Origin of the sequence: Aeromonas sobria (assembly GCF_000820145.1) — a bacterium.
Classification (GTDB): Bacteria; Pseudomonadota; Gammaproteobacteria; order Enterobacterales; family Aeromonadaceae; genus Aeromonas; species Aeromonas sobria.
On record NZ_CDBW01000017.1, the window covers coordinates 1 to 114,177 of the forward strand.

At 58.0% G+C, this 114,177-nt stretch carries 100 protein-coding genes, 8 tRNA genes and 2 pseudogenes (1 of these 110 only partly in view); 47 read left to right on the forward strand and 63 right to left on the reverse strand.

Going from position 1 to position 114,177, the window contains the following annotated elements; genetic code table 11:
* Positions 1 to 63: 63 nt before the first annotated feature.
* From frdD to frdA, 4 genes are read right to left on the reverse strand one after another with little or no spacing between them, the layout of a single operon-like run.
* Positions 64 to 420 (reverse strand): fumarate reductase subunit FrdD, encoded by a 357-nt coding sequence (gene frdD / locus BN1135_RS08650; protein WP_042020380.1) that lies wholly within the window; start codon positions 418 to 420, stop codon positions 64 to 66.
* 10 nt (positions 421 to 430) lie between these two features.
* Positions 431 to 829: a fumarate reductase subunit C gene (locus BN1135_RS08655; protein WP_042020381.1), complete on the reverse strand. Its 399-nt coding sequence runs from the start codon at positions 827 to 829 to the stop codon at positions 431 to 433.
* Between the two features lie 16 nt (positions 830 to 845).
* Complete coding sequence (locus tag BN1135_RS08660; RefSeq protein ID WP_042020382.1) at positions 846 to 1,580, reverse strand: succinate dehydrogenase/fumarate reductase iron-sulfur subunit; 735 nt, start codon at positions 1,578 to 1,580, stop codon at positions 846 to 848.
* Positions 1,573 to 3,357 (reverse strand): fumarate reductase (quinol) flavoprotein subunit, encoded by a 1,785-nt coding sequence (gene frdA / locus BN1135_RS08665; protein ID WP_042020383.1) that lies wholly within the window; start codon positions 3,355 to 3,357, stop codon positions 1,573 to 1,575. The genes BN1135_RS08660 and frdA overlap by 8 nt, the downstream gene beginning before the upstream one ends.
* A 565-nt stretch (positions 3,358 to 3,922) precedes the next feature.
* Between frdA and ushA the strand changes: the two genes are divergently transcribed.
* Positions 3,923 to 5,647, forward strand: a complete 1,725-nt coding sequence (ushA, locus tag BN1135_RS08670) for a bifunctional UDP-sugar hydrolase/5'-nucleotidase UshA (RefSeq protein WP_042020384.1) — start codon at positions 3,923 to 3,925, stop codon at positions 5,645 to 5,647.
* 226 nt (positions 5,648 to 5,873) lie between these two features.
* On the opposite strand, the gene BN1135_RS08675 is transcribed toward ushA, so the two are convergent.
* Both BN1135_RS08675 and BN1135_RS08680 read right to left on the reverse strand, forming a co-directional pair.
* Positions 5,874 to 6,782: a pseudouridine-5'-phosphate glycosidase gene (locus BN1135_RS08675; protein WP_042020385.1), complete on the reverse strand. Its 909-nt coding sequence runs from the start codon at positions 6,780 to 6,782 to the stop codon at positions 5,874 to 5,876.
* Positions 6,776 to 7,867 (reverse strand): PfkB family carbohydrate kinase, encoded by a 1,092-nt coding sequence (locus tag BN1135_RS08680; protein WP_042020386.1) that lies wholly within the window; start codon positions 7,865 to 7,867, stop codon positions 6,776 to 6,778. The genes BN1135_RS08675 and BN1135_RS08680 overlap by 7 nt, the downstream gene beginning before the upstream one ends.
* A 203-nt stretch (positions 7,868 to 8,070) precedes the next feature.
* On the opposite strand from BN1135_RS08680, the gene BN1135_RS08685 reads away from it, so the two are divergent.
* Positions 8,071 to 8,523: an RNA methyltransferase gene (locus BN1135_RS08685; protein WP_042020387.1), complete on the forward strand. Its 453-nt coding sequence runs from the start codon at positions 8,071 to 8,073 to the stop codon at positions 8,521 to 8,523.
* A gap of 4 nt (positions 8,524 to 8,527) precedes the next feature.
* On the opposite strand, the gene BN1135_RS08690 is transcribed toward BN1135_RS08685, so the two are convergent.
* Positions 8,528 to 9,283, reverse strand: coding sequence for a type 2 periplasmic-binding domain-containing protein (locus BN1135_RS08690; RefSeq protein ID WP_042020388.1), 756 nt, complete (start codon positions 9,281 to 9,283; stop codon positions 8,528 to 8,530).
* Between the two features lie 187 nt (positions 9,284 to 9,470).
* On the opposite strand from BN1135_RS08690, the gene BN1135_RS08695 reads away from it, so the two are divergent.
* A complete protein-coding gene (locus tag BN1135_RS08695) occupies positions 9,471 to 9,902 on the forward strand; it encodes a universal stress protein (protein WP_042020389.1) in 432 nt (143 codons plus the stop codon).
* Between the two features lie 77 nt (positions 9,903 to 9,979).
* Here BN1135_RS08695 and BN1135_RS08700 read toward each other — a convergent pair whose 3' ends face one another.
* The 3 genes from BN1135_RS08700 to BN1135_RS08710 all read right to left on the reverse strand — a co-directional run bounded on the left by BN1135_RS08700 (position 9,980) and on the right by BN1135_RS08710 (position 13,172).
* Positions 9,980 to 10,615 (reverse strand): murein L,D-transpeptidase catalytic domain family protein, encoded by a 636-nt coding sequence (locus BN1135_RS08700; RefSeq protein WP_042020390.1) that lies wholly within the window; start codon positions 10,613 to 10,615, stop codon positions 9,980 to 9,982.
* A gap of 175 nt (positions 10,616 to 10,790) precedes the next feature.
* Positions 10,791 to 11,858: a porin gene (locus BN1135_RS08705; protein ID WP_042020391.1), complete on the reverse strand. Its 1,068-nt coding sequence runs from the start codon at positions 11,856 to 11,858 to the stop codon at positions 10,791 to 10,793.
* A 414-nt stretch (positions 11,859 to 12,272) separates the two neighbouring features.
* Positions 12,273 to 13,172, reverse strand: coding sequence for a LysR family transcriptional regulator (locus BN1135_RS08710; protein ID WP_042020392.1), 900 nt, complete (start codon positions 13,170 to 13,172; stop codon positions 12,273 to 12,275).
* A 126-nt stretch (positions 13,173 to 13,298) separates the two neighbouring features.
* Here BN1135_RS08710 and BN1135_RS08715 point away from each other — a divergent pair, with 126 nt between their 5' ends.
* From BN1135_RS08715 to oxyR, 4 genes are all read left to right on the forward strand, one after another.
* Positions 13,299 to 14,159, forward strand: a complete 861-nt coding sequence (locus BN1135_RS08715; protein ID WP_042020765.1) for a Vmh family MBL fold metallo-hydrolase — start codon at positions 13,299 to 13,301, stop codon at positions 14,157 to 14,159.
* 81 nt (positions 14,160 to 14,240) lie between these two features.
* Positions 14,241 to 14,879 (forward strand): DsbA family protein, encoded by a 639-nt coding sequence (locus BN1135_RS08720; RefSeq protein ID WP_175479087.1) that lies wholly within the window; start codon positions 14,241 to 14,243, stop codon positions 14,877 to 14,879.
* Between the two features lie 172 nt (positions 14,880 to 15,051).
* Positions 15,052 to 16,692, forward strand: coding sequence for a methyl-accepting chemotaxis protein (locus tag BN1135_RS08725; protein ID WP_042020393.1), 1,641 nt, complete (start codon positions 15,052 to 15,054; stop codon positions 16,690 to 16,692).
* 154 nt (positions 16,693 to 16,846) lie between these two features.
* Positions 16,847 to 17,746, forward strand: a complete 900-nt coding sequence (gene oxyR, locus BN1135_RS08730; RefSeq protein ID WP_042020394.1) for a DNA-binding transcriptional regulator OxyR — start codon at positions 16,847 to 16,849, stop codon at positions 17,744 to 17,746.
* A gap of 49 nt (positions 17,747 to 17,795) precedes the next feature.
* Here the strand turns inward: oxyR and BN1135_RS08735 are convergent, their stop codons facing one another.
* Positions 17,796 to 20,273 carry a penicillin-binding protein 1A gene (locus BN1135_RS08735; RefSeq protein ID WP_042020395.1) on the reverse strand — a complete coding sequence of 826 codons (2,478 nt, stop codon included), beginning with the start codon at positions 20,271 to 20,273 and terminating at the stop codon, positions 17,796 to 17,798.
* Positions 20,274 to 20,575: 302 nt separating this feature from the next.
* Between BN1135_RS08735 and tapM the strand changes: the two genes are divergently transcribed.
* From tapM to BN1135_RS08830, 19 genes are all read left to right on the forward strand, one after another.
* Complete coding sequence (tapM, locus tag BN1135_RS08740) at positions 20,576 to 21,640, forward strand: PilM family type IVa pilus assembly protein TapM (protein ID WP_042020396.1); 1,065 nt, start codon at positions 20,576 to 20,578, stop codon at positions 21,638 to 21,640.
* Positions 21,628 to 22,206: a PilN family type IV pilus biogenesis protein TapN gene (gene tapN, locus BN1135_RS08745; RefSeq protein WP_042020397.1), complete on the forward strand. Its 579-nt coding sequence runs from the start codon at positions 21,628 to 21,630 to the stop codon at positions 22,204 to 22,206. Before tapM ends, tapN begins: the two co-directional genes overlap by 13 nt.
* Positions 22,203 to 22,802: a PilO family type IV pilus biogenesis protein TapO gene (tapO, locus tag BN1135_RS08750; RefSeq protein WP_042020399.1), complete on the forward strand. Its 600-nt coding sequence runs from the start codon at positions 22,203 to 22,205 to the stop codon at positions 22,800 to 22,802. The genes tapN and tapO overlap by 4 nt, the downstream gene beginning before the upstream one ends.
* Positions 22,799 to 23,332, forward strand: a complete 534-nt coding sequence (locus BN1135_RS08755; protein WP_042020400.1) for a pilus assembly protein PilP — start codon at positions 22,799 to 22,801, stop codon at positions 23,330 to 23,332. Before tapO ends, BN1135_RS08755 begins: the two co-directional genes overlap by 4 nt.
* 16 nt (positions 23,333 to 23,348) lie before the next feature.
* Positions 23,349 to 25,547 carry a type IV pilus secretin PilQ gene (locus BN1135_RS08760; RefSeq protein WP_042020401.1) on the forward strand — a complete coding sequence of 733 codons (2,199 nt, stop codon included), beginning with the start codon at positions 23,349 to 23,351 and terminating at the stop codon, positions 25,545 to 25,547.
* Between the two features lie 191 nt (positions 25,548 to 25,738).
* Entirely contained in the window at positions 25,739 to 26,257 is a 519-nt protein-coding gene (gene aroK / locus BN1135_RS08765) for a shikimate kinase AroK (protein WP_042020402.1), read from the forward strand.
* Positions 26,258 to 26,271: 14 nt separating this feature from the next.
* Complete coding sequence (gene aroB, locus BN1135_RS08770; protein WP_042020404.1) at positions 26,272 to 27,354, forward strand: 3-dehydroquinate synthase; 1,083 nt, start codon at positions 26,272 to 26,274, stop codon at positions 27,352 to 27,354.
* On the forward strand, positions 27,344 to 28,933 hold the full coding sequence (locus tag BN1135_RS08775; RefSeq protein WP_042020406.1) for an SPOR domain-containing protein: 1,590 nt from the start codon (positions 27,344 to 27,346) through the stop codon (positions 28,931 to 28,933). The genes aroB and BN1135_RS08775 overlap by 11 nt, the downstream gene beginning before the upstream one ends.
* 70 nt (positions 28,934 to 29,003) lie before the next feature.
* On the forward strand, positions 29,004 to 29,876 hold the full coding sequence (locus tag BN1135_RS08780; protein WP_042020408.1) for a Dam family site-specific DNA-(adenine-N6)-methyltransferase: 873 nt from the start codon (positions 29,004 to 29,006) through the stop codon (positions 29,874 to 29,876).
* 189 nt (positions 29,877 to 30,065) lie between these two features.
* A complete protein-coding gene (gene rpe / locus BN1135_RS08785; RefSeq protein ID WP_042020410.1) occupies positions 30,066 to 30,740 on the forward strand; it encodes a ribulose-phosphate 3-epimerase in 675 nt (224 codons plus the stop codon).
* Positions 30,727 to 31,395, forward strand: a complete 669-nt coding sequence (locus BN1135_RS08790) for a phosphoglycolate phosphatase (RefSeq protein WP_042020412.1) — start codon at positions 30,727 to 30,729, stop codon at positions 31,393 to 31,395. The genes rpe and BN1135_RS08790 overlap by 14 nt, the downstream gene beginning before the upstream one ends.
* 42 nt (positions 31,396 to 31,437) lie before the next feature.
* Complete coding sequence (gene trpS / locus BN1135_RS08795; protein ID WP_042020414.1) at positions 31,438 to 32,442, forward strand: tryptophan--tRNA ligase; 1,005 nt, start codon at positions 31,438 to 31,440, stop codon at positions 32,440 to 32,442.
* 117 nt (positions 32,443 to 32,559) lie between these two features.
* Positions 32,560 to 32,775 carry a hypothetical protein gene (locus tag BN1135_RS08800; protein WP_042020416.1) on the forward strand — a complete coding sequence of 72 codons (216 nt, stop codon included), beginning with the start codon at positions 32,560 to 32,562 and terminating at the stop codon, positions 32,773 to 32,775.
* A 21-nt stretch (positions 32,776 to 32,796) separates the two neighbouring features.
* On the forward strand, positions 32,797 to 33,378 hold the full coding sequence (locus BN1135_RS08805; RefSeq protein ID WP_042020418.1) for an aminodeoxychorismate synthase component II: 582 nt from the start codon (positions 32,797 to 32,799) through the stop codon (positions 33,376 to 33,378).
* 276 nt (positions 33,379 to 33,654) lie between these two features.
* Positions 33,655 to 34,872, forward strand: coding sequence for an aspartate aminotransferase family protein (locus tag BN1135_RS08810; protein ID WP_042020420.1), 1,218 nt, complete (start codon positions 33,655 to 33,657; stop codon positions 34,870 to 34,872).
* Between the two features lie 76 nt (positions 34,873 to 34,948).
* Positions 34,949 to 35,968 carry an arginine N-succinyltransferase gene (astA, locus tag BN1135_RS08815; RefSeq protein WP_042020421.1) on the forward strand — a complete coding sequence of 340 codons (1,020 nt, stop codon included), beginning with the start codon at positions 34,949 to 34,951 and terminating at the stop codon, positions 35,966 to 35,968.
* Positions 35,969 to 36,040: 72 nt separating this feature from the next.
* Positions 36,041 to 37,510 carry a succinylglutamate-semialdehyde dehydrogenase gene (gene astD, locus BN1135_RS08820; RefSeq protein WP_042020423.1) on the forward strand — a complete coding sequence of 490 codons (1,470 nt, stop codon included), beginning with the start codon at positions 36,041 to 36,043 and terminating at the stop codon, positions 37,508 to 37,510.
* Between the two features lie 62 nt (positions 37,511 to 37,572).
* Entirely contained in the window at positions 37,573 to 38,370 is a 798-nt protein-coding gene (locus tag BN1135_RS08825) for a DUF1338 domain-containing protein (protein ID WP_042020425.1), read from the forward strand.
* Between the two features lie 246 nt (positions 38,371 to 38,616).
* Entirely contained in the window at positions 38,617 to 38,823 is a 207-nt protein-coding gene (locus tag BN1135_RS08830) for a hypothetical protein (protein WP_042020427.1), read from the forward strand.
* A 115-nt stretch (positions 38,824 to 38,938) separates the two neighbouring features.
* Here BN1135_RS08830 and BN1135_RS08835 read toward each other — a convergent pair whose 3' ends face one another.
* A complete protein-coding gene (locus BN1135_RS08835) occupies positions 38,939 to 39,541 on the reverse strand; it encodes an HAD family hydrolase (protein WP_042020429.1) in 603 nt (200 codons plus the stop codon).
* A 173-nt stretch (positions 39,542 to 39,714) separates the two neighbouring features.
* Here BN1135_RS08835 and BN1135_RS08840 point away from each other — a divergent pair, with 173 nt between their 5' ends.
* Positions 39,715 to 41,091, forward strand: a complete 1,377-nt coding sequence (locus BN1135_RS08840) for an MDR family MFS transporter (RefSeq protein ID WP_175479088.1) — start codon at positions 39,715 to 39,717, stop codon at positions 41,089 to 41,091.
* Here BN1135_RS08840 and BN1135_RS08845 read toward each other — a convergent pair whose 3' ends face one another.
* The 7 genes from BN1135_RS08845 to pnuC form a co-directional block, all read right to left on the reverse strand.
* The gene (locus tag BN1135_RS08845) at positions 41,092 to 42,723 is read right to left on the reverse strand and encodes an alpha-glucosidase (RefSeq protein ID WP_042020430.1); all 1,632 of its coding nucleotides are present in this window, start codon (positions 42,721 to 42,723) and stop codon (positions 41,092 to 41,094) included.
* A gap of 193 nt (positions 42,724 to 42,916) precedes the next feature.
* The gene (locus tag BN1135_RS08850) at positions 42,917 to 43,318 is read right to left on the reverse strand and encodes a DUF1622 domain-containing protein (protein WP_082186762.1); all 402 of its coding nucleotides are present in this window, start codon (positions 43,316 to 43,318) and stop codon (positions 42,917 to 42,919) included.
* 61 nt (positions 43,319 to 43,379) lie between these two features.
* Complete coding sequence (locus tag BN1135_RS08855) at positions 43,380 to 44,300, reverse strand: alpha/beta hydrolase (protein ID WP_042020432.1); 921 nt, start codon at positions 44,298 to 44,300, stop codon at positions 43,380 to 43,382.
* An 87-nt stretch (positions 44,301 to 44,387) separates the two neighbouring features.
* Positions 44,388 to 44,714 carry a N(4)-acetylcytidine aminohydrolase gene (yqfB, locus tag BN1135_RS08860; protein WP_042020434.1) on the reverse strand — a complete coding sequence of 109 codons (327 nt, stop codon included), beginning with the start codon at positions 44,712 to 44,714 and terminating at the stop codon, positions 44,388 to 44,390.
* A 42-nt stretch (positions 44,715 to 44,756) separates the two neighbouring features.
* The gene (locus BN1135_RS08865) at positions 44,757 to 45,428 is read right to left on the reverse strand and encodes a Crp/Fnr family transcriptional regulator (RefSeq protein ID WP_042020436.1); all 672 of its coding nucleotides are present in this window, start codon (positions 45,426 to 45,428) and stop codon (positions 44,757 to 44,759) included.
* Between the two features lie 105 nt (positions 45,429 to 45,533).
* On the reverse strand, positions 45,534 to 46,259 hold the full coding sequence (locus tag BN1135_RS08870) for a nucleoside phosphorylase (protein ID WP_042020438.1): 726 nt from the start codon (positions 46,257 to 46,259) through the stop codon (positions 45,534 to 45,536).
* A gap of 3 nt (positions 46,260 to 46,262) precedes the next feature.
* The gene (gene pnuC, locus BN1135_RS08875; protein WP_042020440.1) at positions 46,263 to 46,979 is read right to left on the reverse strand and encodes a nicotinamide riboside transporter PnuC; all 717 of its coding nucleotides are present in this window, start codon (positions 46,977 to 46,979) and stop codon (positions 46,263 to 46,265) included.
* A 262-nt stretch (positions 46,980 to 47,241) separates the two neighbouring features.
* Between pnuC and BN1135_RS08880 the strand changes: the two genes are divergently transcribed.
* Entirely contained in the window at positions 47,242 to 49,074 is a 1,833-nt protein-coding gene (locus tag BN1135_RS08880) for an SLC13 family permease (RefSeq protein WP_042020441.1), read from the forward strand.
* Positions 49,075 to 49,275: 201 nt separating this feature from the next.
* On the opposite strand, the gene BN1135_RS08885 is transcribed toward BN1135_RS08880, so the two are convergent.
* From BN1135_RS08885 to BN1135_RS22050, 9 genes are all read right to left on the reverse strand, one after another.
* A tRNA-Leu gene (locus tag BN1135_RS08885) sits at positions 49,276 to 49,360 on the reverse strand.
* Positions 49,361 to 49,368: 8 nt separating this feature from the next.
* Positions 49,369 to 49,445 (reverse strand) — tRNA-Met (locus tag BN1135_RS08890).
* A 134-nt stretch (positions 49,446 to 49,579) separates the two neighbouring features.
* A tRNA-Gln gene (locus BN1135_RS08895) sits at positions 49,580 to 49,654 on the reverse strand.
* A 144-nt stretch (positions 49,655 to 49,798) separates the two neighbouring features.
* Positions 49,799 to 49,873: transfer RNA gene (locus BN1135_RS08900), tRNA-Gln, on the reverse strand.
* Positions 49,874 to 49,892: 19 nt separating this feature from the next.
* A tRNA-Met gene (locus tag BN1135_RS08905) sits at positions 49,893 to 49,969 on the reverse strand.
* A 36-nt stretch (positions 49,970 to 50,005) separates the two neighbouring features.
* Positions 50,006 to 50,080: transfer RNA gene (locus tag BN1135_RS08910), tRNA-Gln, on the reverse strand.
* A 145-nt stretch (positions 50,081 to 50,225) separates the two neighbouring features.
* Positions 50,226 to 50,300, reverse strand: a tRNA-Gln gene (locus BN1135_RS08915).
* 13 nt (positions 50,301 to 50,313) lie between these two features.
* Positions 50,314 to 50,390: transfer RNA gene (locus BN1135_RS08920), tRNA-Met, on the reverse strand.
* An 85-nt stretch (positions 50,391 to 50,475) separates the two neighbouring features.
* A complete protein-coding gene (locus BN1135_RS22050) occupies positions 50,476 to 50,757 on the reverse strand; it encodes a hypothetical protein (protein WP_139245067.1) in 282 nt (93 codons plus the stop codon).
* A gap of 761 nt (positions 50,758 to 51,518) precedes the next feature.
* Here BN1135_RS22050 and dtpB point away from each other — a divergent pair.
* The gene (gene dtpB, locus BN1135_RS08925) at positions 51,519 to 53,024 is read left to right on the forward strand and encodes a dipeptide/tripeptide permease DtpB (RefSeq protein ID WP_042020442.1); all 1,506 of its coding nucleotides are present in this window, start codon (positions 51,519 to 51,521) and stop codon (positions 53,022 to 53,024) included.
* A 60-nt stretch (positions 53,025 to 53,084) separates the two neighbouring features.
* On the opposite strand, the gene ruvX is transcribed toward dtpB, so the two are convergent.
* Both ruvX and BN1135_RS08935 read right to left on the reverse strand, forming a co-directional pair.
* On the reverse strand, positions 53,085 to 53,507 hold the full coding sequence (gene ruvX, locus BN1135_RS08930) for a Holliday junction resolvase RuvX (protein ID WP_042020444.1): 423 nt from the start codon (positions 53,505 to 53,507) through the stop codon (positions 53,085 to 53,087).
* A gap of 42 nt (positions 53,508 to 53,549) precedes the next feature.
* On the reverse strand, positions 53,550 to 54,104 hold the full coding sequence (locus tag BN1135_RS08935) for a YqgE/AlgH family protein (protein ID WP_042020446.1): 555 nt from the start codon (positions 54,102 to 54,104) through the stop codon (positions 53,550 to 53,552).
* A 127-nt stretch (positions 54,105 to 54,231) separates the two neighbouring features.
* Here BN1135_RS08935 and BN1135_RS08940 point away from each other — a divergent pair, with 127 nt between their 5' ends.
* Entirely contained in the window at positions 54,232 to 55,857 is a 1,626-nt protein-coding gene (locus BN1135_RS08940; RefSeq protein ID WP_042020447.1) for a methyl-accepting chemotaxis protein, read from the forward strand.
* Positions 55,858 to 55,968: 111 nt separating this feature from the next.
* Here the strand turns inward: BN1135_RS08940 and gshB are convergent, their stop codons facing one another.
* The 5 genes from gshB to metK all read right to left on the reverse strand — a co-directional run bounded on the left by gshB (position 55,969) and on the right by metK (position 60,368).
* Positions 55,969 to 56,922, reverse strand: a complete 954-nt coding sequence (gene gshB / locus BN1135_RS08945; RefSeq protein WP_042020448.1) for a glutathione synthase — start codon at positions 56,920 to 56,922, stop codon at positions 55,969 to 55,971.
* Between the two features lie 120 nt (positions 56,923 to 57,042).
* The gene (gene rsmE, locus BN1135_RS08950; protein WP_042020449.1) at positions 57,043 to 57,774 is read right to left on the reverse strand and encodes a 16S rRNA (uracil(1498)-N(3))-methyltransferase; all 732 of its coding nucleotides are present in this window, start codon (positions 57,772 to 57,774) and stop codon (positions 57,043 to 57,045) included.
* A 63-nt stretch (positions 57,775 to 57,837) separates the two neighbouring features.
* Entirely contained in the window at positions 57,838 to 58,542 is a 705-nt protein-coding gene (locus BN1135_RS08955; RefSeq protein WP_042020450.1) for an endonuclease, read from the reverse strand.
* 71 nt (positions 58,543 to 58,613) lie between these two features.
* A complete protein-coding gene (locus tag BN1135_RS08960; protein WP_042020451.1) occupies positions 58,614 to 59,147 on the reverse strand; it encodes a SprT family zinc-dependent metalloprotease in 534 nt (177 codons plus the stop codon).
* A gap of 69 nt (positions 59,148 to 59,216) precedes the next feature.
* Positions 59,217 to 60,368, reverse strand: a complete 1,152-nt coding sequence (gene metK, locus BN1135_RS08965; protein WP_042020452.1) for a methionine adenosyltransferase — start codon at positions 60,366 to 60,368, stop codon at positions 59,217 to 59,219.
* A 349-nt stretch (positions 60,369 to 60,717) separates the two neighbouring features.
* Here metK and tkt point away from each other — a divergent pair, with 349 nt between their 5' ends.
* The 3 genes from tkt (at position 60,718) to BN1135_RS21530 (ending at position 64,004) form a co-directional block, all read left to right on the forward strand.
* Positions 60,718 to 62,709: a transketolase gene (tkt, locus tag BN1135_RS08970; protein WP_042020453.1), complete on the forward strand. Its 1,992-nt coding sequence runs from the start codon at positions 60,718 to 60,720 to the stop codon at positions 62,707 to 62,709.
* A gap of 194 nt (positions 62,710 to 62,903) precedes the next feature.
* Positions 62,904 to 63,173 (forward strand): hypothetical protein, encoded by a 270-nt coding sequence (locus BN1135_RS22055; protein WP_139245071.1) that lies wholly within the window; start codon positions 62,904 to 62,906, stop codon positions 63,171 to 63,173.
* Between the two features lie 39 nt (positions 63,174 to 63,212).
* Positions 63,213 to 64,004 (forward strand): FRG domain-containing protein, encoded by a 792-nt coding sequence (locus tag BN1135_RS21530; protein WP_175479089.1) that lies wholly within the window; start codon positions 63,213 to 63,215, stop codon positions 64,002 to 64,004.
* 80 nt (positions 64,005 to 64,084) lie between these two features.
* Here the strand turns inward: BN1135_RS21530 and BN1135_RS08975 are convergent, their stop codons facing one another.
* The 3 genes from BN1135_RS08975 to BN1135_RS08985 form a co-directional block, all read right to left on the reverse strand.
* Positions 64,085 to 65,350, reverse strand: a complete 1,266-nt coding sequence (locus BN1135_RS08975; RefSeq protein ID WP_042020454.1) for a RidA family protein — start codon at positions 65,348 to 65,350, stop codon at positions 64,085 to 64,087.
* 870 nt (positions 65,351 to 66,220) lie between these two features.
* Positions 66,221 to 67,339 carry an anhydro-N-acetylmuramic acid kinase gene (locus BN1135_RS08980; protein ID WP_042020457.1) on the reverse strand — a complete coding sequence of 373 codons (1,119 nt, stop codon included), beginning with the start codon at positions 67,337 to 67,339 and terminating at the stop codon, positions 66,221 to 66,223.
* 103 nt (positions 67,340 to 67,442) lie between these two features.
* Positions 67,443 to 68,747 (reverse strand): peptidoglycan DD-metalloendopeptidase family protein, encoded by a 1,305-nt coding sequence (locus tag BN1135_RS08985; RefSeq protein WP_042020459.1) that lies wholly within the window; start codon positions 68,745 to 68,747, stop codon positions 67,443 to 67,445.
* Between the two features lie 110 nt (positions 68,748 to 68,857).
* On the opposite strand from BN1135_RS08985, the gene tyrS reads away from it, so the two are divergent.
* Complete coding sequence (gene tyrS, locus BN1135_RS08990) at positions 68,858 to 70,057, forward strand: tyrosine--tRNA ligase (RefSeq protein WP_042020460.1); 1,200 nt, start codon at positions 68,858 to 68,860, stop codon at positions 70,055 to 70,057.
* Positions 70,058 to 70,108: 51 nt separating this feature from the next.
* On the opposite strand, the gene BN1135_RS08995 is transcribed toward tyrS, so the two are convergent.
* Entirely contained in the window at positions 70,109 to 71,035 is a 927-nt protein-coding gene (locus BN1135_RS08995) for a LysR family transcriptional regulator (protein ID WP_042020461.1), read from the reverse strand.
* 108 nt (positions 71,036 to 71,143) lie between these two features.
* On the opposite strand from BN1135_RS08995, the gene budA reads away from it, so the two are divergent.
* Entirely contained in the window at positions 71,144 to 71,938 is a 795-nt protein-coding gene (gene budA / locus BN1135_RS09000; protein ID WP_042020462.1) for an acetolactate decarboxylase, read from the forward strand.
* Positions 71,939 to 71,956: 18 nt separating this feature from the next.
* Complete coding sequence (alsS, locus tag BN1135_RS09005) at positions 71,957 to 73,627, forward strand: acetolactate synthase AlsS (RefSeq protein ID WP_042020463.1); 1,671 nt, start codon at positions 71,957 to 71,959, stop codon at positions 73,625 to 73,627.
* A gap of 139 nt (positions 73,628 to 73,766) precedes the next feature.
* Here the strand turns inward: alsS and BN1135_RS09010 are convergent, their stop codons facing one another.
* Both BN1135_RS09010 and BN1135_RS09015 read right to left on the reverse strand, forming a co-directional pair.
* Entirely contained in the window at positions 73,767 to 75,179 is a 1,413-nt protein-coding gene (locus tag BN1135_RS09010; protein ID WP_042020464.1) for an MATE family efflux transporter, read from the reverse strand.
* Between the two features lie 65 nt (positions 75,180 to 75,244).
* Entirely contained in the window at positions 75,245 to 76,189 is a 945-nt protein-coding gene (locus tag BN1135_RS09015) for a LysR family transcriptional regulator (RefSeq protein ID WP_042020465.1), read from the reverse strand.
* Between the two features lie 500 nt (positions 76,190 to 76,689).
* Between BN1135_RS09015 and BN1135_RS09020 the strand changes: the two genes are divergently transcribed.
* The gene (locus BN1135_RS09020) at positions 76,690 to 77,982 is read left to right on the forward strand and encodes an HAAAP family serine/threonine permease (RefSeq protein WP_042020466.1); all 1,293 of its coding nucleotides are present in this window, start codon (positions 76,690 to 76,692) and stop codon (positions 77,980 to 77,982) included.
* A gap of 67 nt (positions 77,983 to 78,049) precedes the next feature.
* On the opposite strand, the gene BN1135_RS09025 is transcribed toward BN1135_RS09020, so the two are convergent.
* Positions 78,050 to 79,090: an MBL fold metallo-hydrolase gene (locus BN1135_RS09025; RefSeq protein WP_042020467.1), complete on the reverse strand. Its 1,041-nt coding sequence runs from the start codon at positions 79,088 to 79,090 to the stop codon at positions 78,050 to 78,052.
* Positions 79,091 to 79,246: 156 nt separating this feature from the next.
* Between BN1135_RS09025 and BN1135_RS09030 the strand changes: the two genes are divergently transcribed.
* The gene (locus tag BN1135_RS09030) at positions 79,247 to 80,146 is read left to right on the forward strand and encodes a LysR family transcriptional regulator (RefSeq protein WP_042020468.1); all 900 of its coding nucleotides are present in this window, start codon (positions 79,247 to 79,249) and stop codon (positions 80,144 to 80,146) included.
* A 92-nt stretch (positions 80,147 to 80,238) separates the two neighbouring features.
* On the forward strand, positions 80,239 to 81,516 hold the full coding sequence (gene yjeH, locus BN1135_RS09035) for an L-methionine/branched-chain amino acid transporter (protein WP_042020469.1): 1,278 nt from the start codon (positions 80,239 to 80,241) through the stop codon (positions 81,514 to 81,516).
* A 41-nt stretch (positions 81,517 to 81,557) separates the two neighbouring features.
* Here yjeH and BN1135_RS09040 read toward each other — a convergent pair whose 3' ends face one another.
* Positions 81,558 to 82,094, reverse strand: coding sequence for a GNAT family N-acetyltransferase (locus BN1135_RS09040; RefSeq protein WP_042020470.1), 537 nt, complete (start codon positions 82,092 to 82,094; stop codon positions 81,558 to 81,560).
* A 68-nt stretch (positions 82,095 to 82,162) separates the two neighbouring features.
* Positions 82,163 to 83,896: an ABC-F family ATP-binding cassette domain-containing protein gene (locus tag BN1135_RS09045; RefSeq protein ID WP_042020471.1), complete on the reverse strand. Its 1,734-nt coding sequence runs from the start codon at positions 83,894 to 83,896 to the stop codon at positions 82,163 to 82,165.
* A gap of 631 nt (positions 83,897 to 84,527) precedes the next feature.
* Here BN1135_RS09045 and cadC point away from each other — a divergent pair.
* The 4 genes from cadC (at position 84,528) to pdxY (ending at position 91,335) form a co-directional block, all read left to right on the forward strand.
* Entirely contained in the window at positions 84,528 to 86,081 is a 1,554-nt protein-coding gene (gene cadC / locus BN1135_RS09050) for a lysine decarboxylation/transport transcriptional activator CadC (protein ID WP_042020472.1), read from the forward strand.
* 740 nt (positions 86,082 to 86,821) lie between these two features.
* Entirely contained in the window at positions 86,822 to 88,156 is a 1,335-nt protein-coding gene (cadB, locus tag BN1135_RS09055; RefSeq protein WP_042020473.1) for a cadaverine/lysine antiporter, read from the forward strand.
* A 76-nt stretch (positions 88,157 to 88,232) separates the two neighbouring features.
* The gene (locus BN1135_RS09060; RefSeq protein WP_042020474.1) at positions 88,233 to 90,365 is read left to right on the forward strand and encodes a lysine decarboxylase CadA; all 2,133 of its coding nucleotides are present in this window, start codon (positions 88,233 to 88,235) and stop codon (positions 90,363 to 90,365) included.
* A gap of 109 nt (positions 90,366 to 90,474) precedes the next feature.
* Positions 90,475 to 91,335 (forward strand): pyridoxal kinase PdxY, encoded by an 861-nt coding sequence (gene pdxY, locus BN1135_RS09065; protein ID WP_042020475.1) that lies wholly within the window; start codon positions 90,475 to 90,477, stop codon positions 91,333 to 91,335.
* A 76-nt stretch (positions 91,336 to 91,411) separates the two neighbouring features.
* Here the strand turns inward: pdxY and BN1135_RS09070 are convergent, their stop codons facing one another.
* A complete protein-coding gene (locus tag BN1135_RS09070) occupies positions 91,412 to 91,861 on the reverse strand; it encodes a PliI family lysozyme inhibitor of I-type lysozyme (RefSeq protein ID WP_042020476.1) in 450 nt (149 codons plus the stop codon).
* A 58-nt stretch (positions 91,862 to 91,919) separates the two neighbouring features.
* Complete coding sequence (locus BN1135_RS09075) at positions 91,920 to 93,953, reverse strand: M13 family metallopeptidase (RefSeq protein ID WP_042020477.1); 2,034 nt, start codon at positions 93,951 to 93,953, stop codon at positions 91,920 to 91,922.
* A 201-nt stretch (positions 93,954 to 94,154) separates the two neighbouring features.
* On the opposite strand from BN1135_RS09075, the gene tilS reads away from it, so the two are divergent.
* Positions 94,155 to 95,513 (forward strand): tRNA lysidine(34) synthetase TilS, encoded by a 1,359-nt coding sequence (tilS, locus tag BN1135_RS09080; protein WP_042020478.1) that lies wholly within the window; start codon positions 94,155 to 94,157, stop codon positions 95,511 to 95,513.
* An 89-nt stretch (positions 95,514 to 95,602) separates the two neighbouring features.
* On the opposite strand, the gene BN1135_RS09085 is transcribed toward tilS, so the two are convergent.
* A complete protein-coding gene (locus BN1135_RS09085) occupies positions 95,603 to 96,505 on the reverse strand; it encodes a GGDEF domain-containing protein (protein ID WP_042020479.1) in 903 nt (300 codons plus the stop codon).
* A gap of 123 nt (positions 96,506 to 96,628) precedes the next feature.
* On the opposite strand from BN1135_RS09085, the pseudogene BN1135_RS09090 reads away from it, so the two are divergent.
* Positions 96,629 to 98,197: pseudogene (locus BN1135_RS09090) on the forward strand (cation:proton antiporter); the annotation flags it as partial.
* A gap of 85 nt (positions 98,198 to 98,282) precedes the next feature.
* On the opposite strand, the gene BN1135_RS09095 reads toward BN1135_RS09090, so the two are convergent.
* The 9 genes from BN1135_RS09095 to BN1135_RS22065 form a co-directional block, all read right to left on the reverse strand.
* Positions 98,283 to 100,145, reverse strand: a complete 1,863-nt coding sequence (locus tag BN1135_RS09095; protein ID WP_042020481.1) for a phage tail tape measure protein — start codon at positions 100,143 to 100,145, stop codon at positions 98,283 to 98,285.
* Positions 100,146 to 100,195: 50 nt separating this feature from the next.
* On the reverse strand, positions 100,196 to 101,098 hold the full coding sequence (locus BN1135_RS09100; protein WP_042020482.1) for a Mu-like prophage major head subunit gpT family protein: 903 nt from the start codon (positions 101,096 to 101,098) through the stop codon (positions 100,196 to 100,198).
* Between the two features lies 1 nt (position 101,099).
* Positions 101,100 to 101,912 (reverse strand): phage protease, encoded by an 813-nt coding sequence (locus BN1135_RS09105; RefSeq protein WP_042020483.1) that lies wholly within the window; start codon positions 101,910 to 101,912, stop codon positions 101,100 to 101,102.
* 53 nt (positions 101,913 to 101,965) lie between these two features.
* On the reverse strand, positions 101,966 to 102,331 hold the full coding sequence (locus tag BN1135_RS09110) for a hypothetical protein (protein WP_042020485.1): 366 nt from the start codon (positions 102,329 to 102,331) through the stop codon (positions 101,966 to 101,968).
* A complete protein-coding gene (locus BN1135_RS21155; protein WP_052443821.1) occupies positions 102,324 to 102,728 on the reverse strand; it encodes a Mor transcription activator family protein in 405 nt (134 codons plus the stop codon). Before BN1135_RS21155 ends, BN1135_RS09110 begins: the two co-directional genes overlap by 8 nt.
* Positions 102,725 to 103,072 carry a hypothetical protein gene (locus BN1135_RS22060; RefSeq protein WP_139245075.1) on the reverse strand — a complete coding sequence of 116 codons (348 nt, stop codon included), beginning with the start codon at positions 103,070 to 103,072 and terminating at the stop codon, positions 102,725 to 102,727. The genes BN1135_RS21155 and BN1135_RS22060 overlap by 4 nt, the downstream gene beginning before the upstream one ends.
* 175 nt (positions 103,073 to 103,247) lie before the next feature.
* Positions 103,248 to 103,583, reverse strand: a complete 336-nt coding sequence (locus BN1135_RS09120; protein WP_042020487.1) for a DUF3486 family protein — start codon at positions 103,581 to 103,583, stop codon at positions 103,248 to 103,250.
* A 4-nt stretch (positions 103,584 to 103,587) separates the two neighbouring features.
* Positions 103,588 to 103,932, reverse strand: coding sequence for a hypothetical protein (locus tag BN1135_RS09125; protein ID WP_042020489.1), 345 nt, complete (start codon positions 103,930 to 103,932; stop codon positions 103,588 to 103,590).
* The gene (locus BN1135_RS22065) at positions 103,929 to 104,432 is read right to left on the reverse strand and encodes a hypothetical protein (protein WP_139245077.1); all 504 of its coding nucleotides are present in this window, start codon (positions 104,430 to 104,432) and stop codon (positions 103,929 to 103,931) included. Before BN1135_RS22065 ends, BN1135_RS09125 begins: the two co-directional genes overlap by 4 nt.
* A 1,312-nt stretch (positions 104,433 to 105,744) precedes the next feature.
* On the opposite strand from BN1135_RS22065, the pseudogene BN1135_RS09130 reads away from it, so the two are divergent.
* Positions 105,745 to 106,137 (forward strand): annotated as a pseudogene (locus BN1135_RS09130) (TrkA C-terminal domain-containing protein); the annotation flags it as partial.
* A 27-nt stretch (positions 106,138 to 106,164) separates the two neighbouring features.
* On the opposite strand, the gene BN1135_RS09135 reads toward BN1135_RS09130, so the two are convergent.
* The 4 genes from BN1135_RS09135 to BN1135_RS09150 all read right to left on the reverse strand — a co-directional run bounded on the left by BN1135_RS09135 (position 106,165) and on the right by BN1135_RS09150 (position 109,739).
* Positions 106,165 to 107,310, reverse strand: coding sequence for a patatin-like phospholipase family protein (locus tag BN1135_RS09135; RefSeq protein ID WP_042020493.1), 1,146 nt, complete (start codon positions 107,308 to 107,310; stop codon positions 106,165 to 106,167).
* Between the two features lie 113 nt (positions 107,311 to 107,423).
* Positions 107,424 to 108,302 (reverse strand): alpha/beta hydrolase, encoded by an 879-nt coding sequence (locus tag BN1135_RS09140; RefSeq protein ID WP_042020495.1) that lies wholly within the window; start codon positions 108,300 to 108,302, stop codon positions 107,424 to 107,426.
* 82 nt (positions 108,303 to 108,384) lie between these two features.
* The gene (locus tag BN1135_RS09145) at positions 108,385 to 108,981 is read right to left on the reverse strand and encodes a TetR/AcrR family transcriptional regulator (protein ID WP_005349841.1); all 597 of its coding nucleotides are present in this window, start codon (positions 108,979 to 108,981) and stop codon (positions 108,385 to 108,387) included.
* 113 nt (positions 108,982 to 109,094) lie between these two features.
* Positions 109,095 to 109,739, reverse strand: coding sequence for a response regulator (locus BN1135_RS09150; RefSeq protein WP_042020497.1), 645 nt, complete (start codon positions 109,737 to 109,739; stop codon positions 109,095 to 109,097).
* A 170-nt stretch (positions 109,740 to 109,909) separates the two neighbouring features.
* Here BN1135_RS09150 and BN1135_RS09155 point away from each other — a divergent pair, with 170 nt between their 5' ends.
* Positions 109,910 to 110,536 (forward strand): glutathione S-transferase, encoded by a 627-nt coding sequence (locus tag BN1135_RS09155; protein WP_042020499.1) that lies wholly within the window; start codon positions 109,910 to 109,912, stop codon positions 110,534 to 110,536.
* A gap of 78 nt (positions 110,537 to 110,614) precedes the next feature.
* Here the strand turns inward: BN1135_RS09155 and BN1135_RS09160 are convergent, their stop codons facing one another.
* From BN1135_RS09160 to BN1135_RS09170, 3 genes are all read right to left on the reverse strand, one after another.
* Positions 110,615 to 112,726: an alpha-amylase gene (locus tag BN1135_RS09160; protein WP_042020501.1), complete on the reverse strand. Its 2,112-nt coding sequence runs from the start codon at positions 112,724 to 112,726 to the stop codon at positions 110,615 to 110,617.
* A 215-nt stretch (positions 112,727 to 112,941) separates the two neighbouring features.
* Positions 112,942 to 114,108, reverse strand: coding sequence for a hypothetical protein (locus BN1135_RS09165; protein ID WP_042020502.1), 1,167 nt, complete (start codon positions 114,106 to 114,108; stop codon positions 112,942 to 112,944).
* Positions 114,108 to 114,177: the 3' end of a GtrA family protein gene (locus BN1135_RS09170; RefSeq protein WP_042020504.1), read on the reverse strand. Its footprint extends 302 nt past the window's final position; the window shows 70 of its 372 coding nt (coding positions 303-372); the start codon falls outside the window, past its right edge; it ends in the stop codon at positions 114,108 to 114,110. Before BN1135_RS09170 ends, BN1135_RS09165 begins: the two co-directional genes overlap by 1 nt.

Consider the following 114,177-nt stretch of genomic DNA (forward strand, 5'->3'; position numbering starts at 1 on the left):
GGACATAGCCATAAAAAACCGGGCACAGGGCCCGGTTTGGTCAATCAGTTAGATGCTCGGTGATTACTGGAATACCAGCACCATCAGCAGACCAACGGTAATGGCAGATACCAGGAAGGCAAAGCCATAGAACACATAGTGGTGCAGCTTGGTGGTGTGGATCCCCAGATCGTGCAGACCGTGGTAGATACGGTGCATGCCGTGCCAGATCGGCAGGGCGATGATCACCAGCAGGATGCAGGCACCCCACCAGGAGCTGGCGAACGCGTGCACGCGATCAAAGCTCATGGTTTCTACGTCCATGATACCCATGGGTACCAGCAGACCGGTGATGAGGACAATGACCGGCAGCAGCATGGCAACGACCATGCCACCCGCACCAAACAGACCCCAGTAAATTGGTTCGTCAGAACGTCTCATTGTTTTCTCCTCAGGCCACGATGATCAGGACAAGCAGGGAAACCACCGCCAGCGCCACATATTGGACGAGTACGATCGGCTTCTCCGGCACCAGGTCTTCACCACGGAAGATACGCATGGCTTTCGGCGCCAGGGCGAACCAGGTCTTGGCATGGAACAGGCACGCCGCCAGGGCGATGACATGGAACAGGATGGCGATCGGGCTTTGCAGGGATTCCAGCCAGCCGTTGAACGCTTCCTGACCCTGAACCAGACGCATCAGGCCCCACATCAGCACGACGGCATAGATGGAGACGAAGATACTGGTGCCTTCACGGATCATGTAACTGGTGTAAAAGGAGCTCTTTAGCCACCAGTCTTTCTTCATTTCGCGGACGTAAGGCTTACGTTTGCTATTGGTGTTGTTCATGGTCTCATTCCTGATCTCAATCTGGCTTGAACATGGCGATCATGTAGTCCTTGGCGCTTTCGACCTTGCCAAGCTGGATGGCTGCGGCCGGATCCACACCTTTCGGGCAGACTACCGAGCAGTAGCCAACGAAGGTACAACCCCAGACGCCTTCGTCCTGGCTGATGATCTTCATCCGCTCTTTGGACGCGCCATCGCGGTTGTCGGCGTTGTAGCGATAGGCCAGAGCCAGTGCTGCCGGACCGGTGAACTGCTTGTTGATGCCATATTGCGGGCAGGCTGCATAGCACAGACCACAGTTGATGCACTGGGAGAACTGGTGATACTTGGCCATTTCAGCAGGGGTCTGCTTGTATTCGCCATCACACAGGCTGCGCGGTTCGCTCGGGATTATGTAGGGCTTGATGCTCTCCAGCTTCTCGATGAAATCGGACATGTCGACCACCAGGTCACGCTCAATCGGGAAGTTGTTGAGCGGCTCGATAGTCATCTTGCCTGGCAGATAGTCGCGCAGGAAGGCCTTGCAACCCAGCTTGGGTACACCGTTGACCATCATGCCGCAAGAGCCGCAGATCGCCATCCGGCAGGACCAGCGGAAGCTCAGGGTAGAGTCCAGGTGATCCTTGATGTATTGCAGGGCATCCAGCAGAGACATCTCTCTGAGGTACGGTACCTGGAAGGTCTGCATCCAGGGTTCATTGTCCTGCTCTGGGCGGTAGCGCAGGATTTCAATTTCAATCATCTCAGCCATTCTTCTTAGCCTCGTCTTGTTTCTCACCTTCGGAACCGTACACGCGTTTGGCCGGTTGGGATTTAGTGATCTTCACATCGGAATAATCGATGGTCGGGGCGCCTTCCGGTGCGTAGAAGGAGAGAGAGTGCTTGAGGAAGTTCACGTCATCACGCTCTTCATAACCGTCCAGACGCTGGTGGGAACCACGAGACTCTTTACGGTTGATGGCGGAGTGAGCCATGGCTTCGGCCACGTCCAGCATGTAGCCCAGTTCGATGGCGTACAGCAGGTCGGTGTTGAAGACAGAGGACTTGTCGTTGATCTTGACCTTCTTGTAACGGGCTTTCAGCTCGTTAATCTTGTCGATGGTGCCCTGCATCAGCTCTTCGGTACGGTAGATACCGACACCGGCTTCCATGGACAGACCCAATTCGTTGCGGATATCCGCCGGATTTTCGGTGCCGTCGATGTCCATCAGCGAGAGGTGCTGTTTGATCAGCGCTTCGGCTTTGGCGAGCAGTGCTTCGGTATTGCCGTGTTGCTGAGTCGCTGCGAATTCGGCAGCCTGTTCACCAGCCAGCTTGCCGAATACCACGATCTCGGACAGCGAGTTGGAACCCAGACGGTTGGCACCGTGCAGACCGACGGAGGCACACTCGCCTGCGGCGTAGAGGCCAGGCATGCGGGTTGCGCACTTGTTGTCAGTCTCGATACCACCCATGGTGTAGTGGGCAGTCGGACGTACCGGGATCGGCTCTTTGGCCGGATCCACACCCACGTAGGCCTTGGCCAGTTCGCAGATGAAAGGCAGACGCTCTTTCAGGTACTTCTCGCCAAGATGACGCAGGTCAAGGTGAACCACGTCGCCCATTGGGCCCTGGATCACGCGGCCTTTTTGCTGCTCTTGCCAGAATGCCTGAGAGAGACGGTCACGGGGACCCAGCTCCATGTGTTTGTTTTTTGACTGGCCAATCGGCGTTTCCGGGCCCAAGCCGTAGTCTTGCAGGTAACGGTAGCCATCTTTGTTCAGCAGAACACCACCCTCACCACGGCAACCTTCGGTCATCAGGATACCGGTGCCTGGCAGGCCGGTCGGGTGATACTGGACGAACTCCATATCACGCAGCGGTACGCCGTGACGATAAGCCAGCGCCATACCATCACCGGTGACGATGCCACCGTTGGTGTTGTAGCGGTAAACACGACCAGCGCCACCGGTAGCCATAATCACGGATTTGGCCTGGATGAAACGGGTGATGCCGTTCTGGATATCAAAGGTCAGCACGCCTTGCACACGGCCATCATCCACGATCAAATCGAGACAGAAGTGCTCATCGAAGCGCTTGATGGTCGGATATTTGATAGAGGTCTGGAACAGGGTATGCAGAATGTGGAAACCGGACTTGTCTGCTGCAAACCAGGTGCGGGGGATCTTCATTCCACCAAACGGGCGCACGTTGGCTTTGCCATCCGGCTTGCGGCTCCAGGGGCAACCCCAGTGCTCAAGTTGGACCATCTCTTTGGTCGCGTTGTTGACGAAGTAGTCGACCACGTCTTGCTCGCACAACCAGTCACCACCGGAAACGGTGTCATTGAAGTGGTTTTCGAGGGAGTCGTCATCGCGTACTACGCCTGCAGCACCGCCTTCCGCAGCCACTGTGTGGCTACGCATCGGATAGACTTTGGAAATCAGGGCGATTTCGAGTTCCGGATGGGCTTCTGCAATGGCGATAGCGGCACGCAGGCCAGTACCACCGGCACCGATGATGGCAACATCGGTCTTGATAATATCCACATCTGCCTCCTTAGGGATAGATTTGCTGGGCACAATTTTGCTCTATGAAAAAAATTCAGGCTTGATGCAAGTCAAACTGCTAGGTTTTAGTCCGTTTTTCTTACTGGTTTTTTTGTAAAACACCCAAATCCCTGGATGAAAATGTCGTTATTATCGCCATTTATGGTGTTGCTGAGCAGTTAAACACCTTGCTATGAATACTTTAACCCCAAGATTATACGTAGTTTTCTTTCAACAAAATGCGAATCGCCTCTCTTTTTAGGTATTTTCAAAAAAATTTTAAGTTTTTAATTATGTTACTCGCTTGACAATAGTTATCATTTGTATTTGCCATGAAAATAAGTAATCCAATGTCGACCATCAAGCAGGAGCTTAAGGCCACAAGTGGATAACGAGAGCCATGATGTCGCAGGAAATGAGTAGCAGACAGGATCTTGGGTCGAAGATCACAATTAGTAGAATTTGTGGGTCATCGATGAAAAATGGTCATCTGTTGTTTGTTATATTGACGCCCGACCCGCTGGACCGGGTTGTTAAATAACAAAATAATCAAGGTGATATGGAAATGAATAATAACTTTATCAAAGGCAGTGTGGCACTGGCCGTGCTTGCTGCACTGACTGGCTGTAATACCTCCACTAATGACACCGTTGCACCCTGCACCGAAAATGTCTGCAAACTGACCATACTGCACACCAACGATACTCACGGCCGCTTCTGGCACAACGCAGAAAACGAGTACGGCATGGCTGCCCAGAAGACCCTGGTCGAGCAGTTGCGTGCGGATGCCAAGGCGGCTGGCCGCGACGTACTGGTGCTCTCCGGTGGTGATGTGAATACCGGGGTACCGGAATCCGATCTGCAGGATGCCGAGCCTGACTTCATGGCGATGAACAACATTCGCTACGATGCCATGGCAGTGGGCAACCATGAATTCGACAACCCCCTCAGCGTACTGGAAAAGCAGCGCAAGTGGGCCCAGTTCCCCATGCTCTCGGCCAACATATATGACAAGGCCAGCGGCAAACATTACTTTGACCCCTACAAGGTGTTCAAGCTGGAGAGTGGTCTCAAGGTCGCCGTACTGGGCCTGACCACCGAGGATACCGCGCAGCTGGTGGATCCCAACAACGTGCAAACCCTGGAGTTCCGCGATCCGACCAGCGAAGCGGCCAAACTGGGCCAGCAGATCCGCAGCAACAAGGAAGCCAATCTGGTCTTCGCCATCACCCACATGGGCCATTACGAGAATGGTCAGCACGGCAGCAATGCGCCGGGCGATGTCGAGATGGCTCGCGCCCTCCCAGCGGGCACGCTGGATGGCATCATCGGTGGTCACTCCCAGAATCCGGTCTGTATGGAGCCGGGCACTGCGAACAAATACGCCAATTTCAAACCGGGTGATAATTGCCAGCCAGATCAGCAAAACGGCACCTGGATCATGCAGGCCCACGAGTGGGGCAAGTATGTGGGCCGTGCCCAGTTTGAGTACCAGAATGGCAAGTTGACCCTGACCAGCTATGACCTGATCCCGGTCAACCTGATCAAGCGCAACGCCAAGGGTGAGGCGATCGATGCCACTGGAGCAGTGACCAAAGATACCACCAAGATGCAGTTCGTACAGGACGAGATCACCAAGGATCCCGAGCTGTATAACACCCTGCTGGGCTATCAGGAAAAAGGTCAGCAAGAACTCAACGTTGTGATCGGTTCTACCGATGGGGTGTTGGTTGGTGATCGCAATACTGTACGCAACAAGCAAACCAATCTGGGTCGTCTGATCACTTCTGCCACCTCTGCCAAGCTGGCCGTCGATTTTGGTATCGTCAACTCCGGTGGCGTGCGTGACAGCATCCCGACCGGGGATATCACCTACCGCAGCGTGCTGCTGGTACACCCGTTTGGCAACACGGTCAACAAGGCTGTGATGAAAGGCAGTGATCTGACGACCTATCTGGGTCAGGTAGCAACCAAAACCCGCAATACCGGGGGTTATGCCCAGTTTGGCGGCATCAACATGGCAGTGGATTGCCAAGCCAAGAGCGTCAATATTACCAGCGTTGGTGGCAAGGCGTTTGACCCGGCAGCAACTTACAGCTTCGCGATCCCGAGCTTCAGTGCATCCGGTGGTGACGGCTATCCGAAGATCGATACCATCAATGCAGGACTGGTGGATGCTGCCGTGCTGAAGGAGTACATCGAGATCAAGAAGACCATCAATGTGGCCGGCTATCAGCCAGCCAACGAAGTGAGCTACCTGAACTCTACTTCTAGCGAAGGGTGTAACTGATTCGTTATCGGGGTTTGTCGTCCCTGATGCAGCCCTAAAGAGCAGCCAGTGGTTTGTCTCTGATATACAGAAATCCCCAAGCATCCACTTGGGGATTTTTTTCGCCTTGTCTATCTTGCCTGACCTGAAGCTTTTCTCGCTCTTCATCAAGGTTATGACATGGCTGTCACTGATCGGTTGAGTATGGCTGCCTGGCTATTTACATGACATTTTACACCGCGTTGCATCACAGGTTGGCGGCGATCCGGGCGCCGAGCGCCGCGTTGTTCAGCACCAGCTGGATGTTGGCGGCGAGCGAGTTTCCGCCGGTCAGCTCGCAGACGCGGGCCAGCAGGAAGGGGGTTGAGGCTTTGCCCTTTATCCCCTGCTCATCCGCTTCACGCAGCGCCTGGGTAATGGCTGCGTCGATATCGGCTTTCGGCATGGCGTGTGCGGTCGGGATGGGGTTGGCCACCACGGCGCCGCCCGCCAGTCCCAGCTCCCACTTGAGGCGCAGCGCTTCGGCGATGGCTGCCGGGGTATCGAGCCGGTAATCAACCTTGAAGCCGCTCTCGCGGGTGTAGAAGGCGGGCAGCTCGCCCGTTTGATAGCCGATCACCGGCACCCCTTGCGTCTCCAGATACTCCAGGGTCAGCCCGATATCGAGGATCGACTTGGCGCCAGCGCAGACCACGGCCACCGGCGTTTGCGCCAGCTCCTGCAGATCCGCCGAGATATCGAAGGTCTCCTGCGCGCCGCGATGTACCCCGCCAATGCCACCGGTGGCAAAGACCCGGATCCCCGCCATGGCGGCGATGATCATGGTGGAGGCGACCGTGGTGGCCCCCATCCCCTTGCGCGCCAGCACGAACGGAATGTCGCGGCGGCTGCACTTGGTCACGTCGTGGCCAGCCCGGCCCAGCGCTTCCAGCGCCCCCGCATCGAGACCCACCTTGAGGCGGCCATCGAGGATGGCGATGGTGGCCGGAATGGCGCCGTTATCGCGCACCACCTGCTCCACCTGACGGGCCGTTTCCACGTTCTGCGGATAGGGCATGCCGTGGGAGATGATGGTGGATTCGAGGGCGACCACCGGTTTGCCAGCGGCCAGCGCGGCAGCAACTTCCGGTTGGATATCGAGGTAAGCGTTCAGCATGAGTACTCCTCCAGTATGCGGTCAACGGCGGTCTTGCTCAGACCGGAAAAAACGGTATCGGAACAATTGACGGTGAGGGCGGCGCAGCCCAGGGCAAAGCGGGTGGTCTGGGCGATGTCGAGCTGTTGCAGCCAGGCGTGGGCGAGGCCAGCCATAAAGGCATCCCCGCCGCCGGTGACGTTGAGTACCGGACTGCCCAGCACTGGCAGGTGGCCCTGCTGCTCGCCATCGCTGTAGAAGATCCCCTGTTCACCCAGACTGAGGAACAGCCGCTTGACCCCGGCGCGGTGGAACCAGGCTGCCACCATGGGCCAGGTTTCGGGCCCGGCAATGGTCATGCCACACAGCTGCTCTGCTTCGCTGCGATTGGGTTTGAGGGTGTGGATCTTGCCAAGCCAAGGGCGGATCTTCTCCACCTTGGCCACCGAGACGGTATCGACAAAGATGGCGTGATCCCCCTGCCGCTCGAACAGCCAATCGAGAGTGTGGATGGCCAGATTGGTGTCGAGTACCCAAAGTCTGGCACCGGCGAGAAAGCCACCGAGGGGGGTCAGGCGGGCAGGGGTGAGCTGCTCGATAATGGCCATATCATTGATGGCACAGCTCATTTCGCCGCTGCCGTCATGCAGGCTGAGGTAGCAGGAGGTGGTGTGGCCATCGAGCACCAGGGTCTGGCGCACATCGACGCCAGCCCGCTGGCTCACCTCCAATAGATGGTGACCATACTGGTCGTTGCCGACCGCGGTCAGCAGCCGGGTATCGCTACCGAGCCGCGCCAGATTCTCGGCGATATTGCGGCCAACGCCACCCGCCGAGGTACGCACCTTGCCAGGGTTGGAGTCGCCGAGCAGCAGGTTGTCATGGCTGGTGCCGCAAATATCCATATTGGCACCGCCGATCACCACCACGTAGGGACCCTCTCGCAATACATAGCCTCTGCCCTGCACATACCCCTGGCGGATCAGGCTGGAGATGTGGCTGGCCAGCGCGGAGCGACTGATGCCAAGGCGATCGGCCAGATCCTGCTGGGCAATCATGGGGTCCTGGCGTAGCAGGGCGAGGATCTCTTGTTCACGCGTCGTCATAGATAAGTATCCATTTACAAACGTTTGTCTATTATTTCCGATAAACGTTTGCTGGCTATCGGCTTGTACAAAATTTGTCGATTGGCGCACAAAAAATCGCCATCGGCGATGGGTTGGTGAGCGGTTGAGCCTGGCAGAGTACTTTTAACGGGTCGGTGGTCCCGTTGCTGCTTATAATGGCCGCCGCAAGATGAGGAGATATGATGGAAAAGAGTGCATTCTGCTGTGTGGGGCTGGTCAATCCCAAGTCCCCGGAAAATGTCGGCTCCGTGATGCGGGCTGCGGGCTGCTACGGGGTGGACGAGGTCTACTACACCGGCAACCGCTTCGAGCTGGCGCGCCGCTTTGCCACCGATACCAAGCAGATGGTGGAGAAGATCCCGCTGCTCGGGGTGGATGACCTGATGGCGTTTATCCCGCAGGGATGCGTGCCCGTGGTTGTCGATTTGATCGACGGCGCCACGCCGCTCCCCGAGTATGTCCACCCAGAGCGCGCCTTCTATATCTTCGGACCGGAGGATGGCACGCTCGATCCCGCGCTCTACGGGGCGGTGAAAGATGTAGTCTATGTGCCGACTCAGGGCTGCATGAATCTGGCCGCTTCGGTCAATGTGATCCTCTATGACCGCTTGGTGAAGGGTATGAGGGGGGCGTAATTTATCATTCAGGTGTCGGGCTGGCGGCGGCTTTCTGTTCCAGTTCCCTGATAAACCCTTGGTAGTAGTCATAGAGCTGATAGTGCTTATAGATGTCAGCCAGATTTCCGCTGCGGATCAACTCAACCATCCCCTTATCCCAGAGATTCATCATCCGGTTGCCTTGGGGGGTGTCGGCAAAGATGGGGTAGGTCGGGATCCAGCGCAGGAAGGCGCGATGCAGGTTGGGGAGTATGTCATCTTTCGCATAGAGCACGCCGGCAGTCAGGTAATAGCGATAGCGCTCTTTGCCGAGCAGTTGAAGGGCCATTTCATCGCTATCGATCTCATGCCACTGCATGGTGACAGCAATGTATTTGTCGAATGCCCAGCCCCGTCTCCATACCACAGATTGTCCCTGCAGGCTTTTTTCCCCTTGCCACTTTGGCTGCCATTTTTTGAGCATGAACACGGTCAGGTCATCGGCTGATGCAGGATAGCGAGGTTGTCGGACACCGGTGACTTCATCGCGATAAACCCCCATCGCCATATCCCCCCCTTTTTTGGCTATCACCGCCAGAGCCCGTTTATAAGGCACGATATGGGGGATGATCTGATAACCATGAGGTTGATAGATAGCACGAACCAGATCGAGATAAATACCTCTGCCATCCGGTTGGCAAAAGCCGGGCCAGTCATCGCAATAGACATCAATAGATGCTGCGCGGCAGTTAAAAGAGCCACAGAGACAACAGATCAACAGGCAGGCGATGCGCAACATGGTCAGGGCAGGCCTTGTGTGAGTGAAAAACCGGATAGCCTGATTTATACCATGGCATCTATTGTGGTTATGCGGAGAAAAAATCTCTCATCTTCATTTTGCGACAGGGTCGAGGGTTATTTGCATTTGGATCGTTATGATCGAGTAAAGATTCAATAGTACCCCAATCAGTAGAGGAGACTGCATTATGCCATCAATTAAAACTCTGCTCTGTCCTGTCGATTTTTCCCAAATGTCTCGTGCGGTACTCGACTATGCCGTGTTTATGGCGCAGAGCCATCAGGCCCAGCTCAAGCTGATCCACGTGGTTGATCAACTGCACGGTTTTGACAGCTACAAAATTCTGCATATGACGGCAGTGGAAATTACCCATGAGATGGAGCGTCAGGCTAAAACGCAGCTTAAAGAGCTGGTTGCAACCCTGCCGATCCCTGCCACCTTTGATATTCGCTTTGGTCGTGCCGCCGACGAGATCGTCATTCAGGCCAAGGAGGATGAGGTTGAGCTGATCGTGATGGGTAGTCACGGCCGCTCCGGCATCAGCCATCTGCTGGTCGGTAGCGTTGCCGAATCCGTGGTGCGTCATGCTCCCTGCCCTGTACTGGTGGTGCGCCAATAACGCGCCCCGTTTAGCGTGAAAAGCGTAACAAACAAGGCCAGCGATTGCTGGCCTTGCGTTTCCTGGCTCTGTGCCCGCTAGCCGTGGGCGTAGATGACACTGCCACCCTTGATGGTATCTATGATAGCCCGGGCCTGTTCTTTGGGCAGGGCGGGGCAACCCCAGCTGCGGCCGAGCTTGTCATATTTGCGCAGATGAGTCGGGCTGGCATAGGTGGCGCCGTGCACCACTATGGCACGTTTGCGCGCATTGCTGTTTTTGCCTGGGGTGAGGCCGTCCAGCCGCAGAGAGTAGCCATGCTTGCCCAGATAGGTTTCAGCGGTGCGATAGACGCCGAGGGAGCTTTGTCGGGAGTTGAGCTGGTTTGAAAAGCGCTCTGCGGCCAGTTCACCCGAGTTGCGACCATGACTGACCCAGGTGTGATAGAGCAGCTTGTGGCGCTTCATGTCGATGACAAACAGCCTGCGCTGGGTTGACGGTTTGCTGTAATCGATGATGGTGAGAATAGATTTGCGCTTGTGGCGCACGGTTTGATAACTGTTGAGTGCCTGACGAAAGGTCTGTTTGTCCAGCTTGCCTGCCAGACCTAGCTGACGATAGAGGCTCAGATCCCCGCTTGCGTTAGCTGTTGTACTCCAGATGAACGACATCCACAGCAGTGGCAATAGCAGCCACCCGCTTTGCCAGCCTCTGTTCCCGCGAACTTGCATCATCCGTGAATGTCTCCTTTTGCACTCCCTGCCAACCACGCGGATACGACAGCCGATCCGCTTGATAGTTATATGCAAGGGGCTGAAAAGGCGCAATAAAAAAACCGGCCGCAGAGCGGCCGGAAGTAATTCAAACAGTAGACATTGCTTTCACAGGGTATAACTGACTTCCAATTGCTTAGAAGTTGTACTGCAGAGCCACACCAACTACGTCGTCAGTGTTCTGGCCCAGCTTGCTGGTACCGGAAACAGCGCCGTCATCCAGCAGGTTCAGCTTGTAATCAATGTAGGCGTTGAAGTTGTTGGTGAAGTTGTACCAAGCACCGATGGATACATATTCGGTCAGGGTGTCATCGAAGCTGACATTGGTGTCATTCTTCACGTCGGTGCGCAGGTAAGCCAGAGATGGCTTGAACTTGCCGATAGTGTACTGGGCAACAACTTCGTAACCATCGCTCTTCTCGGCATAGCCATTCTTGACGAAGATGTGATCTTCACCGTGAGCATAGGTAGCGGCCAGGTAGAGGTCACCGACTGCATACTTGGCACCGAAGCCCATCAGCTTGGCATCGCTATCAGCACCGAAAGAGGCAAATTTAACCTGGTCAGCAGTTTTACCAGCCTGGTTGTAGGCAGCAGACAGACCCAGACCCATATCGAAGTCATAAGCGGCGGCTACAGCAAAGCCTTCTTTGGAACCCTTTTTCCAAGAGGTCAGTGAACGATCTGAATTCTGAGCAGTGTTATTACCAGTAAACTGGGCACCCAGGGTCAGGCCATTCTGGTTGAACATGTACTTGGCAACACCGTTGGTGCGGCCGGTACCGAATACTTCGGTGCCTTTACCCAGGCCGTCACCGCCCCACTCTGGCAGAACGTCGGTGTAGTCGTTCACGATGGCAAACAGACCATCCTGACGACCGTAGCTGAATGCGCCGAAACGGTCGTGCTTGATGCCAGCGTAGGCATAACGCAGCTCGTCGTTGTCAGAACCGGAGGTTGGCAGGTTGTACTCGGCAAAACCGAATGCTTTCATCTCGGGGGCAATTTTGGTCTCACCGCGCATGTTGACACGGAAATAGCTCTGATCACCTTCGGAGCCATTGTCGTCAGTACCGTAGTACATACCCTGAGCACGGCCACCGATTTCTAGCTTGGTATCGTTCTGGTTGTAGACGGTAGCAGCATGGGCGCCGCTCGCCAGCAGCAGGCTGGAGATGGCAATAGTCAGTGCAGACTTCTTCATATGCTTTATTCCTCTGATGTAAACACTTGGACCTGTACCGGTCCTTGTTGATGTGTGATCGGATTAGAGCCGATGGGGACAAGGTAGAGCCATTAACCTTGACTGGAGCTGAATCAGCGGTGGGTTAATCGCTGATGAGTTTGTTGTTATTACCAAAGTGCAAGCCCCTTCACATACCTTCACGCCAAGTAACGCTGTTTTTTTAGGCAGAGGCTCGACAAGATCCTGTGTGGTTACCGGGCGTTTTTCACTGTGTTAGCGGTTTGGGTGGGCAGCCAAGGTCAGTGGGATCGTCGTGACACCTGATGAACCTTTCGGTTTACAGGTGGCCAGTGAAGCCGATGGCGATCACTGGCTCAATGAGGGATAGCGCCCTCTGAGTTTGCCGGTTCACAAGGCTGCAAAGGCATGAACTCACTCCTGCCAGATAGGATCGGCTGCCATGCGAGCCAGCAGAAAATCGAGGAAGCTGCGCAGCAGCGGCGACATCTGTTTGCGGGTGGCATACACCCCGTAGACCCCGAGCCGCTTGGGCTGCCAGTCGGTCAGCAGGGGCACCAGCTCTCCCCGCTCCAGATAGGGCTGGGCCGAGTAGCAGGGCTGCAGGCTGATCCCGGCGCCTTTCAGCGTCGCCTCCAGCAGCAGGTTGGAGATATTGGCGCTCAGGTTGCCGCTGACCGGCACTGACTCGGGGCCATCCGGCCCATTGAACTCCCACAAGCTCTTGCCGAAGTAGGTGTAGGTGAGGCAGTTGTGCAGCGCCAGATCCTGCACCTTGTGCGGCATCGGATGACGGGCCAGATAGGCCGGGCTGGCACAGACCACCGAGTGGCAGGTGCCGAGACGGCGCGCCACCAGATTGGGGTCGAGGTCGTTGGTGATGCGCACCGCCAGATCGATCCGCTCCTCCACCAGATTGACGGTTCTGTCGAGCAGCAGGATGTCGATGGCCGTCCCCGGGTATTGCGCCAGATAGTCGTTGGCGGCGCCGACCAGCAAGGCTTCCGACAGGGAGTAGCTGCTGGTGATCCGCAGTTGTCCCTTGGGGGCGTCATCCCCCTTCACGGCGATCTGCTCCATCTCCTCACCGAGCGCCAGCATGGCGCGGGCCCGGTTCAGTGCCTCCTCTCCCGGCCCGGTCAGGCTCAGGCGGCGGGTGGTACGGTGTAGCAGGCGGGCGCCCATCCAGCTCTCCAGTTCGGCCAGATAGCGCGACACCATGGCGCGCGACATATCCAGTTTCTCCCCGGCGCCGCTCAGGCTCCCTTGTTCGACTACGCTGACGAAGACCCGCAAGGCGGTCAGTCGATCCATGTATGGCTCTCTATATGTTCGATATGTGCAACAGTGATGCGCTGTTAGTGCTGTATTTGCACCCTAGATGATCCAATACACTGTGTCCATCAAATGAACCCCCGAATACTTAATGAGGAATAGATGATGAACAACACCCTGATCCGCAACCTGACTCTGGCTACCACCCTGCTCAGCGGCGCCGCACTGGCCTCCCCCTTGAACGTGACCGTCTACAACCCTGGCGAGAAGGCGATCTTCCCGGTCTCCTCCTCACTGGTGACCGGTGACAAGGAGGCCATCCTGATCGATGCCCAGTTCGACGTGCAAAATGGCCAGGCGCTGGTCGACATGATCAAGAAGAGCGGCAAGAAGCTGACCATTGTGTATATCAGTGCCGGTGACCCCGACTTCTACTTCGGTCTGGAGCCGGTCATGGCTGCGTTCCCGGATGTCAAAGTGCTGGCTGACCAGCATGTGGTTGACCATATCAACCAGACCAAGGATGCCAAGCTGAGCTACTGGAGCCCGATCCTGGGCAAGGGCGCACCGAAGAGCCTGACCGTGCCGCAAGTGATGACTGCCAACCACCTGACGCTGGATGGCGAGAAGATTGAAATCAAAGAGATGAACACCCCGAATGCCTACCTCTGGGCCCCTTCCATCAAGACCGCTTTTGGTGGTGTGCCGGTTTACCACGGGGTGCATGTCTGGATGGCGGACAGCCAGACCAAAGCGGCCCGCAGCAACTGGGTCAAGGCGCTGGATAACCTGCTGGCCCTGAAACCGGAGCGTGTAGTGCCGGGCCACTTCCTGGGCACCGCACCCAAAGGCACTGCTGCTGTGACCTTTACCCGTGACTATGTACAGGGTTTCGAGCAGGAGCTGGCCAAGGCGAAGAACTCTGGCGAACTGATCGAGGCTCTGAAGAAGGCCTACCCGGCGCTGCCGGTCGATGATGGCCTGGCCATCGGTGCCAAGGTCAATACCGGCGAGATGAAGTGGTAAGCCACTGAGCCTGCTCTCCCTGTGTTTTTTTACCGGGCCCCAGGGCCCGGTTTTTTATCCAAGATTGACGTGAGAATAAAGATGAACGCACAACAAACCACCCTCCATTATGTCTATGACCCGCTCTGTGGCTGGTGCTACGGTGCCGCCCCCCTGCTGCAGGCGGCAGCCACCATTGACGGGCTCAAGATCGAGCTGCATGCGGGCGGCCTCTGGCTGGGCAGCCGCCGTCAGCCGATGGGCGAGGCATTGCGTGATTATGTGCGCCCCCACGATCAGCGGATCGAAGCGCTGACCGGCCAGCATTTTGGCGAGCGCTACTTCAACGAACTGCTGCTGCGGGAAGGGTGTCTGCTGGACTCCGAGCAGCCGATCCGCGCGGTCTTGGCCGCCACTGCATTGGGGGGGGATGGGCTGGCGATGTTGCACCGGATCCAGCAATCTCACTATCGGGACGGGATCTGGATTGGTGAAACGGCGTTTCTCGCCACGCTGGCGGCAGAGCAGGGGATTGCTGCCGAGGCATTCCAGCAAGCCTATCTGCAGGCCCCTTTGCTGCAACATCTGGCAGATAGCCAGGGCTGGATGAAACAGCTGGGCGGTCAGGGCTATCCCACCCTTGGGTTGCTGCACAACGGTCGGGTAACGCCTGTCCGCGTTGCCGATTTTTTGGGAGACCCGGATGGATTTCGCCAACATCTTATCGTCTTGAACAAGTGACAATTTCCTGGAAATGGGTCGGGGTGACTTCAGGAGTCCGCGCTTGGACCGATAGCCAAGCATGCACCGAAACGATATGAAATCCTTCCGTTTTCTGTGCGCAGGCTATGCTCTATATGACCATTCCCGGGGGATTTTCGGGAGTGAAGACTCATTTCAAGGAAGCCCTCATATGTTCAAAAACATGTCTATCGGCCAGAAGTTGAGCGCCGGATTTGCCATTCTGGCTGTGCTTGTTCTGGGGTTGGCCTGGTTTTCAAGCAGCCAGTTGGCAAAGCTCTATGGTGATACCGAAACCATAACCGGCAATATGCTGCCTTCTACCCGTTTGGCGAGTCAGATGCACGTCGCCGTGCTGGACGCCCGCCGTTCAGAGTTGGCCCAGGTGATCGGCGGATTGAATAAAGATATGCAAGAGGTGAGCGAGCGTACCGCTACCTTCAACAAGGCCAGGCAGGAGTTCGAGCAGGCCGCTCAGCAATATGGTGCTTTGCCATTCAGTACGGCCGAAGAGAAGCAGGTCTATGAACAGACGGTCGCAGCAGGTGCCAAGTATTTTTCGGTGCATGAACAACTGATGAGCGCTTTCGCGGCTGGCGATCTGGAACGGGTCAGAAGTTTGCGCAAGAACGAAACCCGCGCAGCGTTGGAAGAGGTGGGGGCCAAGTCTTATCGCTTGCGGGAGATCAATAACGAGATTGCCGATGGCATGGTGAAAGATATTGCCGCCATGTACAGCAATGCCAGAACCATGAGCATCATCATCAGTCTGGTGGCTCTGGGCTTTGTGGTGGTGATTGCCTGGTTGCTGACCGGTCAGATCCGCAACCCGGTGATGGCGTTGCTGGAGCAGACCCGCCGAGTATCGTCTGGTGATCTTACCTCCCGCATCGATATGCAGCAGTTCAACAATGATGAACTGGGGACCCTTGCCAAAGGATTTGGCGAGATGCAGGACAATTTGCGCACCCTAGTGAGTGAGGTTTCCGGGTCCGTGGTGCAACTGAGCTCTGCCACCGAGGAGATGAGTTCGGTGGCCCGTCAGTCGGCCAGCAACATGAGTGCCCAGCAACACGAGTTGAACCAGTTGGCCACGGCAATGAACGAGATGCAGGCCACGGTGCAGGAGGTCTCGCGCAACACCAGTGATGCCGCCAGTGCCGCTACCTCGGCCAGCGAAACCGCAGAGATTGGGGCCAAGACGGTGAATGACTCCATTCTGCGTATCGAACGGGTCGCAGGTGCCATCGAGAGTACTGCTGTGGTGATCCGTCAGTTGGGGGATGACAGCCGTAATATCGGCATGGTGCTGGAAGTGATCCGCGGCATTGCCGAACAGACCAACCTGCTGGCGCTCAACGCCGCCATCGAGGCCGCTCGGGCCGGTGAGCAGGGGCGTGGCTTTGCGGTGGTAGCCGATGAGGTGAGAACCTTGGCCAAACGGACTCAGGACTCTACCTCCCAGATCAACACCATCATTGCCGAGCTGCAGCAGCGTGCCGAACAGGCAGGCACTACCATGCTGCAGAGTCAGGAGCTGATGAACACCACAGTTTCTACTGCGCGGGAAGCCGGGGCATCCATCTCCCAGATCAGTGGCTCGGTCAGCAGCATCTCGCATATGAACATCCAGATTGCGACGGCCACCGAAGAGCAGGGGGCGGTGAGTGAGGAGCTCAACCGTAACGTGGTCAATATCAGCCATGCCTCAGAAGAGGTGGCCGCCGGTGCCAATCAGATGTCTCAGGCATGTAACGAGCTGAATCATCTGGCGACTCAGCTGCAGGAGATGGTGCGTCGTTTCAGGGTGTAATAGATCAGCCAGTCAAACAGCCCGGTTGCCGCGAGGTGATCGGGCTGTTGCTATTTGGGACGTGACGGGTGAGTCAGGTCCGGGGCCGGTGACTTGTCCTGCAAGGCGATATTGTGCATGCTGATGGCCCATTTCCAGGCAGGACTCTTGCTGTATGAATCTTCGCGATCTCGAATATCTGGTGGCGCTGGATGAGGAAAAACATTTTCGCAAAGCCGCCGAGCGCTGTTTTGTCAGTCAACCAACCCTGAGCGGTCAGTTACAAAAGCTGGAAAATGAGCTCGGGGTGATCCTGATCGAACGTACCTCGCGCAAGGTGCTGTTCACCCCTGCTGGTGATGCCATGGCTCATCAGGCGCGCCGGGTACTGAAGGAGGTGCGCGAGCTTAAAAGTATCGGCCAGCACTTCTCCGAACCCATGTCAGGGGAGATCCACATCGGTTTCATCCCGACCGTGGGCCCCTATCTGCTGCCCCGCATCATCCAGACCCTCCGTGAGCGTTTTCCCCAACTGGAGTTCTACCTCTACGAGGAGCAGACCCAGGCCCTGTTAAAGAAGCTGGAAGAGGGCGAACTGGATTGCGTGATTCTGGCGGAGATGCCTGGGATGGAGGGGTTTGGCTCAATCCAGCTCTATCACGAGCCGATGTGGCTGGCGGTGCCTTGCCATCATCCTGAGGCGCAGGCCAGCCAGGTGCCGCTCGGTCATCTCAAAGGCAAGAAGCTGCTGATGCTGGCGGATGGTCACTGCTTGCGGGATCAGGCGATGGGATTCTGTTTTGCCGGCGGTATCGGGGAGGATCAACGCTTCAAGGGCACCAGTCTGGAGACTCTGCGCAACATGGTGGCCGCCGGTAGTGGCATGACCCTGGTACCAAAGTTGGCCGTACCTGCCGATCATGATGAGGGAGGCGTGAGCTATCGGCCGGTGGTCGACCCGGTGCCGGGGCGCACCATCTCGCTGCTCTATCGCCACTACTCGGTACGTCGTCCCTGTTTCAACGAGCTGGCCGCCGCGATCGCCACCTTGATGGCAACGCAGTTGGCCCAATAAAAAAACCGGCAGCCTTGGCTGCCGGTTTGGTCTCTGCCGCGAGGGCGGCTTAGAAGATATCGTCGGTGGAGACGGGCCCTTCCACATCAGGGTTGTCACCGCCATAGACCTGATTGCCATCCGAGCTGGGCGCTGCGTAGCGGGTCGGCTCGGTACCTTCCTTGAAGTATTCGTCGCTGCCGCTACCGGTCGCCAGCAGGCCGGTTTCGCTGTCAATCTTGACTGTCATTATCCCTTCGGGAACCGGCATCTTGTGCTCGGGCAACTTCTTGAGGGCGACTTTCATGAAGTCGATCCAGATAGGCTGCGCGGCGCCACCGCCAAACTCGGCACGGCCAAGGCCACGCTGGTGGTTGTCAAAACCGATCCAGGAGGTAGCGACTATGTCCGGGGTATAGCCGGAGAACCAGGCATCCCGTGATTCGTTGGTGGTACCGGTTTTACCGGAAATGTCGTGACGTTTCAGGTCGCGGGCAGCTCGCCAGCCAGTACCACGCCAGCCGTTGCCACCCCAGATGGCCGTGCTCAGGGTATCGGTGATCAAAAATGAGCTTTGGGCACTGATGGTGTGGGGGGCGATAGTCGGTGCAAGAGGGGTCAGCGAACCATCTTGTTGTGCAGTGTTATCAGCAGTTGCTGTTTGCTGCATGGTCTCTTGCGCGGGCATCGCCTGCTGTTCGCAGGTGGTGCAGGCAATGGCGGGATTAGCCTGATAGAGAGTGTTCTCCAGGCTGTCGGTGACCTTGTCGATAAAATAAGGGGTCACCAGGAAGCCACCGTTGGCCAGGACCGAGTAACCGCGAACCACCTCCAGCGGGGTGAACTCGGCTGCGCCGAGCGCCAGCGATTCATGGGGCGAGATAAAGTTGCGTGGAAAGCCAAAGCGGGTCAGTCCATCGATATAGGTATCCAGACCGATGGCGCGCATCAGACGTACCGACATCACGTTCTTGGACTTTGCCAGACCAAGGCGCAGCGGGGTTGGCCCATCATAGACGGCCGGTGAGTTCTTTGGCTGCCACATCGGCCCTTTTGACGGGTCCCACTGGTTGATGGGTGCATCGTTGATGAGAGATGCCAGGGTGTAGCCATGCTCCAGCGCGGTAGCGTAGAGGAAGGGCTTGATGTTGGAACCGATCTGGCGACGGGCCTGATCAACCCGGTTGAATTTGGATAGCTCGAAGCTGAAACCACCCACCACCGCTTCCAGCGCGCCATTTTTCGGATTCATGGCAACCAGTGCGGCGTTAACGTCGGGCACTTGTGCCAGCAGCAGATTTTCACCTTCTGCTCTTACCCAAATCTGGGCACCGACTTTCAGCACATCGCGCGCCGATTTGGGCGCATAGCTTTGGCGGTCATCGGTGATAAATGAGCGAGCCCATTTGATGCCGTCCCAACCCAGCTCCGCTTCTTTGCCATTCTTGAGTACCAGCGTGGCGTTGCGATCACCCAGTTTGGTGACGACCGCCGCCATCAGCGGATCATAAGTGGGCTGCTTGCCTAGGTGAGCCACGAGCTGCTCGTAATCCCAGCTGGTTTCGCCCGCTTTCCACAGTTGTGCAGTCGGGCCGCGATAGCCGTGGCGCATGTCGTAGGCAAAGATGCCATCCAACAGTGCCTGTCTGGCTGCCCGCTGACGCTCGGCACTCACAGTGGTGTAGATGTGAATGCCCATGGTGTAGGCATCCTCGCCAAACTGCTCCAGCATTTTTTGCCGCACCATCTCGCCAAGATAGGGAGCGTGGAGGGTCACTTCAGCGCCGTGGAAACGGGCCTTGATAGGCATTTTTGAGGCTTCGTCAAACTGGGCCTGGGTGATCTTGCCGGTTTCCAGCATCCGGCCCAGCACCACGTTGCGACGCGCAAAGGCGCGCTCGGGAGAGCGGATCGGGTTGAGCATGGATGGCGCTTTAGGCAGACCGGCGATAATGGCGATCTCATCCAGCCCCAGATCCTTGACCTCTTTACCGAAGTAAACCTGAGCCGCAGCACCGATACCAAAGGAGCGGTAACCGAGAGGGATTTTGTTGAGATACAGCTCAAGGATCTCGTTTTTGGTGAGGTTTTGCTCTATACGCCAAGCCAGGAATACTTCCTTGACCTTACGAATGATGGTTTTTTCGTTACTCAGAAAGAAGTTACGAGCAACCTGCTGGGTAATGGTACTGGCACCCTGACGGGCATGGCCGGAGACGGCCCATACTGATGCAGCACGGATGATACCAATGGGGTCTATGCCGGGGTGTTCATAGAAGCGTGCATCTTCAGTCGCCAGCACGGCATCGATCATCGGTTGTGGAATTTCGTCCAGACGCAACGGAATACGACGAATTTCGCCATATTGGGCGATCAATTCCCCATCGCGACTGTAAACCCGCATCGGGGTCGCCAGCTTGACATCACGCAGTGCGGTGACATCAGGAAGTTGGGGTTTGATATAGAAGTAGATACCGATGAGGCTGGCAACACCCAGCGCAGCACCTAGCATCATGACAATAAACAGGCGAACGAGCCATTTCAGCATGGAAGAACTACCAATCGTCTTAAAATTAGCCAACGGGCGCAGAGTATAGCCCTTTTGCCATCGGGAATTCGAGGTTTTCCTGTGGCAAGCCACCCACCTCAAAAGGAGGCGAAAGGTTAGCACTACGGGCCGCAATAACCAAGGATGGCCACCCGGTACCAAGAAAGCGAACCAGGTCACTTTTCGGTATAAACTTTATGACATTGATAGATAGAGCATTTAGGATGAGAGAAGGACTCTTCTGATTGTGTGTCCTACACTCAGTATGAGTAAAAAAAACCCAATAACGCATGGATGTGTATATGTTTGGGCTATTCAATAAGGGTTCTCTTTTGCCGCTGGTGGGAATTGACTTTGGTAGTCAGACCATCAAGGCCGTCACTCTCAGTGGTCGCCCTGGCAAACTACATCTCGAATCGGTTGCCGATATCCCTACACCCAAAGGGACGCTGGTCGATTATCAATTGCAAGATATCGAGCGCGTCAGCCAATCTCTCAAAACCCTCAAACGCTTGATCGCTGGCAACAGTGAATATGCCGCCACTGCAGTGACCGGCTCCAACGTGATCACCAAGGTTATCCAGACCGATGCTCGTCTTGGCGACAAGGATCTGGAGAATCAGGTGCAGTTGGAAGCTGAGCAGATCATCCCCTTCCCCATTGATGAAGTAAGCCTCGATTTTGAGGTACTTGGCCCCACGCTCAATAATGATGACCGTCAGGATGTCTTGCTAAGTGCCGCTCGGACTGAAAGTGTCAATGGCAGGGTCAGCGCCCTTGCCGAGGCGGGAATGGTGGTCAAGGTGGTCGATGTGGGGGCCCATGCGCTGGGTCGTGCCGTGGTCACTTGTTTGCCAGAATTACAGACCAGTGAGCGGCCCGTCGGAGTGATCGATATCGGGGCCAGCGCCATGACATTTGCGGCGTTGATCAAAGGGGAGGTGATCTACTCCCGTCTGCAGAATTTTGGTGGTGATCAATATAGTCAGGCGCTCTCCTCCTTTTACGGCATGACCCTGGACGATGCTGAACAGGCTAAAACCAAAGGGACCTTGCCGGTCGATCATGAGCTGGATGTGCTGATGCCCCATATCAATTTATTGCTGCAGCAAGTACGCCGTAATATCCAGCTTTTTTGCAGTTCGTCCGGTTATCGCGAACTATCGACACTGGTACTGACCGGTGGTGGCAGTTTGCTGCCCGGCTTGGTGGTGCAGGTCAAGGAAGAGGTGAATTGCGAGGTACTGCATCCGGATCTGTTTGCATTATTTGGCAAACCGAAAGGTGAGGCCGAGCTGACCCATGGCGCCAGGTACATGACGGCATTCGGGTTGGCTCTGAGGAGTTTCACACCATGTCAAATATAAACCTATTACCTTGGCGTGAAGCTAGGGCGCAGCGGCAGAAGAAACAGTTTGGTGCTTTGCTGGGGGTGTTTGTTCTGGTGACGGTAGCGTTGGGTTTTTTCGCCGATTGGTTGGTTGAGCGCCAGATAAGTACCCAGCAACAGCGCAATCAGCGACTGGTGCAGGAGATGGCTATTCTGGATGCCCAACTAGGTGAAATTCGTCTGCTAAAAGAGCGCCGAAAGGAGCTTATTGATAGAATGGAGCTTATCGAATTATTACAGATGCGCCGTAATGTCCCTGTTCGCCTCTTTAATCAGCTTCCTGAGCTGGTGCCAAATGGTGTGTATCTCAATACCCTTGCCATGCAGAGCAATACCATTGATGTCAACGGCAAGACCGAAGCCTATGGTCGGGTGGCGAGCATGATGCGGAGGATCGATGCCTCTGGCTGGTTGGGACAGTCGAAGATAAGTACTATTTTTGCAGCCGATGTTGCACCCGTGTCCCTTAGCCAGTTTTCCATGATGTTCCTGATCGCTAACAATGCTGCGGTTTCAGCGGATGTGGCCAAGGAGAACCAATGAATCTTCAGCAACTTAACGAGCTGGATTTAAATGACATAACCAGCTGGCCAAAATGGGCAAAGGGGATCTTTATTCTGTTTTGCTGTGTGCTGAGCGGAGGGGCCATTTATCACTATGTGATCGCCAATTCGCTGACCAGGTTAACTCAGGAAACCGGTAAAGAGGTTGAGCTGAAAGGGCAGTTTGAAAGTAAGGCAATGCTGGCAGCAAATTTGGGAGCCTACAAGGCGCAAATGATCAAGCTGGAACAGATGGTTGATACCCAGCTCAAGCAGTTACCCAATACCCATGAAGTTGCCGGTTTATTGGACGACATGAGTTTCATCGCTACTGATAATGGCTTGAAATTGAACAGGATAAACTGGGAGCCGGAACTCAAACACGAGTTTTCGACCGAGCTCCCGATGCGCATTGAAGTGGTGGGAAGTTATCATGAAATTGGCAAATTCACCGCAGATATGGCTGCCTTGCCCCGTATCGTGATCCTCGACTCCTTCACTCTGGGTCAAAACAAGGAGTCGGGAGACCTGATTTCAATGTCGATGCTGGCCAAGACCTACAAGTACAACGGTAAAACTGTGGAGCCGAAACAATGAAACGCAGCTGCTGGTTGTTACCTGCCCTCCTGCTGGCGGCGTGTGGTGGCCAGGAGGATATGGATGCTTATGTGGCACAGGTCAAGGCTAGACCCCCCATCCCTATCGAACCTTTGCCCGAAATTAAGCCTTTTTCTCCTATGAGCTATCAGCAGCGAGAGCTGCGCAGCCCTTTCATGATGCCACAGCCAGAGGCAAGCGTTGGGAGTGACAGCACTGCCAAACTGAAGCCTGATTGCGCTCAGACTGTGATGGAGAGGGAAAAAGAAGTGTTGGAGAGCTACTCGCTTGCCAGTTTGTCGATGCAAGGTTCGCTAGGTAAAAAAGGTCAGTTGTGGGCATTGGTCCGTACGCCGGATGGTCAGTCGATGCGGGTTGGGCTTAATCAATACATGGGGCTGGATCAGGGCAGGGTTATCAAGATCACCGACACTGCCGTGGATTTGCTAGAAACCATCCCGGACGGGAAGGGGTGCTGGGTCACAAGAGAAACCCAGTTGGCCATGGCCAATGTGCAAGAAAAACAATAATCAGGGACGAACAGCAATGAGAACAACAATAGAGAGTGTATCCAAAGTGGCTTTGCTGTTTTGCGCCAGCGCCTTCAGTCAGGCGTGGGCAGTGGCAACCCTGCAGGAGATCAAGGTCAATCCATTGCTGGCTGATCAGTTGCAGCTGGAGCTCAGTTTTAGTGAACCTGTCACTGGCTTTACCGATCGTCTCTCTTATCAACCCAACCAACTGTTATTGCATGTACCAGGGGCTGTCGGTGCGTTGAAGGTCAACCCGCTGCCGATCCAGCGTCAGGGGGTCGATAATATCAAGGTGGAAGGGAAGGGGGCTGGTCTTGATATCAAGATAGCCCTCGATCAACTGGCACCTTATCAGGTTCAGCAACAAGGCAATAAATTGCTGGTCTCGTTAGGTGAGGGAGCATCTTCTTCGTTGATCAACAACGAGAGTGCTTTGATCGCACCGTCTGCCGTGACTCCCGCCGCGATGCCAGTTGTGGCACCCTCTGCCCTTATTAATTCACAAGTTGTTGCAAAGTCGATGCCTGTTGCCTCGACATCTGCCCCTGTTGTGCTTCCCGCCAGCAAGCCGGTCCTGAATAATTACCAGAACAGTGGCAGTGGCGCCTATTTCAATACCGTTACAGGGGTCGATTTTCGTCGTGGTAAGGATGGTCAGGGGGAGTTTTTGGTGACGCTTGATAACAGCTCTGCTGCTGTTGATGTGAGCAGTCGTGGCCAAACGGTATTGGCCAAATTTCATGGTACCCGTGTACCGGATAGTTTGCTTAATCTCATCAATGTGCAAGATTTTGCCACCCCGGTATCCCAGGTTGAAGTCTTTCGGCAGGGCAGTGACACGCTGTTTGAATTGTCGATCAATGGCCAGTTTGATTATCGCTATGATCAGGCCGACAAACTGTTGATTATCGAGGTGAAAAAGCGCACCGCAGCTACTGCCGCGAAGCAGTATCAAGGTAAACCCATCTCATTGAACTTCCAGGATATTCCTGTTCGAACCGTGTTGCAGTTGATTGCCGATTTTAACAATCTGAACTTGGTGACGACCGATTCGGTGTCTGGGAACATCACCCTGCGTCTGGATGGAGTGCCCTGGGAGCAGGCACTCGATATTATTTTGAAGGTACGTGGTCTGGACAAGCGGTTGGATAACAACATCCTGCTGGTGGCTCCTGCGGAGGAGATTGCGACCCGTGAGAAGCAGCAACTGGAGAGCCGTAATCAGGTCGCCGATCTGGCTCAGCTTTATACCGAGTATCTGCAAATAAACTACGCCAAGGCCACGGAAGTGGCAGCTTTGCTCTCCTCTCAAAGCACCAAACTGCTCTCTCCCCGTGGTGCAGTGAGTGTGGATGAGCGGACCAACGTGCTGGTGGTCAAGGACACGGCAGATGTCATCAGCAGCATCAAGCGGATGCTTGATATCCTCGACATTCCGGTTAAACAGGTGGTCATCGAGGCGAGGATGGTCACTATTGATGACGGCTTTGACGAGGCGCTCGGGGTCCGTTGGGGGGTGACCAAGAACGATGGTCATGGCAACAGTACCTCCGGTTCCATCGAGGGAAATGATGGCTCAGGTAACGGTACAGGCACAAACACCAAGCCAACCGTCGACGATCGGATGAACGTTAACCTGCCGGTCACCAATGCGGCCGGTACTTTGGCCTTCCAGGTCGCTCGTCTGGCTGATGGGACTTTGCTGGATCTTGAGTTGTCGGCACTGGAAAAAGAGAGTAAGGCCGAAATCATCGCGAGCCCGAGAGTCACCACTGCCAACCAGAAACCGGCACTGATTGAACAGGGTACCGAGATCCCCTATGTGGAATCGTCATCCAGTGGTGCAACGTCAGTGACCTTCAAGAAAGCGGTGCTGAGCTTGAAAGTTACGCCGCAAATCACCCCCGATAACCGGGTTATTCTCGACCTGACCGTCACTCAGGATACCAAAGGGGAAACTGTTCCAACCGGTACCGGAGATGCGGTGTCTATCAATGCCCAGTCCATCACCACTCAGGTATTGGTCAACAACGGTGAGACGCTGGTGCTTGGTGGCATCTATCAGCAAACCATCAAGAGTGATGTGACCAAGGTGCCATTGCTGGGTGATATCCCCGGATTGGGAGCGTTGTTTCGCAAGACCACCAGTGAGAACAAAAAGCGGGAATTGTTGATATTTGTAACGCCGCGGATCGTCACTGACGCCTTTTGAATGCTTTACATGTGAGGGTAAAACACATATAACCTTACGCCCCAATGAGGCAGGGGCGTGAGGGCTGCGGTTGCCAGTCCCGATTTCTATTGAGATAATCCCCCTCCTGATCCATCGCAAGATAAGGTTCATAGGTACCCCGAACGAGTTGTTTTCGGGGTCGTACAGTTTGTAATTACTAACGAAAAGACATGGCTGAGAAACGCAATATATTCCTGATAGGTCCCATGGGTGCGGGCAAGAGCACCATAGGTAGACATCTGGCAGAACAACTGCATATGGAGTTTTTCGACTCAGATCATGAGATTGAGCGCCGTAGTGGTGCCGATATCGGCTGGGTGTTCGATGTTGAAGGCGAAGAAGGGTTCCGGATCCGCGAAGAGAAGGTCATAGGTGACCTTTCAGAACAGCAGGGAATCGTGCTGGCAACGGGTGGCGGTGCCATCAAGAGTCGTGAAACACGCAACAAACTCTCTGCTCGCGGTATCGTGGTATACCTCGAAACCACCATTGAAAAGCAGTTGGCGCGCACACAGCGAGACAAACGCCGCCCTCTGCTACAGACCGAAGAGCCGCCGCGCGAAGTGCTGGAGCGTCTGGCACAAGAGCGTAATGCCCTCTATCAAGAAGTGGCTGACTTTGTCATCCAGACTGATGATCAGAGTGCAAAAATCGTTGCCAATCAAATTGTAAAGCTGATCGGTATGTAATCTAGAGGACGTCCATGGAACGGTTGAAGGTCGAACTGGGTGAACGCAGCTATCCCATCGAGATAGCTGCGGGGTTGTTGCAGCGCCCCGAGGCGCTGGCATCGACTATCAAGGGCAAGCGAGTCATGATCGTTACCAATTCGGTAGTGGCTCCGCTTTATCTTGAGCAGGTAACTGCGCTGCTGTCCGGATTTCAGGTGGAACACCTGGTGTTGCCGGACGGCGAGGCATACAAGAACCTGGCGACCTTTGAGCAGATCATGTCTGCTCTGCTTGAAACCAACCATGGGCGTGATACCACCTTGATCGCTTTGGGGGGCGGGGTGATTGGGGATCTGGTGGGCTTTGCGGCAGCAAGCTATCAACGTGGCATTCCTTTTATCCAGATCCCGACCACCCTGCTTTCCCAAGTCGACTCTTCTGTTGGCGGCAAGACTGCCGTTAATCACCCTCTCGGCAAGAACATGATTGGTGCTTTTTATCAGCCCAAGCAGGTTGTTATCGATACCGAGTGTCTGACTACCTTGCCTGCCCGCGAATTTGCCGCGGGGATGGCCGAGGTGATCAAGTACGGCATCATTTGGGATGCTGATTTCTTCAGCTGGCTGGAGCAGAACATGGTGCGTCTGCAACAGCTGGAACCTGCCGCGCTGGCTTATGCCATCAAACGATGCTGTGAAATCAAAGCCGACGTAGTCGGTCAGGATGAGACCGAGCACGGTGTGCGCGCGCTACTCAATCTTGGCCACACTTTTGGTCATGCTATCGAAGCTGAACAGGGCTATGGCAACTGGCTGCACGGTGAGGCTGTATCAGCCGGTACCATGCTGGCTGCCTGGACTGCGCAGGCCCGTGGCGATATGAGTGAAGCGGACGTTGTGCGAGTTCGCGCCCTGCTGCTCGCCGCCGATTTGCCAATTCAAGCCCCTGCCGAGATGGATTTTTCCGCCTTCATTCGCCATATGCGTCGTGACAAAAAAGTGTTGGCAGGCAAGCTGCGTCTGGTGTTGCCGGTTGGTATCGGTCATGCAAAAGTGGTCGCCGATGTATCTGATGCTGAACTATTGGCGGTGATTGAGTCTGGTCGTGACGAATAAACTGCTTAACCTTCCTTCCCAGCGGCAGCTGGCTGATCGGCTGCTGCATCTGATTGAGTTCAATCACCCCTTTATATTTCTTTCCGGTAAGGCTGGCAGTGGTCGAGGCACCTTGTGTGAATCCCTGCTTGGCAAGTTGCCGGAAAAAGTACGGGTGGTGAGCCTGATTGGTACACCCGCCATGAAGATGGTGGATGTGCGCCAATTGTTGTTGCCACAAGTGGTGGCGCGGCCGCTGTTCAACCCACAGGATGCGCTGGCGGAGAGCTTCTTTCGCATGCTGGAGGGAGCTAAACCGGCCACCTTGCTGCTGATGATCGAACGTGCCGATCAGTTACCGGCCGAGTTGCCTGCGGAACTGTGGGCGATCAGCCGACACAATGACACCTTGGCCATGCCGCATCAGCTGGCCATTTTGGTGTCAGGTAGCGATAGCTGGTGCCGTGATCAGAAGTCGCAGCTGAAAGGGCGTGCCATGCCGGCCCTTGAGCTGGAAGTGCCGCCACTGAGCCCGCCCGAACAGCGCATCTTCTTGTATGAGAAAGCCAAAGAGCTCAAGATCCCGGCGGCCCTCTTGCCCAAGTTGACCGTGGAAGAGATTCTGAAAACGGCGAATGGGCATCCGTCCACCATCATGCAATTATTGGAGGATATCATGACCGACAGAAGACCCAAGAAGCGTCAGGCAGAGTTGCCTGTCAAGAAAATAGCTATCTCCATCGCGGTGGTAGCCGGTGGGTTGCTGGGGTTGAGTTATCTGCTGCCTGCGTTATTTGACGGGGCAAGCAAGCCCGCATTGCAGGACCCGGCACAGACCACTGCCCTGCCTGTTGCTGTATCGGGGGGAGATCCTCTCACCGTTGGCAATGCGGAAGGGGCGAATGTGACTCAAGGTGTCGACAGCCGCCCGGCGAGCAATCCGAATGGTGTGGTAAAGGATTGGCAGCCGGAAGGTAAAGTGCTGCCAAAGTCGGTCGAAAATGAAGGCCTGACCACCGAATCCGGTAATTACGAAGGGCGTCGGGTGGTGATCTCTGACGAAGTCGTGCAAAAGCTGATGACCGAGCCCAAGGTGAGCGGCGCACTGCCTACTGACGTGGAAGACGAGCTGACCGGCAAGGGCCCGAGTGGTACGTCTGCCAGCGGTGCAGTAGCTGCCACGTTGCCAGTCAATCCGGTGGTGAATCCCCCCGCGCAGAATGCTGCTCGTGTAGCGACGCCCACCGTGGCAACAGCGGCCCCCGTCGCCAGTGAGCCTGCGGCGGTAGCAGCCCCCCAAGTGGCGTTGACCCCGGTCGCAACCCTGAATCAAAAACCGCGTAATCATTACAGCATCCAGCTAATGGGGGCGAGCAACACCAAGGCGGTGGATCAGTTTGTCGCCGAGCATGGTTTGGCGGGCAAGGTGTGGGTCTATCAGACCAAATTCCGCGGTAGCCCCTGGTATGTGGTGCTGCAAGGGGATTATGCCGGGCTGAATCCGGCCAAGAGTGCCATTCGCAAGCTCTCCCCTGCCTTGCTCAAAGGTCAACCCTGGCCCAAGTCATTTGCTCAGGTACAAAAAGAGTTGAAGCAATAGCCTTGATACCAAATAAGGGGGTAGAATCGTCCCCCTTTTTGGTTCTTGCCTTCTTACACACCGGATTTCCATGAAGAAAACACGCGCTTTTTTAAAATGGGCCGGGGGAAAATACTCCCTGGTTGAAGAGATCGCCGAGCGTCTGCCCGCCGGGCGTGTGTTGCTGGAGCCTTTCGTCGGTGCCGGGTCTGTGTTCCTCAACACGGATTACGATGCGTATGTGCTCAATGACATCAATCCGGATCTGATCTGTCTTTATAACCATCTCAAACTGACGCCAGATCGCTTCATCGCAGAAGCTCGCAAGCTGTTCGTGGCAGAGAACAATCACAAAGCGGCCTACTATCGGCTGCGCATTCAGTTTAATCAGACCGAAGCGACCTTCGATCGCGCACTGCTGTTTCTGTTTCTCAACCGGCACGGTTTCAACGGGTTGTGCCGCTATAACAAGAAAGGGGGCTTCAACGTCCCGTTCGGTTCTTACAAAAAGCCCTACTTCCCGGAAAAAGAGCTGTGGGCTTTTGCCGAGAAGGCGCAAAAGGCGACCTTTATCTGTGAAAGTTATGCCGATGCGATCAAGCGTGCCGAAGAGGATTGGGTGATTTATTGCGATCCTCCTTACGTGCCGCTATCGACCACCGCCAGCTTCACCAGCTATGCGGCGGGTGGCTTTACCCTGGACGATCAGGCTGTACTTGCCCGTCTGGCGCGCCATACGGCGGCAGAAAAGGGGGTGCCGGTACTGATCAGCAACCACGATATCGAACTGACCCGTGAGCTCTATCGCGGCGCCCGTCTCGACGAGATCCTGGTCAAGCGCACCATCAGCCGTAATGGCGGCACCCGCAACAAGGTGGCCGAGTTGCTGGCGCTCTATCCCCCCGGCATCGAGCCGGAGCAGGGGTTCTACCCTAGCGATAGCGAACTGTTGCCACTGGCGTAACACTTCAAACGGCACTCAAGGGTGCCGTTTTTTGTGGGTGGCTTGCCCGTGTCCCGATGCGCCGGAGCTTGGGCGGGAAGGGGTCGCTGGCCTATTGCCCCATTTCCCCCCGCATTCGAGTCGTGTTCGCCTGCCTTTTACGTTAAAATTGCGCCGCTTTTTCTCCCTGGCTGCCAATGGATGATGCTGATGAAAGACTTTCTGATTGCCCCCTCGATCCTCTCTGCCGATTTTGCCCGTCTGGGTGACGATGTAGCCAAGGTGCTGGCTGCCGGTGCCGACGTGGTTCACTTTGACGTGATGGACAACCACTATGTTCCCAACCTGACTATCGGCCCCATGGTCTGTCAGGCGCTGCGTGACTACGGTATCGAGGCCCCCATCGACGTGCACCTGATGGTCAAGCCGGTGGATCGCATCATTCCAGATTTTGCCAAGGCGGGTGCCTCCCTGATCACCTTCCACCCGGAAGCGTCAGATCACCTCGATCGCTCCCTGGGTCTTATCAAGGAGATGGGCTGCCAGGCGGGTCTGGTGTTCAACCCTGCGACCTCCCTCTCCTGCCTGGAGTATGTGATGGACAAGCTGGACGTGATCCTGCTGATGTCGGTCAATCCGGGCTTCGGTGGCCAGAGCTTCATCCCCGGCACCCTCGACAAGCTGCGTCAGGTGCGCCGTCTGATCGACGAGAGCGGCCGTGACATCCGTCTCGAGATCGATGGCGGGGTCAAGGTCGACAACATTCGTGAAATCGCCGAAGCGGGCGCCGACATGTTCGTCGCCGGCTCAGCCATTTTCAGCCAGCCTGACTACAAGGCGGTGATCGACAAGATGCGTGCGGAGCTGGCTCATGTCACACGCTGAACGCGCATTTGATTTGGTGCTGTTCGATCTGGATGGCACCCTCATTGACAGCGCCGCCCAGCTGGCGCTGGCGGTCAATCTGACCCTGACCGATCTGGGGCTGGCGCAGGCCGACGAAGCCGTGATCCGTACCTGGGTCGGTAACGGGGCCGACAAGCTGATCCAACGGGCACTTGCCTATCGCGAGGCCGACCCCGAGCTGTTTGCCAAGGCTCGCCCAATCTTTTTCCAGCACTACAACGCCTGTCTGCTGCAAGGGCTGGCCATGTATGACGGTGTTGCTCCTAGTCTGCGTCGGCTGCAAAAGCTGGGTTACCAGCAGGCGATAGTCACCAACAAACCGAGCGATTTTGTGGCCCCCATTCTCGATGCCCTCGGCATCAGCGATTGCTTCGTGCTCTGGCTCGGCGGCAACTGCGTTCCCGTTAAAAAACCCAGCCCGGAGCCACTGCTGCATGCGTGCCGCGAGCTGGGAGTCAGCCCGGCGCGCACCCTGATGGTGGGCGACTCCGAAAATGACGTGCTGGCAGCCCAAGCGGCGGGCATGAAGGTGGTCGGGCTGACTTATGGCTATAACTATGGCCGCCCCATTGCAGACTCCCATCCTGACTGGGTGTTCGAGCAGTTTTCCCAGCTCGACGCACTGTTGGTCTAATCGGGCAACCGGGCTGGCTGAATCACAAGGATTAACACTTTTATGACTAAACCAATCGTATTGAGCGGGGCGCAACCCTCCGGTCAACTGACCATCGGCAACTACATGGGGGCCCTGCGTCAGTGGGTCAACATGCAAGATGACTACGACTGCCTCTACTGCATCGTTGATCTGCATGCCATTACCACCCGTCAGGATCCGTTGGCACTGCGCAAGGCCTGCCTCGATGCTGCTGCCCTCTATCTGGCGGTCGGTATCGATCCCAAGAAGAGCACCGTCTTCATCCAGTCTCACGTGCCGCAGCACGCCGAGCTGGGCTGGATCCTCAACTGCTACACCCAGATGGGTGAGCTGTCGCGCATGACCCAGTTCAAGGACAAGTCCGCCCGTTTCGAGAACAACGTCAACGTCGGCCTGTTCGGCTATCCGGTGCTGATGGCCGCTGACATCCTGCTCTATCAGGCCAATCAGGTGCCGGTCGGCAACGACCAGAAGCAGCATCTCGAGCTGACCCGCGATATCTGCACCCGTTTCAATAACCTGCATGGTGATGTTTTCACCCTGCCGGAGCCCTTCATTCCGACCGAAGGGGCGCGGGTGATGAGCCTGCAGGATCCGACCAAGAAGATGTCCAAGTCGGATGACAACGAGGCCAACTTCATCGGCCTGCTGGAAGACCCCAAGCAGATCGTCAAGAAGATCAAGCGTGCGGTGACCGACTCTGACGAGCCGGCGGTAGTGCGTTTCGATCCGGAAAACAAACCGGGAGTCTCCAACCTGCTGACCCTGATGTCCGGCGTGACCGGTCGCTCCATCCCCGAGCTGGAGCAGCACTTCGAAGGCAAGATGTACGGCCACCTCAAAACCGAGACTGCCGAAGCCGTGGTCGCGCTGCTGGAGCCCATTCAGGCGCGTTTCCACGAGCTGCGTCAGGATGAGGCCCATCTGATCGCGATTCTGGCCGAAGGGGCACAAAAGGCGCGTGAAAGAGCTGAAAAAACCCTGACCAGCGTATATGATGTAGTCGGCTTCGTTCCTCGAGCCTGACATACTGGGAAGGTGTAGTAGAAGGGAGCTGGGTATTTGCCTGGCTTTCTTTATTTTCTACCCGGCTATTTTGTTTAATTTTTTATTTCAACGTGGGTAATATCCCCAAGAGAAAGCATGTCTGTTCAACCAACTATTTCTGCTGAAGAGCTGAGTGACAAAGGTCACTGGCTGCGTAAATTTCGCAAGGCGAAAAACCTCAATACCCTGCAATTGATGGTCTCCAATGCCATCGACAAACACCATAAAACCCCTGCCGTTGCTGCCGCCATCTATCTGGCCGAATGTCAGCGTGAGCGGGAAATGGAACAGGGTCGTTTTCTCGATCGTTAATTCTCCGCTGTTGGTTATCTCATGCTGTTGTTGATCGATAACTACGACTCTTTTACCTGGAACCTGGTGCAATATTTCGGCGCTCTGGGACAAGAGGTTGTGGTCAAGCGCAATGATGAACTGACCCTTGATTCCATAGCGCAGCTCTCCCCCCGTTTTCTGGTGATCTCTCCCGGTCCCTGTACGCCCAATGAGGCGGGGATCTCTCTCGATGCCATCAGCCACTTTGCTGGCAAGCTGCCCATTCTTGGCGTCTGTCTTGGTCATCAGTCGCTGGCGCAGGCCTTCGGCGCCCGCGTTGTGCGTGCCCGCCAGGTGATGCATGGCAAAACCTCGCTCATTCGTCATCGGGGAGAGGGGGTGTTCAAGGGGCTCAACAACCCGCTGCGGGTGACCCGTTATCACTCGTTGGTGGTTGAACGCGAGAGTTTGCCCGATTGCTTCGACATCACTGCCTGGAGTGAGCATGCCGATGGCTCGTTTGACGAGATCATGGGGCTACGCCACAAGACGCTCCCTATCGAAGGCGTTCAGTTCCATCCGGAGAGTATTTTGAGCGAGCAGGGCCATCAACTGCTGGCCAATTTTCTGGCGCGTTCATAAAAAATTGTGATCGCCTTCTCAAGTTCGAGAGAAGGCAAAAAAAATCTCCCTGACACTTTATTCACCCCCTCTGCTGTCCAAATTATCTCTTGCCAATCCCCCCTGAGTCGTTATGCAATGCGGTTGCCTAAAATCTCAAGGGCAATCGAACATTGTTCCTCATGGGCTGGCTTGTTACAGACATTTTACTTTAGTTCTGTGATAATCCAGCCACGTTTACATGGATTTAACTTTTGGGCGGCAGATTATTCTGTCGCTGATTTGAAGGAGAGTTGTATGTCAGAGTTGTTGGCAGTGACACGTGAAGTGTTTGATGAAGTGATGGTTCCCAATTACGCCCCCGCCAAGATCATCCCGGTGCGTGGTGAAGGATCACGTGTCTGGGATCAGGAAGGGCGTGAGTATATCGACTTCGCCGGTGGCATCGCCGTCAATGGCCTTGGCCATTGTCATCCCAAGCTGGTTGAGGCCCTGAAAACCCAGGGCGAGAAGCTGTGGCACCTCTCCAACGTGATGACCAACGAGCCGGCCCTGCGTCTGGCCAAGAAACTGGTTGCCGCCACCTTCGCTGACAAGGTCTACTTCTGCAACTCCGGCGCCGAGGCAAACGAAGCGGCCCTCAAGCTGGCTCGCCGCTACGCCATCGAGAAGTTTGGTGAGCAGAAGACCCAGATCATCGCTTTCCATCAGGGCTTCCACGGTCGCACCTTCTTCACCGTCAGCGTCGGTGGCCAGGCTGCCTACTCAGATGGCTTCGGTCCCAAGCCCGGTGACATTACCCATGTTCCCTACAACGATCTGGCGGCGCTGGCCGAAGTGATCTCCGACAACACCTGCGCTGTGGTGATGGAGCCGCTGCAAGGGGAGGGGGGCATCATTCGTCCTACCGACGAGTTTGCCAAAGGGGTGCGCGAGCTGTGCGACAAACACAATGCCCTGCTGGTCTATGACGAAGTGCAGTCCGGGGTCGGCCGGACCGGTGATCTCTACGCCTATATGGGGCTCGGCGTCACGCCGGACATCCTCACCAGCGCCAAGGCACTCGGTGGCGGTTTCCCCATCGGCGCCATGCTGACCACCGACGAGATCGCGGCTTACCTGAAAGTGGGCACTCACGGCTCTACCTACGGCGGTAACCCGCTGGCCTGTGCGGTAGCCGAAGCGGTGATCGACGTGGTCAACACCCCCGAGGTGCTAGCGGGCATCAAGCAGCGCGAACAGCTGTTCCGCGAGGGACTCGAGGCGATCAATGCCAAATACCACTGTTTTAGTGAAGTGCGTGGCAAGGGTCTGCTGCTGGGTGCCGCCCTGAGCGATGCCTACAAGGGACGCTCACGCGACTTCCTGCTGGCCTCCATCGATCAGGGGTTGATGGCACTGGTGGCCGGTACCAACGTGATTCGTTTTGCCCCTTCACTGGTGATCCCGGAAGCGGATATCAAGGAAGGGTTGGCCCGCTTCGAGAAGGCGGTTGCCCAGGTGGTTAACGCCTGATTCCAAATTGAGGTGGGGAGCTCTCCCGGCAGGAGCCGAGACCCCACCTGTCGTCAATGAAAGGGAGTTGTCATTTATGTTGGTTATCCGTCCCATCGAGCAAAAAGATTTTGCCGGGCTCAAGATTTGCGCCATCGAGTCCGGCACCGGCATGACCTCGTTGCCCGTCAACGATGAGCTGCTGCAGCGCAAGATAGACGCCTCTACCCAGACTTTTTCCGACAAGCCCGCTGGCAAGGGCGATTGCCTTTATTTCTTCGTTGCCGAGGATCTGGAGAGTGGCGAGATGGTCGGCACTTGCGCCATCGATGCGGCCGTGGGCCTCTCCCAGCCGTTTTACAACTACCACATCGGCAAGGTGGTGCACTCGTCCCCCAAGCTCGGTATCTACAACGTCGTGGAAACTCTGACCCTCTCCAACGACTACACCGGCAACTCCGAGCTCTGCACCCTGTTCTTGCGCGAATGTGCCCGCGAGGGGATCAATGGCCGGCTGCTCTCCAAGCACCGTTTTCTCTTTATGGCCGAGCACCCGGAACTGTTTGACGATACCGTCTTCGCCGAGATGCGCGGCGTATCCGACGGCGATGGCCACAGCCCCTTCTATGAGTGGCTGCAGACCCACTTCTTCTCGATGGATTTTCCCACCGTCGACTATCTGACCGGCATCGGCAAGAAGCGCTTTATCGCCGAGTTGATGCCCAAGTACCCCATCTACGTCAATTTGCTGAGCAAAGAGGCGCGGGCCGTCATTGGCCAGACCCACGAGAAGACCCGCCCCGCCATCAAGATGCTGCAGGACGAGGGCTTCGTGAACCGTGGCTACGTCGATATTTTCGATGCAGGCCCCACCGTTGAGTGCGACGTGAAGAATATCCGCAGCGTGCGCCGCAGCAAGAAGCTGCGGGTACTGGTGGGTGAGCCCATCGGTGGCAAGACCCACCTCATCTGCAACAGCCGTTTCGAACATTACCGCGCCTGCTACGGCAATATCCGGGTCGATCTCGACAAGCACGAGGCCATCATCCCGCCCAAGATGGCGGCAGCGCTCAAGGTGCAGGATGGTGACATGGTGCGGGTAGTTGACCTCGACTGAGGCAAACAGGACAAGCAAACCGATTATCAGACAGGCAGCCGAGGCTGCCTGCCAGCGACAGGGAGTGAATGGATGAGCCAGTCAGTGCAATTTATCGACGGTCAATGGCTTGCCGGTGAAGGCAAGCCGTTCGAGTCAACCGATCCAGCCAAGAACGAGGTGATCTGGCAGGGGGCTGCCGCCAGCGCGGCGCAAGTGGATGCCGCCGTCAAGGCCGCCCGCACCGCCTTCTACCATTGGGCGGATATGAGCCTTGAGGATCGCTTGGCCATAGTGCGCCGTTATGCCGACCTGCTCGGCGAGCAGAAAGAGGCGCTGGCGCTGACCATCGCCCGTGAAACTGGCAAACCCCTGTGGGAGACCCGCACCGAAGTGGCGGCCATGCAGGGCAAGATTGCCATCTCCATCCGGGCGCACGACGAGCGCACCGGCACCGTTGAAAATGCCATGCCGGGCGCCAAGGCGTTTGTCCGTCACAAGCCCCACGGCGTGGTGGCGGTGTTCGGCCCCTACAACTTCCCGGGCCATCTGCCCAACGGCCATATCGTGCCTGCGCTGATTGCGGGTAACGCCGTGGTGTTTAAGCCTTCCGAACTGACCCCCATGGTGGCCGAAGCCATGGTCAAGGTGTGGCAGCAGGCCGGGCTGCCCAAAGGGGTGCTCAATCTGGTGCAAGGGGAGGTGGAGACTGGCAAGGCGCTGGCTGGCAATCCCGATATCGACGGCCTCTTCTTTACCGGTTCGTCCCGCACCGGTCATTTCCTCCATCAGCAGTTTGCCGGTCAGCCGGGCAAAATTCTGGCCCTCGAGATGGGCGGTAACAACCCGCTGATCGTCAAGGATGTGAGCGACATCGACGGTGCTGTGCATGCCATCGTCCAGTCGGCGTTTATCACCTCGGGTCAGCGCTGCACCTGCTCCCGCCGTCTGTTTGTCGAGCGCGGTGAGCGTGGCGATGCGCTGGTCAAGCGACTGGTTGAGGTGGTCGGCCAGATCAAGGTAGGCCTCTATGACGCCGCCGAGCAGCCATTCATGGGCTCGATGATCAGCGAACGGGCCGCCCTCGGCATGGTCGAGGCGCAAGCCAACCTGCAACAGCTGGGCGGCGAAAGCCTGCTCACCCTCAAGCATCTGGCAGCGGGCACCGGCTTTGTCTCTCCGGGTATTATCGATGTGACCCAAGTCGCCGCACTGCCTGACGAAGAGTATTTCGGCCCGTTGCTGCAGCTGATGCGCTACGACGATTTTGATGCCGCCATCGATCAGGGCAACGCCACCAGCTTCGGCTTATCGGCTGGCCTGCTGGGTGATAACGAGGCGGACTGGCAGCACTTCTTCAAGCGGATCCGCGCTGGCATCGTCAACTGGAACAAGCCCATCACAGGTGCCTCCAGTGCCGCGCCGTTTGGTGGCATTGGTGCCTCCGGCAACCACAGAGCGAGCGCCTACTACGCCGCTGACTACTGTGCGTATCCGGTTTCCTCCGTTGAAGACAACAAAGCCGCCATGCCGGATCAACTGTCGCCCGGCCTGCACTTCTGACAATCATGACACGGGGCATCCAGCGGTGCCCCGATCTGTACCCGCAATCAAAGGAAAGAGAGATGCAAAAGGATATCGACACCCTGTTCAGCCATCTGTGGGACAACTACATCAAGGTGACCCCGAGCGCCCTCAAGGTGCACACCCTGCTGGGTGGCGGCGAGCCCATCATCAACGATCACGTGGCGTTTCGTACCTACAACCTGCCCAAGCTGGGGCTGGAGAAGCTGGCGGCCCACTTCCTGGCGCTCGGTTACGAGCAGAAGGGCGAGTACCTCTTCAAGGCCAAGAAGCTCTACGCCAAGCACTTCGAGCATAAAGATCCGGACGCTCCCAAGGTGTTTATCAGCGAGCTGAAGGTGGAAGAACTCTCCGAAGGCGCGCAGGCCATCATCCACAAGCTGGCGGATCAGGTGCCCGGTCATCTGACCGATACCCCGGCATTTCTCTACACCGGCGCTCCCTGGCAGGTCTCCTATGCCGATTACCAGACCCTGCTAGGGGAGAGTGAATACGCCGCCTGGATGGCGGCATGGGGCTATCGTGCCAACCACTTCACGGTCAATATCAACAAGTTGAAGGATTTCGACACCATTCATCAGGTCAATGGGGCGCTGAAAGAGGCTGGCTTTGTGCTCAATAGCGTGGGTGGCGAGGTGAAAGGGGATCCACAGGTAATGTTGGAGCAATCCTCCACCATGGCGGACAAAGCCGAGGTGCCGTTCAGCGATGGGGTGCGTACTATTCCAAGCTGCTTCTACGAGTTTGCCCTGCGCTACCCACAGGCAGATGGTGTGCTCTATCCGGGTTTTGTCGAAGCGTCGGCCGACAAGATCTTCGAATCGACTAATGCCATGTAGCAGACCATGTTACGGGAACAACCCTGTTCAAGTCGCAACGCCTCCTCGCCGGAGGCGTTTTGTTTGGAGCCGGGTAGCGTTACGGGGCTTGTTGGAAACTGCAACATTAAAAGGAGCTGGATGGCACATCTTTGGCAGGGAGTTGTTGATAAAAATGTGAACGAGATCACCAGAATGACTACATATTGGCGCTGGCAAAAGACTCAAAAGAGGTAGAATGGCGCTTTGTTTTTGCGGGGCCAATCGATGCCAAATTATCAATTTTTCAAGCAGGGTCAGGCGCTTACCTATCTCGATGCCAATGTCCCCAGCTATAGTGATGAGCGTCGTCAACTGGTTGAGCAGGGCTTTGCCGCCATAGCCCCCCCCACCTTCGCAGATACCCCGGCCGAAGCCCTGGCGCTGCTGCGCAAGCATCAGGGGTTGCAGGATGAGGCGCAGAGCGCCGTTTGACGGATAGTTGCCGCTATACCTGCAGCGATGGCCGGTTTACCAGAGAACTGAAAAGCAAAATGGTGCCATGACAATGACACCATTTGACGGGTTGGCCTGATCTCCCCTGAGCCGTTTAGCGCTGGTGCAGATCACCTTCGATGACCAGCACGGTATCCATCCCCGCCGCCTTGCCTGCCTCAAGCCCGATCCGGGTATCTTCAAACACCAGACAGTTTGCCGGATTGGCGCCGAGCCGCTCAGCTACCTGCAAAAAGGTGTCAGGATGCGGTTTGTGGTTGGTGACATCATCGGCGCTCACCACCACCGAGATATAGGCATCGAGCCCGGTGCTCGTCAGGATAGAGTCCGCCTGACTGCGCGGTGAGCCGGTGCCAATCCCCATCTTCACCTTGCCGTGATAGTGCCTGACCAGCTCCCACATCTTGGGAAAGACGCTGACCTTGTCGATATGTTCCATATAGAGGGCAATCTTGCGGCGGGTAAAGGCCTCGACATCCACCGTCAGCCCCTGCTGCTCGGCTAGCATGGCGATGATCTTGCGGGTGGGAATGCCGCCGTACTGATAGAGCTGCTCCCGCTCGAAGGGGATGCCGAACTCGGCGCAGGTGAGCTCCCAGGCATCCAGATGAAGGGGCATGGAATCTACCAAAGTGCCATCCATATCGAAAATCAGGGCATCGTAGTGATCAAACCCGTACTGCTCACGCTCGCTCATGGGGGCTCCTCGGATCAAATAGGGCAGGCTAGCAGAAACGGTCGGCGCTTTGTGGGATCTGCTTCATGGTTGGGTAGATTGTGGCCGCCGTTTTTTCTATCTCTTGCTGATTTGTGAGACAATAATCCGTTCATTGCCGGATACTTTGGCATATCAGATCAGCGAGTCCGCTTATGACCTCGAAAATATCCCCTAAAACCATTTTCTCCAGTGTGGCGCTGGTGATCGCGCTCGGTTCGCTGGAAAAGAGCATAGTCACCACCCCGCTTCCCATGATTGGCGCCGAGCTGCACGCCGGTGCCGCCCTCACCTGGGTGGTGACCGCCTACCTTTTGGCAGCCACCGCCGTGTTGCCCCTTTACGGCAAACTGAGTGATTTGTTTGGTCGGGTGCGGATGCTCAATATCGGCATCGGCCTGTTTCTGGCGGGCTCGGTGGCCTGCGCCCTCTCTCAGGATCTGCCGACCCTGCTGGCGGCCCGGGTGCTGCAAGGCCTGGGGGGCGGTGGCCTGATTGCCCTCGCGTTTACCGTGATTGCCGATACCATACCGCCGCGAGAGGTGGGTAAGTATCAGGGCTACATCTCGGCGGTCTATGCGGTCTCCAGCATCGCTGGCCCGCTGCTGGGCGGCTACTTTACCGAGCAGCTCAGCTGGCGCTGGATCTTCTGGATCAACCTGCCGCTCGGTGCGCTGGCGGTCTTCCTGATCAATCGCAACCTCAAGCAGCTCAACGTACGCCGTCATAGCCGCTTCGACTGGAAGGGGGCGGCGCTGCTCATTACCGTCACCACCCTGACCCTGTTGCTGCTTTCGCCGGAGACAGCCCTGCCCGCCGTCTGGCTGGCGGGTGCGCTGGCGGTCTCGCTGCTGTTGCTGATCCTGATTGAGCGACGGGCTCACGATCCCATTTTGCCTGCCCATCTGGCGCGGCTGCCCGGTTATCTGGTGAGCGTGCTGCTGGTGATGCTCTCCCAGCTGCTGATGTTTGCGGTGCTGGTCTATCTGCCGCTGCAGATGCAGTGGCAGAAGGGGCTGAGCGCCAGCCAGAGCGGGGTGAGCATGGTGATCTTCATGATCTGCATCACCGCCGGAGCTTTTGTTGGCGGCAAGCTGATTGGCCGTACCGGTCACTACAAGAGTTTTGTAGCAGTGGGGTTTGCGCTGGCAGCGGTGGCGCTGTGGCAGATCCACTTCGATGCCTGGGTCAAGCTGGCCCTCGGGTTTGCCGGTCTTGGTTTGGGTCTGGTGCTGCCCGCGCTCTCGGTGGTGGTGCAAAATGCCCTGCCACGGGAAGATCGTGGCATTGGCATGTCGCTATTCAACTTCGGTCGTGAGCTGGGGGGCGCAGTCGGGGTAGCCATCTGCTCCATGCTGTTCCACTCTCAACTCCCCCCAGGCAGTGCCGGTCAGCTCAGCTCATTGAGCCCGCAGGTGCTGGCACCCGGTTTCAGTGCCACCTATATCGGCATGGCACTGATCGCCACATTGGCACTGTTGCTCACCTTGCTTGCGCTCAAGCGCCACGAGTTGGCCTCCATCAATGCCTGATTATTGGCGCAGCCACACCGTGCATTGGTATGGGGCAAACAGTGGCGCAGGTTGACTCGGGTAGTTGCTCATCAACAGTGTCATGCTGCTTTCCACCTTGTCGAAGTGAGGCATCGGCAAGGGGTTGGCGGTGAGATTGGCGAGCAGCAGCAGGGTGTGTTGTTCGCCCGTTTTCGGGTCTTGCCAGTGGCGGCGATAGCTGATGCGCTCGGGGTCATCCCCATCCAGCAGTTCGAACTCGCCGTGGCGAATGACCGGGTGGGCCTTGCGCAGGGCGATAAGCTGGCGATAGCAGTGAAACGGCGAGTCGGGGCGGGCCAGCTGCTCGGCGGCATTTATCTCGACGTGGTTGGCATTGATAGCAATCCAGGGCGTGGTGGTGCTGAAACCGGCGTGGGGGCCGCCGTTCCACTGCATCGGGGTACGGGCGTTATCGCGGCCGATGGCATCGAGCCGCCGACTCAGCTCGGCAGGATCCAGCCCTGACTGGCTGGCGCGGTAGTTGATCGCCTCCACATCGCGCAGCTCGCCCGGCTGCCAGTGGCGGTTGGTCATGGCGAGCTCCTCCCCCTGATAGATGAAGGGAGTGCCCTGCGTCATGTGCAGCACCATGGCCCACAGCTTGGCGCTGGTTTCCCGCCACTCAGGCCTGTCATCGCCAAAGCGGGAGACGGCGCGGGGCAGGTCGTGGTTGCCGAGAAACAGGCTGTTCCAGCCCTGACCGTGCAGCCCTTGCTGGTGGCGGGTCATGGCTCGTTTGAAGGCGAGGGGATCGAAGCGGGATGACCACTTGTCACTGCCGAGCCCCAGATGCTCGAAGTTGAACACCATGCTGAACTCGCTGCCATCGGGGTGTGAGTAGCGCTGCATATGGGCGAGATCCGCTCCCCAGGTTTCCCCCACAGTGATGATCCCCTTGCCGCCGAAGCTGGCGACATTGAGCTCGCGAATATAGTCGTGCAGGCGCGGGCCATTGCTCATGGCCAGTCGGTCCCACTCCTTGCTCACCATGTCGATCACATCGAAGCGAAATCCCTTGATCCCTTTGCCCAGCCAGAAGTTGATCACCGCTGCCATCTCGGCCCGCACCGCCGGGTTGTCCCAGTCCAGATCGGCCTGACTCGCATCGAAGTTGTGCAGGTAGTAGCGATCAAGTTGGGGCACGTATTGCCAGCCGCTGCCGCCAAAAATCGAGGTGATGGGGTGAGCGTCGACGAAGGCTTGGTCGCGAAACACGTAGTACTCCTGATAACGGGGATCCCCCGCCAGCGCCTTCACAAACCACTCGTGATCGGTGGAGGTATGGTTGGCAACGATATCCATCATGATGCCGATGCCGCGGGCGGCAGCCTCGCTGATCAGCAGCTCCATTTCGGCCAGGGTGCCGAAGGCGGGGTCGATGGCGCGGTAGTCCGCCACGTCGTAGCCGTTGTCCCGCTTGGGGGAGCGATAGATGGGGGTGAGCCACAGCATATCGACCCCAAGCTGCGCCAGATAGTCGAGGCGCTGACGGATGCCGTTGATGTCGCCCATGCCGTCGCCATTGCTGTCCTGAAAACTCATGGGGTAGATCTGGTAGATGACGCAGCTATCGAGGTCGATGGCGGGGGTGTGGAGGATATGCGGGTTCATCAGCGTGGCCGGTTGGGGGAAGAAATTTTCTATCTTACCCAGATGAGCGAGCCCTCAACAGGGCAGGGGAAGCCTTGAAAAGGGTTCCATTATTGGCTGATAGCCAAAAGTGAGGGGAGGGTCACAAAGGGCACCCCGAGCCACGGGTGTGGTCGGGATGGCTGCATACTCATATGCCTGTTGGCATGTGTTGTTATCGGGTGGCCCCGGTCTGCTCGGCGTTTGGCTCCTGCTGGCGCTCTGCCTTCTCCTGCTGGCGTTCCGCTTGCGCCTCCAGCTCCTTGCCGAGGAAGTAGTTCAGGAAGGTGCGGATCACCGCGATGATGGCGAGGCGGATCAGCTCCTCCTTGCTCGGCGCTACCGTGGTGGCCAGGATGTCGGCGGCCAGCTGGAACTCCAGCGCCAGGATCAGCCAGCTGCCAAAACAGAGGCGAATACGCGGAAAGCCGGGCTGGTGATCCCGCACCCGGGCCGCCAGCCAGAGAGTTTTAAAGAGGCCAATGACCACACAGGCGATGGAGATGATTTCCAGCAGCAGCTGGAACAGCTCGACCCCGTGCATCATCCCCTCTTTCAGGCTCGCTATCTCAAACACTCGGGTCACCTCCCTGATTCAAAAGAGCACACTATTAACATATTGCTCGGCAAAGGCCAAATCAGAGCCTTCTGATAAGCAGTGAGAGCTGTTCAATAAGCTGACGCGCCGCCGGACTGACTCCGGCCAGTTGGAAGAAGCCGTGTATAACACCCAGTTGCCGCTGACAGGTGGTTGTGACACCGGCTTGCAGCAGTTTGCGATAGAGGGCTTCCCCCTCATCGCGCAGCGGATCATATTCTGCCGTTACGATATGGGTCGGCGGCAATCCTGACAAGGCTGGATGGTGGAGCGGGCTGGCTTCGGGGTGAGTGGCGGGTAGCTCGCCCAGATAGGCGTGAAAACCGCTTAACAGCATGTCGCGGGTGATGAGGTAGTCCTCACCGAGCCGCTGATAGCTGTCACTGTCGCCCGCAGCATCGAGCATCGGATAGATGAGCAGTTGGGCTGCAGGCAAGGGGGCGCCTCGCTCTTTGAGTAGCAAGGTGGTGATCAGGGCGAGGTGGCCGCCAGCACTGTCGCCCGCAAGGACAATCCGTGCCGGATCCCCATGCCATTTCTCCACATCGGCCATGATGGCGAGCGTAGCAGTCAGTGCATCGTCGTGTGCTGCAGGATAGGTGTGTTCGGGTGCAAGGCGGGTATGCACCGCGAACACCAGTGCTTCGGCGCGATTGCACAGCATCCGCATCTGGCGGTCGTGAGTGTCGAACTCGCCGCTGACAAAACAGCCGCCATGAAAGTAGATCAGGGCCGGACGGCTTGCGCTTGAGGTTGGTGCTGGTTGATAGAGGCGAACGGAATAATGGCCATTTTGCCACTCTTCGACAGCGCCGACTTCCTCCCGTTCACCACCCAATATGGCTGAAGCAAGATAACCTTCACGCCGCTCCTGCCAGCTCAGGCTGCTCGCCTTGGGGCGGCCTGCTGCAATGAACTCTGCCACCATGGCCGCAATGGCCGGTTCAAGTTGTGTATCCATAACGCACCAATGACTGTATATAAAAACAGTTATTTTGCGCTTTTAGCCAGAGAGCGCAACCGGCGTTAGCTGAGGCAGCTCACAAAATCAGGCTTCAATCAGCTGGAATTCAATCACATAGAGCGGTGGCAGATCGGGGTAGATATCGCGGATCACCTGTTTGAGCTCGGGGAGGGTCATGTTCTCCTGACGGGCGTGCTCGTCGTTCAGTTCATCGAAGGCGACCGCCTTGACCGAGAGTACCTCAATGGTGCCAAAGGGCTGGTGTTCCGGGTTGGTAAAGAGGGCCAGCCGCTGGCCGGGTTGCCAGTTGGCCTCGCTCTCGTCGCGGATGGTGATGGTCTTGCGGCCAGCCTGAATGTCGGCGACGAAGCGGCTGAAGAAGGTGAACTCGGGATAGGAATGGGCAGACATGTTAACTCCTGACAGGGTGAATCGAAATTGGGTGAATAGAACTCAAAGGTCGAGATAGGCGCGTAGCCTGGCCAGATCGGCGATGGCGGGCCCCTCGGCCCCTTCGCAGACAATCCCCTGTTCGATCAGCTCCTTGAGGGCGCGGCGGTAGACCCGCTCTGTGGTACCAAAGCGGGCCGCCTCGTGGGCCCGCTTGCGCGATCCCAGCATCGGGGTGCGCTGCCGTTCGCGCCACAGCTCGTAGGCGATGTTGTAGGCGATGGGATGGAGCAGCCGGCTGGTGGTGATCTCCAGGGTATCGAGGTAGTCGCTGGCGAGCGCGGCGGCAAAGAACAGGGTCAGTTCGGGTTCGGCCAGCAGCCGCTGGGCCAGCTTGTCGGCACAGATGACCCGGGCATCCAGCTCGGTCTCGGCCACCACGTTCCACTGCACCGGGGTGGCGCTGAAGAACTCCATCTCGCCGAAGATCTGGCTGTGGCAGGCTATTTCGCCGAGTTGGAAGCCGCGGCCCGAGTGCACCGTGCTGTTGAGGGAGACCCGGCCACTTTCGACCAGATAGAGCTGCTCGCTCTGCTCCCCCTGCCGCATGATCAATTCACCCGGCAGGTAGCGGCGCAGAAACAGGGTGCAGGCCTCGATCGCCGTGGCAAAACGGGGTTCAAGCTGCTGGAGTTCGGCGTGAAAGCGGCCGAGGGGGTAGGGCTGTTGCTGCATGACTTGCCTGTCGCACCGGATGACGAGGGCCATGAGGCTAGCAAGAGTGCGGGCCGGATACCAGCCCGCACGGTAACGGATGTGCCGCAGTTAACGGTTTGCCGTTTATTGCGCCAACGCGTGGAGGGCGGCAGCGATAGCTTGCTGCTCACCGGCCATCATCGCCTGTTCGGCACTGGCGTAGTCCGCCACCCCTTGCTGTACATCCTGCTCGAACAGCACCACGTTGCAGAGCACGGCGGCCACCCGCACCTTGCGCAGGCGACCCACCGTCAACAGGGTGGCGGTCTCCATATCGGCGCCGAGCACGCCACGGGCATGCCAGTAGCGGCACACCTCCTGCTCGTCATCCCGATAGAAGCTGTCGTGGGAGCGTACCAGCCCGTGCCAATGAGGCTGGCTGCCGGTTGCCACATGGTTGAGCAGGGCGGCCTGCAGCCAGATATCGGCGCAGGCGGGGTACTCAGGGGGCAGATAGGCCTGTGAGGCCCCGTCACTGCGCACCGCCCCTTCCACCACGATGAGATCGCCCAGCCCGATGTCATGCTGCAAGGCACCGGCGGAGCCGACCCGTATAAGCGATGTGGCACCGGCTTGCACCAGCTCCTCAAGCGCTATGATGGCCGACGCGCCACCAATACCGGTGCTGCAGACCGTGATGGGCAGCCCCTGATAGGATCCGTTGATCAGGCGAAACTCCCGATTTTGTCCCAGCACTTCACACTGTTCAAGCTGGCTGGCGATGCGGTCGACCCGGGCCGGGTCGCCGCACAATATCACCCGCTCGGTAATCTGGTCGGGGCGGCACTGAAGATGGGGTAACAGAGTCATAGCTTACAGACCTTGTGGCTGGCGCTTGGCGGCAATCACCCAGAGGCGGGTGCCGTTGGCGGCGATAAACAGCAGGATCAGGTACTCCAGCGACATGGCGTAGACGCCCTGCGCGGCATAGACACCGATGCTGATGATGTTGATGACGACCCAGAGGATCCAGTTCTCCACGTATTTGCGGGTCATCAGGATCTGGGCGACCACCGAGAGCACCGTCATGCTGGCATCCCAGAACGGGAAGGCATCGGGGGAGGGCTCTGGGGTGGCAAGGTTGGCACCCAACAGGTTGAGCAGAGAGACCGAGGTGCGCGCCAGGGTGGCGAAGACCGGATCGATATAGCGGGTCAGCAGGGCGATGGCCAGCACGCTCACGGCGGCGGTCACCATCAGCTTGGATTTGCTGAGCCAGCGGATCTGCAGGGTATCCCCTTGCTCGTTGGTGGGGCGGGTCCAGGCGTACCAGCCATAGACGTTGGCGCAGAAGAAGAACAGCTGCAGCATCAACAGCCCGTAGAGCTGGATCTGGAAGAAGATGATGGCAAACAGGCTGACGTTGATCAGACCAAACAGGTAGTTGATGGTCTTCTCCTGACTGGCGAACCAGATGCAGGCCAGACCGAATAAAGTGCCGATGGCTTCAATCCATGACATGGCATAGCCGCCACCCAGCGGGATGGTCACTAGGGTGTTATTGATGCTGAACAGCTCGAATATGCTCATTTTCTGATCCTTGGCATGAGGGGGAGTATGCGAGGACGCCATTCTAAGGGGTGAGGGGGAGCAGGGGCAGGACTTTTGTCCGCCCCGGGCTTGGCCCATATCAAAGAAATCGCCTGTTGTGCCCGGTTATTCCAGCAGTGATGGGTTATGGTGCCCCGGCTGGCAGGACTTTATTGATATGTAGCAAGATGATAGCGCCGTGGCTGTGGTCTGATAGAGTCCACTCTCCGGGAGGTGAATCACGTGATAACAGGAGGTTGCATTGAATTCCGAGCTTGTCTGGGTGCTCTGTCTGCTGGCAGGGGCCATCTATCTCTTCATGACCAACAAGGTGCGCATGGACGTGGTGGCCCTGGGTGTGGTCATCCTGTTTGTGCTGAGCGGCACCCTTACCCTGCCGGAGGCGCTGGCGGGCTTTAGCGATCCCAACGTTATCCTGATTGCCGCCCTGTTCGTGGTGGGTGAGGGGTTGGTGCGCACCGGCATCGCCTATCAGGTGGGGGATGCGCTGGTGAAGGTGGCGGGCAGCAGCGAGACCAAACTGCTGGTGCTGCTGATGGTGGCGGTGGCGAGTCTGGGGGCTGTGATGAGCAGCACCGGGGTGGTGGCCATCTTTATCCCGGTGGTGCTGAGCGTGGCGAACCGGATGGGGATCCCCGCTGGTCGCCTGATGATGCCCCTCGGCTTTGCCGGGCTTATCAGCGGCATGATGACGCTGGTGGCCACGCCCCCCAACATGGTGGTCAACAGCGAGTTGATGCGCCACGGCATTCACGGCTTCGGCTTCTTCGACTTCACCCCGATGGGCGTGCTGATCCTGGGGCTGGGCATCCTCTACATGTTGCTGGTGCGGGGCTCTTTGGTGGGCGAAGGGGAAGAGGGCAAAGGCAAGTCGCCCGGGCGCCGCACCCTGCGCGATCTGATCCGTGACTACCGGCTGGCCGGTCGGGCCCGCCGATTGGCGCTACGCCCTGACTCCCCGTTGATTGGCTACACTCTGGATGAGCTGCAACTGCGCGCCCGCTATGGCGCCAACGTCATCGGGGTGGAGCGCTGGCGAAAATTTCGTCGGGTGATGGTGCCGGTGTCGGGGATCAGTGAATTTCAGGCCAAGGATGTGCTGCTGATCGACATGTCAGATCCTGAGGTGGATGTGCGGGCGTTTTGCACCGAGGCGCGGCTCGAACCGATGATCCTGCGCGGGGAGTACTTCTCCGATCAGGCGCGGGAGGTGGGGATGGCCGAGGTGTCGCTGATCCCCGAGTCCAAGCTGTTGGGCAAAAGCGTGCGGGAGGTGACCTTCCGCTCCCGCTATGGTCTGAGCATGGTAGGGCTGCGCCGCAACGGTGAGGCGCTGGCGGGCAAGCTGGTGGATGAATCGCTACAGATGGGGGACACCTTGCTGGTGGTAGGGAACTGGAGCCACATCAGACAGTTGCAGACCCACAGCCGTGACTTTCTGCTGATGGGGCTGCCCGCCGAGGTAGACGAGATGGCCCCCGCCCGCAGCCAGGCGATCCATGCCCTCTTTTGTCTTGGAGTGATGATCCTGTTGATGGTGACCGATCCGGTGCCCAACGTGATTGCGGCGCTGATCGCCTGTCTGCTGATGGGCAAGTTTCGCTGCATCGACATGGAGAGCGCCTACAAGTCGATTCACTGGCCGACCCTGATCCTGATTGTCGGCATGCTTCCCTTCGCGTTGGCGCTGCAAAAAACCGGCGGGGTGGACCTTATCGTCGGCGGCTTGATGAATGCGGTGGGCGAAATGGGGCCGCGGGTGATGCTGGCCAGCCTGTTTGCCCTCTGTGCGGTGATCGGGTTGTTTATCTCCAACACCGCCACCGCGGTGCTGATGGCGCCCATTGCGCTGGGCACGGCGCAGCAGATGGGGGTGTCGCCCTATCCGTTTGCCATGACCATCGCCATCGCCGCCTCGGCTGCCTTTATGACGCCGGTCTCGTCACCGGTCAATACCCTGGTGCTGGGGCCGGGCAACTACACGTTCGGCGACTTTATGCGTATTGGCGTCCCCTTTACGCTGCTGGTGATGGCGGTGAGCGTGGTGGCGATCCCCTGGTTCTTCCCGTTCTGATCAGCGGGTTGATGGTGGTGCATACAAGCGGCTTGCGGGCCGCTTTTTTGTGGCCGTGAGACGAGATTGGCAATGGCTGTTCGGGATGGATGAAGAGGGTGGACGTTAAGGCGAAGACGGGGTGATAAAGAAAACCGGAGAGAGGCAAATTTCAGATACAAAAAAACCAGCCTGAGCTGGTCTGATTGTTACTACTAATAATGGTGCGGAAGGAGAGACTCGAACTCTCACACCTTACGGCGCCAGAACCTAAATCTGGTGCGTCTACCAATTTCGCCACTTCCGCAATACTAATGGTGGCTATGACGGGATTCGAACCTGTGACCCTCGCATTATGAGTGCGATGCTCTAACCAACTGAGCTACATAGCCTTCTTGTGTTCGACCTAGGTCAAATACAAGCAAAAATGGCTGGGTACCAGGTTTGAACCTAGGCGCGTTGACGAGATCAATATCTCTCACGCTTACCACAGCAAGCCATCAACATAGTTAATGACAGGTAATAATGGCTGGGGTACTAGGATTCGAACCTAGGGATGGCGAGATCAAAACCCGCTGCCTTACCGCTTGGCGATACCCCAACAGTGCTCCTCAACAGTCATCTGACTGGTAAAGAACCTTAAAAATTGCTGCGGTACTAGGATACGAACCTAGGAATGTTGACGAGATCAAAACCTCTTACATTCACCACAGCTATCACCGACAAGGTCGATGAAATGCAATAATGGCTGGGGTACTAGGATTCGAACCTAGGGATGGCGAGATCAAAACCCGCTGCCTTACCGCTTGGCGATACCCCAACAGAAACAATTTAAATAATGGTGGCTATGACGGGATTCGAACCTGTGACCCTCGCATTATGAGTGCGATGCTCTAACCAACTGAGCTACATAGCCTTCTTGTGCTCGACCTGAGTCAAATACAAGTAAAAATGGCTGGGGTACTAGGATTCGAACCTAGGGATGGCGAGATCAAAACCCGCTGCCTTACCGCTTGGCGATACCCCAACAGTGCTCCTCAACAGTCATTTGACTGACAAAGAACTTTTAAAAGTTGCTGGGTACTAGGAGTTGAACCTAGGCACGTTGACGAGATAAAAACCTCTCACGCTTACCACAACAAATCACCGACAAGGTCGATGACCAAAAATAATGGCTGGGGTACTAGGATTCGAACCTAGGGATGGCGAGATCAAAACCCGCTGCCTTACCGCTTGGCGATACCCCAACTGAACAATTAATGGTGGCTATGACGGGATTCGAACCTGTGACCCTCGCATTATGAGTGCGATGCTCTAACCAACTGAGCTACATAGCCAACCGTGCTTCCAGTGAGTCGTTGCCTCGTCACTGTGCGGGCCGAATTATGCGTATCTGGCTCTGGGGCGTCAACCATTTTTTTGTCAGAAAAACTGATTTTGGGTGCGTTTGGCGAGATATTGGTCTCTGTTGCGCAAAAGCCCAACAATATGATTTTTTTTAAGACATACCCCCGGCCGAGCCAAGGATTCCGGAGACAACATGGCCAGTAAATAGCGGCCTTCCCTCGCCAACGGGGCACCTCCTGTAACCATGGCCCGGTTTTTGGCAAAGCAGCGTCCTGGTTTTTTCTGTGTCACGTTGTCCCGTGCTTTCAGCTGGGTGAAACAGCACGCCCGGCGAGCTTTACCGCTCAGCGGAGCCATTATCTCGCTCTCGCCCTAAAAGCCCCCTCAGGTCACAGGTTGGCCGGAGAAAGGCGCTTTTAGCCATTCAGCCACGGCAACGCAGTGGTGGCGTGTTTGGCAAGCCGTTGTCAGTGGCCCACGCGGGTAGGGTTTACTTGTGCTCGTAGTTGGCCACCCACGCCGTCCATTGTTGTGGTTATGCACAAAGATGCGATTACTGCACGTCTCGTGTGGGGCTCTTCGCACGAAATAAACTCATGTGGTTTCATTAGAAAACTTCATTGATTGGTAATTTTAAAGTGTGATCAACCATTAAGTTCGTTAATAGCCAGTGGGATAGCATGGCCAGCCTTGGAAGAGTGACATTTAATCTCAATATGCGCCGCTGCTGTGTGTAGCAGGACCATTGAGTGGGTATCACGATATATGGCCCAAGGTATCAGGAGTGGCGCCATACAACCTGTGACCCACAGGAGTGAGTATGGCCAAAGGTAGAGTGTTCGGCGGATGAACCGGCCGGCATGAAAGGGCTGGTGACGAGAGGGCAACCCCGAACGGCCACATGGCATAGTGAGACCCGGCAGCAGATCGATCCCGGCTACTATCGCCCGATAACAACGCATTGAAACCGGCTAGATGAATTTTATCTTTCATCGAACGGGGTAGTTGCATCCAAAAATGTCCAGTGTGCATGGCTGACGCGGTTATTACCCATTGAACGATCGCGTTATCCGTGCCGCTGGATGAATAAAAATAAACAGCAATAAAGGCAGGTTAGTATGCATCCATCTACAGCTCCGACCGGGTTATTACAACAACCCAAACCCTTCTTCATGATCTTTTTTGTCGAACTCTGGGAGCGCTTCGGTTATTACGGCGTGCAAGGGATCCTGGCGGTTTTCTTTGTCCAGCAGCTGGGTTTTTCTCAAGAGCAGTCATTTATTACCTTCGGCGCCTTCTCGGCGCTGGTATATGGCCTGATATCGGTCGGCGGCTATGTCGGGGACCATGTGCTCGGAACCAAGCGCACCATGGTACTGGGGGCGCTGGTGCTGGTATTGGGTTACTTCATGACGGGCATGTCCATTTACCATCCAGACCTTATTTTCTATGCGCTGGGCACCATTGCGGTGGGTAATTGTCTGTTTAAGGCCAACCCGGCTAGCTTGCTGTCGAAATGTTATCCGCCAAAAGATCCCCGTCTGGATGGCGCGTTTACCCTGTTCTATATGTCGATCAATATTGGCTCGCTTATTTCCCTCTCACTGGCGCCGGTCATTGCTGACCATTATGGCTATACGGTGACCTATAACCTTTGCGGGGTCGGGCTGATCATTGCGTTGCTGGCCTTCTTTGCTTGCCGCCATATGGTCAAGGATATCGGCTCTGAACCGGATCATCTGCCGCTCAACTACAGCAAGCTGCTGCTGGTCTTGCTGGGTGCCGTTGGGCTGGTCTTCTTCTGTGCCTGGTTGATGCATCATATCGTGATTGCCAATATGGTGCTGATGACGGTGACCATAGTGGTGGTGGTGATTTTCTTTCGTGAGGCATTCAAGCTGGATCTGGTTGGCCGCAACAAAATGTATGTGGCGTTTGTGCTGATGCTGGAGGCGGTGCTGTTCTATGTGCTTTATGCCCAGATGCCAACCTCGTTGAATTTCTTTGCCATCAACAACATGCATCACGAGATGCTGGGGGTGAGCGTCAATCCCATCAGCTTCCAGGCGCTCAACCCCTTCTGGGTGGTGGTGGGTAGCCCGGTGCTGGCGCTGATTTATACCCGGATGGGCAGCCAGGGGAAGGATCTCACCATGCCGCTCAAATTTACCCTCGGGATGTTCTTCTGCTCGCTCGGCTTTTTGACAGCAGCCGCTTCCGGTTGGTGGTTTGCTGATGCCCAGGGGCTTACCTCGCCCTGGTTTATGGTGCTGATCTATCTGTTCCAGAGTCTGGGTGAGCTGATGATCAGCGCACTGGGTCTGGCCATGGTGGCGGCACTGGTGCCCCAGCGCTTGATGGGCTTCATTCTCGGGATGTGGTTCCTGACCCAGGCGATGGCATCCCTGCTGGGGGGCTATGTGGCTACCTTTACCGCCGTGCCGGAAGGGATGAACGACCCTTTGTTGACCCTGCCTATCTATACCGATGTGTTTGGCAAGATTGGTCTGGCGACCCTGCTTATTGCGGTGGTGATGGGGCTGATGGTGCCCTGGCTCAACCGGATGATGAATGCGACCGGGCCGCAGGAAGAGGGGGTACTGGCGCCGCAATCACAGGCGTGACGGGAAGATAGTGACAATACCAAGGCAAGGGCTGTGACCCTTGCCTTGGTTATTCCTGGCTCAGTTGTACTGCTCTTCCATCCAGGCTTCGACGATCAGTTGGGCTGACACTCCATCCACACTGCCTTTTTCCAGCGCGCGATAGCCGCCCCGTTCAAACAGTCGGGCACGGGCATCTGTGGTGGTGAGTCGCTCATCCTTGAACTCCACCTGCTTGCCAAAGCGGCCGTGCAGCCGGTTGCCGAACTTGCGAGCGCGCACCGTGATCTCCTGATCGGTTCCATCCATGTTCAGCGGCAGGCCGACCACCAGCAGGTCCGGTTGCCACTCCTTGAGCAGCTTGTCGATATCGTCCCAGTTAGGGATGCCGTCGTTGGCCTTGATGGCGCGCAGAGGCTGTGCGGTGCCGGTCAGCTCCTGGCCGATGGCAACGCCAATGCTTTTGGTACCATAGTCAAAGCCCATGATGCTGCGTGATGACATGAAAAAATCCTCGAAAGGCAACGCAGGGGGCGTTGCCGGGTGTTAGCTATGGCCGATGTCGCTGGAGAGATGAACAGTGTTCACCCCTATGCTGGCGGCGGCTTGTTGCCAACGTGTGTGAATGGGGGTTTTGAATACCAAATCCGGATTGGGGGGGATCACCAGCCAGGCGCCATCGACCAGTTCCTGCTCCAGCTGACCGGCGCTCCAGCCCGCATAGCCAAGAGCTACCAGCCAATGGGCAGGGGCTTCGCTCGTGCCGAGGGTTTCCAGTATATCCTTGGATGTGGTCACCATCATCTCATCCCCTACCTGCAGGGTGGAGTTGAAACCGGGGTGGAAGCTGTGCAGCACAAAGCCACGGTCAGCGTGAACCGGCCCCCCTTGCAGCACCTGCTGCTTGAGCTGCGGATTGCCGGGTACCGAAATCTTGAGCTGGGTGAGCATGGCTTCCAGCGACATATCTACCGGAATGTTGACCACCAGCCCCATGGCACCCTCTTCGCTATGTTCGCACAGATAGACCAGCGAACGGGCGAAGTAGGGATCCGTCAGGCTTGGCATGGCAAGCAGGAAATGATTTTGCAGTGTTTGCATAGGCCAAATAGTGCAAAGGTCGTTGGCAAGTGAATAGGGCAATTATGGCAGTTCATCACTTTGGGCAAAACCGCTTTTTATCGGGCGTCTCTTTGCCCACTCACCAAACGGTGCGGGAGAGAAAACCATGGAAGGTATTTCAATCAGACAGAAGTTGATCCTGGGGTGTGTGGTGCCCCTTTTGGCACTGCTGGCGTTGCTGGTGGGCGCAACCCAGGCGATGTCCCAGCTGATGGCAGGCATGAACGCCATGTATCAGGGGGAGGTGGTGCAGCTCAAGGAGCTCAAACAGATTGCCGATCTCTACGCGGTCAAGGTGATCGATGCGGCCAACAAGGCCAACGTGGGGGGGATTGCGCCCGCCCAGGCCAAGGCCGATATGTTGCAGGCGCAGCAGGAGATCGCCCGTATCTGGCAGCTGTACAGCGGACAGGAGCGGACCCAGTCCGAACAGCAGGAGGCCGCGCGGGTGCAGGCGTTGTTTGGCGCGGCGGATCAGCAGATTGCCGCGGTGGTGGCGGTGTTGGATCAGATGCAGGGGGCGGCGCGGGATCAGCTCTCTGCCCATATTATGCCCCTCTACGGGGTGATCGATCCGGTCAGTGACGGAGTGAGTGCGCTGGTGGAGTTCCAGCTCAAAGAGGCGGAGCAGAATATCGGCGAGCTCAACGATCTTAGGCAGCAGCTGTTTCAGCTCTTTATCGTGCTGTTTCTGGTGGGGGCGGCCTGCGTACTCTTCTTTGGCGTCTGGGCCGGACGCAGCGTCAGCCAGCCGCTGGCGGCAATGGGACATGTGCTGCGGGGGATGCAGCGGGATCTCGATCTGAGCCAACAGGCGCCGGTATTGCGCAAGGACGAGATGGGGGCGCTGGCTCAATCGCTTAATCAGGTGATCAGCCACTTTCGCAGTTTGATTAATCAGATCAACGAGATGGCGGAGCACCTTGCCAAGGAGTCCGCTCATCTTGCCCATATCGGAGTCGAGAGTCGTCAGCGCTTTGCCCAGCAACAGGGTGAGACCGATCAGACCGCTACCGCTATGAACCAGATGAGTGCGACCGTGGCCGAGGTGGCCAACAGCTCCTCCGGCGCGGCAGATGCGGCCCGTGTCGCGGATGAGAGTGCCCGCCATGGCCATCTGGTGGTGGAGGATGCCATCGCCCGGATGTCAGCATTGTCGTCCCATATTCAGGACACGGCGGCGATGATCACCCAGCTGGCCGACGACAGCCGCGATATCAGCAGCGTGATGGATGCCATTCGCGGCATTGCCGAGCAGACCAACCTGCTGGCGCTCAATGCGGCGATAGAGGCGGCGCGGGCGGGGGATCAGGGGCGCGGGTTTGCAGTGGTGGCCGATGAGGTGCGCACCCTCTCCCAGCGTACCCAGCGCTCGACCGAGGAGATTGGCAAGACCATCGTCAAGTTGCAGCAGGGGGCCAATGATGCGGCTAGCAGCATGGTGCGTGGGCTGGATCAGGTGGAGGAGTCCAACCGTACCGTGCTCGCCTGCGGCAAGGCCCTTGGCGAGATTGTCAGCTCGGTGGAGGTGATCAATGAGCTGAACACTCATATCGCCACCGCCGCAGAGGAGCAGAGCAAGGTGGCAGAGGAGATCAGTCGCAACGTGGTCAATATCGCCCAGATTGCCACCGAATCGACCGCGGCGGCCTCCGAACTGAACCAGAGTTGCCACGAGCTGGAGCAGCTATCGAGCGATCTCAAGCAGAAGGTGGGGCAGTTCCGCTGTTAGATAGCGGTCACAACCACGCACACTGCACGAAACAACAGAGGCGGCCATGGGCCGCCTCTGTTCATTAACGATTGTATAGATAACGATAGTGCCGATTTAGCCGTTGCTGGCTCAGCCTTTCGCCAGCCGACGCTCGATGGCATCCATCAGCATGCCGGTGATGTGCACATCGAAAGCCGCTTCGATCTCGCGGATACAGGTCGGGCTGGTGACGTTAATCTCGGTCAGCCGATCGCCGATGATGTCGAGGCCGACGAAGATCAGGCCCTTCGCTTTCAGGGCAGGACCGACTGCACGAGCGATGGCCCAGTCGGCTTCGCTCAAGGGACGCGCCTCACCACGGCCACCGGCCGCCAGATTGCCACGGGTTTCCCCTTGCGCCGGAATGCGCGCGAGGCAGTAGGGAACCGGTTCACCGTCCACTACCAGCACCCGCTTGTCGCCATCCTTGATGGCGGGCAGATAGGTCTGGGCCATGCAGTACTGGCTGCCATGTTCAGTCAGGGTTTCAATAATCACGCCGACGTTGGCGTCATCTTCCTTCATGCGGAAGATGGAGGCGCCGCCCATGCCGTCCAGCGGTTTGAGGATCACATCCTTGTGCTGGGCGTGGAAGGCGCGCAGCTTGTCAGCGCGGCGGGTCACCAGCGTGGTCGGGGTGTGCTCGGCAAACCAGGCGGTGTAGAGCTTCTCGTTGGCATCGCGCAGGCTTTGGGGCTTGTTGACGATAAGGCAACCCTCATCCTCTGCCCGCTCCAGCATGTAGGTGGCGTAGATAAATTCGGTGTCGAACGGCGGATCCTTGCGCATCAGGATCACATCGAGGTTGGAGAGCGGCTGATCCACCACCTCGCCCAGGGTGTACCAGTCGGCGTAGTCATATTTGACGGTGAGCGGGCGCATGGTGCCAAAGGCGCGACCGGCTTCCATATAGAGATCAGACATCTCCAGATAGAAGAGCTCATAGCCGCGCTTTTGCGCCTCTTCGAGCATGGCAAAGCTGGAATCTTTCTTGATGTTGATGGCCGAGATGGGGTCCATCACGATGCCGAGTTTAATGGTCATCCGAATATCCTTCTTAATGGCTCGATTGGGTTGTAGGGTCGATTAGCGAAGCGTAATCGGCCGTTTGAGGCTGCCATCATTCGATGCCGCCACGCGGCTTATCGACGCTGCCCGCAGGTATTAAGCGAGATCGCCAAAGCGGCACTGCAGCGCAGTAATCGCAGTCAGGGCGGCGGTTTCGGTGCGCAGCACCCGCGGCCCCAGCAGCATCTCTTTGAAATCTTCCTGCACGGTACGGGCGATCTCGTCGCTCGACAAGCCCCCTTCCGGGCCAATCAGCAAGCGCACGCCATGCTCGGGAACGGGTAGGGTGTTGATGCTGTACTCGGCACGGGGGTGCAGGTTGAGCTTGAGCTCTTTGGTCTCTTCCGCCAGCCAGGCGTCCAGCTCCATCGGCATGCGCACTTCTGGCACCACGTTGCGGCCGCACTGTTCACAGGCGCTGATCACCACTTTCTGCCACTGCTCGCGCTTCTTCTCCAGCCGATCGGCGGGCAGCTTGACGCCGCAACGCTCGGAGAAGAGCGGGGTGATGCAGGTGACGCCCAGCTCCACCGATTTCTGGATGGTGAAGTCCATCTTGTCACCACGGCTGATCACCTGACCCAGATGGATGGCGAAGGGGGACTCCACCGATTGGGCGTCGCAGCGGTCGATGGTCACTTCCACCGACTTTTTGCCGACGCTGGCGATGGTGGCGGGATATTGATTGCCATCGCCGTTGAACAGCTCGAGCTGCTGGCCCGGCTGCATGCGCAGTACCCGGCCGATATGGTTGGCGCCGTCTTCTGACAGGGCGATGGTCTGGCCAGCCTGCATGGCGGCCGCTTCATAGATACGTGGAATGCGCATGGCTAAGTGTCAGTCTCTGGTTCAAGAAGAGGGATTTTAAATCCCTTGTGCCCATAGGTGGGGTTATTGGCACTGCTTTTCAATAAAGGGATTGGTATTGCCTTGCAGCTTGCCGATGCTGCGATTGCGCTCGCACTCCCAGCCGTCTGCCGGGTATTGTCTGTCCCAAGCTTCGAACAGTTTACGCTGTTGCGCAGCCAGACGCAGCCCATACTGCTGGCTCATATAGAGGTAGGCGCGGGCGATCTGGCCCCGCACCGGCCCCTTGGGCGGCTGTACCCGACGATCCTTGAAATCCACCAGCATCTGGCACTGGCCGTACTGATCCGGCTTGCCGTTCCAGTCAGAAAAACGGAAGTTGGCCCGATCGCCGTTCACTTCACCGATAGCGGGCACCAGATTGTGCATGTCCCCCTCCATCTGGTTGAATTCGTCGCTCTTGCCGCAGTTTTTGCGACCGCCATCCTGCCAGCACTGCAACTGGTGGCCGAACTCCCAGGCGGGGACTATATGTTCCCACTCGATGCGGGCGGCGCGCTTGGGCTGCTTGCGCGGCTCATAGCCGCAACTGGCCAGATCCGGGCTCATCTTCTTGCCCTGATAGTTGATGTCGCAACCGCAGTAGAAGGTGGTAACCGCGGGGTTGGTTTGATAGAGCTTGACCAGATCCTGTTTGGCGGAGCGAAAGGTCTGGGCATGGAGGGGAGCACTGAGCAGCGGCAAACCGGCCAACAGGGTCAGGGCGAACGATAGCAGGGGGCGAAACATGAAGATCCTTGGCAAGAAAATAGGTGGATGAAACGAACCGCCCCTGGCGCGGGGGCGCGACACAAGTTGGCTTATCGGGTGACGGCTGGCCCCGGTCGTTCCTGCGCCAGCGGCTGTTTGCAGCGGCGGCAGTGGTAGCGGGCCTCGCCACGCACCACCTTGTTGTGGCGGCGGATCGAGAGCTGATGCTGCTGGCAGTGACAGCGATAGGGAATGGTGCGCTGCGCCAGTACCGCCAGATCGAAGCTGTGGGTGGTTCTGGGCTCAAGGCCGAACACCTCCCGCATCACCGATTGCCACTGGGTGCCGTGGGGCAAGACCCGGTTTTTGCCGCGGCCGTCGCCCCACAGGGCATAAACCAGCAGATGGGCCACCTCGTGGGGCACCACCTCAGCCAGAAACGCCTGTTGATTGGCCTGATAGAGGGCGGGGTTGAAGCGCAGCTCCCAGGTTTGCAGCCGCGCCGAACCCGCTGCCCGGCCCCGCATATTGCAGTAGATCCGCGGGCGGGCAAAGCTGCGGTCAAGGCGCGCCTCGGCCTGCACAAAGCAGGCTTCTACGCGTTGTTGCAGCAGGGCGACAAGCTGGGCAGGAGTGGCGTTCATCAACATCTCGGCGGGTAACGGAAAAGCAAAAGGGGAGCCAGGCTCCCCTTTTATCACAACTGGCGACTGTTACAAGCCAGCAGCGGAGCGCAGCAGCTCGGCCTTGTCGGTCTGCTCCCACGGGAACTCTTCGCGACCGAAGTGACCGTAGGCGGCGGTAGCCTGGTAGATCGGACGCTTCAGATCCAGCATCTCGATCAGGCCATACGGACGCAGTTCGAAGTGCTCGCGCACCAGCTTGACCAGCAGATCCTCGGCGACCTTGGCAGTACCGAAGGTTTCGACGCTGATGGAGGTCGGCTCGGCCACGCCGATGGCGTAGGAGATCTGAATTTCACAACGATCGGCCAGACCGGCAGCAACGATGTTCTTGGCAACGTAGCGGGCAGCGTAGGCAGCAGAGCGGTCAACCTTGGACGGATCCTTACCGGAGAAAGCGCCACCACCGTGACGGGCCATGCCGCCGTAGGTGTCAACGATGATCTTGCGACCGGTCAGACCGCAATCACCCATTGGGCCGCCGATAACGAAACGGCCGGTCGGGTTGATGAAGTATTTGGTGTCTTTGGTGACCCACTCTGCTGGCAGCACCGGCTTGATGATCTCTTCGCGTACCGCTTCAACCAGATCTTTGTGGCTGATGGACTCGGCATGCTGGGTGGAAAGTACCACCGCATCGACACCAATGATCTTGCCGGCGTCATCGTAGGCAAAGGTCAGCTGGCTCTTGGCATCCGGACGCAGCCACGGCAGGGTGCCGTTCTTGCGCACTTCAGCCTGACGCTTCACCAGCAGGTGAGAGTAGGTGATGGGGGCGGGCATCAGCACGTCGGTTTCGTTGGTGGCGTAGCCGAACATCAGGCCCTGGTCACCGGCGCCCTGCTCCAGCGGATCGCGGCGGTCAACACCCTGGTTGATGTCCGGGGACTGCTTGCCGATGGCGTTCAGTACGGCGCAAGAGTCAGCGTCGAAGCCCATGTCGGAGTGGGTGTAGCCGATTTCACGTACGGTATCACGCACGATCTCTTCGATATCAACCCAGGCAGAGGTGGTTACTTCACCGGCCACCATGACCATGCCGGTCTTGACCAGGGTCTCACAGGCAACGCGGGCCTTGGTATCTTGCTTGAGGATGGCGTCCAGTACCGCATCGGAGATCTGGTCCGCAATCTTGTCTGGGTGGCCTTCGGAGACCGACTCGGAAGTAAACAGCTTTGCCATGATGGGAGTCTCAGCTTGTCTGGGTTATCGCCACAGCAATAACCGGGTGAATAGGATGGTGTAGAGGTATCTACATCTGGACGTCTATTTTAATTAGCGCCCCACCCGATTGCCAGCACTATTTTGTCGTGCGGCCGCGGCTGGGTTACTAATGGCTCCTTTCTATCCCCAAGGGGATGGAAATCAAACGTTTGCCGTTGTTCTCTTTGGCCTGCAGGGCCCAAGAAAAGCGATTGTCCTCCCAAAGCCACTTTATTCGTCCAGATAGTATTTGCACGCCGCGCCCCCTGCTGGGACAATAACGCGCCTTAATCTTGGCCATCAAATGAAGCAATCGCAGGAGATACAGATGCCTTCTCGTAAAGAGCTTGCCAATGCCATTCGCGCATTGAGTATGGATGCCGTTCAAAAAGCCAACTCCGGTCACCCGGGCGCCCCCATGGGAATGGCGGATATCGCCGAAGTGTTGTGGCGCAGCCACCTCAAGCATAACCCGAACAACCCCAAGTGGGCCGACCGTGACCGTTTCATCCTGTCTAACGGTCACGGCTCCATGCTGCTGTACTCCCTGCTGCATCTCTCCGGTTATGACCTCTCCATCGACGATCTGAAAAACTTCCGCCAACTGCACTCTCGCACCCCGGGTCACCCGGAGTACGGTTATGCGCCTGGCATCGAGACCACCACTGGCCCGCTGGGTCAGGGCATCACCAATGCCGTGGGTATGGCGATCGCCGAGAAGGCCATGGCTGAGCAGTTCAACCAGCCGGGTCACGACATCGTTGACCACTTCACCTACGCCTTTATGGGCGACGGCTGCCTGATGGAAGGCATCTCCCACGAAGCGTGCTCCCTGGCAGGTACCCTGCAACTGGGCAAGCTGATTGCATTCTGGGATGACAACGGTATCTCCATCGACGGTCACGTTGAGGGCTGGTTCACCGACGACACTCCTAAGCGTTTTGAAGCCTACGGCTGGCACGTTATCCCGGCTGTTGACGGTCACAGCCCGGAAGCGCTCAATGCCGCCATCGAAGCCGCCAAGGCCGAGACCGGCAAGCCGACCCTGATCTGCTGCCGCACCATCATCGGTTACGGTTCACCGAACAAGTCCGGTTCTCACGACTGCCACGGCTCACCGCTGGGCAACGACGAGATCGCCGCAGCACGCGCGTTCCTGAAGTGGGACCACGCCCCGTTCGTTATCCCGGCTGATATCGCTGCCGAGTGGAACGGTCAGGAGAAAGGCGCTGCACTGGAAGCCGACTGGGATGCCAAGTTCGCCGCCTATGCTGCCGCTCACCCGACCTTGGCTGCCGAATTCAAGCGCCGTACCACAGGCGAGCTGCCAGCTAACTGGGCTGCCGAATCTGCCAAGATCATCGAAACCCTGCAAGCCAACCCGGCCAAGATCGCCACCCGTAAAGCGTCTCAAAACGCGCTGGAAGCGTTCGGCAAGCTGCTGCCGGAGTTCATGGGCGGTTCTGCCGACCTGGCTCCGTCCAACCTGACCATGTGGTCCGGTTCCAAGTCTCTGACTCCAGAGAGCGCGGCAGGCAACTACATCCATTACGGCGTGCGCGAGTTCGGCATGTCCGCCATCATGAACGGTATCGCTCTGCACGGTGGTTTCATCCCCTACGGCGCCACCTTCCTGATGTTTATGGAGTACGCCCGTAACGCCCTGCGCATGGCTGCGCTGATGAAGCAGCGTTCCATCTTCGTTTATACCCACGACTCCATCGGTCTGGGTGAAGATGGCCCGACTCACCAGCCGGTTGAGCAGATCGCCTCCCTGCGTCTGACCCCGAACATGAGCACCTGGCGTCCGTGTGACCAGGTTGAATCTGCGATTGCCTGGAAGCACGCCATCGAGCGTACTGACGGCCCGACCTCGCTGATCTTCTCTCGTCAGAACCTGGCCCAGATGGACCGTACCGCCCAGCAGCTGGCTGACACCGCCAAGGGTGGCTACGTGCTGAAGGATTGCGCCGGTACTCCTGAGCTGATCCTGATCGCCACCGGTTCCGAAGTGGAACTGGCTGTTGCCGCCTATGAGCAGCTGACTGCCAAGGGCCGTGCCGTGCGCGTGGTCTCCATGCCTGCGACCGACGTGTTCGACGCCCAGTCTGCCGAGTACAAAGCATCCGTGCTGCCGATGTCCGTCACCAAGCGTGTGGCCATCGAAGCAGGCATCGCTGACTACTGGTACAAGTACGTCGGTTTCGGCGGCAAGATCATCGGTATGACCACTTTCGGTGAGTCTGCACCGGCCGAGCTGCTGTTCAAGGCATTCGGCTTTACCGTGGAAAACGTGGTTGCGACCGCAGAGTCCCTGTAATAGCTGATTGCTTGGTTTTGAACTGAAAAGCGCCTCCCTTGGGAGGCGCTTTTTTATTGCTAATTAAAAAATTTAATATAGGTTTATTTTATTCGTGTCATATCAAACTTAATTAATATAAATCTTGATTTTTAAATCTAATGTTATTAGCGTGATGTAATGTTGATTTGATTGCAATAAATTCAGGAGGAGTGATGATAGGTCAGTGGATTGGTAAATACTCGGGTGACGTAGTTGGTGGAATCATATTATATATAGAAAAGAATGATTCAGGTTATGAAGTATTGGCTTATATATGCCCCGATTCATTAGAAATCCCATCATCTATTGCTTTTTTCAGTACTGAAAACTTAGTCAGCAACAATACCTATTGTGCAAATGTTTCACCAATTGATCCACGAAACTATAATATAGTTTCGTGGGATTCAATAAAAAGCTTATATGATGAAAATATTTCTCATTAGACTGCAGCTGATGTATCAATGATAATTGATAGCGACAGGATGAACATATCAGCTAAAACAGATATTGGCGTTAACTTTACTGCAGAGTTATCTTTACAAAAAGTTACTGAAAAGTCATTGATACAATCATCAGAAATGTCGTGGGAGCAATATAAGAAACACGTATCTGAAATATTAGATGATCAGATGGTTTTTCGTGGACAGAAACAACCATGGCCATTGCAAACATCTTTTCATCGACGAGGAAGATATAGAACCGATTTGTTTATATCAAAAGATATTCCAATTTTGCATCAAAGACTGTGTTCAATCACATCACACTATTTCAATTTAGATGACCCGAAGCAAAACGGAGCGTTTTTTAACCTACTGCAACACCATGGATATCCTACTCCATTATTAGACTGGAGTTACTCTCCATTCGTAGCTGCATTTTTTGCCTTTAGAGAGTGGCCGAAAGGGTATAATAATGACGGTGAATACATTAGGATTTATATATTTAATAATAAAGCATGGAGACAAAAATTACCTCAGATTAACTATCTAAACCCCCCGTTCCCCCACCTGTCAGCAACAGACTTTGTTGCCATAAATAATCCTCGGGTTATCCCTCAACAGGCCCTTACGACAGTTACAAATGTAGTAAATATAGAGGCATATATACTAAGTGTAGAAAAAAGCAATGGTGTTGAATTTCTTCATGCCATTGATATCCCCGTGAGGTACCGTGATGAGGCAATGCGTGAATTAAGATATATGGGAATTACTGCTGGTTCAATGTTTCCGGGAATTGATGGTGTATGTGAAGAAATGAAAGATAGGTTTTTTTGAGATCTAAATAAGTGTTGTGATACTTATTTATAAAAAGAGACCGGCTATCAGCCGGTCTCTTTTATTATTTAACACAAACCTTACGCCTGCGGCGGGGTGCTTTCGGCGTTGGACATCACCGCATCAATTTGCACCAGGGCACCGGTGGGCAGTTCGCTTACCCCGAATACGGTGCGGGCAGGCAGATAGCTTGGGAAATATTTGGTGTAGACAGCGTTAACTGCATCCAGATCGGCGATATTGCCGAGCTGGATATTGACCTTGACGATATCGTCCATCACATGGCCGATGCTCTCGACGATGGCTTTGATATTGCTCAGGCACTGGGCGGTCTGCTCTTTGATGCAGCCAGTCAGGATCTTGCCGGTGGCAGGGTCGATCGGCAGCTGCGCGGTCAGATGGTTGTAGTGGGAGAAGGCGACAGTCTGGCAATGGAGCGGGCTGCGCGGTGCCTTGTCGGTATTGCGGGCAGCGATCACCAGATTGTGACGGTCTTCCACCAGTTGCGGCGGGGTGCCGTCACCGTGGGAGATCACCGCATCCATCTGCACCCGGGCACCCATGGGCAGGGCGGTGGCACTGATCACCGAGCGGGCGGGCAGGTAGGCCACGGCGCGGGCAATGGCGGAGTCGGGGAAGAAGGTGGTGTAGACCTCGTTGACGGCCTCCAGATCGGCGAGGCTGGTCAGGTAGATATTCACTTTGACGATGTCGTCAAACGGCACGTCGATGCTCTCCAGTACCGTTTTGATATTACGCAGGCACTGACCCACCTGCTCCTTGATGCCACCGGCGACCAGCTGGCCCGAGGCGGCCTCGACCGGCAGCTGCGCGCCGATATTGTTGTAGTGGGAGAAGGCCACGGTATGGGTGGAGAGCGGGTTGTGCGGCGCCTTGTCGCTATTGCGGGCGAGCTTCACCAGCGCACAGGGGGCTTGCGGGAAGGTGCCTTCGCCATTGGAGATGATGGCATCGATCTGCACCAGCGCACCCAGCGGCAGCGCGGCGACGGCGAGGGTGGTGCGAGTCGGCAGATAACCCGGGAAGAATTCGCGATAGACGGCGTTGACCGCCTCCAGATCTGCCATCTCTGTGAGGAAGATGGTCGCTTTGACCATATCGTCCATCACATGGCCGATGCTTTCGATGATCGCCTTGAGGTTGCTCAGGCACTGTCTGGCCTGCGCGGTGACATCGCCACTTACCAGCTTGCCGGTGGCCGGATCGACCGGCAGCTGGGCCGAGATATTGTTGTAATGAGAGAAGGCCACCGTTTGGGTGCAGGGGCCCAGATCCTGGGGCGCATTGGTGGTATTTCTTGCCGACTTGATGATGGTGCCACTCATAGATATGCCTCTTTTTAATATTTGTTGTTAATTCAGGTACAGGTTTACCCCATCTGGTTGTGCGCCATGGCCATTTTGCCTGCGGCGGCATCCCCGGTTATTATTTGTGATCCACTCAATAGCTGAATGGGATAAGAGAGGAGATGACAGGGTGAATATTTCAGACGTTGCGATTCTATGAGTGGCCATCAGGGGTTGCAAACCAGTGATTTCATTTCTATGAGATGGCTCAATGCTCGCAAATTTAATGTGATTGCTATTCAATTCACCCTGAATAGTCGCCCATTCGCCCGCCAATGGCCCTGCATCGAGCTGCAGCCCTGTCAGGGCAGGGGTTGGGGCGCAGGCCATGGCAGCGCAGGGCTGTGAATAAAGGGTTAACGCTATGGGTCAGGCTGCCACCAAACGATTTTATTGTGCATAGATATGTACTTTATGTTTTTTTAGTCATCTATCTTGTCGCGTGAAAATATGCTAGCTGCCGTTCATGTCGCAACAGCTAAAGATGTGGCTGGAATATAATTCAACTATTTGCATGAGCGGCAGGTTGATAATTATTGGATAGTCATAGCATCGCTGCGGATGTCGGTCGGTTTTATCTGGTCATATATATGAAGAAATATGCCATGAGATTGCAGCAGAAAAATATGGGCCTCATTTTTCGTGATGGAAAAGGCAGAAAATAGTGGGCGATTGTCATGGTGGGGTAGGGCAGAGTGAACAAGCCAATCAGGACGATCTGTCAGACATCTGAGCACAAAGCCGAACCAATAAAGAGATTGCGGGCCATCCAACGCAACAGCCCCGATCTTGTTCAGGGCGGGGCTGTTGTTGGTCTATGGGGCGCGATACGGTCGCGCTTGGCAGGGTTTATCCCGCGGGATAGAGGGCTCCCAGCACGGCCGGACGGCTGGCGCCGGTGACGGCGGGCAGATTGCCCGGTTTGCGGTGGATAAAACACATCGCCAGCCAGGCAAATGCGGCGCCTTCCACCCAGTCGGGGGCCAGCCCCAGCTCGGCGGTGCTGGCGATGCGCCAATGGGGTAGTAGACTGGCCAGCTCCGCCAGCAGCGGGGCGTTATGGGCACCGCCGCCACAGACAAACAGCTCGGCTTTCGGTTGGCTGGCACCGACTGCGTCGGGCCGCTCAGGCAGCTGGCGGGCGATGCTGTGGCAGGTGAGCGCCTGCAGGGTGCGCTGCACATCTACCGGCGCGTAGTCACTGCCTGCCAGCTCGCCATCGAGCCAGGCTAGGGTGAACATCTCCCGTCCGGTGCTCTTGGGGGCGGGAGCGGTGAAGTAGGGGTGAGCCAGCAGCTTTCCAAGCAGGTCAGGAATAAGCTGGCCGCTGGCGGCCCACTTGCCACCGGCGTCGTAGTTGCCGCCGTGGGGCTGATGGCGACGATACCAGCCATCGAGCAGGGTGTTGGCGGGACCAGTATCAAAACCATACACTCCGCCCGCATTGCCCGGCAGCACCGAGATATTGGCAATACCACCGAGGTTCAGCACCACCCGCAGCGCGCCGGGTTTGGCAAACAGCGCCTGATGGAAGGCGGGCACCAGCGGCGCCCCCTGACCGCCGAGGGCCATGTCCATGGTGCGAAAATCGGCGATAACGTCGATGCCGGTCAGGGCGGCCAGCAGGGCGGCGTTGCCGATCTGCAGGGTAAAACCGAGTTGGGGGCGGTGGCGGATGGTCTGACCGTGGCTGCCGATGGCGCGAATATCGGTGGGCGTGAGGCCCGCCTTGGCCAGCAGCGCGTGGGTGGCGGCAGCAAATTCCTCTGCCACTTGCTTGTCGGCCACTCCCATGCGGTCGATTTCGTTGTCGCCCGGGGTGCAGAGTTCGTGCAGTTCGCGGGCGGTGGGCCAGGGGTGGCTGAGGGCCGCTTCGACCCGCAGTTCATCCCCGTCGATCATCACCAGCACGGCATCGATCCCGTCCATGCTGGTCCCCGACATCAGACCGATATAGCGTTCAGCCATGGTTGTTCCTCAATTAAGGATTGCCGAGAAAGGGGCAGGGGAGAGAGATAAGCGGATGGGGTCTTCACCCCGCCCGCCTGGTTGTCGCGACTATCTGTCGCGATTATCTGCCACGACTATCCCGCTTGTTCTGGGCCAGTTGCAGCTCGGGGTTGTCGAGCTTGGCCAGTTGCGGCATCGCCAGCTTTTTGAAGTTGGCCAGCTCGCGCCCGCTCAGGGTTTCGGCCTGCGGCAGGGTGAGGGTGCGCGGGTTCTTGTGAATGCCGCCCACCACAAATTCATAGTGCAGGTGCGGGCCGGTGACGCGACCGGTGCCCCCCAGAGTACCGATGGTCTGCCCCTGTTTCACCCGCTGCCCCTTGTTGACGGTGCGCTTGGTGAGGTGCAGGTACTTGGTCACATAGTTACCGGCATGCTTGATAAAGACATAGTTGCCGTTGAACTGGTTGTAACCGGCGGCCACCACGCTGCCTGAGCCCGCCGCCATGATGGGGGTGCCCACCGGCGCCACATAGTCGATGCCGTTGTGGGGGCGGATCTTGCCAGTCACCGGATGAAGGCGGCGCGGGTTGAAGTTGGAGCTGATGTATTTGAAGTTGACCGGCGCCCGCAGGAAGCTCTTGCGCATCGCCTTGCCTTCCGGGGTGTAGTAGTTGCCATCTCTATTGAGCACGGCGCGATAGATAGCGCCATCGTTGACGAACTCGGCGGCCAGAATATCGCCGGATGCGACCCGTTCGTCGTCGCGGAACTTGTCTTCGTAGACCACCCGGAAGCTGTCTCCCGGTTGCAGGTCCTGGGCAAAGTCGATGTCCCAGCCGAAGATGGCGGCCAAGTCCATGATCTGATCTTCGGTCATCCCCGCCTCCACCGCGGCGCCCCAGAAGCTGGAGCGGATTTCCCCCTTGCTTACCTGTTCGCGGGTGTCGAGGGCAATCTTGAGGTTGCGGGCGAGAAACGTATCAGCCTTGCGACTGACCTTGAGCGCCTGCTCCAGACTGTGGGGGTAATAGAGGCTCTGGAGATCGCCGTGTTCGGTGAGGTTGAAGGTGAGCTCCTGCCCCGGCTGCAGCATCCGCAGGGGATCGCTGCCATCGAGCTGGTCGATCAGGTGCAGATCCGTGGTGCTCAGGCCAATGCGCTGGAAGATCACCCCCATGTTGTCGCCACGGCGCACCTTCACCTGTTTGGTGATGTAGTGCGGCTTGGGCGGGGTGGTCGTTTGTGCCAACAGGTCAGCGTCATCCGGTTGCGACTCGGCGGCAAGCTCCCCGCTGTTGTCATCAACCCGGGTGGCGACCGCCCGTTCGCTTGGCCAGGCAGCCAGCATCATCACCATGATGCTTAAAATCAGCACCATTTTACGGTGCCAGGTGGGAAGAGCGTTGAAGGCGTTCCAAATGATCATGAGAGGCTGACGAAATCGGGCAGAATGGACGGATTTTACAGCCTTTCCAATTGGCCCGCCATTCCAGTAATATGTTTGGCCCTGTGGAATCGTGATTGGAGAGTCAAAAAATGTCCCAGCTCGAGGTGGCGCTAGCCGAGATCAAGCGCGGAGCGGAAGAAATTCTGGTTGAAGAAGAACTTGTTGCCAAGTTGAAGGAAGGGCGCCCGCTGCGCATCAAGTTGGGCATGGACCCGACCGCCCCCGACATTCACCTGGGTCATACCGTGATCCTCAACAAGCTGAAGACCTTCCAGGATCTGGGTCACGAGATCATCCTGCTGATCGGCGATTTCACTGCCATGGTGGGTGATCCCTCCGGCAAGAACAGCACCCGTCCGCCGCTCTCCGAAGAGGCCATCAAGCACAACGCCCTCACCTATGCAGAGCAGGCGTTCAAGATCCTCGATCCCGCCAAGACCCGCATCGAGTACAACTCGACCTGGCTGGGCGAGCTGGGGGCGACCGGCATGATCAAGCTGGCGGCCAAGCAGACCGTGGCCCGCATGATGGAGCGTGACGACTTCAAAAAGCGCTACACCGGCGGCCAATCCATCGCGATTCACGAATTCCTCTATCCGCTGCTGCAAGGCTATGACTCGGTTGCGCTGAAGGCGGACGTTGAGCTGGGCGGTACTGATCAGAAGTTCAACCTGCTGATGGGCCGCGAGCTGCAAAAAGATGCCGGTATGGCCGCCCAGTGCGTGCTGATGATGCCGCTGCTGGTGGGTCTGGATGGCGTCAAGAAGATGTCCAAGTCCGCTGCTAACTACATTGGCGTACACGATGCCCCGGGCGAGATGTTCGGCAAGATCATGTCCATCACCGACGTGCTGATGTGGAACTACTACGAGCTGCTCTCCTTCCGCCCGCTGGCTGAAATCGAAGAGTTCAAGGCAGGCATCGCCGCTGGCACCCTCAACCCCCGTGACGTGAAGATCTGGCTGGCTAAAGAGATCATCACCCGCTACCACGACGCAGCGGCAGCCGAAGCGGCCCACGAAGATTTCACCCAGCGCTTCTCCAAGAACGCCATGCCGGACGAAATGCCGGAAGTCGAGCTGGCGCTGGAAGGCGAAGGGCTGGCTATTGCCAACCTGCTCAAGGATGCCGATCTGGTGGCCACCACCTCCGAAGCACTGCGAATGATCAAGCAGGGCGCGGTCAAGGTTGATGGTGAGAAGCTGGAAGATGGCAAGGCACTGGTTGGTGCCGGTACTGCCGTCTATCAGGTTGGCAAGCGCAAGTTTGCCCGGATTACTGTCAAATAAGCAGTACCGTCAAGTAAACAGTACCGCCAGGCAAGTCGGCCATCAGGCCGGTTAAAGCTTGTTTAACAGGGCCTCCTTCGGGAGGCCCTGTTGTATCTGGGCGACACGGATCTGGGAGATAAAGTGCCGGAGGACGGCGCTGCCGGGGTGCGGCCGTGTCGCCAGACTGATGCTGGTCATCATGCCGTTGCCTGCAATGGGGTGATAACTGACCCCGAGCGGGCGCAGCGCCGCCACCGAACTTGGCACCAGAGTTACCCCAAAGCCCGCCTGCACCATGCCGACGGTGGAGATCACCAGCGGACATTCGGGCCCCAGTATCGGCTCGAATCCGGCCTCCCGGCAGAGGGCCACGATACCGTCATAGAGTCCGGGCCCGATGGCATGGGGGAACAGAATAAAACTCTCATCCTTCAGGCTGGCCAGTGGCAAGGGGCCCGGTCTGGCCTTGGGGTGGTTGGTCGGCAGCGCAATCAGCAGCGGCTCCTGATCGATTAGGTGATGGGTAAACCCCTCGCTGCCACGGCAGGGCAGCCGCAAGATGGCTGCATCCAGCCGATCGTTGCGCAGCGCCTCCACCAGCGCTGGCATGGTGTCCTCTTGCGGGCTGAGGGCCACCTCGGGGTAGCGCTCCCGGTAGTCGTGCAGCAGGGTCAGCACCGCAGGGTGGAGCACGGTTGAACCGGCAAAGCCGATCCGCAGCGCCCCCTGCTCGCCCCGGGCAATCCGCTTTACCTTCTGTTTCGCCCCATCGGCCAGCGCCAGGATCTGCGCCGCATCCCGATAGAGGCTCTCGCCCGCCTCGGTCAGCTCGATACTGCGGGTCAAACGGCGCAGCAGCGGGGTGCCGAGGGTCTCCTCCAGCTTGCGGATCTGCTGGCTCAGCGGCGGCTGGGCCATGTTGAGTGATTCGGCTGCGCGGGTGAAATTCTGCTTTTCAACAACGGCCATGAAGTAGCGGAGCGTACGAAGTTCCATATCGATTGAGTCTCAAAGTCATGGGGTCAGCGTATTGGTGTTGAAATGTGAACCTAGTCACCATTGGATCCGAACGCTAACAGGATTCACGGTGGAGGTGAAACCCGAATGGAACATATTGCAACATCTGACAGTGCCGGGTGCAGCTGTGCCCTCGAAGTGAGCCAGCAGTTTTCCCGCTGGCGCAGGCAGCATGACGGTGGCGAGATCTACCAGAGTTCCCTGATGAGCGCCCTGCTGGCGGGGGTCTACGAAGGGGAGACCACCATGAGCGAGCTGCTGCGCCACGGCGACTTTGGCCTTGGCACCTTCAACCACCTCGATGGCGAGCTGATCGCCTTCGAGCGCCAGATCCACCAGCTGCGCTCCGATGGCTCGGCCCGTCCCGCCCGCGCCGACCAGAAGACCCCCTTCGCGGTGATGACCCATTTTCGCCCCTGTCTGGAGCGCCGCTTCGACCATCCCCTGAGCCGCGACGAGATCCACCAGTGGGTGGATCGGCTGGTGGGCTCCGACAACGTCTTCGTCGCCCTGCGCCTCGACGGCCAGTTTGAAACGGCCAAGGTGCGCACCGTGCCGCGTCAGGAGCCCCCCTATCGCCCGATGCTGGAAGCCATCGAACAGCAACCGCTGTTCCGCTTTGCTGCGGTGGCGGGCACCCTGGTGGGCTTTCGCTGCCCGTCGTTCGTGCAGGGGGTCAATGTGGCGGGCTTTCACGAGCACATGATCACCGCCGATCGCAAGGGGGGCGGCCATCTGCTCGACTACACCATGGCCCACGGCACCCTGCGACTTTCGGTGGTGCGTCACCTCAATCTGGCCCTGCCAGCGGATCCGGCTTTTCGTCAGGCCGATCTCAATCCGGCCGATCTCGATCGGGCCATTCAGGCCGCCGAAGGCTGATATACAAGGATCAATATCATGGAAAACAGACAGTGGAAGTGCGGTGCCGAGCTGGTGGTGCGTCATCTGGAGGCGCAAGGGGTCAAGCAGGTGTTCGGGATCCCGGGTGCCAAGATTGACCGGGTGTTCGATGCGCTGGAGGACTCCCCCATCGAGACCATAGTGGTGCGCCACGAGGCGAATGCCGCCTTTATGGCCGCTGCCGTGGGGCGCCTCACCGGCAAGGCGGGGGTGGCGCTGGTCACCTCGGGCCCCGGCTGCTCCAACCTCATCACCGGGCTGGCGACCGCCACCTCGGAGGGGGACCCCATGGTGGCGCTGGGCGGCGCCGTGCGCCGTGCCGACGGCCTCAAGCTCACCCACCAGAGCATGGATACGGTCAACCTCTGCCGTCCGGTCACCAAGTTCAGCGCTCAGGTCAACAGCGGGACGGCGATCTCCGAGGTGATGGCCAACGCCTTTCGCGCCGCCGAGCTGGGACGGCCGGGGGCGGCGTTCGTCAGCTTGCCGATGGACATCATCAACAAGCCGGTGCAGGGGAGTGTGCTGGTGCCCCATGAGGTGCCGGAGCCGGGCTGCGCCGATGAGCAGAACATGGAGCAGGCATTGACCCTGCTGCGCAGCGCCGAGAATCCGGTGGTGCTGCTCGGCCTGATGGCGAGTCGGCCTTCGACCGCCGAGGCGGTGCGCGCCTTCCTCGACAAGGCGCGGCTGCCGGTAACCGGCACCTATCAGGCCGCCGGGGTAGTGGACAGCTGCCACTTCGATGACTTTGCCGGACGGGTGGGGCTGTTCAACAACCAGCCGGGGGATCAGCTGCTAGCAGGGGCCGATCTGGTGATCTGCATCGGCTACAGCCCCATCGAGTACGACCCCGTGCTGTGGAATGGCGATCGGGAGCGGCGCATCCTCCATATCGACGTGCTGCCCGCCGATATCGACAGCAGCTACTGCCCGACCGCCGAGCTGGTGGGGTCGATCCGCGCCAACCTGTTGCAGCTGACCCGTATCATGGGCAATCCGAAAATCCGTCCCCCCGAGGTGGATCGGCTGCTGCAAGGGGTGCGCCAGCAGCGGCTGCGGCTGGCGTTGCGGGCCGATGATCTGCAAGGCAATCCGGTTCACCCCTTGCGCATCGTGCGCGAGCTGCAGGATCTGGTGCGCGATGACATGACCCTTTGCGTCGACATGGGCAGCTTCCATATCTGGATTGCCCGCTACCTCTACAGCTTCCGCGCCCGTCAGGTGCTTATCTCCAACGGTCAGCAAACCATGGGGGTGGCGCTGCCGTGGGCCATCGGCGCGGCGCTGGTGCGGCCGGGGGAGAAGGTGATCTCGGTATCGGGGGATGGCAGCTTTATGCAGTCGAGCATGGAGCTGGAGACGGCGGTGCGGCTCAAGAGCAATATCGTCCACATCATCTGGGTCGATAACGGCTACAACATGGTAGCGATGCAGGAGCAGCAGAAGTATTGCCGCACCTCCGGCGTCTCTTTTGGCCCTATCGACTTCAAGCGTTACGCCGAATCGTTCGGGGCGGCCGGGTTTGCGGTGCGCTCGGCCGACGAGCTGCGTGCCACCCTGCGGGCCGCACTGGCGGTGGAAGGGCCAGCGGTGGTGGCGATCCCGGTGGATTATTCCGACAACCCGGGGCTGATGGCCCAGCTCAGGCCAGAAGTATTGGCATAAGCACTGGTAAAAGTACGGGCATCAGTAGTGGCAGCAGTGCTGGCCTGAATAGATAAGCGCAGGCAGACAGGTCCGCCCATATAGCAAAAAACCGGCATCAGGGATGCCGGTTTTTTATTGCTACGCGGGATTGGCAGCCTTAACGGGCCAGTTGGACGGCGGCGCGCGCGCGGGCCGGTTGCGGGTGGTGCTTGGCTTTTGGCGCGCAGGCCACTTTCAGGCGCAGCCACTCGCGCCACAGCAGCCAGCAGAGCGGCAGGGTCAGCAGCAGCACGGTGGCGGGCTGGGCCATCAGCACCCCATCGCGGCCCCACAGTTGCGGCAGCAGGAAAATAAGCGGCAGCAGCAGCAGGGTTTTAGCGAGGGAGATGACCAGCGCTTGCCGGGTACGGGCCATGGATTGCAGCAGCACTATGCCAAATACGATGATCCCCTCCAGCGGAATGGCGCCGAGGTTAAGGGTCAGGCTGCTGATGGCGGCGGCCAGCAGTTCGGGATCGTTATTGCCGGTATAGAGCATGGCGACCTGTCTTGGCAACAGCTGGATGGTGAGCCACACCAGCATGCCGTAGATAAAGGTGATCTTGAGCCCCATCTCCATCAGGAATTTGAGGTCGCGGTGGCGTTTGGCCCCTGCCGCCTTGCTGATCAGCGGCTGAATGCCGAAGGCCAGCCCTTGCAGGATGACGATAAAGACAGCTTCGGTGTAACCGGCCACGGTAAAGCCCGCCAGATCCTTCACATTGCCGTACACCATCAGCTGGCTGTTGTGCAGCATCAGCAACAGGCCGAGGTTGAACTGGGCGATCAGGCTTGGCAGCCCGGTAAAGAGCAGGTTCGGCATGGCCGGGAGGTTGGGCACCAGATCCCGCCATGCGAGTTGCAGCCGTGCCCAGGGGGTAAAGAAGTAGCCAAGGCCGATCAGGCTAACGATACCTTCTGCCATCAGGGTGGCCTGGGCGGTACCGATCAGTCCCAGTCCCAGCCGACCCACCATGATGTAGTTGAGGATGATGTTGAGCACGGCGCCGCTGCTCACCAGCACCATCGCCAGTTTCGGACGGCCATCGTTGCGCAGCAGATAGGGCACCGCCAGATTGCTGGCCAGCAGCAGGGTACCGCCGCCAATCCAGGTGAGGTAGTCGCTCGCCTGCTTCCAGGTGTCGGTGCCCTGCTCGATCCCCAGTCCCAGCAAGATATCGGTGTGGGTGTAATAGAGCAGCGCGGGCGCAAGCACCCCGAGTCCTGCCAGCAGCCAGAGGGCATTGACCAGCGCCTGACGGGCCAGCTTGTCGTTTTTCGCCCCTTGCTGGAAGGAGATGGCGGTAGCCGCCCCCATGCTGACCATGGCGGCCAGACCGATTAGCACCATGATGACCGGATAGACCAGGTTGATCCCGGCGAGGCCAGCGGCGCCAACGTAGTGGCCGACGAAGATGCCGTCGATGAGGTAGTAGGCCCCCGAGACCAGCATGGCAAGAATGGAGGGGAGGGCGTAAGCCCAGAAGCGACGGGTCATGGCCCGTTGCCGCAGTGTTAAATAGGCAGACATATCTGTTCTCTTGGGGAGCTCGATTATCGAACAGACAGTGTAGATTAATACTGATTTGGTGATAATCAGGGTTTCACTTGATGGATTGCTGAGTATTTCTCATTAATTCGAGGTGGGTAGTGGGCCTTGAGCATGTCGATCAGGATGCGCAGGCCGCTGCCCAGCTGGTGCCGACTGGGATAGAAGAGGGAGAAACCGGCAAAGATGGGGCACCAGGGCTCCAGCACGGTGAGCAGTTTCCCCTCTGCCACTTTTTGGCTCACCTCCTCTTCCAGACAGTAGGCCAGCCCAAGCCCCGCCTCGGCGGCACCCAGATAGAGGGCCGGGGTGCTGGTGGTGAGTGGTCCGGTCACCTCGATCTCCAGCATGTTGCCATCGGCGGCAAAGGCCCAGCGATAGTGATGGTGCGGGGTGAGGCGATAGCCGATGCAGGCGTGGCGACTCAGCTCGCTCGGGTGCTGCGGTGCGCCATGTTCCGCCAGATAGGCGGGGGAGCCCACCACCAGATAGCGCTGGGGCGAGCCGAGGGGGATACCTATCATCTCTTTGGGCAGCAGATCGCCATAAAAGAGCGCCGCATCATACCCATCTTCAATCAGCCGGGGCATCAGCTCCTGCTCCACCACCTCCACCTGCATTCTGGGATAACGGCGCAGATAGTCGATAAGCACCGGTGCCAGCAGGCTGTCGATGGCGCCACGCGGGGCGCAGAGCTTGATCCGGCCCACCGGCTCGTCGCTGTTGCGAGCCAGCTCGCTGAGCGCCTCTTCCAGAGTGTTAAGGGTTGGCAACAACTGCTTGAGCAGCCGCTGGCCCGCGTCGGTCGGCACCACGGCGCGGGTGCTGCGGTTGAGTAGACGGACACCTAATCTGGCTTCCAGTCCCTTCAGGCTGTGGCTAATGGCGGAGGCTGAGACCCCGAGTTCGAGGGCGGCCTTGCTGAAGCTGCGGTGGCGGGCGACGGCGGCGAATACCGCCAGTTCGGCGAGATCGGTACGGGTAATGGTCATCATCAATCAACAAAAAGGCGTGAGCCACAAGGGTACGCCAAGGCTGTGCTGCACACAATCCGCGCGCAATGAGTGGGTTGTTGCAAAAATGTAGCTGTCCGCAGGCCATTGATTCCAGTGAAACTAAGTTGAATTGTTAAAAAAAACTCACAACAAGGCATTCGCAATGTGATCTTGGTCGTCCGAAAGGCGACACGAATCAAACTTTGGTTGATTAATTCAAAAAAACGCTGTGATTAATAGGGGTATTTAATTAGAGTCAACCCATCAAGAGTGGTGCACGTTAAGCAGTTGTTAAGCGAGACGGGCGCTGACCCTCAGGGTCAAAATTTCGCACTGTTGTTTGTTGCGGTCTTGTTGTCACAAGGAGTGATGGCCAGGTTGCCGGGGTGCGAGAGGTTAATGAGAGGGATGAACAGCAGGCGTTCCAGGGAGATGGAACCGGGCCGAGAGCCCGAACAAACAAGAATCCCATTTTTCCTAGATGACAGGAACAACGTATGTCTGACATGAATATTGCAGCTGATGGTCGTTTAGCCAGCAACGCTTCCCGCGGCATCAACAAGGCCGATGTGGTCTGGATGCTGGGTCTGTACGGTACCGCGATCGGTGCCGGTGTGCTCTTCCTGCCAATCAACGCCGGTGTAGGTGGTCTGTGGCCGCTGGTTGCCATGTTGATCCTGGCCCTGCCGCTGACTTTCTTCGCTCACCGTGGTCTGGCCCGCTTCGTGCTGTCCGGCTCTACCCGTGATGGCGACATCACTGAAGTAGTAGAAGAGCACTTCGGCAAGACCGCAGGCAAATTCATCACCCTGCTCTACTTCTTTGCCATCTACCCGATCGTACTGATGTATTCAGTTGCTATCACCAACACCGTCGAGAGCGTGATTGTTCACCAGCTGGGCATGTCTGCACCTCCCCGTGCCGTCCTGTCACTGGCGCTGATCCTCGGTCTGATGGCGGTTGTTCGTCTGGGCGGCCAGGTTATCGTTAAAGCGATGAGCGTGCTGGTATTCCCGTTCGTGATCACCCTGATGGGCCTGGCGTTCTACCTGATCCCGCACTGGAACGGTACCATCATCACTGAAGCTCCAGCGCTGGCTGACGCCTTCAACGGTGACTTCCTCAAGACCCTGTGGCTGGCTATCCCGGTAATGGTGTTCTCCTTCAACCACTCCCCGATCATCTCCTCCTTCGCGGTGGACAACAAAGGTCGTTACGGTGAAGGTGCCGAGAAGAAGTGCAGCAACATCCTGCTGGGCGCTCACGTCATGATGGTAATGACCGTTATGTTCTTCGTATTCAGCTGCGTACTGAGCCTCTCCCCGGCTGACCTGGCTGCTGCCAAAGAACAGAACATCTCCATCCTGTCCTACCTGGCCAACCACTTCGACAACCCGGTTATCGCCACTGTGGCTCCGTTGATTGCCATGGTTGCCATCAGCAAATCCTTCCTGGGTCACTACCTGGGTGCGCAAGAAGGCATGAACGGCCTGATGGCCAAGGCGCTGCGCGAGAAGGGCAAGAACGTTGACATCAAGCAGCTGAACAAAGTGACTGCGGTGTTCATGATTCTGACCACCTGGGCTATCGCCACCATCAACCCGAGCATCCTCGGCATGATTGAAGACCTGGGCGGCCCGATTATCGCAATGCTGCTGTTCCTGATGCCGATGTACGCCATCACCAAGGTTCCGGCCATGCGCAAATACGCTGGCAACATCAGCAACGGCTTCGTGACCCTGATTGGCCTGATCGCCATGTCCGGTATCATCTACAAGCTGATTGCCTGATAACTCCGGTTACCAAGTTGAATGAAGAAGCCGCCTCGCAAGAGGCGGCTTTTTTTATGGCCGGGATTCAGGGCTGGGCGTTGTCGATGTTCTCCGACTGCCAGAGGGCATAGCCCTTGCCGGAGGCCGTGGTGGGCAGATCAATTTGCATCAGGTCGTTGCCGATGACGAACAGCCCCGTGTAGCGGGCACGCAGATCCTGCGCCAAATCTTTCACCGAGATCTGGCCGTTGAGGCCGATATGGCTGAACACCGTCAGCGCCGGTTTGGCTTCGTTCATCACTCTTGCCGCCTGCTCGGGGGAGGCGAGGTGACCGGCGATCGCCTTGTAGCCCGGGTTGGCCTTCATCCGGGCGGCGGAGGTCATGGAGACGCAATGCACCAGCAGATCGGCCCCTTTGGCCTGCTTCACCACCTCCGGGCTGTAGCGGGTATCGCCGGAGAGCACCACGCTGTGGCCGTGGTAGTCGATGCGATAACCGAACGAGGGCTTGATGTTGACCCCGTGGTCGTTGTCAAAGGCGGTCACCTTGACCCCATCCTTGTCGTAGACCACCCCGGCGGTGACCTCGTGGCTGTTGATCTCCACCCCGTCCAGCGGCGTTCCCTCATCCTTAACCCGGGTGGCGATGTCGGTGGCGTAGGCCTGCTGCAAGCCACGGGCAAGGGCGGTGGTGCCCTTGGGGCCGTAAAGTGCCATCGGCGCGTGGCGCTGGCCATAGGCTGGTTGCAGCCAGCCGGTCAGCCAGAGATCCGCCAGCCCGTTGGTGTGGTCGGAGTGAAAGTGGGTGAGGAAGAAGGCGTTGACCCGGCCGATGGGGATATGCAGCTGCCACAGGCGAGTGGTGGAGTTGCGGCCAAAATCGAACACCAGCTTCTGGTTGCCCGCCTCGACCAGGGTGCTGTAACCGCCGCGACTGATCTGGGGCACCGGAGTACCGGTGCCGAGCAGGCTGACCCGAAAGATATCGGGCTGGGCCTGGGTTGCGGTTAGGGTAGCGGCGACGGGGGCATTCTGTTGTGTATTGATAAAGCGGCTCTCGGCAGCCTGGCTGGTGCCGGTGGCAAGCAGACCGACCAGTAGTGCGGCCAGATAGGTACTTTTCATGGGGATTTATCCTGTGGGGAGAGGTACTGCATCACTCTATTGGTAACTAAAGGATGGATAAATTGGCTAAAATCCATTTCTTACTAAACTGGTAGTTGTGAATCAGGGGCCCGACAGTGGGTCGCATTGCCCTGAAAAGCGGGCAAAGGAGGGGTTTTGGATCGATTGACCAGCATGCGCATCTTCACCCGGGTGGTGGAGCTGGGTTCATATAGCGCAGTGGCAAGTGAGCAGGGGATCAGCGCCCAGATGGTGGGCAAACATATGCTGGGGCTGGAGCAGTGGCTGGGGGGTAAGCTGTTTCACAAGACCACCCGCCAGCAGACCCTCACCGAGCTGGGTCAGCTCTTTTTGGCCCGCTGCCAGCGGGTGCTGGAGGAGTTGGCGCTGACCGAATCGCTCACTCAGAACCTGCTGGCCGAGCCAGCGGGGCGGCTGCGTATCGCCGCCCCCCTCAGCTTTGGTCACCACCGGCTGGTGCCGCTGTTGCCCGCCTTCCTTGAACGTTACCCCAAGCTGGATCTGGATCTGCAGCTCACTCCTCGCTGGGTCGATCTGGTGGAGGAGGGGTTCGATGCCGCCATCCGCACCCTGCGCCCGCAGGATGAGGCGCTCATTGCCCGTCCGTTGTTGACCCAGCACTACCGCCTCTGCGCCGCGCCCGGCTACCTCAATCGCCACGGCGTGCCGCACCAGCCAGCCGATCTTGCTCGCCACCAGTGCCTGCACGGCAACTGGGGCGAGCACGAACGCTGGCAGTTTGTCGGCGAGGATGGTCAGAGCGAAGAGGTGCGGGTGGCCTCGCGCCTGCGCATCAACCACTGGCCAGCCTTGTTGACGGCGGCGCTGGCTGGCGCTGGCATCACCTTGCAGCCCGCCGAACAGGTGCAAGGCCATATCGCCGCGGGGCGTCTGCTCCCGCTGCTTGGCCACTATCAGCCCCCTGCCAATACCCTCTACTTTATCTATCCGGCGGCGCGCCGGCAGGTGCTCAAGATCACCCTGCTGGGGGATTTTCTGGCCGAGTCCCTGCAAGCCGAACCTGACGCTGAATAAAGGGCTGCATATTCCCTGCTCAGGCGCTTAACAAAGGAGCGGGGGAGGCCTAACATGGCCCGACATCTGTTTATGAATCGGGACAAAGGAATATGTCTGCGTTGAAAAAGGATCTCGGGCTCTGGCAGGGGATGGGGCTGCTCGCCACCTCGCTGCTGGGTACCGGGATCTTCGTGGTACCGGCGACCGCCGCCTCGCTGGCGGGCGGGGCCTCGCTCTGGGCCTGGTTGCTGCTGATTGCGCTGGTGCTGCCCATCGCCTTTACCTTCGCCCGCCTCGGCCGCCGTTATCCTCATGCGGGCGGTGCGCCGCACCTGATTGGCCTCGCTTTTGGCAACGGCGCCGAGCGCTTCTCCGCCTTCCTCTTTCTGGCTGTGCTGCCAGTGGGCCTGCCTGCGGCGTTGATGATTGCTGCCGGTTTCTGGCACGCCCTGTTCGAGATGGGGGAGTGGGCCCTGTGGGGCATCCAGTTGCTCACCCTGCTCGGGGTATTTCTGCTGGGGCTGCGCGGGGCGCGATCCTCCGGCAACCTGCAACTGTTGATTGCGCTCGCCATTCTTGGGCTCACCCTGCTGATCTGGTTCAAGGGGGAGGTGAGCTGGCGCGACGCAGCCCGGCCGTTGCCGAGCGCGGATGAGTGGCCTGCCATGGCCACCGCGCTGGCGGTGATGTTCTGGTGTTTTGTCGGGCTCGAGGCCTTCGCCCATATGGGGGAGGAGTTCAAGCGGCCGGAGCGGGACTACCCCATCGCCCTGCTTGGCGGGGTGCTGCTGGCGGGGCTTATCTACTGGGTGCACTCGCTGGTGGTGCTCAAATATGGGCTCTACGGCGATGAGGCGAAAAACGCCACCGCCATCCCCTCCCTGCTGGCGCTGCTGTTTGGCCCCACCGCCAAGTGGCTGGTGGCGGTGCTCGGTTACCTCTCCTGTTTTGCCAGCATCAACATCTATATTCAGGGCTTTGCGCGGCTGATCTGGAGCATGGCGCGAGAAGGCAAGCTGCCCCCCTCGCTGGCGCAGCTCACCGCGCGCGGCGCACCGCTGAGGGCGCTCACTCTGGTGCTCGCCATCTGCCTGCTCTGCATCACTCTCATCATCTGGCTGCGACTGCCCCTTGATGAGCTGATCCGCTACGCCAACGGCAACTTCGTGCTGGTCTACCTGCTTTGCATGGCGGCGGGCTGGCGCCTGCTCGGCGGGGTGAGCAAGGGGCTGGCGGGGGTGAGTGTGTTGCTCTGCGCTCTGGTGCTGGTGGCGCTCGCCACTCAGGTGCTCTATGCGGTGGTGCTCAGCCTTGGTTACGGCTGCTTCTCCCTGTGGCGGCGCAGACGCCGGCTGCTGACCTCTGACGATATTTGCGCCATCAAGTAGCCCCCGAAAAAGCCCCGCAGTGCGGGGCTTTTTGTTGCAGGTCAGATGCTGGCGGGCAGGTCGCTGCGCAAGATAGCGTAGTGGCGCAGGGAGATGAAGCCATCCCCCTTGCGTTCGCACTCCCGCGCGGTGCCCTCGTAGTGAAAACCGGCCCGCTCCAGCAGACGGGCGGAGGAGAGGTTGGGCTCCTCCACCACTGCCAGCAGCCGGTGCAGGTCGGTAGTGCGGTAAGTGAGCGGCAGCCACAGTTGCAGCGCCACGCTCATCACCCCCTTGCCCCAATGCTCGGGATAGAGCCAGTAGCCCAGCTCGGCCCGCCGGTGAGTCGGGTCGGCATCGTTATAACCGATGGCCCCCAGCGGCTCGCCCGAGCGCCGGTCGCGAATGAGGTGCCAGGCGCCACGGCCGGTGCGGGTCAGCTCGGCATACCACGCCATCTGGGCCTGGCACGCCGTCAGGCTGTCGTAGCTGATGTCGTAGTAGGCGACGACCCGCGGATCGGAGAGGCCGCGGAAGATGTGGGGCAAGTCGGCATCGGTGACGGGGTCCAGTCTGATGTCGGGTTGTGTTGATGTCATGATGATTCCTTGCGGCCAACCCGGGTTGGCCGCGTAAGTTGAGTAATAAGGGATGGATGATGCTGGCATCAGGCAAAGCCGAGCCGCTCGGCCAGGTGCGCCAGCTCGCTCTGCCACTGCTGCTGCAGGCGCGGGGTCTGGTGTCTGGGCTTGCGGGCCAGATCGGCGGCGAGCAGGGCATCGAGTTCATACCAGCGCGCCAGCAGCGCCTCTTCGTCATCCATCGGGTCGGCCAGTGCCTGCGCCGTTGCGGGGAGGGCCCTGCTTGCCTTGTCTGCGGCTGGCAATGGCGCATCGCCGAGCAGTTCGGCATAGGCACGCTCGGCGCTGTGGGCCTCCCGGATCTGCCCGTCCCTGATCAGCCAGAAGCGGTTGCAGCTGCGTTCGATCAGCTCCCGGTCGTGGGAGACCAGCAGTACGCCCCCCGGGAAGGCGGCAATCACCTCGGCTAGCTCCTCCTTGCCTGCCAGATCCAGATGGTTGGTCGGCTCATCGAGCCAGAGCATGTGGTGGCTGCCGAGCGACAGGGCGAGAAACAGCAGCCGTGCCCGCTCGCCCCCGCTCAAGGTACGCACCTGCTGGCTGTGACGGGCATAGGGGAAGCCCGCCCGGATTAGCGCCTGACGCCGCGTCGTCTCCGGCAGAGGAGCCAGCGGGTAGAGGGCGTCACTCAGGGTAGCGTCGTCAGCCAGCTGCAGCAGCGACTGATCGTAATAGGCGATGCTGGCGCCGGGGTGGCAGTACCAGCCGGCCTGCGGGCTCTGCGCGGCCAGTTCGCGCCAGCACTGGCGCAACAGGGAGGACTTGCCTGTGCCGTTGGCTCCGAGCAGGGCGACCTTGTCTCCCGCCCGCAGCCAGAGCCCTTCGGCGCGCAGCAGCGGCGGCAATGCTGGCGCTGGCGATACGTCGAGGGTCTCCAGTCGCAGCAGCGTGTCGGCAGGCAGGCTCACTCCGCGCAGCTCGAGCCGCCAGGGGACCAGCGCTGCCACCTGGCTCTGCTCCTCCTGCAGGCGGGCGATGCGCTTCTCCATGGATTTGGCCTGACGCACCAGCTTCTCGTTGTCATGCTCTCGCCCCCAGATGGCGAGGCGTTTGCTGCTGGCGCTCAGGCGGTCGATCTCTTTTTGCTCGTCAGCCCGGCGCTGGCGGCCCTGCTCATCCTCGGCGGCCAGCGCCGCCCGCGCCTGGCTGCAGGGCAGGGCGAAGCGGTGCAGCTCGCCATCCCGCAGGATCAGGGTCTGCTCGGTGACCCGGTCCAGCAGGCGACCGTCGTGGGAGACCAGCACGAAGGCGCCGCGCCAGCCCAGCAGAAACTGCTCGAGCCAGAGCAGGGCGGGCAGATCCAGGTGGTTGCTGGGCTCATCGAGCAGCAGCAGGTTGGGTTGGCGCAGCAGGGCACGGCCTATTTGTAGTCGGCTGTGCTGGCCGCCGCTCAGCGCACTGACCGGCAGCGCGGCCTGGGCCTCCAGTTGCAGCTCGGCCAGCAGCTTGTCCACCTGCCATTCGGCGCTCGGGTCGTTGCCCAGCGCGTCAAACAGCACGGCGCGGGTGCTGAGGGTAGAGAGCCCGGCGGGCAGTTGCTGGGCCACGAACTCGCAGCGGCAGGCTGCGGCCTGCACGATCCGGCCGGCTTGGGGCGTGCGCTCGCCCGCCAGCAGCGCCAGCAGGGTGCTCTTGCCGCAGCCGTTGGCGCCAATCAGGCCTAGCCTGTCGCCTGCGCGAATGCCGAGTTCGAGGTGGTCAAATAACGGAAGGTGCCCCGCACTCATTTGCAGGGAATGGGTACTCATCAGGGTTGTCATGCTCTTGCTCTCTTAAATCGCGGGATCGGGAATCCCTGTCATCAGGAGCGCTGGCGACAACGGCAGAGTTGAGAAAGGTCTCGGTATGGAGGGGAGTTGGCTTTGCTCGAACCCGCTATCGCAGCGCGATGGTATGCAGGCAAGAGCAGGCAAATGTGCCGAACAGGCGGGCCGAAATGATCGGGCACGCTTGGATAACCATGTTTTACCTCCTTGTGTTTCGTTATGGAACGGTGCGGCGATTATAAGAAGAGAGCCGGATCCAGTTCAACAATTCATCATCGCTGCGGGAGGGACCATGGAGAGGTTGCCCATATGGGCCCGCTATTCTCTTATCCCTGGCCCCAAACCCCTGTTGGATCAACTCATCGGTGATTTGTCGGCAAAAAAAAGTGGGATCCAGCTCTCGTTTTGCTTAAAGTGCTCCTTTCCGATCCCGATGGTCGGAATGCCCGCAAGGATGCCCTTCAGACGTAAACAGGATGGCCTGGCCAGACTGACTCACAGCGATATTCACTGTTCCGGCTCCCTTTTCTGCCGCTTCCCTGCTGGCAGCGCCCTGTTCCGTTCAGTCAGTCCGGGTTTTGCGTCACTCTCATCGTGCATTGTCACCATCTGCAGCGAGTGAATCATGAGCGAATCGGTTTTTGAGATCCACGACTGGACCCTGAGCGTTGACGACAACATGTTGTGTCGCCCCGACCGCGAGGTCTACCTCGAACCCAGACTGGTCAATCTGTTGCGGTTTCTGGCCCACAATGCCGGTACCGTGTTTGGCCGCGATACCCTGATCAACGAGGTGTGGGACGGCGCAGAGGTGACCGATCAGGTGGTGACCCAGTCCATCTTCGAGCTGCGCAAGATCCTCAAAGATGGTCGCACCGATGCGACCGACTATATCGTCACCGTGCCCAAGCGCGGCTACAAGCTGGTGGCGCCGGTACGGCCGCTACAGGTGGTTGCTATGGTGATGGCGGACGAGCAGCCCGCGCCCGCGGTCAATACCGCTCTCTCCGACAACCCGACTCTCTCTGATCTGAGCCCGCCCACGGCTGATAACGACGATGATGCCCTGCCCAATGTCGCCCCTTTTCCCGCCGGGCCCCTGACCCGCGCCATCTCCACCCATGCCAAGGATGCCCGCAGCCGCTGGAAGATGGTGAGTTTCGATATCTTCGTTGCCATCGTGCTGATCGCCATTGTCAGCATGCTCAGCTACCAGCACACCAGCCCACAGGTGCACGCCATGCTGGATCCCAACCTGCTGGTGTTCCGCTTCCACTCCGGCATGGATGACAACAACGAGAACGTGCGTCTGGCCGATGGCATCACCCGCGCCCTGATGGGGGAGGTGGCAGTAGCCACGCCGCTGCGGGTGCAGTACGGCGCTACCAATCTGATGGGGGGCATCATGCCCGGCAAAGAGCTGAGTGTGCGGGTCACCCGCCAGCCCCGAGGCACCTATCTCGATCTCGAGTACCGCAATATCAACACCAACCGGGTGCTGTTCAGCCATCAATACCAGCTCAGCCGCCACAATGTGCACGGGGTGTTGCAGGCGAGCAGTCAGGATCTGCTGCGCGCCCTCGACCAGCCGGATGCCGAGCCGGGGATGGGCTGGCCGACCGACGATGCCTCGCTGATGGCATTGATGGAGGCTCACTACTACACCAACAGCCGGGATCCGGTGGCCCTCAAGCGGGGCATCGATCTGCTGGAGCAGGCGCTGATTGCCCATCCGGATCAGCCGCTGCTGCTGGCGGAGCGCTATTTGGCGGGCGAGGCGCTGGCGACTCTGGCGGGTAAATCCGAGAGTGAGCGATTGCAGGGGATCGGCACCCATCTCGCCCGCGTGGTGCAAAACAGCGGCGCCCTGCCTGCCCGGGTGTGGGAGGCTTTGACCCTGCAGGCGATCCTCAACAGCCAGCAACTGCAGGCCGACTACCTGCTGGAGCAGGCGGCGAGTCGTGGCCGCTCGGTGCTCTACTACATACTGCAGGGCAAGCTGGCGGAGCTGGGCGGTCGCCCCGAGGCGGCAGGGGATGCCTACAGTCAGGCCTTTCTGATGGAGGCGACCGAGCAGACCTATCTGCTCTGCCAGCAGCTCGGTTTCTACAGCAATATGGAGACCCTGACCCCCGCCCTGTTCAATGCGCTGGGCCAGAGCAAGGTGAAGCTCTTCTAACATCGCAGTTTTGGTTTTCCCTCGGTCGGCGCGGCTGCCGACCCCATCCACAGGCTGCCTTCTGGCGGCCTGTGTTGTTTCTGCCTGTATCAATCCTGCTGCCTGCCATTGGGATGGCCGTTTTGGTGCTGCCCGATTTATCTCCTGCTATTCCACCACTATCCCCATTTGCCTTATCGCGGCATTTGCTGCATTCGCGCTTGACCGGCTTTGTGCCACGCGACTGCCCGTGCCGTCATCCCATAGTTGGCGGCGGGATAAGATGTCCGTTACTGCTCACTGTTTACAGGGTATCGCCACCGAGCTTTGCCTCTGAGTCGGGATTGTGATGAGACGAACTGAGAGTCAAACAGGAGGTGAGCGGCCACTCAGGGCAATGGCCCGCAGGGCGTTCGGATGGCTACAAGGGGAGTGGGCGCAATGGGAGCCTCGTTATCCCGGGTTTATCTGGCCAAAAATATCAAGGCGGCGAGATAAAGGGGTTATCAAGGGGCAAAAACGGGTTGGCCGGATATCAAGGTTTTATCAAGGTGGCGGCGCGCCTTGATTTCAAGCTACTGTTTTTAAATGGTTTTTATAGAAAGCGATGAGGCGATGAAAAAAGTTGCCTCATATTTTTATCCGTTAGCTGGTCTTTATGTTTTACGGGGATGAGAGGCCTAGTCTGTGCCCATTCGTTGGCGGGGCGTTCCGCCAAATGTGTATGTGACGACCCGACCTTTTATAGAACCGGAGATCTTATGTCCCTCGATACGAGCAAGAAGATTGGCCTTATCGCCTGTACAGGTGTGGTGGCCGGCAACATGATGGGGAGTGGCATCGCGCTGCTGCCTTCGGCACTGGCCACCATCGGCTCCATCTCTGTCTTTAGCTGGGCAATCTGTCTGGTAGGCGCCATGGGCCTCGCTTTCGTCTTCGCCCGCCTTGCTACCAAGAACCCGCAAGAGGGTGGCCCCATTGCTTACGCTGGCGAGATCTCTCCGGTGTTCGGTTTCCAGACCGGTGTGCTCTATTACCACGCCAACTGGATCGGTAACCTGGCCATCGCCATTACCGGCGTCTCCTACCTCTCGGTGTTCTTCCCCATTCTCAACAGCCCGATCCCTGCCGCCGCAGCCACCATCGCTGCCGTATGGATCTTCACCTTCGTCAACCTGCTTGGCGGTAGTTGGGTGAGCCGACTCTGTACTCTGGGTCTGGTGCTGATCCTGCTGCCAGTTGTCGGTACTGCGGTGATGGGTTGGGGCCATTTTGATACCAGCGTCTACAGCCAGAACTGGAACACTACCAGCGGCAGTGACCTGCATGCGGTCATCAGCGCCGTGCTGATCTGCCTCTGGTCTTTCGTGGGTGTCGAGTCTGCCGCCGTCTCCTCCGGCATGGTGAAGAACCCCAAGCGCACCGTACCGCTCGCCACCATGCTGGGTACCGGTATCGCGGGTGTTATCTACATCCTCTCTACCCAAGTGATCAGCGGCATGTTCCCGGCCGGTGAAGTGGCTGCCTCCGGCGCCCCGTTTGCCATGGCCTCTTCCGCCATCTTCGGTAGCTGGTCTGCGCCGTTTGTCTCTGCCTTCACCGCGCTGGCCTGCTTCACCTCGCTGGGCTCCTGGATGATGCTGGTGGGCGAGGCGGGCAAGCGTGCCGCCAACGACGGCAACTTCCCGAAAATCTACGGCGAACTGGACAAGAACGGCGTCGCCAAGAAGGGTCTGATCCTCGGCTCCCTGAAGATGACTGCCCTGATGATCGGCCTGACCGCCTTCACCTCCCAGTCCGCTCACGCTGCAGATCTCTTCAACGTGCTGACCACAGATGCGGTGCTGCTGACCATGCTGCCCTACTTCTACTCCAGCATTAACCTCATTCGCTTCGAGGGCATGACCTCCCGCAGTATCGGCACCATGATCTTCTCCGGCGTTGCCTGTGTCTTCTGTCTGGTGGCCCTGATGGGCGCCCAGGGTTCCAACCTCACTGCCACCTTCGTGGTGTCGCTCATCATCCTGATGTTCTACGCCAAAAAACAGGGGCTGCGTCAGCACGACGCCCTGCTCAAAGAGCAAGCCAGCCACTAATTCCATTTTCCTTTTCCGAGCGCTCTTCACTCACCATCCCTGATGGAGAGCGCCCCTCTACGTGTGGAGCATCAAGATGAATATCATTGCCATCCTCAACCACCTGGGCGTTTTCTTTAAAGAAGAACCCATTCGCCAGCTGCAAGCCTCCCTCGAGCGCAAGGGTTTCGAGGTCGTCTATCCGGTCGATGTGGCCGATCTGCTGAAACTGATCGAGAAGAACCCCCGTGTTTGCGGCGCCATCTTCGACTGGGACAAATACTCGCTGGGTCTGTGCAAGGAGATCCACGATCGCAACGAGAAGCTGCCGATCTTCGCCTTTGCCAACGACCAGTCCACCCTGGATATTCACCTGACCGACCTGCGTCTGAACGTGCACTTCTTCGAGTACCGTCTCGGCATGGCTGACGACATCGCCCTCAAGATGGGTCAGGCTACTCAGGAGTATCAGGACGCCATCCTGCCGCCGTTCACCAAGGCACTGTTCAAGTACGTGGAAGAGGGTAAATACACCTTCTGTACTCCGGGTCACATGGGCGGTACCGCCTTCCAGATGAGCCCGGCCGGCAGCATCTTCTATGACTTCTACGGCCCGAACGCGTTCAAGGCTGACGTCTCCATCTCCATGCCGGAGCTGGGCTCCCTGCTGGACCACTCGGGTCCGCACAAGGAAGCCGAAGAGTACATCGCCCGTACCTTCAACGCCGATCGCTCCTACATAGTCACCAACGGCACCTCCACCGCCAACAAGATCGTCGGCATGTTCTCCGCCCCGGCGGGCAGTACCGTGCTGGTTGACCGCAACTGCCACAAGTCGCTCACTCACCTGATGATGATGAATGACGTGACCCCGATCTACTTCCGTCCGACCCGCAACGCCTACGGCATTCTGGGCGGTATCCCGCAGAGCGAATTCAGCCGCGAGACTATAGCGGCCAAGGTTGCTGCTACACCGGGTGCCCAGGCTCCCCGTTACGCTGTGATCACCAACTCCACCTATGATGGCCTGCTCTACAACACCGGCTTCATCAAGGCGAGTCTGGATACCCCTTACATCCACTTCGACAGTGCCTGGGTGCCTTACACCAACTTCAGCCCGATCTATGAAGGCAAGTGCGGCATGAGCGGCGAAGCGATGCCGGGCAAGGTGTTCTATGAAACCCAGTCCACCCACAAGCTGCTGGCAGCCTTCTCCCAGGCCTCGATGATCCACATCAAGGGTGACGTGGAGGAAGAGACCTTCAACGAGGCCTTCATGATGCACACCTCCACCTCGCCGCAGTACGGCATAGTGGCATCGACCGAGATCTCCGCTGCCATGATGCGGGGCAACACCGGCAAGCGTCTGATCAAGGACTCCATCGATCGCGCCGTCTCCTTCCGCAAAGAGATCAAGCGTCTGCGTGACCAGAGCGAAGGCTGGTTCTTTGACGTATGGCAGCCGGACAACATCGACACCGTCGAGTGCTGGAAGCTGGATCCGAAAGATGACTGGCACGGCTTCAACGGCATCGACGATGACCACATGTACCTGGATCCGATCAAGGTCACCCTGCTGACCCCGGGTATGGGTCGTGATGGCCAGCTGCTGGAGAAGGGCATTCCTGCTTCACTGGTCTCCAAGTTCCTGGACGAGCGCGGTATCGTGGTCGAGAAGACCGGCCCTTACAACATGCTGTTCCTCTTCTCCATCGGTATCGATCAGTCCAAGGCGATGCAACTGCTGCGTGCCCTGACCGAGTTCAAGCGCGGTTATGATCTGAACCTGACCATCAAGAACATCTTGCCGAGCCTCTATCGTGAAGACCCGAGCTTCTACGAAGGGATGCGCATTCAGGCGCTGGCCCAGAGCATCCACGATCTGACCTGCAAATATCGTCTGCCGGAGCTGATGTTCAAGGCGTTCGACGTGCTGCCGGAGATGAAGATGACCCCGCATGCTGCATGGCAGCAGGAGCTGGCGGGCAATCTGGAAGAGGTGCCGTTGCGTGACATGGTTGACCGCATCAGCGCCAACATGATACTGCCGTACCCGCCGGGAGTACCCTTGGTGCTGCCGGGCGAGATGGTGACTGCCGACTCCCTGCCGGTGCTCGAGTTCCTCGAGATGCTGTGCGAGATCGGTGCCCACTACCCGGGCTTCGAGACCGACATCCACGGCCTCTATCGTCAGGCCGATGGCAGCTACACCGTCAAGGTGCTGCGTTAATCGACAGTGACAACCATCGAAAGTGACAATCATCGAAAGTCACAACAACGGGCCGCAAGGCCCGTTTTTCCCTCCGGAATTTTTGTTCTTATTGCGTGAGTCGCCAACCATGAAGCGAGTGCTCTCCATTCAATCCCACGTAGTCTTTGGCTGTGCCGGCAACAGCGCCGCTGTTTTTCCCATGCGTCGCCTAGGGATCGAGGTGTGGCCGATGAACACGGTGCAGTTCTCCAACCACACCCAATACAGCGAAGGCTGGCAGGGGATGGTGATGCCCGGCGGCCATATCCGTCAGTTGGTAAACGGCCTGGCGGAGATCGGCGTGCTGGCCGAGTGCGATGCGATCTTGAGCGGCTACCTCGGTTCGGCCGAACAGGGGGAGGAGATCCTGGCGGCGGTGGCCAGACTCAAGGCGCTCAATCCGGCCGCCCTCTATTTTTGTGACCCCGTGATGGGTCACCCCGACAAGGGGTGCATAGTGGCACCCGGCGTCGCCGATTTTCTGAAAAACCGAGCACTGGCCTGCGCCGATATACTGGCCCCCAATCTGCTGGAGCTGGAACAGCTCACCGGTCGCGATATCCGCAATGTGCCGGAGGCCATCGAGGCGTGTCAGCAGCTGCGCGCACAAGGGGTCAAGCTGGTGATGGTGAAACATCTGGGCAAGGCCGGATTTGCCATGGATCGCTTCGAGATGCTGCTGGTGTGTGAGGAGGGGGCTTTTCACCTCTCCCGTCCGCTCTACCCTTTTGCCCGCCATCCCATCGGGGTGGGGGATCTGCTGAGCGCCACCATGCTGGCCAATCTGCTGGCCGGTTGCACCCCGGTGGCGGCGTTCGAACGTACCAACGCCAGCGTCGATGCGGTGCTGGCCCAGACCTGGCTGGCGGGGGCCTATGAGCTGCAACTGGTGGCGGCCCAGCACGAGATGGCGCTGCCGCAGGTCTCCATCCGGGCGACCCGCCTCTGAGCCGTTTGCGCCAACCGCAGAAACAACAAAGCCCTGATCATCAGGGCTTTTTATATTGCTTGTGCCGGGAGATGGGTCAGTCCTGCGGGCTCCTGAGCGCCTTGACCACATCCTCTTTGGGCTCCAGCTCCTTGACCTGATTGAAGATCTCCAGCTCCCCTTGCGGAGTGACGGTGTAGGCATCGGCATCCTGATAGCTGCCGCTGCCAGCGCTCTCGATGATGACCACCAGCTCGGGCTGTTTGTCGCCATTCAAATCGACCAGCTTCAGCTCCCGGATAAAGCCGTTGCGGGCCATCACCTTGCCATCCTGAAACTCATCCAGTGGAAATTGGGCGTTCTGACCCGAATAGAGTCGCACGTCATAGCTGCCGATGGAGGCGGGTTCACCGACCCCCTGCGCCACCCGGATCACCTGACCGGAGGGGAGGGTCAGTTGTTTGCTAAATCCCTCTTCGGCTTGTGTTTGTGCTTGTGCCGCCAGCGGCAGGGCCAGCAGCCCTGCGATCATCAATGCTCTGTTCATCTTGCAACCTCTTGCTGTCTGTTGAGCGCGGGCTCCTAGGGAGCCCGCCGTGATGCTGTTACCAGATCTTCACCCGCTTCTGGGGCGGCAGATAGAGCTTCTCCCCGGGCTGGATGTTGAATGCCTCATAGAAGGCGGGAATGTTCGGCACCACGCCGTTGACCCGGTACTCGGGTGGCGAGTGAGGGTCGGAGCGCAGCATCATCTGCATCAGCTCGGGGCGATACATCCCCTTCCACACCTGCGCCCAGCCGAGGAAGAAGCGCTGTTCGCCGGTAAAACCATCCAGCACTGGCGCCTCCTTGCCATCGAGCGACAGCTCGTAGGCCTTGTGGGCTATGGTGAGACCGCCCAAATCGCCGATGTTCTCCCCCAGGGTGAACTGGCCGTTGACGAACTGGCCGTTGATGGGCTCGAAGCGGTTGTACTGGGCGACCAGCCGGCTGGTGCGGAAGCGGAACTCCTTGAGATCCTGTGGCGTCCACCAGTCGCGCATCATGCCATCACCGTCGGATTTGGCCCCCTGATCATCAAAACCGTGGCCCATCTCGTGGCCAATGACCCCGCCGATGGCGCCGTAGTTGACCGCATCATCCGCCGTCATGTCGAAGAAGGGGGGCTGCAAAATGGCCGCCGGGAAGACGATCTCGTTGTTGCTCGGGTTGTAGTAGGCGTTCACCGTTTGCGGCGACATGTGCCACTCGTCCCGGTCGACCGGCTTGCCGAGGCGCGCCAGACTGTCTGCGTATTCAAAGGCCTGCGAGCGTTGCAGGTTGCCCACCAGATCATCCGGTTTGATGGTGATGGCGCTGTAATCCTTCCACTTGTCGGGGTAGCCGATCTTGGGGCGGAACTTGGCCAGCTTCTCGAGGGCCTGGGTCTTGGTCTCGGGCGACATCCAGTCGAGCTCCTTGATGCTCTGACCGTAGGCGGTGCGCAGGTTCTCCACCAGCTGCTCCATCCGCTCCTTGGCCGCTGGCGGGAAGTAGCGCGCCACATAGAGCTGGCCGACCGCTTCACCCAGATGATCGTTCAGCACCCCGAGCGCCCGCTCCCAGCTGGCGCGCTGCTTGGGCGTGCCGCTCAGGGTGGTGCCGTAGAAGGCGAAGTTGGCCCGGTCGGTCTCGCTGTCGAGATAGGGGGCGTAGTCGGTCAGCAGTTGCCACTTGAGGTAGGCCTGCCAGTCGGCGATGGGGGTCTGTGCCATCACCTGATCCAGCGCGCTCAGATAGGCCGGCTGACCGATGATGAGATCCGGCTGGGCAGCGATGCCCGCCGCGTTCAGATAGGCCTGCCAGTCGAGATGAGGGGCGAGCCGTGCAAGTTCGCTGGCGGGGCGCTTGTTGTAGTTCTTCTCCCGATCCCGCAGCGCGACGTTGTCCCACTGGATGGTGGCGAGCCGGGTTTCGAGGGCCAGAATCCGCTTGGCCTTGCCGCTCGGGTCAGACTCCCCGAGGCGGCTCAGCATGGCGGCGATATGCTGCTGGTACTTCTGGCGCATTGCCTGACTGTCGGGATCCTGCTTGAGGTAGTAGTCCCGATCCGGCAGCCCCAATCCCCCCTGATAGAGGTAGACCCCATAGCGGTCGGGGGACTTGGCATCGGCGTCGATCCAGATGCCGAACGGCGCGCCGCCGCCCATGCGGCCTGATTGGGCAAAGGCGCGGGCCAGTGCGGCCTGATCACCGATCCGGTCGATATCGGCCAGCGCCGGTGCCAGCGGGGTGAGCTCCTTGGCATCACGGCCTGCCTGATCCAGATAGCTGGCGTAGAGATCGCGGATCTGCTGGGTCGGCGTACCGGTGGCGGCCTCCTGCTTGGCCAGCCCCTCGACCAGCACCCGCACATCGGCGAGGGATTTATCCCGCAGCATGTAGAAGGCGCCATCGGCGGGGCGATCGTCGGGGATCTTGGCGGTGGCGAGCCACTTGCCATTGACGTAGCGGAAGAAGTCATCGCCGGGTTTGACCTGGGTGTCCATATTGGCCAGCGCCAGCCCGGAGTGTTTGGGGGATTCTTGCGGTGCCTGACTGCAGCCAGCCAGCAGGGCCAGTCCAATCAGGCCGGCCAGTAAGCTTTTGTTATTGTTCATGCTGTTTGATTCCAATTCGGGTTGTTTGCTTCCCAGCCTCATTGCTCCGACATGCGGTTCGAACGCTTTGTCTGTCGGTTCGTTTGCTTGGCGGCCTGCCTGCTTGGTGCTGAGGGGGAGCGAGCCTCACTCTAGCAGCAGGGGGGCAGCTTGATAAGCCTGACTCTGCTAAGATTCGGCCGGTCTGTTTTGGGGAAGCCTATGATTTCTCATCTTTATTCTCGCTTTAGTCTGACTATGCCTGAGCCGGAAGGTTCCACCGGTTTGCTGGTGGCCTTTAGCGGTGGTCTCGACTCTACCCTGCTGCTGGTGCTGGCGGCGCAGTATGCCCGCGAGCACGGCCTTGTGCTGCGCGCCCTGCACGTGCACCACGGCCTCAGCCCCCATGCCGATGAGTGGGTCGCTCACTGTGAAGCTGTCTGTCAGCAATTGGCGGTGGAGCTGCTGGTCGAGCGGGTGACCCTGGCCCGTGGCAATGGCGAGAGTTTGGAGGCGCAGGCGCGCACCGCCCGTTACCAGCGGCTGACGGCCCGGATGCGGGCGGGGGAGTGGCTGCTCACCGCCCACCATCAGGACGATCAGCTGGAGACCCTGCTGCTGGCCCTCAAGCGCGGTGCCGGTCTGCGCGGGCTGGCGGGGATCCTGCCAAGCCAACCCTTTGCTGGCGGCCTGTTGCTGCGCCCGCTGCTCGATATCGGTCGCGCCGAGCTGGCCGAGGCGGCGGCGAGCCTCCCCTTTGGCTGGGTGGAGGATGAGAGCAATCTGGACGTGAGCTATGACCGCAACTTTTTGCGCCAGCAGCTGATCCCCCAACTCAAGGCACGCTGGCCCGCCATGGCCCAGACCGCGGCGCGCAGCATGGCCCTGTGCGCCGAGCAGGAGGCGCTGCTGGACGAGCTGGCCGAGAGCGACTGGCAGCTGGCGGGTGAGGGGGAGGCGCTGCATATCGGCCCGCTGCACGACCTTTCTCCTACCCGGCGCAACAACTTGCTGCGCTACTGGATCCGCCGTCAGGGAGGCGAGATGCCGTCCCGCGAGCAGCTTGCCCGGCTGTGGCAGGAGGTGGTGCTGGCGCGGGGGGATGCCAATCCCCAGCTCAACTGGGGGCGCCAGAGCTGCCGCCGTTTTCAGCAGCGACTCTATCTGGTGAGCCCTGACCTGCAACCCTGTCATCAGCTGTTGCCGCTGACCGTGGGCGAGCCGCTGACCCTGCCGGACGGGCTGGGTGAGCTGGTGGTGCGCATGGCGGAGAGCGGCGAGGGGTTGCTACGTGCCCCCCGAGCGGATGAGGTACTCTCGGTGCGCTTTCAGGTGGCGCCCGGCATCCCCCTCAAACCGGTGGGGCGGGGCGGCAGTCGGCGGATGAAGAAGCTGCTGCAGGAGTATGGCGTTCCCTCGTGGCAGCGGGGGCGTATCCCCATCCTCTACTATGGCGAGCAGGTGGCGGCTGTGGTGGGGCTCTTTGTCTGCGACGGCTTTATGGCGCAGGGGGCCGGGCTGGTTTGCCGCTGGCATGAGCGCGGTACGACCCCCATCCTGCCCGAGCTGGATCTCCCCTGACTTAATATCGGTGTGAGCGGTGGTTAGCCCCAAAAAAAGAAGCTCCGGTCACATGGCGCGCATGTGCCGGAGCAAAGAAGAGTTCGGGATTATTCCTGATGACTGGCCTTGCCGGCTTTTTTGCGGGCGTAGAGGTGGCTGTCTGCCGCCTCGTAGAGGCTTTGTACACTGATGCCCGATTGCCAGCTGGCGGCGCCAAGGCTGCATCCGACCGAGAAGGTGCTGAGCTCCTTGTTGGTCATCAACATATGCTGCAATCGCAGCCAGACCGGGCGCCACGCCTCGGGGTCGGCCGGTTGCAGCAGCAGGGCAAACTCGTCCCCCCCGAGCCGGAAGGCTTGATCCGTACTGCGGATACACCCCTTGAGCAGCTGGGCGAAGCGGCTCAGTACCAGATCCCCCACCGGATGACCCCAGGTGTCATTGATCTGCTTGAAGCGATCGAGATCCAGCAGTACCAGCACCAGACCGTAGGGCTCGCGGCTGTGTTGCTCGATGGCACGGCCGATGGCTTCGTCAAAGTAGGATCGGTTGCCAAGGCCGGTCAGGTGATCGAGCCGTACCAGTTGATCCAGTTTTTCCAGCCGCAGGTAGAGGGGCAGCAGCAGACAGAGCAGTTGATGATATTGCGTCAGTACCCGTTGCTGGCTGCCACTGAGCGGATGCTCCAGCTCGTAGTGGAGTTGACCCAGCAGCTGGCTGTGCTGACCGCGCAGCTCGAACGGATAGTTGTGCAGGTTGAGGGTGGCCAGCGGCGGGTGCTGGATCAGCACATGGGGCTGGCCACAGTCGAGGTAAAGACCATGGATCCTGACAATTTTTGCCGCACGATCGGCAAAAGTTGTCAGCAAACCGCCAAGATCGCTCTGCCCCAACAACTGCTCCAGCAACTGGTTGCGTTCCACGCTGGGCAGCGGTGTGAGCCGCTCCATCTGGCGAACCCACTGCTCGATGCCATGACTAAAGCCATTAAGTGACGATGTATTTTCCATGGTCTTTCACCTGTGTATCTAACGACTTTCCTACTCGTCGCTTGCAATTGGCATGCCCAATATATCTTTCCTTCCGCCCACATCGGCTGACTAGACTTAAGTCGATAAAAAGGAGAGGAAAATTTGTACACAGACCTGCTGATCCTGCTGTTTACCGCCGTCTTGCTGGTGGCAACTTTCCGGCGCCTCGGGCTGCCGGTGATCCTTGCTTACCTGATTGCCGGCGTATTGCTCGGCCCTCACGGGTTGGCGGTGATCACCGGCCAGTCGATCATGCAGACCATTGCCGAGCTCGGGATCGTCTTTCTGATGTTCTCGCTGGGACTGGAGTTCTCCCTCCCGAAATTGCTGGCGATGCGGCGACTAGTGTTGGGGGTGGGCGGCTTGCAGGTGCTGCTCACCTCGCTGCTCTTTTTCGCTCTGGTCTGGTGGTGGGGGCTGGGTCTGGCCCAGTCGCTGGTGGTGGCGGGGACGCTGGCGCTCTCCTCCACGGCGGTGGTGATCAAACAGCTTGGTGAGCAGAAACAGCTCCATACCCGCCGCGCCCAGTTGGGGGTGAGCGTGCTGCTGTTTCAGGATCTGGCGGTGGTGCCCCTGCTGGTGATGATCCCTATTCTGGCCCAACCGGATGTGCAGGGCAGCGCCCTTGCCGCTGAGATCGCTTGGGCCACCCTCAAGGGGTTGTTTGCCTTGCTCACCCTGCTGGCGGTGGGCAAGTGGTTGCTGCCGCTGCTGTTTCACGAGGTGGCTCGGGCCCGCTCCGACGAGCTGTTTGTGCTGAGTGCCCTGCTGGTGGCGCTACTGGCCGCTTTCATGACCCACTCGCTCGGGCTGTCGATGGCGTTGGGGGCATTTCTGGCGGGGATGATGCTGGGGGAGTCCCACTACCGTCATCAGCTGGAGGTGGACATCAAGCCCTTTCGCGACGTACTGATGGGGCTCTTCTTTATCACCATCGGCATGGCCATGGATTGGGAGCTGGTGGCGCGGGCTTGGTGGCAGGTACTGATCTGCGTGGTGTTGCTGGTGCTGTGCAAATCCCTACTGGTGCTGCTGGCCGGGCGGCTGATGGGGGAGCGAAAGCGCGACAGCATGGCCGCCGGCATCATGCTCAGTCAGGTGGGGGAGTTCGGCTTCGTGTTGCTGGCGCTGGCACTGCACCACGGCCTGCTGGATCAGCAGCTGGTCTCCCTGCTGATCGGCATCGGCATCATCTCCATCGCCATGACCCCCTGGCTGGTGACCCAGGCCCATTCGCTGGCCCGTAGCCTGACCGACCCGGCGCTGCTGACCCGCTCCGAAGTCGCCCAGTCGGGCCTGAGCAAGAACCAGCACGTCATCATCGCCGGCTTTGGTCGGGCCGGGCAGACCTGTGCCCGCTTCCTCAAGATCGAGGAGATCCCCTTTCTGGCCCTCGACCTCGACCCCGAGCGGGTGAGCGAGGCCAAGCTGGCGGGGGAGCAGGTGGCCTTTGGTGATGCCAGTCGCCGCGATATTCTGCTGGCCGCCGGGTTGCTGCGGGCGCGGCTGGTGATCATCACCTTCGATGATCGCAAGCGGGTTGAGGCGATGCTGGCGCTGATCCGCGAACTGGCGGGGGAGCTCAAGGTGCTGGTGCGCACCCGGGATGACAGTTTTCTGGAGCAGTACAAGCAGGCGGGGGCGTTTGAGGTGATCCCCGAATCCCAGGATGTGCGCGCGCGGGTAATTTGATCACTGAAAGCTAGTGAAATGATCACTGCAATGCGTGATCAATTCACCAGCAAAAAGGCGATCATTACGGCATGAGGCTGGGGCCATTATCAACGCGAACTTGCATGCCTGGGGCCACGTCTCGAACCCTGACCGTAGGAGGGCGATCATAGTGGACGGTAACATCAAGCGATGATCTTGATTGTGCCGGGTTGTTGCCGCCACCAGAAAGGCCATGAGCCTCCTTTTGCAACTCAGCTGCCAGCATGGCGAATGGGTTGGTAGGAAGGTCTGAAGAGGCAGCACTAAACCCTGATGCCATCATTGCATAGGCTTCAGAGTTACTGACCATCTTGGGCTGTGGCAGCGTGGCACGAAGAACCTGGGCGTTATCAGATTCAGCCTTAAGAGCATGTGCCTGCTCGGATTGGCTGGCAGCGTACAGGGCGGTAAATGGGAGCGCTCCACGCAGCAAGAACGGGCTGATCTTTTTGGCAAGCTGGATGCTCTTCGGCGTTTTTCCGCCTGGAACATCGGGGCCACCAGTTGGGATATCAAAACCACTTCCAGGCATATTCACCACATATACCGGTGTTGCTCCAAGATCCGCTATCGCTCCACCAAGAGAACCACCCCCACCATGGCCGCCTTTGCCTGGCTTCAATGCCCCCCACGTTTCTTTTCCCCAGCGCACAGCATCAATAGCTTTTTTAGCCACTACCATGCCGCCAACTGCCAACCCGATATTCGACCCTACCTCCAACCAACGCTGTACGGCGTCAGGTTCAAGGCTGTTAATGGCATCGGCCAGCTCTGCAACAGGACCGGCCAATTGTTGATTTGAAAATTGGCTTAAGCTATTGCTTACCAGTTGCAGGCTGGCAGCAAAATCAGAAGCAGCCACAGCGGCATCATTAAGAGTAGTGCTGCCGTCACCAGCAATGCCCATGAACTTATCAAACGCCTTGACGTCACCGGTCTGAACGAACTCGGCAATTACAGGTTTTAGCGCACGCTTGGCCTCGTCGGTCAAGTTGAGCATGGCGAGATTAGTAGACAGACCTTTTGATTTGGTAACGATCTCCTCAATCAACACAGGAAGACTACGCATAACCTCTTTGCCCTGCTTGAGCTGGTCTGGATCGAACACCTCAATGCCGCCCAACTGCTTGAGCTTATTTACGGTCTCCGGACGGGTAATGTCACGGATAAGAGATTCGAAGGCCGTCACAGCTTCAGCCTCAGATCCAACACCGCCTTTAATGACCTGTAGCGCGGCGCCAAGTTCGGTTACTGCCTCTGCCCCCTGCCGGCCAGTTGCTGCGTAGGCAGCGAATATTTTTGGACCTTCTTTGGCCAATGCAGCCAATGTAAAGGCACCTTCTTTCCCTTGAACGTTAAGGGTATCGATGGCTCTCATTGCCGCTTCGCTTTCGGAGATTGCCAGTTTCTTGAACTCGGTGAAGATGCCGCCGACATCAACACCACCGGAACCAGTGGCCTGAATCACCGCGGCGATATTTGGCAAGTTCCTCATCGCATAGTCGAGATCCCCTGTCTTGGTAAGTATCTCTTCTACGGCGGCGGTTGCCTCGTTGGGATCGATGCGAATCCCCTTGGTGTTGCTGACGGCGTTGATCTCGTCTTTCAGCTCCTTGGCCTTCTCGCGGCTGATATCGGCCGCAATAGCGATGCGAGAGATACGGCGATCGAGCTGGGCATAGCCACGCGCAGCTGCTCCACTTGCCAAAGCTGCCCCAAAGGCAACATATCGACTACCGAGAGAATCAATTCCACGTCCAGCTGCGACGGTAGACATCTTCAGCATGTTCATGGCGCGCTGATTGCTGGCGGCAAATTGATTCATGCTCTGGCCATATTGCCGAGCCTTACTCGAAAGATTGCCAGCCAAATCTATAATGATATTTGTTCTTAAATCTTTAGCCATATATCCCCCAATTAAAAAGGCCAGCCGAGCGGCTGGCCTTTTTCACTCCATTACAGGTCTTGAGAGACCAGCAATTCAACCTCGTTGTAATGGGTATTATCCTCACCATTATCCAAGGTCTTTCGCTTGAGCAGCTTCTCAGCAGCTGCCCGCAGGCTCACATCAACAACCATTAAGGTCGGGCGAATTTTCAGAGAACTGCCATTGCTGTCTTTTTGCTTCATCATCAAGGCAATAGCAGCCTCAAAATTTGCCACATCCAAAGCGGCTTTACTGGCAACAGCCATTTGCCAGAAGGAATAACCAGCATTACCACGGGCGCGAGTACCGAAATAATACATGTCCTTCATAAACACTTCGGAGTTGCTTTCTTCGGTCATTGCAGTAAAGACAGGCGCAATACGCTCTTGCCAAATAAGCGGCTTGAGCGGGCGGCTGGTATCCAGCAAGAACCAGGGCGCACCGGTAGCAGCCGGATCACCTACAATATTTGAAGCGGTAGAGGCCGGAGTGGTTTCCAGAGGATGATCTACATCAAAGAACGGCTGACCGTCATAGCACAGCTCGGTGAAACCATTCTTGAGCAGGTTGAATACATGCTCGTCAGGGTAAACCGCTGCGTCATAACCCATCTGCTCAAAGATGATCCCATAACGGCCATAGTCGTTATCTTCATAGTCAACGCGAGGAACACCGATAGAGGCTTCAAACAGCTTATTGGTGATCGTGTACTTGTGCTTCGCCAGCTCTTTCAACTGACGATCACCGATCCACTCCTTGAGGCGCGGGAAGTCACCAAGCCAACCATAACCGGTTGCACCGGCAGAGGATGGCAATACGGTAGCCACCTGCTTATAAGTGGGTTTGGCAGTCCCTACACCGGCATTAAAGCGAGCGGCAAAGGCGGTACTTGATTCAGTTACTACGGCATTGATATCAATCGGGGCAGGCATATTACTGATCCTTCTTCACGTTCAAGAATTGTTCTTCGCTCACGCCAACAGCGCGGCACACTGCGATTTGTGACTCGCTCAAGCGTGAGTTACCATGGAGCGGACCGAGCTTCACGGGTTTTCCAAGTGCGTCAAACGCACCATTCATGTCGGCGAACGCCTTGAAGGAATCCACCCCTTGAGCCCGGCAGGTAGCGATCAAGAAATCGCGTTGGGCTGGGCAGAAGCGGGCATCAGCAATCGCCTGATCAACCGCTTCCTCGGCTTGCCGGTTCAACGCCACATCTTCACGGTGATTCAGCGCGGCCATTACATCGCCTGGCGTCTTGACTTGCACACCAAGCGCAACAGACACCTCCTCCCACCCCTTGCCGCCCTGCTCCCGACTATTGAGAGCCTTCATGATAAGGTTTGGCTTATTGGTCAGGGCGACACTCTCCAGCTTTAGGATCTCCATATTGGAGTCATGAGCAAATGCAGGGGACAAGAAACGGTACTCGCGACTGTTGATCGCCTTGCCCGCTCGTTCTGTCCAATCGACCTTTGCCCACACTTCACCATCACGCAGTTCCAGATCTTCGATCCAGCCAGATGCAGGAGCCTCTTCACCTTCCGGCGCTTTGATCTCCTGGCCGTGTTCGTAATCGATCACAAGCGGCAATCCCATGTTCTTGAACATGTCGATCAGCTTCGCCGGATCCTTCATATTCCACTTGCGGCCATCGAGACCTTTGATCTCTGGCCCACGTGGCATTACCTGCACCCATTCAGGTGCTTCCTGAGGAATTTCAACACACAACGCTACAAGAGGCATGCTTACCCACCTACAACCATGTTTAAAACCAATTTAAATCGCATCAGGTTGCATTAATGATTCACAGCCGATACGCACCCATGCGCAACCTCGTCCAACGCCATAGAGGCCGCCACAACGCTCCACCAGTCCGCCGCCGTCATCGAACACACATCGTCCCAGGTGAAAGGGCCAGCCCGGTCACCAATAAAGGCGATGGACGCAACGGCGATCTCACGCAGATAGAAGAACGATTCCAGCGCCTTGGCGTGGTGGATCCCAAGCGGCTTGATCTGGCCAGCTCGGATCATCCGTCTCACGTTCTTGGAAACGTGCTGTTCAAGCGCCTCTTTCTGATCGGCTGTCAGCGGTCGCATAGTCAGCCGCTGGTAAAGCTCACCAGCAATGATCACGCCTGAATCAATATCAACATCAAGCACGGTTCACCCCCAAACGCTCAATACAATCTCTTGCAAGGCGGTTTTGCGTACGTTGGTCATCTAAAATCGTCTGAATATTTCGAACGCTCATTCCATATTTAATAGCGAGCAATTTTGTATTCTTGCCATCAAATTCTTTAAATATGGAGAATCTGATAAGGCTATCTCGCAAATACTCACCACGTGGCATATATATTTGTGAGCCACCAAGAGTCTCGCATATTGCAATGAAAATTGACGCTCTCAGCTTTTCACTAAAGCAGCTCTGACGATCCAAGCCATCCTTAATGCTTTCAAACAATAAACCTAACGTTTCATCTCTTTTTACTTTGCATGATTTCAAAAACACATCAAACATTGCTTCATTAGAAAGCAACTCCGCATAATCAATTTTCATGATTCACCTTCTGCTGACTTAATCAAGCGCTGGACATGACGCGTCGAAATACCATGTTTATCAGCCATGGCTATTTTGCGCATTCCATTTTCCTTGTGGTGTACCAAAAGAGCACTAATAAAAGGAACCTTAAGAGCCGAATGAAAAGGAATAAATATGGAACTGTGAGAAGAATAAACTAATTTTCTTTCAAGTTTTTTTGATAATGAATGAATAATATTCTCATAAACACAAATGGAGGCATGTTCATTTAACACGTCCACCAGATGAAGGATCATGCTGTGCTCAAAATCCCATTTTGGAATTACGTAATCACGCCCACCATCTTCATCTATGACACTCATGTCTCAACCGCCACATGTAAAATCGATATGTGAAGTTTGTCATTACCTGAAATAAGACTGTACTGACGCTTTTCGCGCTAAAGCAGCAGGCATAAAAAAATCCCCCAGTCGTGAAACTGGGGGATTTTCCCTGCCCTTACCCGGTGAGCCCAATCACCGTAGAGGAGTAAACACATTAACCTTTTGCGGCACTGCTTTCAATATCAATCACAAATCTACTCATGGCGGTTCTTGATACCTTCATTTCATCGGCAAGGCCGCGCTTCTCAAGCTCTTCATTGATGTAGTTCATCATTTCAACCTGAGTATATTCACCGCTGCAAATCATATAGGCAAAGGTGGCCCGAATATCGGGCGGCCACTTCATATACTTTTGCACCGTGCGCCGTGGCTTGCTCACCATGGTGAATGGGGTGTTTTGCTGCCGGTGCGCCCGCAACAGCTCCAGCACCTGCTTAACCCCGATCTCATTCACCAGCACCGCCATTTCGTGGCTCTCTTCCGCAGTCAAACGCTTACTCCTCATCGCTTGGCACCTCCACGAACTCACCCACGATCACATCATCCAGGGTGGCCACATGCAGGCTTTCGGCCTTAACAAGGCGCTTGGCAGATCCCGCGCTACTCGCGATGATCGTCAGCGCCAGAGAGGCCTCACTCAAGAACCCCTCACCAGTAATGAGACCAGCATCGCAGCTATTCAGCAGCGACTCAAGGGCCGCAAGGTTGCCCTTCATGTTCTCGATCTTCTCGTGCAGCTCCTTACTGACGCTGCTGATAAGGGTCGGAGAACGGCGCAGCTTGGCGGCGGCGTAGGGGCTCAACGGGGCAGATTTGGCGGGAGTGTGACGGGCCATCATTCTGCACCCCCTTCACTCTTGCTCAAGGAGTTGCCAGCGCGGATCAGGCCCTCGGCCAATTCGAGCGCACGGCTCAGATCATCGCGCACGAAATCACCGCTGCTGGCGATAAAGCGATTCAGGACAGACAGCAGATTCAGGCCGTCATCAACCATTTCGGCAGGTGCTGAAAACAGGATGTTATGGGAATGGATAGAGAGATCTGATAAGAAATCGAGAGTGGTTTTAACAGGGGCTGGAGAGTGCTCTACCTGGCTATCTGACAGCATAGCAAGCAGCGCTTTTTGGGCATGGATAGGGAGCAGATCGGCGCGGTATTCAAAGCCTTTCCCTACAGTCTTATATCGTCTCGCTAATGGATTACCCGCAGCTTTATTTTCCATATGCTTGCGGATACCGCGCTCAGTTCCTGGCATAGATGGAAGGTTCAAAGATTGAATTTTTTGAGCAGTCAGCCAGATTTGGCTAACAGAATGGAGATCAGATGATGATCCGGCCATGGTGGGCCTCCTTTGATAGTAGGACTATCACCATCAGGAGGGTAGTAATCTCGCTGGCGGTGAGCTGAACAGGGTTACTACCACCGCTCAAAGGAAACGGCCCAGCTTGCGCCGGCCCCATCCAGCCCACCATAACAAGGCTAGAATTTCGCACAAAAAAACACGCTTGCGGCGTGTTGTGCGCCTCTGATTATACGGGGGTAGTAGTCCCGACTCCAGTTTTTTGCTGGAGCATTTAAAGGCTATCCTGAGCTGTTTTTCTTGTCAACATCAATGATCAAAACACTAGGATTTGAAGCTCAATAAATACCCAAAACGTTGGTTTATAAATAAACCTATTCACCTTGCGCGGTTTACTTCTGAAACTGTCAAAAAATCAAGCAACACCATGAAAAACAAAGAAATAAACCACATCAGCTTTATATAAACTCGGTTTATATGAAGATTAAATAAGATATACCGGATATGGCTAGCCAAAATAGCTTAATGGAAACATCAGCGATGACAAATGTTTCCTTCTGTAGTCATGCAAGTAGCTCATAACATATTGAATCAAAAAGAAAACAACCATTTTTAACTTATGGAAACAGAGTTTCCATAAACCCTGTTTTTATGTAAACAAAAAGTGTTAAATTTAATCATGTCAACTGGACGTTTGAACAATCATAGACGTCCGAATGAAAAAACAGAAAAATCAACATAAGCAATTGATTTTATAGTGAAATATAAATCTTTAATCACACGGACAGCACGTCCAGTTGTAGCTATGTCAAACGGACGAAAAAACGAACCAATGCGCCGTGATAAAAATTCGCAGACAGACCATCATGCGAATTTTTCCAGGTAGAGGCAATCAAATAATAAATGTATTTAAATACAACACCTTACGGTCATTAATCCCTTGTTTTGCTGATTCATCCCTTGCGCATTTTTCTGCGCGACCAATAATACCACAAGCCTAGGCAGCATGCCGCTTTGCAGGCATGTTCAGGGGGTCTTTCAAGGCCAGATGGCAGCAGGCGCGGAGGCGGCTTTGCAAGCGGCGTTTAAAGCCTGTTTAAAGGCCAATTTAAAAAACAGCTAGTGATCAATCTACTCGCGATTTTCGGCCATTTTTAGGAGCAGTGATCATTTCAGTGATTGCTAATATACGCTCCGCCGCGCTCGCCAAAATCTCACCCATCCCACACCGTCAATCTCCAGCAAACCCGCGCCAATCCTCAAAACACGATTCCACTTATGCCGCAGGAATTCCACTTATTACCGGGGTCTATGGTGGATCCTTAAGAATGATCAATCTACTAGGGCCTATACACAGGAGGGGGCCCTGATGCTGGTCTCCCACCTGCTGCTCAATTGCGACATCCCCATCGGCCGGGTGATCCGCCGGATGGAGCTGGAACGCAGCAACCAGTATCGCTTCCTACACGGCTTCTACTGGGGGGATCAGAGCGCCAGCAATCTGGAGGCGGATCAGCTGCTCGAACGTCTCCACCCGCTGTTGCTGCACGATCAGGCGTGGGCGGTGGGGCGCGAGGTGCGGGAGTTGCCCCTTGATGAGATACGGATCAAAGAGATCCAGCGCGGCGATCAGAGTCTGGAACCCAGACCCGAGCTGGTGCTGGCGGCTGGCGATCGGCTGATCCTGTTCGGTACCGTGGTGGCGATGGAGCAGGCGGAGCAGCGTCTGCTGGAGGGGCACTGAGTCCCCTCGCACTCATCGACCATCCGTTTACTCCCCCTCGTTTGGCTGCCCTTCGATATCGAGGAAGGCGGCGACCCGCTCCCGCTCCCTGAGGGTGTCCTGATAGCCCAGCTTGATCAGCTGCTGGCAGTAACCCGGATAGAACATCAGAAAGCTGGCCAGACTGCTGGTCTCATCCCCCTTCACTCCCAACACTCGCAACAGGCGGCGCAACGGCAGCGGTAGCTTGTGCAGATAGGTCAGCGCTATGGTGTCGAGATCCTGACTCGGTTTCAGCACGCAGGTCTCTACCCGTTTCAGCTGCAGGCGGTTGCGCTCCCGCTCCGGGATAAGATCCAGGGTCTGGTTGATGCGCCACAGCCGCTCCAGATCGGAGTTGAGGGTGTCGGTAAAGACCGTATCGAGCAGATGGCTGGCGATATTGGAACTGGTGAGGTGCCCGTGGTGATGGGTTGGCGCCGAGTGCTCAGGCGGATCTAGGGTGATCAGCAGGATCCGCTCCGCCCCCAGATGGATGGCGGGGCTGAGCGGGCTTAACTGGTGGATGGATCCATCACCGTAGAACTTCTCGCCGATGTGGGTGGCCGGAAAGACAAAGGGCAGCGCCGAGGAGGCGAGCAGATGCTCCGAGGTGAGCAGGGTGCGTACCCCGCGCCGTCTGGCTCGCTCCCACGGATGGTGGTCGGCCCGCCCCTGAAAGAAGGTGGTGGAGAGGCCATCATCGTAATCCGACGCCGTGATGGCCAGCGCCTCCAGACTGCCGTAGAGGATGTTGTCATCGATGCGGTGATAGTCGATGAGCTGATCCAGCAGGCGGTGCAGCGGCGCGTTGTCAAAGAGGTGAAAGGCGTGGTTGGTGTGAGGATTGATCAGCCCCGCCGACCCCTCGTACATCAACCGCCACAGCAGCCGACCGGGGTGAAAATCGAAGATGTGGTGGGTCTCGAAGCGGCGCCAGACCCACTCCAGCTTGCGCACTCCCAGATGAAAACAGGAGGCGTAGCAGGCCAGCGCGGTGACATTGATGGCCCCCGCCGAGGTGCCGCACAGGATGGGAAAAGGAATGCCGAGATTACGCGGGTAGAGCTCCGCAATCGCCTTGAGGGCTCCGACCTGATAGGCGGCGCGAGCACCGCCACCGGTGAGCAACAACGCTGTATTGGGTCTGGCCATATGCTGGCGCCTTATTGTTGGCCCGGGAGGGGCGTTCCCACTGACAAGTTAACTATAAGGCGCTGTATCAAATATAAAAATGGGCGCTCGCCCGTTTTTTTCATGGCTCCCTGTCAAAGGGCCCGGTGAGGATTTTCCGGCTGTGCCAGCTGATTGAACGCAGCGAATACCGGGGCGCTGGCGAGAATGCGACCGTGGCCCAGTCCCCGGGTGCTCACCAGCCGGGTATGACCGTCCTGGCTGGCTCGCAGGGAGTCGTCGTGAGGGGCGAATCTGTCCTCCTCGTCATGCACAATAATCGCCGCGCCGCTGCGGTTGGCGAGTCGGCCCAGCGGATCGACCGTGCTCAAGGGGTGCTGGTACTCCTGCTCAATATCCTTGACCACCGCATCGAACAACCGGATGGAGTAGCCGGAGCGCGCCACCATGCCGTAGAGCTGGGGCACATAGTCGAGCACCGGCGAAATCAACAGCAGCGGCAGGGTATCGATACCAGGCTGACGGCTGGAGAGAGTGACGGCGCCCCCCATGCTGTGGGCGATGACCCCGTGCAGCGGGCCCACTTCACTGGCCAACCTGGTCGCCAGCTCGTCGAAGGCGCGCACGAAGCGGGGCAGGTGGCCGGTATTGCCTGCGCTCTGGCCGTGGGCCGGATGATCATAGGCAATGGCGGTGAAACCCTGCGCAGCGATATGGCTCATCAGCGGATAGAACTGGCTGGCGCTGCCGGACCAGCCATGCATCAGCAGCCACAGTGGTCCTTGACCGAGCCGATAGCTCATCAGCGTCCCTTCGCTGGTATGGACGGCCTGCTGCACCAGACCGGCAGGTTCGCTACCATCCCGCTGGTTGCGCTGGGGGGTGAGTAGCAACTTGCTGGCGGTACGCTTGGCATGGGTGGGGGCGAATCTGTGGTGCAACCGGGTGCCGATCCCCAGCAGCCATTTGCTCGGGCTGAAGCGGCGGGTGTTGAAGTAGATCTTGCTGCTCATGGTCATCCTGTGGTTTTTATGTGCGAACGGTCGTGCTTTTTTATCGGTTTTTAAAAAGTCGTATTGAACGGATGCTAAAACATCAGCGCCAGCTGCTCAGCAGAGCATCCACCTCGGGCCAGAAGTGGCGGGCCGGATCCTGACACAGTTCGAGATCGTTGAACACCTGATCCGCCAGATAGAGGCCATAGAGGCGATAAACGGCGCGCCAGGGATCCATCTCGCGTCGCCACTCGCCTGCGGCCTGACCCTGCACCACCTGACGGGCCAGATAGTCGAGCCAGAAGCGCACCAGTTGCCGGGCGGCTTGCTGCACCTGGCTCTTTTGCTCATGGCCATCCTGCACCGAGGTCCAGGCGTCGAGGAACATGCAGCGTCCGGCGAAGCAGTGGTTCCAAGCCTGCCAGGCACGCAGCAGGGCGATCAGCTTGTCGTGCTGGCTCTGGTGCTCCTGCTGGCGTACCGGCTGGATCACCCGCAGCCGGAACACCTCGGCGGCGTACTCCAGCACGGCTATCTGCAGATTGTCTCGGGATTGAAAGTGGGCAAACAGGCCGCTTTTCGACATCTCGCAGGCGCTGGCCAGCGAGCCTATGGTCAGGCTCTCCAGCCCTTGCTGGCTCGCCTGCTCGAAGGCAGTCTGCAAAATGTTTTCCCGGGTCAGGCGCCCCTTGCTCATCACTCTCTCCTCGTTGGCGCTGGCAGCATAAAGTACGATCGTGCTAATTGTCGAGCAACAAATAGCCAGCATGGCTGGCTATGTCGTCTCCCGCGTGTCACTGCGCGCGGTGTTCAGCTCTCCTTGATATCGAGCTGTTGCAGGGCGATGACTGCCTGAGTGCGGTTCTTGACCCCCAGTTTTCTGAAGATGGCGGTGATATGGGCCTTGATGGTGGCCTCTGAGACATTGAGCTCCCAGGCGATCTGTTTGTTCAGGCTGCCGTCGCGCAGCATGATCAGCACCTTGTACTGCTGGGGGGTGAGGCTGGCGAGCTTGCTGGCGAAATCGGGGCCATCTTCCGATTCGGGATGGAGCGAGATGCCTTCCGGCACCCAATTATCCCCCCCGATCACCGTATTGAGGGCGTTGACCAGCTCCTTCATCGGTACCGACTTGGGAATAAAGCCGAGCGCGCCGAGCCGCAACACTTGCTGGATGATGGCCGAATCTTCCGAGGCGGAGACCACCACTATGGGCAGGTCGGGATATTGACCACGCAGGTGGGCCAGCCCCTCGAAGCCATTGGCCCCCGGCATCTTGAGATCAAGCAGCAGCAGGTCAACCTCGGGGTGCTCGCCGAGCAGGCTGATCAGGCTGTCGATGGAGTCCGCTTCCAGCAGTTGGGCGTCGTTGATGGCCATGTGCACCGCTTGGTAGAGGGCGCCCCGAAACAGGGGGTGGTCATCTGCGATGACGATGGTAAATTGGCTGTCCATATTTCGGTTAATGGCTCACATTGTTGCTAACTGATTGTTTTGAAAAATCAAACTAGCATCGCTCACCAAGGGGGTCAAACCCGCCGGTGCGCAAATGTGAAGCGACCATCGGATGTGTTGCCATCAGGGCAGACAGGCTGGTCGCAGGCAACTCATGCAGGAGGCAACAGATGGGATCTTTGGTATTGGCGGTGGGCACAGGTTCGACCTGGGCGATGCGGGCGGCACTGGTGCTCGCCATGAGCGGGCTGACGTGGCAGGAGCAGGTGTTCGATCTGGAGGATGCCAAGTCGTTGGCGCGACTCAAGCGGCTGGCACCGGCCGGTCTGGTGCCCTGGCTGGAGCATGACGGGGTGCGGGTCCACGACTCGCTGGCCATCGCTGAATATATTCACGAACTCTGTCCCGACCGCCAGCTCTATCCTGTTTCGCTGGCCGAGCGGGCGCTGGCTCGCAGTCTCTGCGCCGAGTTGCACGCGGGATTTCGCCAGATCCGTTCTCTGCTTCCTTTCTTCCTTGGTGCGCCAACCCGTATCGATCCTCCGGTAGAGGCGGTCGGCGAGCTGGCTCGCTTGCAGGAGATCTGGTCGCAGGCACGGAGCCCCTTCTACTTTGGCGAGGCGGGCATTGTCGACGCCTTCTATGCCGTGATGGCTTATCGGCTGGCCAGCTACGGCATCGTGCTGCCCGGTCAGGCCGGAGCCTATCAGCAGGCGCTGCTGGCCTGGCCCCTGTGGCAAGAGATGTTGGTCAAGGCGCGGTTGCAGTGGCCGGTGGCGGCGCGCCAGTCACAGTGAGCCGTGGCAGATGGATAAACGAGAGAGGGGAGCCGCCAGTGGCTCCCCTCTCTGTTGCTGGTGAAGGTGGCTTCGGGGTTACTTCTGCCGACCGGCAAAGACCACCACCACCTTGTCATCCCCCTTCTCCCGCACGAAGGCGTAGGGAGCATCCGAGAGTTTCTGGTGGCTGCCTGCCGCAATGGCCGGATGGGCGGCGCGGAACTGGCCCAGTTGCTGCCAGTGCTTGACCAGCTCAGCATTGTCCCCGCTGGCCAGCTCCTGCCAGTTCATGTCCGAGCGCAGCGCCTGATCGAACACGCCACCATCCTTGGCCAGCCCGCGGCCTGACTCGTCGCCGTAGTAGAGCTGGATGCCGCCCGGCAGCAGCATAAAGCTGTTGGCGACCCGGCGCTGTAGCGGCACATCCTGATAGTCGCCAAAGAACAGCTTGGTGTCGTGGGAGCTGATATAGCTCAGCACGTTGAACTCGGGATCTTGATTGATGCGGCTGGCGTAGCTGGCATAGGTGGGCTCGGCTCCCGCCATGCACTGGGCCTGGGGCAGGGCGAACTCGCGCTGATAGTCGAAGTTGATCAGGGAATCGAAGCCGTTCTGATACCAGAAATCCTTGGCCACCCCGTGATCCCACACCTCGCCCACCATGTAGAAGGGCAGATCATCGAGGGCCTTGTCCGGGTTGGCGGCCTTCCACTCCTTGAGCGCAGTGGTGCCCGCCTGCTTGAGCTTGGCCCACACCTCGGGCTCCAGATGCTTGACGGTGTCGGCCCGAAAACCGTCGATGCCAAAGCGGCGCACCCAGTCGGTGTGCCAGGCGATCAGGTAGTCGCTCACCGTGGCGTCTGGCAGCGCCTTGGCCTTGGTATCTTTTTTCGCCGTCAGCAGCGGCGGCAGCCCCACCGGCTTGGTGGATTCGGTGAGGAAGTCCGGTAGCCCCGCCACCGAGCCGGTGACATCGTCGGTGCCGGGCTGCGGGTAGCTGGGCAGATCGGCGCGCACCCAGTCACCGCTCCACCACTTGTTCCACGCTGGCGATTGATAGTCGATGAACTGGTTGTAGCCATGCCAGTTGAGGCCGCCGCTCGGGTGCCACTGGTTCCAGGTGGTCGGCAGTTTGGCTGTGTTTTGGGTCAGCTCGGTGAGCCCCAGATCCTGCAGGTCGGCGAGGGTGGCGTAACCGGCGTGGTTCATCACCACATCGAGGATGATCCGCATGCCACGCTTGTGGGCCTCATCCACTAGCGTCTTCAGGCTCTCCTCGTCACCGTAGTTGGGGTCGATTTTGGTGAAGTCGAGCGCCCAGTAGCCGTGGTAGGCGTAGAAGGGGAAGTTGCCCTGCTCGCCGCCGCCAATGAAACCGTGCACCTGCTCCACCATGGGGGTGATCCAGATGGCGTTCATGCCGAGGCTCTTGATGTAGTCGAGCTTCTCGGTCAGCCCCTTGAAGTCGCCACCGTGCCAGGTGGCCACCTCGTCCTGACCATCCTTCTGGCGGCCGAAGCTGTGATCGTTGGCAGGGTCGCCGTTGTGGAAGCGGTCAGTCAGCAGGAAATAGACGCTCGCCTGATCCCAGCTGAACGGCGATGGCTTGGCTGCCTTGACCGGCTCGAGCAGCAGCAGGCCGCCGCTCTCTTTGGTCGGGGTCAGGGTCAGTTTGCCCTGTTTGACCACCGCCTCTTGTTTCGAGTAGGCATCCCGCAGCCGGGTGCCGTCGGGCCAGACCCCTTGCAGGGATACCGTGACCGGGCTGCCATCCCAGCGGATGCAGGGCTCTTGTGGTGGCTGGCGTTTGAATTCGCTCTTTTTGGTCGCCCGCAGCACCTTGAGGCTGGGGGTATCCGGGTTGAAGGTGAACTGATACTCCCCTGCCAGCATCACCCGCAGGGTAAAGCTCTGCTCCTTGCTGCATGTGTCCATCGGCTGGGCGGTGCCGAAGGGGAGTGGCTTGCTCTCGCTCGGGCCAAAGCTGGTGCCGCAACTGTTGCCTGCATCGCTGATGCGGATCTGGTGGCTTCCCTTGGCAAGGGGATGGGTCAGCTCCACCGTGCCCTTGTCCAGCGCGATTGGGGTCGCTACCGGCTGACCATCCACGTAGAGGTGAACCTCGGGGGCGGCCATCGCCTGTTGGGTGAACAGCGGGGCGGCCAGCAGGGCAAGCCAGAGAGAGGATAAGTTGGGAGCGCGACGCATAAGCCATTCCTTGAGCAGGGCAGTTCGGACAAAGGCCCATTCTAGGAGGCCATAAGGCACTGTTGGATCGGCAAAATACCGATTTGTGAACTCAGTGCAAATGGTTACGTTTTCAAGCCGAGGAAAGTGTGATGGAGACGGGAGTGAGATAAATCTGGGGATAAAAAATGCCGGTCAGGTGACCGGCATTTGGGGTGTCAGGCATCGTCGTCACATCAGACGGTGAAGAACTTGAAGTTGACGAAGGCCACCGCGATGAAGGAGGCAACCATGCCGCTGAGGCAGAGCACTGCAGGGCGGATGGCGGGCCAGCGATGGGTCAGCAGAATGATGGCCAGCAGGGTCGGGTAGAGCCCGAACATGTAGCGTGGCATGGCGTTGAGGCCGGTCATCAGCGGAATGGTGCAGCAGATGAACATCAGGGTCGCTTCAGCCCAGCGCTTCTGGCTGAACAGGTAGCCGTTCAGACACCAGCCGAAGATCACCATGATGGAGAGGTAAGCCTTGCGGCCGCCCAGCTCAAAACCGCTCAGCCACCAGTCCAGCGGGCTGTCCATATAGCGACCCCAGGCCACCTGAATGTGCTTGAACGCCATCGCATCACCGGTCAGGTGATAGAGGTAGACCATGTAGGCGAACAGGCCAAAGGGGATCATCCAGAGGGTGAATACCACCTTGAAGGCACGCTCGGTGAAGCGGAAAAACTCCCGCCAGCCGTAAGCCTGCAGCGCCAGGATCAGCACCGGGAACACCATCATCACCCCCAGGTTACGGGTGCCGGAGATACAGACCCCCAGCAGGGCAACCATCAGCCACTGCTCCCGATAGGCGAACAGGAACATCCCCAGCATCAGCGCCATAAAGGTCGATTCGGTATAACCGGAGACGAAGTAGGCGGAGAAGGGGGAGAAGGCGAGCAGCCAGACGCCAAAGCGGGCTGTGTCATCCCCCAGCTTGAGCTGACGCAGCACCAGCAACATCAGCGCCAAAGCGGCGAAGAAAGAGGCGTTGGCCACAATGATTAGGCCGATCAGGCTCTCGACATTGAACAGGTTGGAGATGGCGCCGGAGACCATCGGATAGAGCGGCATAAAGGCCCAGTTGGCCGCATTGCCCTTGCTCAGCCAGCGCGGGTAGAGGTCGTAGCCGTTCTCGATGATGCGTTGGAACCAGACACAATCGAACTGGCAATAGGCCTGCAGCGGGCCGATATCGGGGGAGCCATAGAGCTGGACACCGAAGTAGCCCATGCCATAAAGCGCCACCCGGCTCAGCATGAAGGCGGCGATGATCATCAACCAGTCACGGCCGCTGATGCGCAGTGACGGGCGATAGGGGAGTGCAGCCCCGGTTAACGGGGCGGTATTGGTCATATCATTCATCAGGCAAAAACCCAGACGCGAGAGAGAACGTAAGTGAGGACGGTAACGGTCAGGGTGGCGATGACCACC

Coding starts and splice junctions, on each gene's coding strand:
- BN1135_RS09010 (WP_042020464.1), bottom strand. CDS start 75,179: ATGTCTGCCTATTTAACACTGCGGCAACGGGCCATGACCCGTCGCTTC.
- BN1135_RS09020 (WP_042020466.1), top strand. CDS start 76,690: ATGTCTGACATGAATATTGCAGCTGATGGTCGTTTAGCCAGCAACGCT.
- aroB (WP_042020404.1), top strand. CDS start 26,272: ATGGAACGGTTGAAGGTCGAACTGGGTGAACGCAGCTATCCCATCGAG.
- alsS (WP_042020463.1), top strand. CDS start 71,957: ATGGAAAACAGACAGTGGAAGTGCGGTGCCGAGCTGGTGGTGCGTCAT.
- BN1135_RS08690 (WP_042020388.1), bottom strand. CDS start 9,283: ATGTTGCGCATCGCCTGCCTGTTGATCTGTTGTCTCTGTGGCTCTTTT.
- astA (WP_042020421.1), top strand. CDS start 34,949: ATGTTGGTTATCCGTCCCATCGAGCAAAAAGATTTTGCCGGGCTCAAG.
- trpS (WP_042020414.1), top strand. CDS start 31,438: ATGACTAAACCAATCGTATTGAGCGGGGCGCAACCCTCCGGTCAACTG.
- BN1135_RS08680 (WP_042020386.1), bottom strand. CDS start 7,867: ATGACGACGCGTGAACAAGAGATCCTCGCCCTGCTACGCCAGGACCCC.
- BN1135_RS09135 (WP_042020493.1), bottom strand. CDS start 107,310: ATGGCCAGACCCAATACAGCGTTGTTGCTCACCGGTGGCGGTGCTCGC.
- rpe (WP_042020410.1), top strand. CDS start 30,066: ATGAAAGACTTTCTGATTGCCCCCTCGATCCTCTCTGCCGATTTTGCC.
- BN1135_RS22060 (WP_139245075.1), bottom strand. CDS start 103,072: ATGAGTGTCATAGATGAAGATGGTGGGCGTGATTACGTAATTCCAAAA.
- BN1135_RS08825 (WP_042020425.1), top strand. CDS start 37,573: ATGCAAAAGGATATCGACACCCTGTTCAGCCATCTGTGGGACAACTAC.
- aroK (WP_042020402.1), top strand. CDS start 25,739: ATGGCTGAGAAACGCAATATATTCCTGATAGGTCCCATGGGTGCGGGC.
- BN1135_RS09145 (WP_005349841.1), bottom strand. CDS start 108,981: ATGAGCAAGGGGCGCCTGACCCGGGAAAACATTTTGCAGACTGCCTTC.
- tapO (WP_042020399.1), top strand. CDS start 22,203: ATGAATCTTCAGCAACTTAACGAGCTGGATTTAAATGACATAACCAGC.
- BN1135_RS08760 (WP_042020401.1), top strand. CDS start 23,349: ATGAGAACAACAATAGAGAGTGTATCCAAAGTGGCTTTGCTGTTTTGC.
- BN1135_RS09045 (WP_042020471.1), bottom strand. CDS start 83,896: ATGACAACCCTGATGAGTACCCATTCCCTGCAAATGAGTGCGGGGCAC.
- yjeH (WP_042020469.1), top strand. CDS start 80,239: ATGTCTGCGTTGAAAAAGGATCTCGGGCTCTGGCAGGGGATGGGGCTG.
- rsmE (WP_042020449.1), bottom strand. CDS start 57,774: ATGCGCATTCCACGTATCTATGAAGCGGCCGCCATGCAGGCTGGCCAG.
- BN1135_RS08805 (WP_042020418.1), top strand. CDS start 32,797: ATGCTGTTGTTGATCGATAACTACGACTCTTTTACCTGGAACCTGGTG.
- BN1135_RS08835 (WP_042020429.1), bottom strand. CDS start 39,541: ATGAGCGAGCGTGAGCAGTACGGGTTTGATCACTACGATGCCCTGATT.
- BN1135_RS09070 (WP_042020476.1), bottom strand. CDS start 91,861: ATGAACAGAGCATTGATGATCGCAGGGCTGCTGGCCCTGCCGCTGGCG.
- BN1135_RS08845 (WP_042020430.1), bottom strand. CDS start 42,723: ATGAACCCGCATATCCTCCACACCCCCGCCATCGACCTCGATAGCTGC.
- BN1135_RS09155 (WP_042020499.1), top strand. CDS start 109,910: ATGGGATCTTTGGTATTGGCGGTGGGCACAGGTTCGACCTGGGCGATG.
- BN1135_RS08810 (WP_042020420.1), top strand. CDS start 33,655: ATGTCAGAGTTGTTGGCAGTGACACGTGAAGTGTTTGATGAAGTGATG.
- BN1135_RS09150 (WP_042020497.1), bottom strand. CDS start 109,739: ATGGACAGCCAATTTACCATCGTCATCGCAGATGACCACCCCCTGTTT.
- BN1135_RS22050 (WP_139245067.1), bottom strand. CDS start 50,757: ATGGCTCCGCTGAGCGGTAAAGCTCGCCGGGCGTGCTGTTTCACCCAG.
- BN1135_RS08940 (WP_042020447.1), top strand. CDS start 54,232: ATGGAAGGTATTTCAATCAGACAGAAGTTGATCCTGGGGTGTGTGGTG.
- BN1135_RS08720 (WP_175479087.1), top strand. CDS start 14,241: ATGAACGCACAACAAACCACCCTCCATTATGTCTATGACCCGCTCTGT.
- BN1135_RS08655 (WP_042020381.1), bottom strand. CDS start 829: ATGAACAACACCAATAGCAAACGTAAGCCTTACGTCCGCGAAATGAAG.
- BN1135_RS21530 (WP_175479089.1), top strand. CDS start 63,213: ATGAACATATCAGCTAAAACAGATATTGGCGTTAACTTTACTGCAGAG.
- BN1135_RS08780 (WP_042020408.1), top strand. CDS start 29,004: ATGAAGAAAACACGCGCTTTTTTAAAATGGGCCGGGGGAAAATACTCC.
- ruvX (WP_042020444.1), bottom strand. CDS start 53,507: ATGTCATCACGCAGCATCATGGGCTTTGACTATGGTACCAAAAGCATT.
- BN1135_RS08995 (WP_042020461.1), bottom strand. CDS start 71,035: ATGGAACTTCGTACGCTCCGCTACTTCATGGCCGTTGTTGAAAAGCAG.
- BN1135_RS09075 (WP_042020477.1), bottom strand. CDS start 93,953: ATGAACAATAACAAAAGCTTACTGGCCGGCCTGATTGGACTGGCCCTG.
- BN1135_RS09085 (WP_042020479.1), bottom strand. CDS start 96,505: ATGGAAAATACATCGTCACTTAATGGCTTTAGTCATGGCATCGAGCAG.
- BN1135_RS09015 (WP_042020465.1), bottom strand. CDS start 76,189: ATGACCATTACCCGTACCGATCTCGCCGAACTGGCGGTATTCGCCGCC.
- gshB (WP_042020448.1), bottom strand. CDS start 56,922: ATGACCATTAAACTCGGCATCGTGATGGACCCCATCTCGGCCATCAAC.
- tapN (WP_042020397.1), top strand. CDS start 21,628: ATGTCAAATATAAACCTATTACCTTGGCGTGAAGCTAGGGCGCAGCGG.
- BN1135_RS09025 (WP_042020467.1), bottom strand. CDS start 79,090: ATGAAAAGTACCTATCTGGCCGCACTACTGGTCGGTCTGCTTGCCACC.
- BN1135_RS08870 (WP_042020438.1), bottom strand. CDS start 46,259: ATGACTCTGTTACCCCATCTTCAGTGCCGCCCCGACCAGATTACCGAG.
- BN1135_RS22065 (WP_139245077.1), bottom strand. CDS start 104,432: ATGGCCGGATCATCATCTGATCTCCATTCTGTTAGCCAAATCTGGCTG.
- BN1135_RS09160 (WP_042020501.1), bottom strand. CDS start 112,726: ATGCGTCGCGCTCCCAACTTATCCTCTCTCTGGCTTGCCCTGCTGGCC.
- BN1135_RS08800 (WP_042020416.1), top strand. CDS start 32,560: ATGTCTGTTCAACCAACTATTTCTGCTGAAGAGCTGAGTGACAAAGGT.
- BN1135_RS08695 (WP_042020389.1), top strand. CDS start 9,471: ATGCCATCAATTAAAACTCTGCTCTGTCCTGTCGATTTTTCCCAAATG.
- BN1135_RS09100 (WP_042020482.1), bottom strand. CDS start 101,098: ATGCCTGCCCCGATTGATATCAATGCCGTAGTAACTGAATCAAGTACC.
- BN1135_RS08755 (WP_042020400.1), top strand. CDS start 22,799: ATGAAACGCAGCTGCTGGTTGTTACCTGCCCTCCTGCTGGCGGCGTGT.
- BN1135_RS08735 (WP_042020395.1), bottom strand. CDS start 20,273: ATGCTGAAATGGCTCGTTCGCCTGTTTATTGTCATGATGCTAGGTGCT.
- yqfB (WP_042020434.1), bottom strand. CDS start 44,714: ATGTCTGCCCATTCCTATCCCGAGTTCACCTTCTTCAGCCGCTTCGTC.
- BN1135_RS08710 (WP_042020392.1), bottom strand. CDS start 13,172: ATGGATCGACTGACCGCCTTGCGGGTCTTCGTCAGCGTAGTCGAACAA.
- BN1135_RS08840 (WP_175479088.1), top strand. CDS start 39,715: ATGACCTCGAAAATATCCCCTAAAACCATTTTCTCCAGTGTGGCGCTG.
- ushA (WP_042020384.1), top strand. CDS start 3,923: ATGAATAATAACTTTATCAAAGGCAGTGTGGCACTGGCCGTGCTTGCT.
- BN1135_RS22055 (WP_139245071.1), top strand. CDS start 62,904: ATGATAGGTCAGTGGATTGGTAAATACTCGGGTGACGTAGTTGGTGGA.
- BN1135_RS08700 (WP_042020390.1), bottom strand. CDS start 10,615: ATGATGCAAGTTCGCGGGAACAGAGGCTGGCAAAGCGGGTGGCTGCTA.
- BN1135_RS08960 (WP_042020451.1), bottom strand. CDS start 59,147: ATGAACGCCACTCCTGCCCAGCTTGTCGCCCTGCTGCAACAACGCGTA.
- BN1135_RS08725 (WP_042020393.1), top strand. CDS start 15,052: ATGTTCAAAAACATGTCTATCGGCCAGAAGTTGAGCGCCGGATTTGCC.
- BN1135_RS08865 (WP_042020436.1), bottom strand. CDS start 45,428: ATGCAGCAACAGCCCTACCCCCTCGGCCGCTTTCACGCCGAACTCCAG.
- BN1135_RS08975 (WP_042020454.1), bottom strand. CDS start 65,350: ATGAGTGGCACCATCATCAAGTCGGCAAGAAATACCACCAATGCGCCC.
- pnuC (WP_042020440.1), bottom strand. CDS start 46,979: ATGAGCATATTCGAGCTGTTCAGCATCAATAACACCCTAGTGACCATC.
- BN1135_RS09040 (WP_042020470.1), bottom strand. CDS start 82,094: ATGACATCAACACAACCCGACATCAGACTGGACCCCGTCACCGATGCC.
- astD (WP_042020423.1), top strand. CDS start 36,041: ATGAGCCAGTCAGTGCAATTTATCGACGGTCAATGGCTTGCCGGTGAA.
- BN1135_RS09095 (WP_042020481.1), bottom strand. CDS start 100,145: ATGGCTAAAGATTTAAGAACAAATATCATTATAGATTTGGCTGGCAAT.
- BN1135_RS08935 (WP_042020446.1), bottom strand. CDS start 54,104: ATGCAAACACTGCAAAATCATTTCCTGCTTGCCATGCCAAGCCTGACG.
- BN1135_RS09125 (WP_042020489.1), bottom strand. CDS start 103,932: ATGATGGCCCGTCACACTCCCGCCAAATCTGCCCCGTTGAGCCCCTAC.
- BN1135_RS09165 (WP_042020502.1), bottom strand. CDS start 114,108: ATGAATGATATGACCAATACCGCCCCGTTAACCGGGGCTGCACTCCCC.
- metK (WP_042020452.1), bottom strand. CDS start 60,368: ATGGCAAAGCTGTTTACTTCCGAGTCGGTCTCCGAAGGCCACCCAGAC.
- tkt (WP_042020453.1), top strand. CDS start 60,718: ATGCCTTCTCGTAAAGAGCTTGCCAATGCCATTCGCGCATTGAGTATG.
- BN1135_RS08985 (WP_042020459.1), bottom strand. CDS start 68,747: ATGATCATTTGGAACGCCTTCAACGCTCTTCCCACCTGGCACCGTAAA.
- BN1135_RS08980 (WP_042020457.1), bottom strand. CDS start 67,339: ATGGCTGAACGCTATATCGGTCTGATGTCGGGGACCAGCATGGACGGG.
- BN1135_RS08685 (WP_042020387.1), top strand. CDS start 8,071: ATGGAAAAGAGTGCATTCTGCTGTGTGGGGCTGGTCAATCCCAAGTCC.
- oxyR (WP_042020394.1), top strand. CDS start 16,847: ATGAATCTTCGCGATCTCGAATATCTGGTGGCGCTGGATGAGGAAAAA.
- BN1135_RS08675 (WP_042020385.1), bottom strand. CDS start 6,782: ATGCTGAACGCTTACCTCGATATCCAACCGGAAGTTGCTGCCGCGCTG.
- BN1135_RS08705 (WP_042020391.1), bottom strand. CDS start 11,858: ATGAAGAAGTCTGCACTGACTATTGCCATCTCCAGCCTGCTGCTGGCG.
- BN1135_RS08790 (WP_042020412.1), top strand. CDS start 30,727: ATGTCACACGCTGAACGCGCATTTGATTTGGTGCTGTTCGATCTGGAT.
- BN1135_RS09105 (WP_042020483.1), bottom strand. CDS start 101,912: ATGCCTCTTGTAGCGTTGTGTGTTGAAATTCCTCAGGAAGCACCTGAA.
- BN1135_RS08715 (WP_042020765.1), top strand. CDS start 13,299: ATGAACAACACCCTGATCCGCAACCTGACTCTGGCTACCACCCTGCTC.
- tapM (WP_042020396.1), top strand. CDS start 20,576: ATGTTTGGGCTATTCAATAAGGGTTCTCTTTTGCCGCTGGTGGGAATT.
- tilS (WP_042020478.1), top strand. CDS start 94,155: ATGATTTCTCATCTTTATTCTCGCTTTAGTCTGACTATGCCTGAGCCG.
- cadB (WP_042020473.1), top strand. CDS start 86,822: ATGTCCCTCGATACGAGCAAGAAGATTGGCCTTATCGCCTGTACAGGT.
- pdxY (WP_042020475.1), top strand. CDS start 90,475: ATGAAGCGAGTGCTCTCCATTCAATCCCACGTAGTCTTTGGCTGTGCC.
- budA (WP_042020462.1), top strand. CDS start 71,144: ATGGAACATATTGCAACATCTGACAGTGCCGGGTGCAGCTGTGCCCTC.
- cadC (WP_042020472.1), top strand. CDS start 84,528: ATGAGCGAATCGGTTTTTGAGATCCACGACTGGACCCTGAGCGTTGAC.
- BN1135_RS09060 (WP_042020474.1), top strand. CDS start 88,233: ATGAATATCATTGCCATCCTCAACCACCTGGGCGTTTTCTTTAAAGAA.
- BN1135_RS08955 (WP_042020450.1), bottom strand. CDS start 58,542: ATGTTTCGCCCCCTGCTATCGTTCGCCCTGACCCTGTTGGCCGGTTTG.
- BN1135_RS08855 (WP_042020432.1), bottom strand. CDS start 44,300: ATGGATACACAACTTGAACCGGCCATTGCGGCCATGGTGGCAGAGTTC.
- dtpB (WP_042020442.1), top strand. CDS start 51,519: ATGCATCCATCTACAGCTCCGACCGGGTTATTACAACAACCCAAACCC.
- BN1135_RS08660 (WP_042020382.1), bottom strand. CDS start 1,580: ATGGCTGAGATGATTGAAATTGAAATCCTGCGCTACCGCCCAGAGCAG.
- BN1135_RS21155 (WP_052443821.1), bottom strand. CDS start 102,728: ATGAAAATTGATTATGCGGAGTTGCTTTCTAATGAAGCAATGTTTGAT.
- tyrS (WP_042020460.1), top strand. CDS start 68,858: ATGTCCCAGCTCGAGGTGGCGCTAGCCGAGATCAAGCGCGGAGCGGAA.
- BN1135_RS09140 (WP_042020495.1), bottom strand. CDS start 108,302: ATGAGCAGCAAGATCTACTTCAACACCCGCCGCTTCAGCCCGAGCAAA.
- BN1135_RS08830 (WP_042020427.1), top strand. CDS start 38,617: ATGCCAAATTATCAATTTTTCAAGCAGGGTCAGGCGCTTACCTATCTC.
- frdD (WP_042020380.1), bottom strand. CDS start 420: ATGAGACGTTCTGACGAACCAATTTACTGGGGTCTGTTTGGTGCGGGT.